Below are 115,343 nucleotides of genomic sequence, written 5' to 3'. Positions count from 1 at the left end.
CTCCCTGATACATCAGGGGATCGTGCCAGAAGCTTTCTGGCATGTCGGCGCCGCGCGCCTTGCGCACCAGCTCCACGTGGTTGACGTAGGCACTGCCGTCAATCCACTGGTAGGCGCGGGGCAGCGGGGAGAGGCACGCCTCCTCATCGAAGGGGAAGGCGTCGGGGCAGGCGCCATCGTTGAGTCGCTGATAAACCTTCGCCAATTGCGGCGCCACTTCTCCCCACTGGTCGAGGGCCGACTGCAGGGTCGGGGCGATGGTCGTCACATGGACGGTGCGCGCCAGATCGCGGCTCACCACCACCAGGGCGCCGTCGCGCTTGCCATTGTTCAGGGTTGCCAGTTTCATATCGAATTCCTTATTTGCCGAGCGCCTCTGGACGCTGCCAGCTGGTGACATAACCGGGGTATTCAACCCCTTCGCAGATCGGGCCGACGGCCAGGGCATCCCGGGTGTCGAGCATCACCGCCACCTCGTCGGTGAAGGTCTTGGCATGGGCCTGCCCCGCCGCAAAGGCCTTGGGATGGGGACCATGGGTGAAGCCGGCAGGGTGGAAGGTGACCATGCCCCGCTTGATGTTGTCCCGGCTGAAGAAGTCCCCGGCGTGGTAGAAGAGCACTTCGTCGAAGTCGTCGTTGCTGTGGTAGAAGGGCACCCGCAGGGCGCCTGGGTCGCTCTCGATGGGACGCGGCACGAAGGTGCAGACCACGAACCGGCTCGCAACGAAGGTGGTGTGGGCCGAGGGAGGCAGGTGGTAGCGGTGGCTCATCAGCGGGCGGATATCCCGCCAGTTGAGGCGCACCACGCACAAGTCCCCGTGCCACCCTTGTGCATCCAGCGGGTTGAAGGGCCAGGTGACGACCGAGACCTGATCGTGGCGCTTGATCTGCAGCGACCAGGGGTTTTCATCCTGCTGGGCCAGGAAGCGCTCGTTGATGGCGGGCACGTCCAGGGCCGCCGGATCGAAGATGGCGTGATTGCCCACCAGTCCCTTGTCCGGCAGCTGATAACTGTCTTCCGTCGCCTCGATCATCAGGATGAAGAGGGGTGCGGTGGGCTCGATGCGCCACATGGTGCCACGGGGGATCACCACGTAGTCCCCCTCCCGCAGGGTCAGATGGCCGTAGTCGCAGAAGAAGTCGCCTCCCCCCTCGTGAATGAACAGGAGCTCGTCGCCATCGGCGTTGCGCACCAGAAACGGCATCCTCTCGCTCAGGCGCCAGATGCGGTAGCGGCAGTGGGGGTTGCTGAGCAGATCCGGCATCACCCAGGGGGAGAGGGAGCTCACCTCCTCCTGCAGATCGTTTAAGTCAAACGCCCGTGGCCGAAGCGGCCCTTCCCAGTTGACCCAGTCGGTGGGAGCGTGCTTGTGGTGCATGTGGGTGGCCGGACCGAAGAAGCCCGAGCGCCCCAGCTCGCGCTCATAGATGGCCTGCTCCGGCAGATCGGCATGGGCCTGGCGGGAGTGGGTTCCCTCCCGATGGGGGAAGCTTATCCAGTTACGCATCGCTCGGTTCTCCGTTTTTCTGGCCCTGCGCGGCACTGTTCACCTCCCCTTGCGTGGATCCGTCCAGCACGCCACGGCGGATCTGATCCAGCTCGATGGATTCGAACAATGCCTGGAAGTTGCCCTCACCAAAGCCCTCGTTACCCTTGCGCTGGATGATCTCGAAGAACACGGGACCGATGACGGTATCGGTGAAGATCTGCAGCAGGATGCCGTCTTTCGTCGGCGAGCCGTCGATGAGGATGCACAGCGCCTTCAGCGCGGCCAGATCCTCCTGATGACCCGCGACCCGGCTGTCCACCTTCTCGTAGTAGGTGTCCGGCGTCGGCATGAAGCCGGTTCCCCGCCCTCTGAGCGTGCGGATGGTGTGATAGATGTCGGCAGAGGCGAGCGCGATGTGCTGGATCCCCTCCCCCTTGTACTGGCGCAGGTACTCCTCTATCTGGGACTTGTCGTCCGCCGACTCGTTGATGGGGATGCGAATTTTGCCGCAAGGGGCCGTCATGGCGCGCGAGTGCAGTCCGGTCAGCTTGCCCTCGATGTCGAAGTAGCGGATTTCCCGGAAGTTGCCGATCCGCTCGTAGAAATTCGACCAGAGGTTCATATTGCCGCGATGGACGTTGTGGGTCAGGTGGTCGATCTCATAGAGCCCCGCGTCCACCTCGGCCATGCGGGCCTGCCAGTCGGGGTAGAAGATAAAGTCCACGTCATAGATGGAGCCCCGATCGCCATAGCGATCGACAAAGGAGAGGGTGCTCTCGCCGATGCCGTAGATGGCGGGGATGTTGAGCTCCATGGGGCCGATTTTGCCCACAAACGGCTTGGCCCCCTGGCCAATGGCGTACTGCTGGGCACGGCCGGCATCGCTCACCCGAAACGCCATGCCGCACACGCTCGGACCATGGGCCCGGGCAAACTCCTCCGCCTGGGAGTGGGGCTCGGCATTGACCACGAAGTTGATGTCCCCCTGGCGATAGAGCCAGCACTGCTTGTGCCTGTGCTTGGCCACTTCGGCAAAGCCCAGTGAGACGAACAGCGCCTTGAGAGCCGCAATGCCCTTGAGATCCGGCGCCGTGTACTCGACGAACTCAAACCCGTCGGTGCCAAGGGGGTTGATGGTGTGAGTACGGGAAGAAGGGGTGGTCATAATGCGCTCCTTGCGATGAACTGATAACGAAACGGTTCACGCCGCAAGGGCTCGACAGGCAGCCCGCACGGCTTTGTTAACAACTTGTTTCATTAGAGTGGCGAGCGCAGGGAATGAGAAGGGGCGGCGTTCAGATAGTTTGGCGGGGATCCGCGCCAAAAAATGTAAATGAAATGTGACATAGCAGCCCCAACCTTGCACTGCGCTCGTTAGCGTCCCGCAAGGCTGTCAGCTTTGCCTTACAGCGACCAATAACGGGGTTCGATATGGGGCAGCACCGCCCTCGCCTTTAGCAATCGAGTCCTTTGCGGGTTGATGAGCCAGGCCTGCTCCCCCAACGCCAGCAGGGGCAGATCGTGCAGGCTGTCACTCAGGGTGAGTGCGGCCTCCAGGGTCAGGAGCTCGGGCAGCAGCTTGTGCCTGCCATGGCAATAGAAGCGCGGCACCAGGCCGCCGAAACGGTAACCCATCCGCGAGCCGATGATGCGGTGAGGGAGCCTTGGCAGTTGACGATGGAGCTGGGCACGGACCAGGGCGCGGGGACTGGCGGAGATGACCCAGCAGCGGTGCCCCTCCCCCGTCAGGAGGGCTCGCGCCTCCCGATACAGACCGGGCCGGGTCAGGCTGTACTGCCGTACCAGGGCGCGCCAGGCCAGGGGGGATAGCCCGAGGGTGATGGCCCACCAGATGAGTGCAATGCCGCGACTGCGATGACCTGGCAGCAGATAGATCACGGCACCGAACGCCATCAGTGGCCACAGCAGCAGCGGCCAGATACGGCGGCGCAAGATGAAACGCAGCAACCCCGCATGGCTGTCATCCGGCGCCAGGGTGTCATCGAAGTCGGCCAGGATCCAGCCACGGGCTGGGACTCTCGCGGTTGCAGCGCTCATTCGGTGATCTCTGCGATGGCGGCATGCAACTCGGGCAGGAGGAACAGCGCCCCCTCATCGGGCGGACAAACGAGATCGAAGCTCTCACCTGCCAGGGTGAAGGCGAGGCGCCAGGCGTGCAGATAACCGCGATCCGCCGCCGTGCCGCCGTAACGCTCATCTCCGAGGATGGGGGCTCCCACGCTCTTCAAGGCCACCCGGATCTGGTGGGTCTTGCCGGTCCGGGGCTTGATGCGATAAAGGCGCAGCCCCTCGCGCACCGAAACGGAGTCGAACCAGCTGATGGCCGGGTTATCCTGGGTGCGGCTCAGCATCCAGCTGCCGCCTCGCCCTTTCTCCATGTCACCCTTCACCCAGCCCTGCTTCTTCTTCGGCTTGCGATCGGAGAGTGCCAGATACTGCTTGCTCACTTCCCGCGCCGCGAAAGCCATGCTGAGGGCGCGATTCGCTTCGGCGGTGCGGGCCAGCAGCACCAGCCCAGAGGTCATCTTGTCCAGTCGATGGACCGGATAGAGGTCAAGACCGGTATCCATTCTGACCCGATTGACGAGACCCGGCTCGCCGGCATCATCGTGCATGCCAATGCCCGGACGCTTGTTGATCACCATGAAATCTTTGTGCTGCAATAGTATCCGGTACATGTATAACCCTTTAGAATGTTACTTGTTAACAACTTGAATGCAGGCCTGCAGGCCATCTTCATGGACCCTCAGCACAAGAATCGCACGAATGAAAAAATGCCTGTTTTGGCTGTTGTTGCTTGGCATCACTTGCTTCTCGCCCCTCCAGGCCAGTGAACGGACACGTGATCTGCCGGAGAAGGTGGTATTGCAGTTGCGCTGGCTGCATCAGCCCCAGTTTGTGGGCTATCACATGGCCAAGGCCAAGGGGTATTACGCCGACGCCGGTCTGGATGTCGAGATAAGGCCAGGTGGCAAGGGAATAAGTCCGGTTCAGGAGGTGCTGGCCGGACGCGCCGACTTTGGCGTCGGCAACACCGAGGTGCTGACCCACTACGCCCAGGGCAAGCCACTGCTGGCGCTGGCCAGCGTCTACCAGCACTCTCCCTCCATCTTCCTGGCACGCCGCGACAGCGGCATTCTCACCGTTGCGGACATGCGTGGCAAACGGATCATGATGTTTCCGGGTCATCAGGATGCCGAACTGCTGGCCACCCTCTACTATCAGGGGCTTCACGAGCGCCAGCTCATCCCGGTACCCACTTCGGTCAACATCGACGATCTGATCGCCGGCCGGATAGACATCTTCAACGCCTATCTGAGCAATGAGCCCTTCTATCTGGAAGAGCGCGGCATCTCGGTGTCCGTCATCAACCCTCGCAACTACGGCATCGATTTCTACAGCGACATTCTCTTCACCACCCAGGCACAGGAGCGGCTCAATCCGGAGCGGGTGGCACGTTTTCGTGCAGCCAGCCTCAAGGGATGGCGCTATGCCCTCACCCACCCCGAGGAAGCCATCGCCCTGCTGCGCACGGAGTATGGCGTCAACCGCAGCCAGGCCCACATGGAATACGAGTTGCAGATGAGCAAGGAGATGATCCAGCCGCTCTATGTGGAGATCGGGTATATGAATCCGGATCGCTTCGCTCACATCATGCGGCAGCTGGTGGAGATAGGCCTCCTTGCCAAACCGGCCTCCCTGACCCGTTTCCTCTATCAGGTCCCCTCAGAACAGTGGATCTTCTGGCGTCCATGGTTCCTGCTGAGCCTGGGTGTTGGTGGTCTCATCCTGCTGCTCTCCCTCTATCTTCTGATGAGCAACAAGCGGCTCAACCAGGAAGTGGCCCTGCGCAAGCAGCGAGAGCAGGAGATACTGCAACTGGCTCGCCTCGATCCCCTTACCGGGCTGCCCAATCGACTGAGCCTGATGGAGCAGTTGAAACACCAGGTGCAAAGCGACAATCCTGGCTGCCTGCTGTTTTGCGATCTCAATGACTTCAAGCGCATCAACGACAACTTCGGCCACAGCCAGGGGGATGCCATCCTCTGCCAACTGGCCCGACGGATCCACGACGCCATCGGCCACCAGTGCTATTTTGCCCGCTTGGCAGGGGACGAGTTCATCCTGCTGCTGCCGGGCTACGATATCCGTCAGGCAGAGGAGGTCACCGCCGTGATCCGCCAGGCCATGCAGACCCCCTTCGTGGTCAATGACCAGCCGATGCAGGTGGGCATCAGCATCGGCGTCAGCCACTACCAGCATGACTGGAGCCCGGAGCAGTGGCTCATCCAGGCCGACAGGGCCATGTATTGTGACAAGGGTGGCCGCGTCATCACGCTGGCGGAGCAGTCCGGCTGACTGGTTCATCTCCCGGCACACAGAGCCGATACCCCCATGAAACCAATAAACAGGAAGGCCACCCCAGGGGTGGCCTTCCTGCATTGCATGAGTCTGACCGCTCTTACCCGAAGGTCTGCTCCAGGGATTTGAGCTGGCGAGCCTTGGTGAGCAGGATGTCGCTCGAGGTGTCCATGTCCTGCATCTTGTTGCTGTTGGTGTGGGAGTGCTGGGAGATGGCGTTGACGTTGCGGCTGATGTCCTCCACCACCACCTGCTGCTCCTCTGCCGCCGTCGAGATCTGGGCCGAGAGCTCCACCACCCGTTCTATTTCCGCCAGCACCTGATGCAGGCTCTCTGATCCCTGGCGGGTCAGGGTCACGCAGGATTGGGTCTGTTGCAGGTTCTGCTGCATCATGCCCTTCCAGCCGTTCAGGGTACGCTGGATCTGGCCTATGCTGCTCTGGATCTGCTCGGTCGCCTTGTGGGTGCGCGTGGAGAGGGTTCGCACCTCGTCCGCCACCACCGCAAAGCCTCGCCCCTGCTCCCCTGCCCGCGCCGCCTCGATGGCGGCGTTGAGCGCCAGCAGATTGGTCTGATCCGCAATGCCCTGGATCTCGCTCATCAGCACACCGATGCGGTCCGACTCCTCCGCCAGTGCCACGGCGGCCGTGAAGGCATGCTCTGCCTGGGTGGCCAGCTCCGTCACCCTGTGCTGGGTATCTTCCAGCTGCTGATCGGTGTGTTGGCAGTGCGCCTTGGCCTGGGCTATCTGGTTGTCCGTCTCCAGGATATTGCGGGCAATCTCGTGGGCTGTCGCCGCCATCTCGGTGATGGCCGTCGCCACCTGCTGGGTCTGGACATCCTGTTCGGCGATGTCGGCGCTCGCCTCGCTGGAGGCTGTTTTCAGATGCACCGCGAGATCCTGCAGGGAGAGGGTCGCATCGTCCACTCGTCCAAGGACGGTGCGGATCCTGGCCTGCAACAGCTTGATGTGGAAGTCTGCAATGGCACTGGCATCCTCCCCCGAATAGATGAGCCGGGTCAGGCTGTCATATTCGTCCGCGAGCTGTCGCAGATAACGGGGGGTAGTGATGAGGGTGTCACGATAGATCAGGGCCAGCCACAAGAGAGGCAACAGGGTGAACAACGGCCCCCAGGGCCCCATCAGATAGGCCCCCCCTGCCAGCATCAGCAAGACACCGATGATGGCCAGCCCGTGGCGCATCGGGCGCAGGCTCAATCCGCCCTTTCGCTCCCCCCGCTCCACGCTCTTCAATCTGGCATAGGTGCGCCCGGCCACGGCTTTCATCTCCGGCGCGGCGCGACTGCGGACCGACTGGTAGCCATTGATCCGCCCCTGCTCGAAGATAGGGGTGACATAGGCATCCACCCAATAGTAACGCCCATCCTTGCAGCGGTTTTTCACCATGCCGCGCCAGGGTTTGCCCTGCTTGAGCTTGCCCCAGAGGTCAGCAAAGGCAGCCTTGGGCATGTCCGGGTGGCGAACCATGTTGTGGTGCTGGCCGATGAGCTCAGCCCGGCTGTACCCCGCTACCCGGCAGAAGTGATCATTGGCGTAGGTGATCACACCCTGCAGGTCCGTAGTGGAGACCAGCTGTTCATTGGCAGGAAAATCCACCTCTTCGTCGATGAGATGAACCTGGCTTTTCTTCATGGCGCACACCCCTTGTTTGATCACCCACTGAGCGTAGCCAAACGCCTACGGGCAAGCAACGCAGAGACCCAGTCGGGGAGGATGGCTGAGACACAATTTGCATCCTGTTTGACGCCGCGCAAGATTATGACCCCAAAAGACCAGGTTTGGCCAAAAAACACTCGGCATTTTCCCAGGTTCACCTCTCTCCCACACGATGCATCACACCAAAAAATGGTTCCAACGAGTCTGTGTTACTGGTGTTACCAGGGGCCCGTCAGGGGAGAGCACACTTGATACGACCTTGGACCTAAGCATAATTGACGTTAACGTAAACGTAGTGTGAGATGATGCCGTTCACCCTACACATCCAGCAGACACGCACCCCATGAAAGGAGTCACCATGTCCAACCTCTCCCCCTCGGCCGGCAAGCGTTTTCGCACGGCCCTGGCCAACGAAAAGCCCCTGCAGATAGTCGGCACCATCAATGCCTACATGGCGCTGATGGCCGAGCGCAGCGGCTTCCAGGCCCTCTATCTCTCCGGCGCCGGGGTGGCGAACGCCTCCTATGGCCTGCCGGATCTCGGCATGACTTCCATGAATGACGTGCTCATCGATGCCGAACGCATCACTGCCGCCACCCAGGTGCCACTCTTGGTGGACATCGACACCGGCTGGGGGGGCGCCTTCAACATCGCCCGCACCATCCGCGCCTTCGAGCGCGGCGGTGTGGCCGCCGTCCACATGGAAGATCAGGTGGCCCAGAAGCGTTGCGGCCACAGGCCCAACAAGGCCGTGGTCAGCGTCACCGAGATGGTGGACAGGATCAAGGCGGCGGTGGATGCCCGCCAGGACGAGAGTTTCGTCATCATGGCCCGCACCGACGCCCTGGCGGTGGAAGGGCTGGGCTCGGCCCTGGAGCGCGCCGCCGCCTATGTGGAGGCGGGCGCCGACATGATCTTCGCCGAAGCGGTCACCGAGCTCGAGCAGTACGACCGTTTCAGGCAGGCGGCCGGGGTGCCGATCCTCGCCAACATGACCGAGTTCGGCAAGACCGAGCTGTTTGACAAGGAGGCGCTCGCCTTGCATGGCGTCGACATGGTGCTCTACCCCCTGAGCGCCGCCCGCGCCGCCAACCAGGCCGCCCTCAACGTCTATCAGACGCTTCGCCGCGACGGCCACCAGCGCGCCGTGGTCGACACCATGCAGACCCGGGAGTCCCTCTACGATTTTCTCGGTTACCACCACTACGAGCAGACCCTGGACAGGCTGTTCACCCAGGATCTTTCGACCAAGGAATAAGACGGCGACCGGCCGCCTTATGCTGGCGGCTGGCGCATCAACGGACTGAATGAGGAAACATGTGATGAGCGCCCTGCCCGAAACCACCGGCTTCAAGCCGAAGAAATCCGTCGCCCTCTCCGGCACCGCCGCCGGCAATACCGCCCTGTGCACCGTGGGCCTCAGCGGCAACGATCTGCACTACCGTGGCTACGACATCCTGGACGTGGCCACCAACTGCGAGTTTGAAGAGATAGCCCACCTGCTGGTGCACGGCCACCTGCCCAATGTGGCGGAGCTCGCCGCCTACAAGGCCAAGCTCAAGGCCCTGCGCGGCCTGCCCACCGGGGTCAGGACCGCCCTGGAGCAGTTGCCTCCCTCCGCCCACCCCATGGACGTGATGCGCACCGCCGTCTCCGTGCTGGGGTGCCTGTCGCCGGAGAAGGACGATCACAACCACCCGGGCGCCCGGGACATCGCCGACAAGCTGATGGCCTGTCTCGGCTCCGTGTTGCTCTACTGGTACCACTTCAGTCACAACGGTAAACGCATCCATGTGGAGACCGACGACGACTCCATCGGCGGCCACTTCCTGCACCTGCTGCACGGGCACAAGCCACGCGACTCCTGGGTTCGCGCCATGCACACCTCTCTCATCCTCTACGCCGAGCACGAGTTCAACGCCTCCACCTTCACCGGCCGCGTCATCGCCGGCACCGGCTCGGACATGTACTCCTGCATCACGGGAGCCATCGGTGCCCTGCGCGGGCCCAAGCACGGGGGCGCCAACGAGGTGGCTTTCGAGATCCAGAAGCGCTACGAGAACCCGGACGAGGCGGAGGCCGACATTCGCGCCCGCATCGAGAAGAAGGAGGTGGTCATCGGCTTCGGCCACCCGGTCTACACCGTCTCCGATCCCCGCAACAAGGTGATCAAGGAGGTGGCGCGCGAGCTCAGCCAGGAGCAGCACAACACCAAGATGTTCGACATCGCCGAGCGGCTGGAGTCCACCATGTGGGAGGCCAAGAAGATGTTCCCGAACCTCGACTGGTTCAGCGCCGTCAGCTACCACATGATGGGGGTGCCCACCGCCATGTTCACCCCGCTGTTCGTCATCGCCCGCACCTCAGGCTGGTCGGCCCATGTCATCGAGCAGCGCATCGACGGCAAGATCATCCGCCCGAGCGCCAACTACGTCGGCCCGGAGGATCTCCAGTTCGTGCCGCTCAAGGAGCGCAAGTGATGATCAACACGCAATATCGCAAGCCCCTGCCCGGCACACAGCTTGACTACTTCGACGCCCGGGAGGCGGTGAACGCCATCGCCCCCGGCGCCTGGGACAGGCTCTCCTACACCGCCCGCGTCCACGCCGAGAACCTGGTTCGCAAATGCGATCCGACCATCCTCGGCGAGTGCCTCGGCCAGATAGTCCATGGCAAGCGCGATCGCGACTTTCCCTGGTTCCCGGCGCGGGTGGTGTGTCACGACATCCTGGGGCAGACCGCCCTGGTGGACCTCGCGGGCCTTCGCGACGCCATCGCCGAGCAGGGGGGCGATCCCGCCCAGGTGAACCCGGTCGTGCCGGTGCAGCTCATCGTCGACCATTCCCTGGCCGTTGAATGTGGCGGCTTTGACCCCCAGGCATTCGAGAAGAACCGCGCCATCGAGGATCGGCGCAACGAGGATCGCTTCCACTTCATCGACTGGACCAAGCAGGCGTTCAAGAACATCGAGGTGATCCCGCCAGGCAACGGCATCATGCACCAGATCAACCTGGAGAAGATGTCCCCTGTCATCCACGCGGACCGCGGTATTGCCTACCCGGATACCTGCGTCGGCACCGACAGCCACACCCCCCACGTTGACGCTCTGGGCGTCATCGCGGTGGGGGTGGGTGGGTTAGAGGCCGAGAACGTCATGCTGGGGCGCGCCTCCTGGATGCGGCTGCCTTCGATCGTCGGCGTGGAGCTCTCCGGCAAGCCGCAACCCGGCATCACCGCCACCGATCTGGTGCTCTCCCTCACCGAATTCCTGCGCCAGCAGAAGGTGGTCGGCGCCTACCTGGAGTTTCGTGGCAAGGGGGCCGCCGCCCTCACCCTCGGCGATCGGGCCACCATCTCCAACATGGCGCCGGAGTATGGCGCTACCGCGGCCATGTTCTTCATCGACCAGCAGACCCTCGACTACCTCAGACTCACCGGCCGTGACGACGAGCAGGTCAGGCTGGTGGAAACCTATGCCAGGGAGGCCGGTCTCTGGGCCGATGCCCTGGCGAGCGCCCAGTACGAGCGGGTGCTGCACTTTGACTTGTCGAGCGTGGTGCGCACCCTGGCGGGCCCCTCCAATCCCCACCGTCGCCTGCCGGTGACCGAACTTGCCACGCGGGGCATCGCGGTGGATCTGGACAAGGCTCGTGCCCAGGAGGCTGACGGCCTCTTGCCCGATGGCGCCGTCATCATCGCCGCCATCACCAGTTGCACCAACACCAGCAACCCGCGCAACGTGATCGCCGCAGGCCTGTTGGCCCGCAACGCCAACCGGCTCGGCCTCAGCCGCAAGCCCTGGGTCAAATCCTCCCTCGCCCCCGGCTCCAAGACAGTCGCCCTCTACTTGAAAGAGGCGGGACTGGACGAGGAACTTGAGCGGCTCGGCTTCGGCGTCGTGGCCTTTGCCTGCACCACCTGCAACGGCATGTCCGGTGCCCTGGATCCCGCCATCCAGCAGGAGATCATCGAGCGGGACCTCTACGCCACAGCGGTGCTCTCGGGCAACCGCAACTTCGACGGCCGCATCCATCCCTATGCCAAGCAGGCGTTTCTCGCCTCCCCGCCCCTGGTGGTGGCCTACGCCATCGCCGGCACCATCCGCTTCGACATTGAAAAAGATGTGCTGGGGGTGGTGGACGGCAAGGAAATTCGCCTCAAGGATATCTGGCCGTCTGATGAAGAGATCGACGCCGTGGTCAAGGCGTCGGTCAAGCCGTCCCAGTTCCGCCAGGTCTATATCCCCATGTTCACCCAGGAAGAGGATCAGAGTCCCAAGGTGACGCCCCTGTACGACTGGCGTCCGCAAAGCACCTATATCCGTCGCCCCCCTTACTGGGAGGGGGCACTGGCGGGCGAGCGCACCCTGCGCGGCATGAGGCCCCTGGCGCTGTTGCCGGACAACATCACCACCGACCACCTCTCCCCTTCCAACGCCATTCTGCCCGGCAGCGCGGCGGGGGAATATCTGGCGAAGATGGGCCTGCCGGAGGAGGACTTCAACTCCTACGCCACCCACCGCGGCGATCACCTGACCGCCCAGCGCGCCACCTTCGCCAACCCCCAGCTGGTCAACGAGATGGCGGTGGTGAACGGCGTGGTGCAGAAGGGGTCCCTCGCCCGCGTCGAGCCGGACGGCAAAGTGATGCGGATGTGGGAAGCCATCGAGACCTACATGGCACGCAAGCAGCCCCTCATCATCGTGGCCGGTGCCGACTACGGTCAGGGCTCGTCCCGTGACTGGGCGGCCAAGGGGGTGCGCCTTGCCGGGGTGGAGGTGATCGCGGCGGAAGGCTTCGAGCGCATTCACCGCACCAACCTCATCGGTATGGGGGTGCTGCCGCTCGAGTTCAAACCGGGCACCACCCGCCTCACGCTGGGCCTCGATGGCACCGAGACCTATGACGTGGTGGGAGCACGCCAGCCGCGCACCGATCTCACTCTGGTGATCCGCCGTCGCAGCGGCGAAGTGATCCAGGTGCCAATGACCTGCCGCCTCGACACCGCCGAGGAGGTCTCGGTCTATGAGGCGGGTGGCGTGCTGCAACGCTTCGCCCAGGACTTCCTGGCGTCAACCGCGCAAAAGGCCGCAAGCTAAATCGCAACCCCGCCCCTTTGAAAAAGGGGAAGGCATAAGGCACCCTCTCCCTTTGGGAGAGGGTTGGGGTGAGGGGACATCCCCCTCATCCGCCCTTCGGGCACCTTCTCCCAGAGGGAGCAGGATCAATGACTCTTCTAAGGACACTCTCTATGGCCCACATACCACAAGTCAGAATTCCGGCCACCTACCTTCGTGGCGGCACCAGCAAGGGGGTCTTCTTTCGCTTATCTGACCTGCCCGAGCGCTGCCAGCAGCCGGGCCCGGCACGGGATGCCTTCTTCCTGCGGGTCATCGGCAGCCCCGACCCCTACGGCGCCCACATGGACGGCATGGGGGGGGCCACCTCCTCCACAGCCAAGTGCGTGATCCTCTCCAAAAGCCAGCAACCCGATCACGATGTGGACTACCTCTACGGCCAGGTCGCCATCGACAAGGCATTCGTGGACTGGAGCGGCAACTGCGGCAACCTCTCCACCGGCGCCGGGGCCTTCGCCATCCACGCCGGCCTGGTGGACCCGTCCCGCATCCCGGAGCACGGCACCTGTGAGGTGCGGATCTGGCAGGCCAATATCGGCAAAACCATCCTCGCCCACGTGCCGGTGACAAACGGCCAGGTGCAGGAGACAGGCGATTTCGAGCTGGACGGGGTGACCTTCCCCGCCGCCGAGATCGTGCTGGAGTTTCTCGAGCCGTCCGACGAGGGTGAAGACGGCGGCGCCCTCTTCCCCACCGGCAATCTGGTGGACGATCTGGAGGTACCCGCGTCTGTTGTAAAGAGCGGCGTACTGAAAGCCACCCTGATCAGCGCAGGCATCCCCACGGTGTTCGTCAACGCCGAGGACATTGGTTATGAGGGCACCGAGCTGCGCGAGGCGATCAACACAGACCCGCAAGCGCTCGCCCGTTTCGAGGCGATCCGGGTTGCCGGTGCCCTGCGCATGGGGCTCATCAAGCGCCCCGAAGAGGCGGCCACTCGCCAGCACACCCCGAAAATTGCCTTCGTCGCACCCGCCAAGGATTACCGCACCGCCAGCGGCAAGGAGATTATTGCCGGCGAGATCGATCTGCTGGTGCGGGCCCTCTCCATGGGCAAGCTGCACCACGCCATGATGGGCACCTGCGCCGTGGCCATCGGCACGGCGGCGGCCATTCCCGGCACCCTCGTCAATCTGGCCGCCGGGGGCGGCGAGCGCGAAGCGGTGCGCGTTGGTCACCCCTCCGGCACCCTGAGAGTCGGAGCCCAGGCAGAGCAGGTAGCGGGACAGTGGACGGTCACCAAAGCGGTGATGTCCCGCTCCGCCCGCATCCTGATGGAAGGCTGGGTGCGGGTCCCTGGAGATGCCTTCTAGCCCGCTGCGGCATCACACCGACCAGGCCAGCCAGACGAAAAGAGCCCCAAGGCGACTGCCTCAGGGCTCTTTTTTGGATGTTTCAGGCTGTGAAAATCACATCATCATTGCGGTCTTGCCACACACTCCACCTTTCTTGGCACATTGTGCTTCGCGTCCCCGCCGATGAGCCGCTTGACCTGCCCTGGTGGGCAGCGACCGTCATCCACATAGGCGGTCTCCCCAAGGGGCAGCCTGCCTGGGGGTGGATCCTGACTCAGATAGGTGACGGGAATGGGCGCAGGCGCAAACCCACTGCACCCCGACATCAGGAGTGCGCCGCACCACAGAGCCAGCATGCCTCCCCTCTTTCCTGCAACCGCCATCGCTCACTCCCTGCCTCTGTCGGGGCACCGACCCGGCGCCCCTCGTTTCGGCAGTCTACCCAGGGATGGCGCCGGACCGACACCCGTCTCCGGCGCCGTTGTGACGATTCCAGACACAGGCAAAAATATCGGCGTTCACGGCTTCGACCCGTAGTAGTGGGCCAGCAGGGCATCGGCCTCGTCCACGGGGATCGCCATCTGCGGCCAGCGCGCGGCCTTCTCCTTGATGTCCCGCAGACTCCCCAGCTCCGGGCGCAGTGCGCTGCCGAGGTGGCGGTTCAGGGCATCAAAGCGGGCGATCACCGCCTGTCGGCTGAAGTGCCCGGGCGCCAGATCCAGCCTGTAGCCCTGAAACAGCCACTGGAGTCCCTGATAGACGGCGGGGTGATAGACGCTGTGATGATCCTCCTCCTCGAAGTAGCGGCTGGTGACGTGCAGGTTTGCGCCGGGTGCCCCCACTACCCGCCGCGCAAACTGCTGCAGGCGATCCCGGTGAAGCGCCGAGCGCCCGAATCCCGGGGTGAAGGGGTTGTTGGCCACCGCCATGAACAGCGAGGAGGCGTGCCTGAGCGGCCCGGTCAACTCCGACGCGATGCGCTCGTAATTGCGGGGGTAATCGAACCAGAGGCTGGCGTCGATGGCGATCACCCCCTGGAACTGGCCGCCGTCTTGCGCCTGTGCATCGAGCGCCAGCAGGCCGCCGAGGGAGTGACCCACCAGCAGGGCCGGCGCCTGGGTCCGAAACCTCTCCTCGATGAGGGGACGCAGCTCCTCGCCCAGATAGCGCAAGAACCGGGGCCCGCCCCCCGTCACGGCATAGCCGGGCCCCGCCGGTGCCCCATTGGGCAAGGTCATGGTGTGGCTCGGGGTGTAATCCCGCATCCGGTCGGTGTTGTGCACCGCGACGATGATGAGGGGGGGGATAGCCGGATTGAGCCCGGCCCGCAGGGCCCGGGTGATGCCGACAACCTCCAGCAGACTCTTCTCCCCGTCGAGCAGATAGAGCACGGGGAACCGAGCCCCTGGCTCGCGTTCATATTCCTGGGGCAGGGAGACGCTGTATTGCCGCGTCTCCCCCAGCAGGGCCGAATGGTGGGTGAAGCGCTGGGCGTAGTGGAGCATGTCTGCCTGGGCAGAAGAGAGTGTGATCATGGTGAGCAGCAGGGTGATGAGTCTTGTTATTGGATGAACCAGGATTGTGTCGCCAGCCTTGGGGATCCCCCGTAGGGTGGCGCACAGAGACGACAACAGGGCCCGCAGGCCCTGCTGTCGTCGGCCGTTACAGCTTGTAGGTGAAGCCTGCCATCAGGTTCGCCGGCTCGCCGTACATGTTGAAGGTGCTGGTGGAGCCGACCCGGTAGAAGTACTCCCGGTCGAGCAGGTTGTAGAGGTTCAGGGTCGCCTGCATCCTGTCGTTGATCTCGTAACGCACCGCCGCATCGAACAGGGCATAGCCCCCCTGATGGGTCTCGACCCCCTTCTGGTTGAAGCCGTAGTCGCTCACCGCCGTCATCCCGGCCCCGAGGTGCAGCCCCTGCACCCAGTCGGCCAAGTGGTAGTCGGTCCAGAGTGAGAGGGCGTGACGGGGGATGGTGTCGAATTTCGGGTTGTGATCCCCGGCCTTCTCCTCGATGTCGGTGAAGGTATAGCCGGCCATCACCATCCAGTTCTGGCTGAGATAGCCGCTCGCCTCCAGCTCCACCCCTTGCGTCTCCACCTTGCCGGTCGCCCAGTAGGTGTTGGTGATGGCAATGCCCTGATCGTCGTAGGCCTGGGCCGCGATATTGTCGTCCTTCATCAGGAAGAGGGTCGCCCGGGTGTTGAGCAGGCCGTCACGCAGCGAGGACTTGATGCCGGTTTCCCACTGGCTGCCCTCCCGGGGCTTGAGCAAGTTGCCGCTCTCGTCCTGGCTGGTCTGGGGCTTGAACACCTTGGAGTAGCTGGCATACCAGGCGTGTTCGTCGCTCAGGTCATAGACGGCCCCCGCGTAGGGGGTGAGCTTGCCGTTGAACGCACTGGACTCGCCGCTCTGGGCTCCAGAACTCAGGGTCGTGCTGACGGCATCCAGATCGTACCAAGAAACGCGGGCCCCGGTGATCACCGAGAGCGGCTCCATCAGCCGCCAGGTCACCTTGCCATACAGACCGAGCTCCGACTGCTCCTCATGGTCATTCTTGGTGTAGCTGTAGTCCGGCTTGGCGACCCGGATCGGGTCGAAATCGAACACATTGATCTTGCCGAGGTTGCGGTTGGTGTAGGTCTGGATGTCCGACTCGTAGCGCTTGTAGTCGGAGCCCAGCACAAACTCGCTCTTGTGCCCCAACAGATCGAACATCTGGCTGTAGTTGGCATCGAAGGCCATGTTCTTCTGCTGGTTCCCCTGGCCGTTGAACATCAGCCCGGTGTTGCCCGCCACGTCCACGGGGCCGTTGGTGAAGGTCTGCTCCAGCCGCATGTCGTGATCCATGTAGCGGGCCGAGACCTGACCCACCCCGCCGTTGGCAAAGGCGTGTTGCAGCGAGGCCCCCACATCCGTGGTGTCGGCGTCGAAGAAGTCTTCAGCCGACCCCAGGTAGGTGCTGCGGCCGATGTCGAGCAGGGAGCCGTCCTTGTACGCCGGCAGGCCGTTGGTGGGCAGGATGTCCTTGGTCTGGTGCAGGGCGTAGACGGAGAGGCGGGTGCGATCCGAGAGATCGAACTCCAGGGTGCCGTAGTAGGTACCGTTGTCATTGTTGTTGTAGTCCACCTGGTTCTTGATGTCGGCGTTGGCCACCACGACGCGACCGCGCAGGGAACCCTCGTCGTTGAGTGCGCCCCCCATGTCCGCCTCCAGGTAATGCCTGTCCCAGCTGCCATAGCGCGCCGTGACCGAGCCCTTGAAGGCGTCGGTCGGACGCTTGAGCACCATGTTGATCACGCCCCCCAGCTCGCTGGTGCTGTTGAAGAGGCCGGAGGGGCCCCGCATGATCTCCACCCGATCCACCGCCGCCAGCGACGGCAGGGTGCCGTACTTGCTCTGCATGGGCGATGGCAGGCCGTTGAGGTTCACTTCGTCGTACTCATAGCCACGGGAGAAGATGGAGGAGCGACCGCTGTCATTGACCAGGGTGCGCAGACCCGGCGTGAACTTGGCCAGATCGTCCACCGCCACGAAGTTGCGCTCCTCGATGTAGTCGTTGGTCAACACGGTGATCGACTGGGGGATGTCTTTGAGGGCCGCCGGCGTCTTGGTGCCGACGGTGGCCGAGTCGACCCCATAGCCTCCCGTCTCCTCCGACGGCGACATCCCGTAGAGTGGATTGCCATAGACGACCAGGGTTTCGTCCGGCTTGATGTCCGGTGTGTGTGCCCCTGCTGGGGCGGCAACGGTGACGGCCAGAGCGGCAGAGATGGCCAGAGCCAGCAGGCTTCGCGCTTTATCCTTCAAGACAACCATAGTAAGAGTGACCCCAAGATAGAGATGATAATCATTTTCATTTGATTTTCTGGGGGCTAATATATCACTCCATCTTCCGCCGCAGTTTTGCGGTGTGGTCATTTCACTCTTCGACATGGTCAAATTGCACATGACTGACACAGTGGCAAGGGACACCAGCGCACGCCAACGGGGGCGCTTCACCGGCAGGGTGGAGAACCTGGTGATCCAGGAGGGTCTTCGCTTTCACAACAAGGACATCGTTCACAAGGCAGACTTCGCCACCGAGCGGGAGTTGCCGCCGCAGTTGATCATCGCCATTCCCCTCGAGAGCCGGGCCCTGATGACCTATGGCGCCACTCACAGGCTCAAGGGGTGTCGCTTCCACGAGTCCGACCCCATAGTGGCAACCGCCATCCTCTATACCGAGCCCGACATCGTGCAGGGGGCGGCCAAAGCCCAGGTGCGCAGCCGCAGCATCGTCCTCTCCCTGGACCACACCTGGCTCGCCCACAACCTGGCACAGGCGCATCGCAAGGCTTTCACACAGACCTTCAGCCGCCATCTGAGCCGCGTCGACTGGACCCTGCCCGCTGCCCTTGGACAGATTGCGGAAGCGCTCAATCTCACCAGCAGCCAGAACGCCTCCGAGATGCTGATGCGCAAGGCCTTTGCCCTCAGTGTCTGGGAGAGCCTGATGACCAACCTCCAGCAGGCCGCCTCCCCCTGTTGCCAGCGCCAGAACGAGCAACCGACGCGCCTCAAGATGCTGCTCAGGGATGAAAAAGTGGACGAGATGACCCTGACCGAGATCGCGGCCACCCTCGGCATGAGCGTCTCCACCTTGCAGCGAGCCGCAAAAAAAGAGCTGGGCATGAGCCTGCAGCGCTACCTTCGCCAGCGAAAGCTGCAAGAAGCGCGGGCCAGGCTGGAGGCGCGCAGCCTCTCTCTGCAAGGCGCCGCCGCCCACGCCGGCTATGACCATGTGGCCAATTTCATCACGGCGTTTAGAAAGCAGTTCGGCTTCTCGCCGACGCGGATCGCCAGACAGGGTAAAGAGCAGGAACAGGCGCCCTCTGCAACGCCTTGAGCCTCCTTGTTCATGCGCAATACATCTTTGCTCTGGGATAGTAGGGACCACGCAGGTGGGGTGGCGCTTGAAATCAGCGCTCGTCATCCACACATTCAGTGCATACAATGCGTTAACGAAGCACAACTGGTCGCTTCACCCCGGAAATCAAGAGGACATCAAGATGGATACCCGTTCTATCTACACTGGCACCCAGGGTGCCGTGCGCGACACCAACAAGGTGCTGCGCAACACCTACATGCTGCTCTCCCTCACTCTTGGCTTCTCAGCCGTGGTAGCCGGGGTAGCAACCGTCATGAACATGCCGCCCCTGCACTGGGCCGTGTTCCTCATCGGTGTCTACGGCCTGATGTTCCTGACCGATAAGAACCGTGACAACGGCATGGGGCTGGTGTTCACCTTCGCCCTGACCGGCCTGCTGGGCTATAGCCTCGGCCCCATCATCAACATGTACATGAACAACGGCGGCGGCGAGATCGTGATGACGGCGCTGGGCGGTACTGCGCTCACCTTTTTCGGCCTGTCTGCCTATGCCCTGACCACCAAGCGGGATCTCTCCTTCCTCGGCGGCATGCTGTTCGTCGGGTTCTGGGTACTGCTGGTAGCCATGGTTGCCAATATCTTCCTGCAGATGAGCGCCCTGAGCCTGGCCCTGTCCGCCATGTTCATGCTCTTCTCCTCCGGCGCCATCCTGCTGACCACCCAGCAGATCGTGCGCGGCGGCGAGACCAACTACATCTCTGCCACCGTCACCCTGTATGTCTCCATCTACAACATCTTCCTGAGCCTGCTGAGCCTGCTTGGCGGCAACCGCAACTGATGGATGCTTGATATGCACAAGACCCCGCTTCGGCGGGGTTTTTATTGGCGCCCATTTCTGTCAGGATAAGTTGCAAATCAAGGATATGAAGCGAAGTGGCCCTGATCCAAATCAGGGCCGTTTCGTTGCCGACGGGTTATGCTGTCGCTTTCGTTTCGCTCAAGGGTTGCCTTCATCCCATGCCCATGGACTTCTCAGGTTTATTGCGCCGTCTGCTGACCGACAGCCACATCGATTTCACCTCGTTCAAGGGGGGTGCCTAGCATGCCGATGGATTTCTCCGGCCTGCTGCGCCGGCTGCTGACAGACAGCCACATCTATTTCGCCCTCAAGGTCCTGCTCGCCATCGCGGGGCTGCTCGCCTTCGCGCTGGCAACCGGTGACATCCAGCTCACCGTGCTGCTCTCCCTCGGGGTGGTGGCCGGCGCCATCGCCGAGACCGACGACAGCCTCTGGGGCCGGGTCAAGAACCTCGCCATGACCCTGCTCTGCTTCCTGTTCGCCTCATTGTGCGTGCAGTATCTCTTCCCCACCCCCTGGCTCTTTGCCATCGGGCTCGCGGGCTCCACCTTTATCTTCGTCATGGTGGGTGCCCTCGGCCAGCGCTACGCCACCATCAGCTTTGGTTCCCTGCTGATTGCCATCTACACCATGCTGGGGGCCGCCAAGGCGCCGGATCTCTTCTATCAGCCGCTGGCCCTGTGCGCCGGGGCCCTCTGGTACGGCCTGGTGTCCCTGGTCTGGCTCTGGCTGCTGCCCTACAAGACCCTGCACGAGCAACTGGCCCAGAGCTACTTCGCCCTCGCCCGCTACTTGCAGGAGAAATCCCGCTTCTTCCCGGCCGACGAACACGGCGCCCAGGCCATCCGCCACAATCTGGCCCAGCTCAACATCAACCTGGTCAATGCCCTGAACCAGGCCAAGACGGCGCTCAATGCCCGTCTTCATGCCCCCGGCCGCCACGGGGTTGCCCCCGAGCTCGCGGGCCTGCTGCGCCTCTACCTGCTTGCCCTGGAGATCCAGGAGCGGGCCACCTCCAGCCACTACCCCTACAGCAAGCTGGAAGCGGAGCTCAAGCAGGGCATCGTCCTCGACGGCTTCCAGGAGGTGCTGTCACAGCTTGCCGACGCCTGTCAGCAGCTTGGCTACGCCATCCTGGTGCACAAGCCCTACACCCACCACAAACGCATTCACTGGACCCTGGAGGCCCTCGGCGATCAGCTGGAGTTCACCCACCTCAAGCAGCACTACCCCAAGACCCTGCTGACACCGATGAAGTTCCTGCGTCGCAACCTGGCCAGCATCAACCAGTTGCTGCAAAGCGCCGAAGAGCTGCAAAACCCCGCCGCGCCGCCCACCAGCCTGCCTCCCCTGGCACGGCCGGTCGCCCTGCCCTTGCTGGCATTGCTCAGGCAGCACCTGACCCCGAACTCCATGGTGTTTCGCCATGCCCTGCGGCTCGCCCTCGGGCTGGTCGTGGGCTATGGCATTCTGCAGGCGTTTCACCTGGACAAGGGGTACTGGATCCTGCTCACCGTATTGTTCGTCTGCCAGCCGAGCTACAGCGCCACCCGCCGTCGTCTGGTGCAGCGGATGCTCGGCACCTTTGCCGGTATCCTCATCGGCGTGCCCGTGCTCTGGTTCTTCCCCGAGCTGCACCTGCAACTGGGGATCATGGGGCTTGCCGCCTTCCTGTTTTTCACCCAGGTACGCAGCAACTACAGCGCCGCCGTCTGCTTCATCACCCTCTACGTGCTGATGGCGTTCAACCTGCTGGATGGCATCGGCTTCGCCATCCTCGGACCCCGCTTGCTCGATACCCTGCTCGGCTGCCTGCTCTGCTACGCCCTGGTGGCCTGGCTCTGGCCCGACTGGCAATACAAGCGGTTGCCAACCCTTATCGCCAACTCCCTGTCCGCCAATGCGAAGTACCTCACGGCGGTACTCGCCAGCCTGCATCGCCAACGGGATGAATCCCTGGACTACCGGGTGGCCCGCAAGTGTGCCCACCTCGCCGACAGCGAGCTGGCCATGGCCTGGCAGAGCATGCTGGTGGAGCCGAGCAAGCGCCGCCGCTTCCTGGATCTCTGCTTCACTCTCACCTGGCGCAACCATGCCCTGCTCTCCTATATCTCGGCGCTCGGGGCCCATCGCGACAAACTCGAGCCCATCGAGGGGCTGGAGGAGATAAGCCGCCACATCAGCCAGACCCTGGAGCAGGCCGCCGGTCACCTGGCGGGGCAGATGCCGACGCCGCTCGCGGGAGCCTGTCCGGCCATCGCTCCGGAGAGCAGCGAGGAGCAGCTGATGCTGAGCCAGCAGCTCTCCCTCATCAGCCAGTTGGCAGACGAGCTGTTGGTGCTGGCCAACGACGGCCAGTTGCTGACAGGTCAGGGCCGGACCTAGCCGGACATAGCCGCCGGGCCGATCCCGCCCGAGGCAGGTGCCAAGCGCTGCCCCGGTTGCCGGACGGGACGCAAGGCGCTACCATGCCCGCCCCATTGAGATAGCCTTTTCGAGGAAGCGTCATGTCCGAGCCACACCATTTGCAGTTCAACGGCCAACTCATCGAGACCGATGCCCAGGGCTATCTGCGCCACAGCGAGCAATGGAGTGAGGCGCTGGCCCTGGCGCTGGCCGAGAAAGAGGGGATAGTGCTGGAGGATCCCCACTGGGAAGTGGTGCGTTTCGTGCGGGCCTTCTATCTGGAGTTCAACACCTCCCCCGCCATCCGCGCCCTGGTCAAGGCGATGGAAAAGCAGTACGGCCCGGAGAAGGGCAACAGCCGCTACCTCTACAAGTTGTTCCCGGAAGGCCCCGCCAAGCAGGCCACCAAGATCGCAGGCCTCCCCAAGCCGGTGAAGTGCATCTAGGCCTCCTCGGCAGCCCGATAGCCACACAGCCTCCCCCGTGTTGGACACAAAAAAAGACCGTGCCCATGTTGCCATGAGGCGCGGTCTTTTCATTTCATCGTCCTGTCAGGGGTTGTAGGCTACCACGGAGCCGCTCAAGCCCGTCATCTGGCTGATCCGGCTCTGCATGCCCTGCAACTTGGCCTTGGAGACATCCGGCCCGATGAAGACCCGGTTGATCTGCCCCTGCACCGGGGTTCTCGGCGACGTCTGGGCAGAGTAGCCCGCCGCCCTCAGCTTGCTCACCAGGGCATTGACGCTGTCTGCATTCTTGAAGGCGCCAAGCTGCAGGATCCAGCTCCCCTGAGCCGGGGCTGCTGCCGGTGCCGTAGTCGGCTGGGCCATCTTGCTCGCGATGAGATCATCCATGGTCTTGATCTGGCCCGCCTGTGGCTTGGCCTCCACCGGTTTTTGCACCTCTACCGGCTTGGTTGGCACCGGCTTGGGTTTGGGCTGCTCCACCGGTTTCTTGGCGATCACTTCCGGCTTGGGCTCGGGTTTGGGCTGGGGCTTGGGCTGCGCCACGGCCTGTACCGGCTGCTGCTGGGTGATGGGAGCCTGACTGGCTCCCGCTGGATTGGCTCCCCCCTGATTGGCCAGGGTCACGGTATCGCCAATCTCCTCTACCTGCCACTGGGTCGCGGCAGAGGCCTGCTGCTGACTCGCCAGATGCTCGGCCGGCAGGGTGCTCGCCGCCGAGACCTGAAGCGCAGGCTTGGCGGGCTCGAGCTCCGGACGCAGGGGGATCTTGGCCAAGGCCTCGTCCTTTTGCTCCAGCTTGTTGCCGTCCATCAGGTCCGGCAGAAAGATGACCACCAGGGCGACCAGGATGACGGTCCCCACCAATCTGTTTTGAAACTTCGAAGCCAAGTTAATTTCCACCCATGTTACTTAGGATCCATTGCAATCTTGCACACTTCGCAAAGAACGCCTCCCCTCACGCCGGCTGGCGAAGCCGGGTCCCTCGCCACCCACTTGGCCTGAAAGGGGATTATCCAGTGCAAAACCCGGCCCGTCGTCACGTTGACGGAGCCAGGGGAGCGAACGGCTCAGACCGAGCCCAGAGCCAGCACGTCGGCGACAGTGTAAAACGAGCCGAACACAATGACCATATCGTCAGGACTCGATGCGGCCAAGGCGGCGCCGTAGGCATCCCCCACGCAGGCAAAGGTGAGCGCCGCGCCCCGGCCGCTGCCAAGGGCCGTCGCCAACTGGTCGGCCGTGGCCGCGCGCGGGCCGTGGAGGCTTGCCAGGAACCACTCGTCAATCAGACCGTCAAGCTCGGCCAGCGACCCCGCCATGTCCTTGTCCTTGAGCATGCCAACCACGGCGCGGCGCTTGCCCTTGCCGGGGAGCTGGCGCAACTGGCTGGCGAGATAGGCGGCAGAGTGGGGATTGTGGGCCACGTCGACGATGACCAGCGGCGAGGTTTGCAACTGCTGCATCCGGCCAGCAAGGCGGGCATTGGCCAGGCCGTCGCGGATGGCGGACTCCGCCAATGGCAGACCGAGGGACTCCAGGGCCGCCAGCACGGTGACCGCATTCATCAGCGGCAGGGCCGGTTTGGGCAATCCCGACCAGTGGTGCAGGCCGTGATAATCCCAGTCACCTTCATGCTCGTCACCACGAAAATCGATGCCGACCTGACGCAGGCAGGCGCCGAGGCGCGCCGCTTCGCTTGCAATGGTCGACGGCGGATTGGGCTCCCCGCTGATGGCGGGTTTACCTTTGCGATAGACGCCAGCCTTCTCCACTGCCACCGCCTCCCGGGTATCCCCGAGCCAGTCGCAGTGATCCAGGGCAATGGAGGTGATCAGGGCGACGTCCGATTCCACCACATTGGTGGCGTCGAGCCGCCCCCCCAGCCCCACTTCCAGCAAGAGCACATCGGGCGCGGCGCGACGAAACAGCCACAGACCCGCCAGGGTGGCGAACTCGAAGAAGGTGAGGGCGATGTCGCCCCGGGCGGCTTCCACCTCGGCAAAGGCCGCGCAGTGATCGCCATCGGCCAGCTCCTGGCCATTGACGCGCACCCGTTCGGTAAAGCGCAGCAGATGGGGTGAGGAGTAAACACCGACCCGGTAGCCAGCGGCCATCAGGATGCTGGCCGCCATGGCGCAGGAGGAGCCCTTGCCGTTGGTGCCCGCCACCGTGATCACCTTGAACGGCAGTTCGGTGAGGCCCATGCGGCGGGCAACCGTGCCGACCCGCTCCAGCCCCATGTCGATGTTGGCCGGGTGGATCTGCTCCAAATAAGAAAGCCAGTCGACCAGCGACCGGCTTTGGGATTGTTGCATGTGTGAACTCATCTTCAGTCTTCGATGACCTGAGTGTTCATCAGCTTGGCCAGCAGACCGGCCAGACGGTTGCGCATTTCGCGCCTGTCGATGATGAGATCGATGGCACCCTTCTCCAGCAGGAACTCGGAGCGCTGGAAGCCTTCCGGCAGTTTCTCGCGCACGGTCTGCTCGATGACGCGGGGGCCGGCAAAGCCGATCAGCGCCTTGGGTTCGCCTACGTTGATGTCACCCAGCATGGCCAGACTCGCGGAGACGCCACCCATGGTGGGGTCGGTCAGCACGGAGATGAAGGGCAGACCCGCCTTGGTGAGGCGATCTAGGGCCGCACTGGTCTTCGCCATCTGCATCAGGGAGAACAGGGCTTCCTGCATCCGCGCACCACCGGAGGTGGAGAAGCAGACCAGGCCGCGGCCCTCCTTGATGCTCTCCTCGACGGCACGCACGAAGCGGGCACCGACCACAGAGGACATGGAGCCCCCGATGAAGGAGAACTCGAATGAACAGGCGACGACCGGTACCCCCTTAAGGGTCCCCTTCATCACCACCAGCGCATCCTTCTCGCCCGTCTCTTTCTGGGCGGCAGACAAACGATCCTTGTAGCGCTTGGAATCCTTGAATTTCAGGATGTCTTGCGGCTCCAGCTCGGCCGCGACTTCGCTGCGTCCCTCGGCGTCGAGGAAGCTCTCGAGACGGGCACGTGCGCTGATGCGCATATGATGGTCACACTTGGGGCACACTTCGAGATTGCGCTCCAGCTCTGCCCGGTAGAGCACCTGTTCGCAAGCAGTACACTTGGTCCACACCCCTTCCGGAATGTTGTGACGACGCGGTGTGGTGATCTTGCTCTTGGGAAGGATCTTCTCAAGCCAGCTCATGGAATTCCTTAATGCTTTTGTGCCTGACAAAACGCATCGAGCCTAGATTGTTCAATGACTTAATAGCTCGATGGCAATAAACGACGGATCATTAAACCACAAATTTTCGGGGCCAGTTACTAAAAACTGGTCGTACCCGGTGCCGAGTCCGGCAGCCACAACGGCCCCAGCGGCATCCGCGGCAACCCCAGCTCCGCCGGGTAATCCACGTCCACCAGATAGAGCCCCCCCGCCTTGGCAGTCGGGCCCGCCAGGTTGCGATCCCGGGCAGCCAGCACCTCGGCAATCCACTCCACCGGCTGGAGCCCCTGCCCCACCAGCAGCAGGGAGCCGGTGATGTTGCGCACCATGTGGTGCAGGAAGGCATTGGCCTTGATGTCGAGCACGATGTAGGGGCCGGAGCGGCTGACACAGAGGTGCGTCACATTGCGCCACGGGGTGTTGGACTGGCAGGCGACGGCCCGGAAGGTGCTGAAGTCGTGCTCCCCGAGCAGGCTCTGGCCCGCCTGGTGCATCAGATCGGCATCGATGGTTTCGTGGTAGTGACTGACGCCACTGCCGAGGATGGCCGGCCGGTAGTTGTGGTTGTAGATGACGTAGCGGTAGCGACGGGCGGTGGCGCTGAAGCGGGCATGAAACCCCTCGTCCACCTGCTTGACCCAGCGCACGGCGATGTCCGGCGGCAGGTTGGAGTTGAGGCCCAGGGTCCAGGCCCCTTCGGCGCGGTTCACATCGGTATCGAAGTGGATCACCTGGCCGGTGGCGTGGACACCGGCATCGGTGCGCCCTGCGCACTGGATGGAGACGGGGTGGTTGGCGATGCGGCTGAGGGCTTTTTCCAGCTCCTCCTGAACGCTGATCACTTCGCGCTGGCGCTGCCAGCCGAAGTACCGGCTGCCGTCATATTCAATACCAAGGGCAATTCGCATGGGTAACGGTGTCTTCTGATGAAAGGATGCAGTGAAAGAAACGGGGCGGATTATACGCGCTCGGGCTCAAAAGTCCCAGACCGGGCGAGGCCGCGGTGCGTGGCCCCCAAAGAGAGAGGGCAGCCCGTGGGCTGCCCTCTCTGGTGCATGGATGACAAGGGCCTGCCTAGCCCAGGCGTTTGAGCAGCTTCTGCGCCTCGCTTCGCTGGTGCTCGCTGCCCTGGGCCACCGCCTCTTCCAGCAGCTCGCGGGCGCTCTCCTTGTCGTCGATCTCGAGGTAAGCCCGGGCCAGATCCAGCTTGGCCCCCACCCCGCCGTCATCGGCATCCACATCAAAGCCGTTGGACTCCGGCAGCACCTCGGGGAAACCGTCCAGCCCCACATCCAGGGAGAAGCCCTGATAGGGTTCCTGCTCCGTGCTGCTGGCATCGGCATCGGCCAGCAGCTTGTCGATTTCAACGAAGTCGCTGTCTTGCACCTGTTCGCGGGGTTTCACCTCCCCCTGATGGGACTCCACCTCGGCGAAGGCATCCTCGAAGTCCGCCAGGGCCAGCTCGCTGGGATCCCACTCGGACGCCGTCGGCTTGGTGGGCTCCAGCCCGAGCTCGGCCAGCATGTCGTCCACATCGTCCTTGCCAAACCCCGTCTCGTCGATGTGCGGCGCCTTGGCGGCAAGCTCATCGTCGGTCGGCTCGCCAAACCCGGTCTCTAGATCGCTCAGATCGAAGTTAGCCAGTGTCTCGTCACGCTGGCTGCGGCTCTCCTCCTGGGCCTGGGCCAGATCCGCTTCCAGATCCGCGTCCAGCTCGGCAAACAGAGCGGCCTGCAGCTCCTCCTCGGTCATGATCTCGTCATGACCACGAGCAGAGGAGGTGGGCTCGTCGGAGAGATCGAGTTCCGGCACCACGGGCAGATCGAAGTCCCCCTCGTGGGCCAGATCCAGCTCGGGCACCAGATCCGGATCCCGGTTCGCCGTCGTCACCGCAGGCTCCACATCAAAAGCGGAGAGCGCCGTCTCGTCATCCCGGAAGATGACATCGGCGGCAGCACTGGCGCCATCTTGCTTCCTGCTCACTTCCGGCTCGTTGAGATCCGGCATGCCATGGAGGGGCTCGTCATCCGCGATGCCCACCGTCATCAACTGATCAAACTCGCTGTTCTCGTCTCCCATGACCATGGAGGTCGACTCGGAGAGGCTCTTCTCCTGCTCTTCCAGCTCGCGGCGGGCACGAGCACGCAGCCAGAGCGTGACCAGGGCAAGCACCAAGAGTACCGGCAGCAGGATGATCATGGCGAGATTGAGCGGCGAAGAGAGCAGCTCCATCAGCCAGCTCTGTTTGGGCACCGGCGCCACCACGGGAGGCGTCGGATTGGCCTTGAGTTCCGCCACCTCTTTTTGCAGGGCGGTTTGATCCTGCAACTGGGCCTTGAGGGTCTCCACCTCTTCGGTCAGGGCTTGCAGGCGCAGCTTGAGCCTGTGGTTCATCTCGGTGACCTGGCCGAGCTGGGCGTTGGCATCTTCCAGGGCCAGCGCCATCTCGGTAGAGGGTTTGCCCACCGCAGTGGCGGGCAGGGGCGCCGGCGCCGTGCTGGCGGCGCTGCTCGCAGCAGCGCTCACCACCACGGGGGTGGAGACAGCCGCCTTGGCGGTCTCCTTCACCTCGGGGGCTGGAGCCGTTGCCTTGGGAGCCGCCGGGATCGGCGCCGCCTTGGGCGGTGTATTCTTGGCCACCACAGCCGGCTTGGCCGGAGCAGGCTTGCTCACCACCGGCTGGGCGACGTGGGATTGCTTGTTGGCCAGGTATTTGGGGCTCAGCCCCTTCCAGCTCGCGTTGTCGCTGTTGAAGCGACGGCGTGCTTCGGCATCCGTGATGCGCCCCGCCTCTGCGGCGGTGGGCAGCAGGATGTGGGAACCCACCAGAATATGGTTGATGTTGCCGTCTGCGAAGCTTCGGGGGTTCTTGTCATAGATGGCCACCATGGTCTGGTAGACGCTTACCCGGTTGGACGGGCGATGCTTGCTCGCCAGACTCCAGAGGGTATCGGTGGGACGCACGGGACCATAACTGCCAGCCGATGCAGCAGGCACCTGACGCACGATGGGCTGGGCTCTGGGCAGGGTGACGGGCGCCACGGGCTGGGCCCGGGGCTCTGGTTGCACCGCGGGGGGCGGTGAGCCATCCGGTCCCTTGAGTTCGACAAAGAAGGGTTCTCGCGCCCCCTCTTCGGCCTGAACCGTGCCCAGAAGCCCCAATGCGAGTAGCGTTGCCAGCGTTATGCGGGAATGTCCCATATTCGTTCCTTCGTATGACGGCCCTATCACATTGAAAAATCTGGATAGTTACCCCAAAACAATCGGCTCAATATAAATCAGGCGCCGGTCTCAAGCCAGCGATCCGACATATTTCGCGCCCGGCGACGGCCAGAAAGCAGCCCCAGACGCGAACCAGAGTGTAGAAAAAAACCTAGTCCACTGATATCACACGGTATTCCAAAAACCGGAGAGTGGGTTCCCGGTCACATACCGGGGCCAGGGCGCCCACATCAAGGCGGGGTTCCCTCCCCGCCCGGGGCCGACATCCGGCCTCAGAGGTAATCGCGTACCAGCAGTTCGGCAATCTGCACGCTGTTGGTCGCCGCGCCCTTACGAACGTTATCGGCCACGATCCACATATTGATACCACTCGGATGAGAAATATCCTGGCGCACCCGCCCGACCATCACATCATCCTGGCCGGTGGCATCGCGCACCGGGGTCGGGTAGTCCCCTTCATCATCAAACAGGGTCACCCCCGGGGCATTGCGCAGCAGCTCCTTGACCTGCTCGGCGTCCAGCGGCTGGTGCAACTCCACATGGACCGCCTCGGCGTGACCGTAGAAGACCGGCACCCGCACGCAGGTGGGGTTCACGGCGATGCTGGCATCCCCCAGGATCTTCTGGGTCTCCCACACCATCTTCATCTCTTCCCGGGTGTAGCCGTTGTCGGTGAAAGCATCGATCTGCGGGATCAGGTTGAAGGCGATCTGCTGCGGATAGAGGGTCGGCTCCACCGGGCGGCCGTTGAGCAGGTGGGCGGTCTGGCCCGCCAGCTCGCTCACCCCTTCCTTGCCGGAGCCGGAAACGGACTGGTAGGTCGCCACGTTGATGCGACTGATGCCTACCTCATCGTGCAGGGGCTTGAGGGCCACCAGCATCTGGATGGTGGAGCAGTTGGGGTTGGCGATGATGTTGCGGTTGCGAAAATCGGCCAGGGCGTCCGGATTCACTTCCGGAATGACCAGGGGAATGTCCTCGTCGTAGCGGAAGCAGGAGGTGTTGTCGATGACGATGCAGCCGTGCTCGGCGGCGATGGGCGCCCATTTGGCCGAGACCTCGGCACCGGCGGAGAAGAGTGCGATCTCCACCTGGCTCCAGTCAAAGGCCTCCACATCAAGGATGTCGACGTTCTTGCCGCCAAAACGCACCGTGTCCCCAGCGCTGCGACTGGAGGCGAGCGGATAGAGGGTCGCTACCGGGAAGGCGCGCTCCTCCAGGATCTCGATCATGGCCTGACCCACGGCGCCGCTGGCACCCAATACCGCTACGTTGAATTGCTGACTCACTGATCTGTTCTCCTGTGATGCGGCCCGTCGGGGCCGGGCATGAGGGCCCCGGCTGGCACGCGTATCGGTTTGATGACAGGCCCGCCATGATGCCGGGCCGGGGGGAAGCGCCGCCTGGGCAAGCCCCTCCCCTTGTTGAAATCGGGTTTATTGCTTCGAGACGGCAAAGCCCAGTCGGGCCAGTCTGTCGTCGGCGAAGGGCCCTTTCAGTTGCAAGGCGCCCAATTCGCGCCGCTCGGGGTAGCGCTTGCGCTGCTCATCGAAGCTGCCGGGCAGCCCGATCCGGTTGCGAAAACGGGCGTCGTCACGGCGCACGTCATAAACAAGGTGGACAAGCTGCTTGATGAGCGCCTGATCCGCCGGCTGCCCCGGCGTCAGCTCGCGCACCTCTGGGGCAGGCAGCAGGGATTGCAGATCCTGGCGCGGGGTGCGCCCCAGTTGCCGGCACAGCGCCTCATAGAGCATCCAGGTGCCACGGGCCTTGCCTTCCAGGCTGTAACCGGCGATGTGCGGGGTGGCCAGCTCGGTATGGGGCACCAGTTCCTTGAGAGGCTCCGGCTCTCCTTCCCACACGTCCATCACCAGTCGCAGGGGATGGGGCCCCTGCTGGCGGACAAGCAGGGCACGGTTGTCCCACACCTCGCCGCGGGAGGCGTTGATGAGGATCTGCCCGGCCGGACGCTCGGCGATCTCCTCGGCTCCCAGTAGGTGGAAGGTGGCCTCATCCCCTTCACGAAGATAGGGGACATGGAAGCTGACGATGTCGGCATCCAGGGCAGTGCGGAAATCCACGAAGTCGCCAGCGGCGCCGCTACGGGCCAGGGGCGGGTCGCAGCGCAGCACCTTCATCCCGAGCGCCTCGGCCTTGCCGGCCACGCTCTCGCCGGTGTTGCCGGCGCCGATGACGGCGAGGCTCATCTCGCTCAAGGTCAGCTCATGGCGTTCCGCCAGAACCAGCAGGGCGGAGAGCACGTAGTCCCCCACCGACACCTTGTTGCAGCCGGGGGCGCTGAAGAAGGGGATGCCCCGCGCCGCCAGCAGCCCCTGATCGATGTGATCCGTGCCGATGGTGGCCGTACCGACAAACCCCAGCCTGGGGCAACTCGCCAGGAGCGCTTCGTTGACCCGGGTCACGGAGCGCACCAGCAGCACATCCGCCTCTTGCAGATCCGCGGCCTTTATTTCTCGTCCCGGCAGGGGAACCACTTCACCAAATTCCGCAAACAGCTCCACCGCATGGGGCATATTTTCATCAACGACAATCTTCATCGGCACGCATCTCGTCCACAAGGGCCACAGGCGCGCCATTCTAGCCCAAACGCGACGGATTTTCAGAGGCTTGTTGGCAGACCGCTCTGCGGCCATCTTTTCGCCTCCCGGCCTCAGGTGCGGGCACGATGCCCGGCAGCATCATATGTAACAGCCTGTTGCCCTCGCCCCCTTCGCCTTGACCAGAGCAACCTGACTGGCACAATGACGCCTCTTTTTAGCCGCTCGCGCCACCGAACCGGACCCCTTGATGCCGACTCACTCCTCTTCGTTGCCACGCCGCAAGGTGCTTCATTTCAATGCCCTCCTGCTCCTTCCCCTGCTATTGCTCGTCTGCCTGCCCTGGCAGCCGTTCATGACCCAGGCCCTGCAATCGGGCTGGCTATGGTGGCCCTACGCCCTCACCCGCATGGTGGACTTGCCGGGGCTGGTCTTCACCATCGCCGCCCTGCTGCTGCTCACAAGACACAAGCTGACGCTGGACAGTCGCGCCCTGCTGGCGCTGGCTGGCGCCCTCTTTGCCGTGCTGGCGAGCGACTGGGTCATCAAGAGCCTCATCAAGCTGCTGACCGAGGAGCCCAGGCCCTACCTCATCTGGCTGGAGAGCCAGGAGCTGATCCCCGCCATCCGCCAGTTCTATGGGGGAAGCCAGGCCCTTCGCAGCGAACAGGTCCACGCCGCGACCCAGTTGCTGGCGCTGCCCGCCTGGCTCGGCCAGCACTGGCAGGCAGAGGTCAACTATGCCTTTCCCTCCGGTCACAGCATCGCCGCCATGAGCCTCGCCCAGTTCTTCGGCCTGATCTGGCTGGCCCGGGCACCCGCCGGGGCCTGGCTGCTGCCGCTCTGGGCCATCGGGATTGGCCTCTCGCGCACCCTTATCGGCATGCACTGGCCCCTGGATGTGCTGGCAAGCGCCCTGCTTGGCAGCCTCACCGCCCTCCTGGCCGCCCGCTGGTGGTTGCGCCACTACTGACGTCCAATAAAAAACGGGCACCTGGGTGCCCGTTTTTTATCGCTTGTACGCCACTCACCCCTTCTGCTGCCAGCCCTCGGGATACTTGTAGCCGACGAAGCGCTTGGCGGCATAAGCCTTGAATTCGGGGGAGTTGTAGGCGGCCGCCACATCCTTGGCGAACGGCTTGCCCGCATCGGCGCTCTTTACCACCACCCAGTTGATGAAGTCATAGCTGCGCTCGAGGAAGAGGCCGGAGCTGAACGGGATCCCGCTTGAGGCGGCAAAGTTGCCGTTGATGACGGAGAAGTCCACATCCTCACGGGAGCGCGGCAGCTGCGCCGCCTCCAGCAGCACCAGCTTGAGGTTGTGGGGGTTCTTCACCACGTCGAACTCGCTCGCCTTGAGAGGATTGATCCCCTCCTTGAGGCTCAGCCAGCCCAGATCCTGCAACATCAGCAGTGCTCGGGCCTGGTTGGTGGGATCGTTCGGGATGGCGACCGTGCTTCCCTCTTTCACCGCCTTCAGATCCCCCAGCTTGCCGGCGTAGAGCCCCATGGGACCGGTCGGTACCTGGGTGATGGGCGCCAGAGAGAGACCCCGGTCTTTGGCGAAGCTCTCCAGATAGGGCTTGTGCTGGAAGCAGTTGACGTCAAGCGACCCGTCCGCCAGGGCGATGTTGGGGGTCACGTAGTCGGTGAACTCCACCAGCTTGACCTTGTAGCCCTTGGCTTCGAGCTGCGGCTTGATAGAGTCGGTCACCATGTCGGCAAAGTCGCCAACCGTGGTGCCGATGACGATCTCTTTCTTCGCCTCATCGATGGCAAAGGCGGACAGCGGCAGGCTGCTGGCGAGCAGCGCCAGGGCGGAAAGGGTGAAGAAGGAACGACGTTGCATAAAAACTCCCTGTCAACATGATCATCAAAACGGTGAACGGTCGGGGGCGAACATGCAGCCACCACACAACCATCTAGCCATCCAAACGGCTAATTTAGCACACCATAACAGAGCTCGTAGCCTTCGCCAAGCAACAAAACCGGGCAAGCTTGGCCAGCACGAAGCAAAGCGCATCCCGCAACTGGATGAAAAATCTTTGACGGAGCGCGCAGTTATGCGCCTTGCCCTCTCCCTGCCTGGCGTCAAACTGGCTTATTGTGGTCATTCGATACCCATTTCAACGGTTCCCATGAGGGCCTGATGGGCTGCTCTACACCCAGACAACACAAGGAGTCACCGTGTTCGATCATGTTGAAATCAAGGTGGTGCGTTTTGACTCCTGTCAGCACTTCTACGCCACCGTACTGGCTCCTCTTTTGATAGAACTCAAATGGTCTGATGAGGCGGCGGCCGGTTTTGGCCTGATGGGCCGCGATCACGTGGGCTTTCTGATTGAGCGGGGGCAGCAGGGCGCCTCCTGCCATCTCGCATTCAGGGCCGACGACACGACACAGGTGGATGCGTTCCATCACGCGGGGATCAAGGCAGGTTTTGCCTGCAATGGGCTGCCGGGACTGCGTTCCCACTATGCCCCCAATTACTACGCCGCCTTCCTGCGCGATCCCGATGGCAACAACATCGAGGCGATGACCTACCTTGAATGCCCAGACACGGCAAGCGAGTGAAGCAGCGCCACTCAGTCAGCCAACGAAAGCCTTCAGGCGAGGCAGTCCGCCACAGACAAGGAGACATTCATGCTTGAGCAAAACACCACCGGCCTGCTGGTCGTCGATATCCAGGGCAAACTGGCCCGTCTGGTCGAGGAGAGCGACACCCTGATTGCCAATACCGCCAGGCTGGTGCAAGGGGCCAGGGTGCTGGGGCTGCCGGTTGTCTGGCTGGAGCAGAACCCGGACAAGCTCGGTGCCACCGTGCCCGAATTGCAGTCGCTGCAGGCAGGCGATCTTGTGCTGCCCAAATACAGCTTCGGCGCCCTGGGTGAGCCGACGGTGGCGGCCGCGTTGGCCGAAAGCGGGGTAGAGCATTGGCTGGTATGTGGCATCGAGACCCATATCTGCGTCTACCAGAGCGTGCTGGGGCTTCTCGCCAGCGGTGCCGGGGTCTCGCTGGTGGTGGATGCGGTGTCGTCCCGCACCCTTGCCAACCGGGATCTCGCCATCGCTCAGCTGGCGGCCCGGGGCGCCGCCCTCACCTCGGTGGAGATGTGCCTCTATGAGCTGATGGGGGATTGCCGCCATCCGGCATTTCGCAAGATCCTCTCCCTGGTGAAATGACCGCCATGATGGACAATATGGCGCCCTTTCTGTTCGCCCTCATCGCCTTCGGGGCGGCACTCATGGTGACGGTGACGGGGATGGCGGCCACCCGTCACTATCTGGCCTGGCTCTGGCTGGGGATCATGCTCTTCTTCGGACTGTGGTGGACGCTGCTAGGGATGCCGCCGCTCCTCGCCGAACCAGCCCCTCTCTGACCATGCCGCCCGGACGGCTCAGCCCCCCAGACGCTCCTGCAGATAGTCGTATCCTCCCCCCTCTCTTGGCACGAAGCTCAGCCTGTGGGTCAGACCGGGGGGCGCATCATCGGCATGATGGGAAACGAACAACAGCTGGGTTCCCTCGCCAACGAGGCGCGCCACCATCTCCCGCACCAGGTGACGGTTGAGGGGATCCAGTCCCTGCAGGGGTTCGTCCAGGATGAGCAGCGGCGGATGCTTGACCAGAGCCCGGGCGATCAGCACCAGTCGCTGCTGACCGAAAGAGAGAGAGTGGAAAGGCTGCGCCCCCTGATCGGCCAGCCCCAGCAGGGCCAGCCACTGGTTGGCCAGCGCCAGCTGACGATCCCCCGGCCGGGTATAAAGCCCGATGGAGTCGTAGAAACCGGAGAGGATCACTGTCTGCACCGGGCAGCTGACACGATAGTCCAGATGCAGCGCCGGGCTCACGAGCCCGATATGGCGCTTGATCTCCCAGATGCTCTCGCCGCTGCCCCGCCGCCGTCCGAACAGATGGAGTTCATTGTTGTAACCTTGCGGGTGATCTCCGGTGATGAGGGAGAGCAGGGTCGACTTGCCAGCGCCGTTTGGTCCCACCAGTTGCCAGTGCTCCCCCTCGTCAATGGTCCAGTCGAGCCCGTCGATGATCACCTGATCCCCGTAAGCGATACGCATGGCTTTCATGACGACCCGAGGGCCGGGAGGCAAGGGCTCGGGTGTCGTCAGCGGTGGCGGCAAACGGGGGGATACGGTTTCGGCGCGAGCCAGCTGGGCCACCTCCTGGCTGCCGAGCACCGCCTCGCGCTCCCCCGCCAGCAGCAGACGACACTCGCCGAGCAGGCCGAGGTGAGTGGCAAAGGGGGGGATCTCATCAAAACGGTTGACGATCACCACCAGACGCAGCCCCTCTGACACCAGGTCGGCCAGCAACATCATCAAAGAAGCCCTGGCCCCCTGATCCAGGCCATCGAAGGGTTCGTCCAGCACCAGCAGCTCGGGTCGCCCCAGCAGGGCCCGGGCCAGCAGCAGCTTGCGCCCCTCCCCGCTCGAGAGGTAGCGATAGGGGCGCTCCCACAGGGATTCAATGCCAAAACGGGCCAGCAGCGCGCGTGCCTCATGCTCCTCGCCCCCCGCCTCCAGCATCAGGGTCGATACCCGATACCCCGCCTCCTCCTCTTCTCCCAGCATGTCGGTATTGCGCCGCTGCCAGTCCAGCTCCCCCAGCTGTTGCTGCGACTCGAACGAGAGTCGCTCGGCCCGGACTCGGCCCCATACCGCTCCGGCACGCACGACCAGCTCGCCGCACAGGGCCGACGCCAGCGCCGTCTTGCCGCTGCCGTTGCTGCCGACGAAGGCCCAGCAGGCCTGCGGGGTGAGACAGAGTTCGGGAATAACCAGGGTGTGGTGGCCACGCAGGGCCAGGGTGGCGGATTGCCACTGCAATGAGGTCATGGGATCGTCCTGTGATGGGTGCGGAGCGCCTTGCGCATTCCCCTTGTAACAAAAAAAGGGGGGCGCAGACAAAAACGGCGCCATTGCGGCGCCGTGTCATCAAAAAGCGGGGACGGGTTTAGCCGGCCTTGTGCTGCTCGGCCAGATAGAGCCAGGTGTCGACCACGGTATCGGGGTTGAGCGACACGGAATCGATCCCCTGCTCGACCAGCCAGGCGGCGAAGTCCGGGTGATCGGACGGCCCCTGGCCGCAGATCCCCACGTACTTGCCCGCCTTGCGGGCGGCGGCGATGGCCATGGCCAGCAGTGCCTTGACCGCCTCGTTTCGCTCGTCGAACAGGTGGGCGATGAGCCCGGAGTCCCGATCCAGCCCCAGGGTCAACTGGGTCATGTCATTGGAGCCGATGGAGAAGCCGTCGAAGTGCTCGAGGAACTTGTCCGCCAGCAGCGCATTGGAAGGCAGCTCGCACATCATGATGACTTTCAGGCCGCGCTCGCCACGGCGCAAGCCGTTCTCAGCCAGTATCTCCACCACCTGCTCCGCCTCACCCAGGGTACGCACGAAGGGGATCATCACCTCGACGTTGGTCAGCCCCATGACATCCCGCACCCGTTTCATCGCCTCGCACTCGAGGGCGAAGCAGGGGCGGAAACTGTCGGCAATGTAGCGCGACGCACCACGGAAACCGATCATGGGGTTCTCTTCATGGGGTTCGTAACCACGGCCCCCCAACAGGTTGGCGTACTCATTGGACTTGAAGTCCGACATCCGCACGATGACCCGCTCAGGCCAGAAGGCGGCCGCCAGGGTGGCGATCCCTTCCGTCAGCTTGGCTACGTAGAACTCCCTGGGGCTCTCGTAGCCCGCGATCATCCTGGTGATGGTGGCCTGGAGTTCCGGGGTCTGCTGATCGAACTCCAGCAGCGCCTTGGGGTGGACCCCGATCATGCGATTGATGATGAACTCGAGGCGGGCCAGGCCCACACCGGCATTCGGCAACTGGGCAAAATCGAAGGCGCGGTCCGGATTGCCGACGTTCATCATGATCTTGATGGGCAGGCGCGGCATGTTGCCCACCTCGGTCACCGCCACGTCAAAGTCGAGCTCGCCGTCATAGATGAAGCCGGTATCCCCTTCCGCACAGGAGACGGTGATGAGCTGACCATCCTGGATGTGGTCGGTGGCGTTGCCGCAACCCACCACTGCCGGAATGCCAAGCTCCCGGGCGATGATGGCGGCGTGACAGGTGCGTCCACCCCGGTTGGTGACGATGGCGGAAGCGCGCTTCATGATGGGCTCCCAGTCCGGGTCGGTCATGTCGGTGACCAGCACATCGCCGGGCTGCACTTCATCCATCTGGCTGATGGAGGAGATGACACGGGCCGGACCCGCGCCAATCTTGTGGCCGATGGCGCGCCCCTCGATCAGCACCTTGCCGGTTTGCTTGAGGGCAAAGCGCTCGAGGGTATTGGCTTCCTGGCGGCTACGCACGGTTTCCGGACGGGCCTGAACGATGTAGAGCTTGCCATCCTGACCATCCTTGGCCCACTCGATGTCCATCGGGCGACCGTAATGCTGCTCGATGATGAGGGCCTGCTTTGCCAGGGCCATCACTTCCTCGTCCGTGATGCAGAAGCGGTTGCGCTCGGCATCGGTGGTGTCGACCACCTTCACCTGACGGCCATGACCGGCATCCCCGGAGTAGGTCATCTTGATGAGCTTGGAGCCCAGCGTCTTGCGCACCACGGCAGGGCGCCCGGCCTTGAGGGTCGGCTTGTGCACATAGAACTCGTCCGGGTTGACGGCCCCCTGCACCACCATCTCGCCCAGGCCCTGGGCGCCGGTGATGAAGACCACGTCGTTGAAGCCGGATTCGGTGTCCAGGGTAAACATGACGCCTGAGGCAGCGAGATCCGAGCGCACCATGCGCTGTACCCCGGCGGAGAGAGCGACCCCCTTGTGGTCATAGCCCTGATGGACCCGGTAGGAGATGGCGCGATCGTTGAACAGAGAGGCAAACACATGCTTGATGGCCGTCATGACGGCATCGATACCGCGCACGTTGAGGAAGGTCTCCTGCTGACCGGCAAACGACGCATCCGGCATGTCTTCCGCAGTGGCAGAGGAGCGCACTGCAAAGGATGCCTCGAGCCCGGCGCTCAGCTTGTCGTAGGCCTCACGCACCGCCTGCTCCAGAGCGGGCTGGAAGGGCGCTTCCACCACCCAGTCGCGGATCTGCTGACCGGCCCGGTTGAGGGCGGCGATGTCATCCACATCCAGACTGTCGAGCAGATCATGGATCTTGCCGTTGAGGCCGCTTAACTCCAGAAACTCGTTAAACGCAAAGGCCGTGGTCGCAAACCCGCCCGGCACGGACACGCCGGCCCCCGAGAGGTTGCTGATCATCTCGCCAAGGGATGCATTCTTGCCGCCGACGCGTTCAACGTCCTGCATACCGAGCTGTTCGTACCAGAGTACGTACTGTTGCATTTGCATGTCTCCAGGTTGGGGGCCAGGGTGACAATTCACCTGCTGTGCCAAGTCGTGTGTTTTTGTTAGTGTCTGTTGCCAACGACCATGAAAACGTTTTCTATTTATTGTCAAAAAAATCCCCGAGCAAGAGTTGGGGATGGTCGTTTGACACAGGCATTCTACAATAGCGACACAAAAAGGTAACGACTCAGGTTTGCAAGCGAGTTCACAACTTGGGCATGGCAGATCTGTTGACAAAAACGATATGGTTTCGAGAGATACTTATTTCTCGCCGCCCCCTGGAGCGCACCACAGGAGTCCGCAGTGCACACCGTATTCTATGTATCCGACGGCACCGCCATCACCGCCGAAGTCTTCGGCCACGCCGTGTTGAGCCAGTTTCCCCTGGCCTTCGAGCAGGTCACCATCCCCTTTGTCGAGACCCAGGAGAAAGCGCGCCAGGTACGGGCACGCATTGACGAGCAGTTTCGCCAGACCGGGGTGCGCCCCATCCTGTTTCACACCATCGTCGACCCCATGGTGCGTGAAGAGGTGCTCAAGGCCCAGGCCAGCAGCCACGATTTTCTCAACACCTTCGTGAGCCCTCTCGAACAGGAGCTCGGTATCAAGGCCGAACCCAGGTTGCATCGCACCCATGGCATGGAAAACCGCAAGCTGTACGACGATCGCATCGAAGCGGTCAACTTTGCGCTGGCCAACGACGATGGCATCACCACCAGGGAGTATGACGAGGCAGACATCATCCTCATCGGGGTCTCCCGTTGCGGCAAGACACCGACCAGCCTCTATCTGGCACTGCAATTTGGCATTCGCGCCGCCAACTATCCCTTTATCGAGCAGGACATGGGATCGCTGGAGCTGCCCGCCGCCCTCAAGGCCAATCGCCACAAATTGTTCGGCCTCACCATCATGCCGCAGCGGCTGCACGAGATCCGCAACCAGCGCCGCGCCAACAGCCGCTACTCCTCGCTTGATCAATGCAAACAGGAGCTGGCCAGCGTCGAGAGGCTGTTCCGCCAGGAGGCGATCCGCTTCCTCGATACCAGCTCCCACTCGGTCGAGGAGATCAGCGCCAAGATCCTGGAAGCAACCGGCCTTCGCCGCCAGCTCTGCTAACCTGCAAGGCTGTGACAGCACAACGCACCATGAAATAGATGAGTGGCAAGATAACGAAACAGAGAAACAGGATGAAAAAATGATGCCAGCATCATCGCTGGCATCCCATCACTCGCGGGGCAAGCAGGCTCAGGGCTTGTTGAGTTCCTTGTTGTTCATCAACATGCCGTGAAAATTAATGAGTCCCCTGCCCTTGCGGACTCGCTCGCTCAGCCAGCAGGCTGGCACCAGCCCCATCCCGGCAGCAAGGATGAGCACCATGGCGATGTGGTTCACCAGGTAATCCGCTCCCAACCAGCCCCAGACAACAAGGCTGCTCATCGCCATCGTCAGCAACATGGGGGATAGCCAGATCCCGAACCAGAGCACGACCATCACTAGGCCACCGACAATACGCTCCATCATATGAGTCCCTTTTTATCAAAGGGCAACAAGGCCATGAAAACCAGACTGAGTCAATAGATGGAAATCCATCGGAACACAAAACCAGCAACCACTCTAAAAACCCCTTTCCAGATCATGAAAAACCTGCATGTCGCACAAAATAGCAGCCAATGATGAGGAAAACAGGTGCATGAATGGTCGATTATCACTATTCTGCTCGGGTTGGTAGCCGCTACAAAAAACAGCCAGCGGCAAACCGTAACGATATAAATACGGATTTCGTCACGTTTTCGGCACAAGATGCCGCGCCAGGCAGAGGAAGTGCTGTGGCTGACGGGACGCGAGCCGAGTGATTTCAGCGACGTAAGGAAGGAAGCATGGATCTTCAACAACACGGCGACGAGCTCAAGCGCGGTCTGAAAAACCGCCATATCCAGCTTATCGCACTGGGCGGTGCCATCGGTACAGGCCTGTTCCTCGGCATTGCCGACACCATCAAGATGGCGGGCCCTGCGGTGCTGCTGGGCTATGCCATCGGCGGCTTCATCGCCTTCCTCATCATGCGCCAGCTGGGCGAGATGGTGGTGGAAGAGCCGGTTGCCGGTTCATTCAGCCATTTTGCCTACAAGTACTGGGGTGACTTCGCCGGCTTCGCCTCCGGCTGGAACTACTGGGTGCTCTATGTGCTGGTGAGCATGGCCGAGCTGACGGCAGTCGGCATCTATGTCCAGTACTGGTGGCCCGAGATCCCGACCTGGATGTCGGCGGCCTTCTTCTTCGTGCTGATCAACGCCATCAACCTCTCCAACGTCAAGGCGTTCGGCGAGATGGAGTTCTGGTTCGCCATCATCAAGGTGGTCGCCATTCTCGGCATGATCGGATTCGGCGGCTGGATGCTGTTCTCCGGCAGCGGCGGCCCCGAGGCCACGGTCAGCAACCTCTGGGCCCAGGGTGGCTTCTTCCCCAACGGCGTCGGCGGGCTGGTGATGGCAATGGCCTTCATCATGTTCTCCTTCGGCGGTCTGGAGCTGGTCGGCATCACGGCAGCAGAAGCGGACAATCCCGAGAAGAGCATCCCCAAGGCCACCAATCAGGTGATCTACCGCATCCTCATCTTCTACATCGGTGCCCTCACCGTACTGCTCTCCCTCTATCCCTGGGGCAAGGTAGTGGAAGGCGGCAGCCCGTTCGTGATGATCTTCCATGCGCTCGACAGCAACCTGGTAGCCAACGTACTTAACCTGGTGGTGCTGACCGCCGCGCTGTCGGTGTACAACAGCTGCGTCTACTGCAACAGCCGCATGCTGTTTGGCCTGGCCAAGCAGGGCAACGGCCCCAAGGCCCTGCTCAAGACTAACAAGAGCGGCGTGCCCCTGACCGCCATCACCATCTCGGCCGCGGCCACCCTGCTGTGCGTGCTCATCAACTATTTGATCCCGGGCAAGGCCTTTGGTCTGCTGATGTCTCTGGTGGTCTCCGCCCTGGTCATCAACTGGGCCATGATCAGCCTGGCGCACCTCAAGTTCCGCAAGGTGAAGGCTGCAGAAGGCGTCACCACCAAGTTCAAGGCACTGTGGAGCCCGTTTGGCAACTACCTCTGCCTCGCCTTCATGGCCGCCATCCTGGTGATCATGTACATGAACGACGGCACCCGCATCTCGGTCGAGCTGATCCCGGCCTGGGTCCTGGTACTCGGTATCGGCTATCTGCTCAAACAGAAGAGCCAACGCAAGCTGGCTACCAACCTGGGCTAGGCATCAAGCCTCCTCCAACAAAAATGCCGGTCACTGACCGGCATTTTTTATTCCATTCCCGTTTCACCTGACCCAATTCGCGGCTCACTTGTCCTGCCAGCCCCTGCAATGACAAACCCGAGGGGTTGCCTCGGGTTTGAGTGATGGACAAAGGGGCTGTGTTATTCCAGCAGGAAGACGGCTTCTACATTGTCAGTGATGCTGATCTGCTGCTGTTGATAGCTGTTTTCCATCATGTCGGCGGCAGGGGCTGCCGCAGCCTTCATGGCACGGGTATAGACCGGCATGGGGGAACTGTTGCGGTATTCAACGCTATATACCTTGCCAAGCTTCATGCCGAAAGCCTTGGCCAGGGATTCCGCCTTGCTCGTGGCATCAGCAACAGCACCAAGCCGGGCCTGCTCCTTGATGACCTGTGGTGACTTCAGGCCGTACTCTATCTGGGTCACGGACTCCAGACCCGCCTTGAGGGCGGTGTCCATCAGCTGGCTCAACTTGTCGAGCTGGTAGAGTTTGACCGCCAGCTGACGCTGGGCACGGTAACCCACCATTTCGGGTTGCTTGTTCTGGGGGTACTGGTACTCGGGGGAGATCACCAGATTGCCAGCCTCCACGTCGCTGCGCTTGATGCCGAGGCTCTCCAGCTGGCCAAAGAAGGCTGCTACCTTGGTATCTACCTGCTGTTTGGCCTTGATGCCCTGCTTCTCCAGTGCCGTGACGGCGACATTGAGCGTCAGCATGTCTGGTTCAGCCTTCTGCTCCGCATAGCCACTGACGACCAGATGGGGGGCCTGAGGAACCTCGATGGCAAGCAACGGAGCACTGACAACCAGCGCGGACAGGGTAAGAAGGGGACGCCACATAAAAAAACCTCCATCATTTAGATGGAGGTCATTATGCATGTCGTCGATTGGGATTCATATATCGTGTGTCGGCGGGATCTGGTCCAGCACCTGATTGGTCATGTCGATATTGATGCTGATCTCCCCTCCTCCTGAATTGCCATGGCTTGTCATCACGGAAGCAGGCGCCGGGCTGCCAAACAGCGATTCATCCTCAAAGTGGAACGAATCCCACGACAGAACATGACCTTGTGATGGCAGATTCGGCTCGGACGTCGTCACGACGGCCAGCCCCCCCCAGTCAAGCTCCTCACCGTGGCTGAGCAGCCCCTGCAAGGAGGTATCGCTCAGGCTCTGCAACGAATACTCCTGCTGCCCCCACTCATGGCCGACCAGCACCATCATATGGGGCAGGGGCGCATCCTCTGCCGGCGTGAAGCTGATACGAGAAGCGGCAAAGTCCACATTCAGCAACCCCGCCACCTCACCATCTTCGCTCTCCAGCTCCAGACCGTTGAGCGTGTCACCCGTCATCGTGGCCTGATAGCCAAAGCGGCCGGTGCAGACGATATTGTCCTGCCCGTTCCAGCTATAGCGAATGCCGTCGATGTCGACCCAGTTGAATGACTGCATGGTGACCCTCTCCTGATACTGCAGCTATCTTATCTGCCCACTCCATCAAATAACAGGGGCCGGGCACACCCGGCCCCCATACCCTGCTTACGGATCGACCTTGAGGTTGCCCTGATCCAGCAGATCCTGAATGATCTGCAGATTGGATTTGCCAGCCGTCAGATCCACGTTGTCAAAGAGGATGGTATGAGTCGTGGTGCCACTTCCCGCTCCATCCAGATCAATGGTCAGTGTCGACTTGCCACTGCCCGGACCAGGAGCAAAGGTAAGATAGTGATCCAGTGTGCTCGCATCGGCATGCTCACCACTGAGCAGTTCACTCAGGTCCAGAACATCTCCATTGGCCCCCGTGGTGAAGTCTTTGATGGTATCCGTGCCTCCTGCATCACCTGCCATCCATTTGAAGGTATCCTTGCCAGCCCCACCAGTCAGGGTATCACTGCCGATACCCCCAATCAGCAGGTCATTGCCATCCCCCCCCAGCAGGATGTCGTTGCCAAGGCCACCCGTCAGAGTGTCGTTGCCGGACTCTCCGAGCAAGGTATCGTTACCACTGCCTCCATCCAGCTGGTCGTTTCCGGTTCCCCCGACCAAGGTATCCTTGCCGCCAGCTCCTAAGAGCAGATCATCACCGGCGCCACCCGACAAGATATTGTCCAGACTGTTCCCTGTTATGCTGTCCCCAAAATCGGAGCCGATGGCATGCCCTTGCGTGCTGTTGAAGGTCACATTCACAGCGCTGGCGGCGGCATCATAGTCTGCTGTGAACGGGGCTTCCGGCAACAGGCTTAGTCCGATATTGCTGTGGACTGCATCGCCGTCCCCGTCAATCAGTGTGACTGGCAGTTGCAGACTGACCGGGATCCCAGGAGTGGCAACGCTGGAACCAAAGTCCCCTATCTTGAAGTCACTGCCCGCAGCGTAGTGGAATTCTAGGCTGTTATACCCATCCGCCGTGTAGGCAGCCAACTTGGTATTGCTCACCACCCCCACCACGGTTGCGACATAGGCCACACCAGCACCGGGATCATCATCACTGAAGTTCACCGTAAAGTTTCGCCCTCCCACGGAGACAATCTGCGACATGCCTGCAGCTATGCTGACAACCTTAGTCGAGCCGTTGAAGCTGATGGCCACCGCTGTCAACGACTCCTTGTTTCCATCGCCTATATCGTTGTCATTGTCTACATCCTGACGGGCAACGATCTTCACGCTGGATCCACTACTGCCGATTGCGGTAAACAGAGCCGAGGCACCATTGACGTCGTAGTGTGCCTCAAAGGCATGTGTGGCTGGGTCGCCATAAGACCCACTACTCCCAGGAGAACCTGTAAGATCGACAACAAAGTCGATCCGCATAGCCTCACCGAGGCCGATAGATGCTCCACCACTGATCCCCCCGGTATTGGCTGTGGTATTAACGGTACCGCCGTCCACCCCACCCGTCATCGCCGTCAACAGCAGATCCTTGCTGTCATTAGCCACAGCGGTGAATCCAGCCCAAGGACCGTTGCCACCGACGAAGTTATAGCCACCACCATTAAAGTCTATCGTAGTCTGACCACCATCAACCTCTCCTATCATCTGGACTTGGTAAGTGGCAGAGGCAGGCTGCAAGGTCGCGATGAAGACAGTCCCTGCAGCCGTGGCAGCCGTGAGCACTGTTCCGTTTGAGGATAATGAATAAGTAATGGGCAAGCCACCGGACGTCAGTCCGCTGTTGCTGCCATTAAGTGCACTGTCAAAGCGGATGCTCCCACCATCCGCACCATAGTTGTTTGACAAGGTACCATCACCATCCAGCAAGAAGGTGCCGGTCACGCCCGATTGGTTCAACATGACCCCCATGGCGGGCGTCATCACGAAGGGCACATCATCTTCCACCTGGACGATGAAGTTGCTGATCAATGCGACATTGTCCACGCCTTCATGTGCGCTGATCACGCTGGACAGGTTGAGGGCCTTCAGCTCCAGATCGTTTCCATCTCCCTGGGGATGATCAATAGAGCCTTGCAGGGTGAAGGTGTAATCCCCATCACTCTCCACCTGCAGGGTGAAGATGGGTTTGCTACCAGCCATGGCAACCAGCGTATCGACCCCGGCACCATGAGTGATGCTATAGGTGATCGCCACGCCCCCCGAGGTCAGTGCAGGCAGCCCTGCCGTCGACCCCATGCCAAAGCTAACCCCCACGCTATCCGCCACCATTTGCGCCAGAGACCCACTAACCGTCGTCAGCAGAGGATTGTTGCCTGGCAAGCCTGTGGGCAGGCCGTCTTCAAACACGGAGGCGACGATGGGGGACGTATCCAGTACCAGGATTTTCAGCTGGGCGCTGGAGGTATCGCCGTCCGAATCCACGATGGTGTAGGTGAAGACCTCCTGGGTATGAGCCGCCACATCATTGGGGGGTGAGTAGGAGTAGGAACCGTCCGCATTCACGGTCAGTCGGCCCCCTGCCGGCGTCGGGATGGGACCCGTTGTGCCGCCTTGCACCAGGAAGGTCACGACATTGCCGTTGATGCTGTCGGCCACCCCGGCATAAACAGCCGGATTGGTGACGGTAAAGCTGATCTGCACTACGGTCATGGGGCCATCGGCACCCGCAACATCCACACCAGCACTGCCATCTACGTCGGTGATCACGTTGCCGGTTGCCGGTGGCGGCACTGTGGCTTGCAAGGTGGCATCCAGGTCATTGATATTATCGACCAGAGTCACGGTGTCACCGTTATCCTCCACCAGGGCCAGTTGCGAAATGGCCGATGCGTTGCCACTGACGTTGAGGCCAACGGCATAGACCTCCACGTTGTTGTTGTTCACAAAGCTTGTCCAGCCTGCCGGAACGTTGCCCTCATTGGGTGCACCATCCGACAGGAAGTAGACCTTGGTTTCGTAACCAGCCAATGCCGGATTGGCTAGATCGGCTGTCAATTGGTTCTGTGCTAATACAAGAGGCGCATTGTAGTTGGTACCACCGCCATCTGTTGGCAGGCCGGAGATGCTGGCCTTGGCCACGTCGGGATCGCTCGTCTGCGGGATCAGCAAAGCACCACTGGCAAAATCGATTACTGTGATGGTCAGGGGAACCCCCAGAGCCACATAAGAGTCAATCATGTGGTTCAACGCACTCTTGGCCAGTTCCAGACGATTCGGGGATCCATTAGTGGTCGTGCCTATCTTCCAGAGCATGCTGCCCGAAGTATCGATCACCAAGACGAGGTTGAATGGAGGCAACCCGGCTTCCGTCACCGTAACGCTGTTATCCTTCGCCGTCGGCACGTCGTCCACGATCTGCACGCTCAGGGTGTTCGAGGCCGAGTCCCCGTCGCTGTCCACCAGGCTCACCGCGAAGTCTTCGAACAGGCTGTTGTTGCCGTCCGCCGTCGGGTGCGCCTCGTTGTCGTTCAGGGTGTAGCTGTAGCTCACCAGCCCCGTCGCCGGGTTGTACCCGGTGATGGTCAGGGTGTTGCCCAGCGGCGTGGTCACCCCGCTCAGCGGGAAGCCCGCCACCACCCCGTTCACCACGATGTTGATGCCACCCACGCTCAGGGTCTTCACCCCGTCCGGCGCGCTGATGGTGAAGTCCCCTGTCACCGTGGTCGACTCCTTGCTGCTGTCCGACCCCGCCGACTCATTCGCGCCGCGGGTCGCCAGCAGGTCGTCCTCGTACACCTTCGCATCCCCGCCCTCGCCCTTGGGCGTCAGGTTGGTGATGGTCACCCCGTCATCGTCGTTCTTGATGGTCAGGGTCAGGGTCGCCGTGCTCACGTCTCCGTCCGCATCCGTCAGGGTGTAGGTGAACACTTCGCTGCCCACCCCGCCCCCGGTCAGCGCCTTGAAGTCACCGTCGTTCGGGTTGAGGGTGTAGGTGTAGGTGCCGTTGGCATTGAGCACCAGGCTGCCGTAAGTCCCGCTCAGGGTGCCCGCGGTCACCGCCGCGCCATCCGCCCCCTGCACGTCGTTGGTGATGACGTTGCCATTGAGGACCAGGTTGTTCTCGCTCGCTACCGTCAGGTTGACGTCGCTCACCGCCGTCGGCACGTCATCCACGATCTGCACGCTCAGGGTGTTCGAGGCCGAATCCCCGTCGCTGTCCACCAGGCTCACCGCGAAGTCTTCGAACAGGCTGTTGTTGCCGTTCGCCGTCGGGTGCGCCTCGTTGTCGTTCAGGGTGTAGCTGTAGCTCACCAGCCCCGTCGCCGGGTTGTACCCGGTGATGGTCAGGGTGTTGCCCAGCGGCGTGGTCACCCCGCTCAGCGGGAAGCCCGCCACCACCCCGTTCACCACGATGTTGATGCCACCCACGCTCAGGGTCTTCACCCCGTCCGGCGCGCTGATGGTGAAGTCCCCTGTCACCGTGGTCGACTCCTTGCTGCTGTCCGACCCCGCCGACTCATTCGCGCCGCGGGTCGCCAGCAGGTCGTCCTCGTACACCTTCGCATCCCCGCCCTCGCCCTTGGGCGTCAGGTTGGTGATGGTCACCCCGTCATCGTCGTTCTTGATGGTCAGGGTCAGGGTCGCCGTGCTCACGTCTCCGTCCGCATCCGTCAGGGTGTAGGTGAACACTTCGCTGCCCACCCCGCCCCCGGTCAGCGCCTTGAAGTCACCGTCGCTCGGGTTGAGGGTGTAGGTGTAGGTGCCGTTGGCATTGAGCACCAGGCTGCCGTAAGTCCCGCTCAGGGTGCCCGCGGTCACCGCCGCGCCATCCGCCCCCTGCACGTCGTTGGTGATGACGTTGCCATTGAGGACCAGGTTGTTCTCGCTCGCCACCGTCAGGTTGACGTCGCTCACCGCCGTCGGCACGTCGTCCACGATCTGCACGCTCAGGGTGTTCGAGGCCGAGTCCCCGTCGCTGTCCACCAGGCTCACCGCGAAGTCTTCGAACAGGCTGTTGTTGCCGTCCGCCGTCGGGTGCGCCTCGTTGTCGTTCAGGGTGTAGCTGTAGCTCACCAGCCCCGTCGCCGGGTTGTACCCGGTGATGGTCAGGGTGTTGCCCAGCGGCGTGGTCACCCCGCTCAGCGGGAAGCCCGCCACCACCCCGTTCACCACGATGTTGATGCCACCCACGCTCAGGGTCTTCACCCCGTCCGGCGCGCTGATGGTGAAGTCCCCTGTCACCGTGGTCGACTCCTTGCTGCTGTCCGACCCCGCCGACTCATTCGCGCCGCGGGTCGCCAGCAGGTCGTCCTCGTACACCTTCGCATCCCCGCCCTCGCCCTTGGGCGTCAGGTTGGTGATGGTCACCCCGTCATCGTCGTTCTTGATGGTCAGGGTCAGAGTCGCCGTGCTCACGTCTCCGTCCGCATCCGTCAGGGTGTAGGTGAACACTTCGCTGCCCACCCCGCCCCCGGTCAGCGCCTTGAAGTCACCGTCGTTCGGGTTGAGGGTGTAGGTGTAGGTGCCGTTGGCATTGAGCACCAGGCTGCCGTAAGTCCCGCTCAGGGTGCCCGCGGTCACCGCCGCGCCATCCGCCCCCTGCACGTCGTTGGTGATGACGTTGCCATTGAGGACCAGGTTGTTCTCGCTCGCCACCGTCAGGTTGACGTCGCTCACCGCCGTCGGCACGTCGTCCACGATCTGCACGCTCAGGGTGTTCGAGGCCGAGTCCCCGTCGCTGTCCACCAGGCTCACCGCGAAGTCTTCGAACAGGCTGTTGTTGCCGTTCGCCGTCGGGTGCGCCTCGTTGTCGTTCAGGGTGTAGCTGTAGCTCACCAGCCCCGTCGCCGGGTTGTACCCGGTGATGGTCAGGGTGTTGCCCAGCGGCGTGGTCACCCCGCTCAGCGGGAAGCCCGCCACCACCCCGTTCACCACGATGTTGATGCCACCCACGCTCAGGGTCTTCACCCCGTCCGGCGCGCTGATGGTGAAGTCCCCCGTCACCGTGGTCGACTCCTTGCTGCTGTCCGACCCCGCCGACTCATTCGCGCCGCGGGTCGCCAGCAGGTCGTCCTCGTACACCTTCGCATCCCCGCCCTCGCCCTTGGGCGTCAGGTTGGTGATGGTCACCCCGTCATCGTCGTTCTTGATGGTCAGGGTCAGGGTCGCCGTGCTCACGTCTCCGTCCGCATCCGTCAGGGTGTAGGTGAACACTTCGCTGCCCACCCCGCCCCCGGTCAGCGCCTTGAAGTCACCGTCGCTCGGGTTGAGGGTGTAGGTGTAGGTGCCGTTGGCATTGAGCACCAGGCTGCCGTAAGTCCCGCTCAGGGTGCCCGCGGTCACCGCCGCGCCATCCGCCCCCTGCACGTCGTTGGTGATGACGTTGCCATTGAGGACCAGGTTGTTCTCGCTCGCCACCGTCAGGTTGACGTCGCTCACCGCCGTCGGCACGTCGTCCACGATCTGCACGCTCAGGGTGTTCGAGGCCGAGTCCCCGTCGCTGTCCACCAGGCTCACCGCGAAGTCTTCGAACAGGCTGTTGTTGCCGTTCGCCGTCGGGTGCGCCTCGTTGTCGTTCAGGGTGTAGCTGTAGCTCACCAGCCCCGTCGCCGGGTTGTACCCGGTGATGGTCAGGGTGTTGCCCAGCGGCGTGGTCACCCCGCTCAGCGGGAAGCCCGCCACCACCCCGTTCACCACGATGTTGATGCCACCCACGCTCAGGGTCTTCACCCCGTCCGGCGCGCTGATGGTGAAGTCCCCTGTCACCGTGGTCGACTCCTTGCTGCTGTCCGACCCCGCCGACTCATTCGCGCCGCGGGTCGCCAGCAGGTCGTCCTCGTACACCTTCGCATCCCCGCCCTCGCCCTTGGGCGTCAGGTTGGTGATGGTCACCCCGTCATCGTCGTTCTTGATGGTCAGGGTCAGGGTCGCCGTGCTCACGTCTCCGTCCGCATCCGTCAGGGTGTAGGTGAACACTTCGCTGCCCACCCCGCCCCCGGTCAGCGCCTTGAAGTCACCGTCGCTCGGGTTGAGGGTGTAGGTGTAGGTGCCGTTGGCATTGAGCACCAGGCTGCCGTAAGTCCCGCTCAGGGTGCCCGCGGTCACCGCCGCGCCATCCGCCCCCTGCACGTCGTTGGTGATGACGTTGCCATTGAGGACCAGGTTGTTCTCGCTCGCCACCGTCAGGTTGACGTCGCTCACCGCCGTCGGCACGTCGTCCACGATCTGCACGCTCAGGGTGTTCGAGGCCGAGTCCCCGTCGCTGTCCACCAGGCTCACCGCGAAGTCTTCGAACAGGCTGTTGTTGCCGTTCGCCGTCGGGTGCGCCTCGTTGTCGTTCAGGGTGTAGCTGTAGCTCACCAGCCCCGTCGCCGGGTTGTACCCGGTGATGGTCAGGGTGTTGCCCAGCGGCGTGGTCACCCCGCTCAGCGGGAAGCCCGCCACCACCCCGTTCACCACGATGTTGATGCCACCCACGCTCAGGGTCTTCACCCCGTCCGGCGCGCTGATGGTGAAGTCCCCCGTCACCGTGGTCGACTCCTTGCTGCTGTCCGACCCCGCCGACTCATTCGCGCCGCGGGTCGCCAGCAGGTCGTCCTCGTACACCTTCGCATCCCCGCCCTCGCCCTTGGGCGTCAGGTTGGTGATGGTCACCCCGTCATCGTCGTTCTTGATGGTCAGGGTCAGGGTCGCCGTGCTCACGTCTCCGTCCGCATCCGTCAGGGTGTAGGTGAACACTTCGCTGCCCACCCCGCCCCCGGTCAGCGCCTTGAAGTCACCGTCGTTCGGGTTGAGGGTGTAGGTGTAGGTGCCGTTGGCATTGAGCACCAGGCTGCCGTAAGTCCCGCTCAGGGTGCCCGCGGTCACCGCCGCGCCATCCGCCCCCTGCACGTCGTTGGTGATGACGTTGCCATTGAGGACCAGGTTGTTCTCGCTCGCCACCGTCAGGTTGACGTCGCTCACCGCCGTCGGCACGTCATCCAGCACCACGACATCCAGCCCTGCACTGGTCGTGTCGCCATCGAGGTCCGTCAACACGACATTGAAGCTCTCCGTCAGAGCCCCATCATTTGCAGGTTTGTTATGTGTTTCGTTATCGTTCAGGGTGTAGCTGTAGGTCACGCTGCCAACCCCTGTCACCGGGTTGTAGCTGACGCCGGTCACCAGCAGTTGATTTCCCAAAGGACTGGGGATCCCCTGGGGGAAGGTGGTCAAGACCTGGCCATTGCTGATCAGCGTCACACCTCCCAGTGTCAGGCTTTGTACTCCATCTGCCGCATTGAATGTAAAGGTACTGCTCTTGGTCAAGGCGGCGCCATCGGGGGCTGAGCCATCCGGCAATGCGGCTTCTTCAAGGACAAGCTCACCACCCTCGACCTGCAATCCATTCAGCGAGACAGGCTCATCTACAGGGGTGATGGTGATGGTCAGAGTGGAGTCGTTGGTATCATCCCCATCCGTTACGGTGTAATTGACCGCAGGTACAGGGCCTGTGTAGTTCAGCGCAGGGGTAAAGGTATAGGAGCCGTCGGCATTGATGATCAGCGTACCAATCCCATCCAGCGTGCTCTCAACGCCGGCAGCAATTCCCTGATTGCTGCCCCAGCTATAGGAAATGACAGACGTATCAAGGGGACCATCCGGATTGTTGCTGTTGTCGAGCACATTGCCACTGATGGCCTGATCTTCCTGGGTAACAGCGGACTCATCCTGATCATCGAGCTGATTCTCGGGCAGAAGATCGTCTTCCTGCAGCACATTCTGATCGATCAACGTGTCATAGCCGGTATCGAATCCGGCCTCGGCTATGGTCGCATCTCCGATGCGATCTATGACAACAAAACCACCATTGCCACTGGCCCCAGCGACCCCGCCGATACCGCCACCACCACCGGCGGCAGGTGCCCCACCGGCAGCAGAGGCTTCGAAGTTCTTGGTCGGGTCAACCCCTTGCAGGATGGATTGTTGCAACGCCGCAATTTCTGGCGACACTTCAGGCGAGCCTTGCTGATGATTGGCAACCGATGAGGAAGATTGCCCCTCTGGAGGCATCTCTGTCCCTGCCGGGACACCATTGCCCTCTGCAGGTTTGTCATCGTAGGGCGCCAGCATCAATTTGGCATCATCAGCGATATTGAGTCTGGCGCCAGGCTGCAGTATCTCGCCAGGCTGGAGAGGGCGACTGCTGCCATCGGCAAGCAGGATCTGAACGTTGCCTTCTACGGAAGAGACGACCACGGTTTTGTCGATGATTTGGGTGCGCATATCCATTGCTCCAGGGTGACAGATCTTGATGCCTACACTCTAGATACGCCCCCGTCCTGCTTCCGTTGCAAAAATGTACAGGGTTGAGTCTCTTTGACTTCATCCGATGCAGCGAATCGAACGAATATTTTTTACATATAAAAATCAAATAGGTAACAGCGCGAGTTTTAGTGATATTACCTATATGTCGCGTAAAAATGATGTACATATTCTAAACAGATATAAAAAAAGGGCCCTTAATGGGCCCCTTTCTATCGAGTTGTACCGCTTATGCCAGTGGAAATGCAGGGTGAACGAACCCCTGATAACCATCGATATGCAAACTGGACAACAATTCAACCTGCCGTTTATCTTCCACACGGGTGGCGATGGTCGTGACACCCGCGTTGTGGGCAGCCCGACAGACAGCCGCCAGGAAGGAGGTATCGGCGCCTGGTTCCATGACCTGGCTGGTATACCCGTGGTCCACCTTGACATAAGCGGGGGTCAGCTCTTCCAGATAGCCGAGGGACTGGAAGTGCCGGCCATAGTGATCGACCCCCCACAAGAAGCCGTGCTCTCGCAACAGCTCAACCAGATGAGTCACATACTCTTTGTGTTTCATGATGGCCGCTTCCGGGATCTCGAACAGCAGTCGCTCCTTCAGCTCCAAGTTCAGCGACAGATAGCCTCTGAGCCATGTCAGGAACTCATCCGAACAGAGAGAACCCGCCGTGATATTGACTGCCAACACCAATTCCGGTTGCTGCTTGAACAAGGGGACACAGGCTTCCAGCACCGCCTTGTCAAACTCGGCCCCCATCTTGAACTGCTCGATCGCAGGCAAGAACTGCCCTGCGAAGTAATCCGTTCCATCTCGCGAGATGGCCGCGAACAACTCGGCATGCAGGCGGGTACCATCATCGAAGCGGCATGCAGGCTGTGCCTTGAAGCGCCAGAGATGTCTGGCAATGGCATCCTGCACCAGGTCTCGCCAGGCAAGGCGTCCCATCAGTCCCTGCTCATTGCCGCCTTCCATCACGACGGCACCGCGCCGCTCATTGCGCGCTTTGCCAAGGGCGTTATCCGCCTTCGTCAGCAGGGCCGAGAGATCGTCATTGCCATCACGGCCAGCGATGCCGACGACGGACAGCGCACCGCTTTCTCCCATGGGATTGACAACCAGATCGGCGATACGGCTGTTGATGAGCTCCGCCAGCTCCTTGAGCTGAGACAGATCATCGGTGGGGCAGAGCAAGGCATACTCCGTCGCCGAGATCCGGGCCAGCGCCGCGCCATCCCAGCCATCCAGCAATTCCCTGAGCACCTGTGCAATGGATTTGACCATGTTGTCCCTTGCAGCAAAGCCCTCTTCCCGATAGAGATCGTCCAGCATGTCGACGGCCACCAGCATGACCCCGCCCTGCCCGGCCTCCGCAATCCAGGCATTGACCTGCCCGACGAAGTAAGAGCGGTTGCCAAGCCCGGAGACGGCATCCACATAGACGCGGGCTCGCAGATTCTCGGCCTCGTCGGCCTGCTCTTTGAACTGCACGGCAAGCTTGCTGGAAAGGGTATTGATGGCCTGTACCACTTGCCGCAGCTCGCGGGTCTTGGGCTCGGGAATGGCGTGGCCGAAATGGTGCAGCTCGATTTCAACCGCCTGATCGCAAATCAGCTTGAGCGGTTTGAGCAGATAATTGAGCGCCCGCATCAGCAAGAGAGTGGTGACGAGAAAGCCGACCAGGAACCAGGTGGCCAGTTCGCTCATTCCTTTCCAAAGCTCGTAGTAGGCTTGTCCAGGGTGGCCGACGACCTTCAGCTTGCCCAGTTGCAGCCAACCCGACGTCAAAATCGATTCATTGGCCACTTCAGGGAACAGCTCCAGCCCAATGAACCACTGTGGGACCCCTTCGATATGGCTGCTGTTCTCCAGCTCGATGACATCCTTGGAGGCCAGCAGATCGAGACGGACCAGCTTGTAGTAACCCCCGTCGAACACCGCCTTGATCACGGATTCGGCACTGACCTTGTCGCCGTTCTCCAGATAGGGGGTCAGCGCCAGACCCAGTGCGGTGGACGTATTGATGACGGTGGTCTCCTGCTGCTGCGCCAGGTAGTTGCGGGTCGAATTGAATTGCACCCAATAGGTGGCGGCAAACAGCAATCCGAACAGCAGCAGCATGGTTGCCAATAGTTGTCTGTAGAGCGTCATAGGTTAATCATCCAAATTGACCGCAGGCCGAGCCAATCGCCCCGATGTCATGCGATTGCGTAAGTCTGTCCATAATCCCAAGCGGGATGATTGCCCGGCCAGTTCCCCTTGACCACGCGCCTTCATCAGCCACAAGTGACTACCGTTAAAACTGTAAATTGGCAACAAATCCGCCCGTTGGGTCGCCGGGCGAATTGATCCGACAAGATTGTCCAGAATCAGGGGTACTGCCGCAGGCGTCTCATAGTAGGCAACGACCATATGAAACTGGTTATAATCCAATGCCTTGACATATACCATTCGCATTTTTTCATCAGGGATGCCAAGTTCCAGCAAGGTAAAATACTTGGAAATGCTGAAGTCTTCACAATCTCCCCCCGCTGCGCCCAGAAATTCCAGCGGTGTCGCCCAATAATCCTTCTTGTGCCACAACTTGATGTCATCGATGAAACGCATCTGGTTGAAGAACTGGTTCACCTTCTCCAGCTTCTGCCGATCCGTCAGCCCCGCCGCCTTGTTCTGCATTGCCAAAGTGCGCCAGCTGGTGACCCGTTTGCCGGCCCTGGGGCCATAGGTCTCCTCCGCGCGCTTGACCAGTTTCATATCCTCCGGTGAGAGAGGCTGGCTGGCGCTGAGCAGCAGGGGGATCGCCAGCAGGGCCAGCCACAGCAGGCGAACCCGCCAGGGCGCACGTGCACCTGCGACAGCTCGATACCCATCACGTCGGCTCCAACCTGTCGATGCCACTTCTTTCTGTGTCATGACGCCGCCATCATCCCCTGACCGCCGGACGCATAAAAGAATGACTGCAGCACGCTGCAGCCATTCCCCTTGCCTGATATGACATCAGTGGCAGGGCCATCAGTTGTTGTTGGCCTGCCATTCAGCCGGTTGCTGCACATTCAGGGCATTGAGCAGACCACCGGTGGCATTGAGGATACGATAATCCGCCAACAGGGAGTCGTACTCGGCAGTGATGTAGCTGCGGCGAGCCTCGAACAGTTCGTTCTCCGTGTTCAGCACGTCCAGCAAGGTCCGTTGGCCCAGGCCGAATTGCTTCTTGTACGCCTGTACGGTGTCATAGCTGGCGTCCACGTGCTCTTTGAGGAAGACTTTTTGCTTGGCCAGCGACTCTTTGGCGTTCCAGGCGAGGCGGGTCCCCTCTTCCACCTGACGGAAGGCATTCATGTGAATGTCTTTGGCCTGGGAATAGAGCGCTGAGGTTGCCTTACTTTCTGCCAGATCGGACCCACCGCGGAACAGGTTGTAACGCATCCGGACCATGGCGGTGAGATCGTCGTTACGGCCTTTGACCGCATCGATGTCCTCGTTCCAGTTCTGATCCACTTCAAAGGCCACGTTCGGGTAGAACCCGGACTTGGAGCCTTCATGCTGGTACTTCGCCTCTTCGATGTCCTGCAGAGATGACAGCAGGGTCGGGTGAACCTCTGTTGCCGTCTTCAGCGCATCTTCCAGTGTTGCGGGCAGGAGTTGGGTGTTCGGTACTGGCTGAACGAGATCCTTGGGCACTTCATTGACGACACGGATGAACTCGCTCTCGGCATCCCGATAGTTGTTCTCCGCCGCCGCCTGATTGGAGTAAGCCCGAGCCACACGACCGTCGATCTGGGTCTGGTCAGCGGTCGACCCAAGACCGGAGTCGGTCCGTTTCTGGATGTCACTGCGGATCTGCTCGTGGGTTTCAAGGTTCTGCTTGGACAGCTCCAGGATCTCCTGCTGACGCAGCATGTTGAGATAGACCTCGGCCACGCGCAGGGCCGTGTTCTCCGCCTCGGAGATCATCGCCAGGCGCTGGGCCTGGGCGGCGGCATCGGTCCGTGCCACGTTGCTGCTGACATCAAAGCCGTCAAACAGCATCTGGCGAAGGCTGATCCCGGCCTCCTTGCGCGTCATGGAGTCATCGATCGTCTGTGAATTGGGACCTGCGGCACGGGTCGAGGGACTGTCAGTCTTCTCGTAACCGACGCCACCACGCAGATCAATGGTGGGGTAATAGCCGCCCTTGGCTCCATCATGCTGATACAGTCGTGCCTGATAGAGATCAAAAGCTTCCTTGATTTTCGGATGGGTAGCCAGTGACTGCGCCACTGACTGTTCCAGCGTCTGTGCCTGGCTCAGGCCCGGGAACAGTATGGTGCCACTAACCAGCATGGCAACAATCGTCTTCTTCATGGTATCTCCAGTCATGTTGTTTTTAGATTGTTGGCTTATCGTTCTCTCAGTGCCGACTGCTTAGCCCTCAAGATGGGTTTCAGCAAGTAGTCTAGGACACTTTTTTTACCAGTAATAATATCTGCACTGGCTAACATACCGGGGATGATGGGAAGTGCGTTAAGCTCATCGCCCAGATAACTCTTCTCGGTTCGTACTCGCACCAGATAGAAGGAATTGCCCTCCTCATCCTGGATTGAGTCGGCACTTATCTGTTCAACCTTGCCATGTAAACCTCCATAAATAGTGAAATCATAGGCAGTTATCTTGACCACGGCCTCCAGTCCTGGTCTGAGGAACGCGATGTCCTTGGGCGACACCTTGGCTTCAACCAGCAGGGTATCTTCCAGCGGCACTATCTCCATCAGGTCCATGCCCGGCTGAACGACCCCACCCAGCGTATTAATCTTGAGCTTTTTGATGGTCCCCTTGAGAGGCGCGATCACACTGGTACGATCGACTCTGTCCCTGAGGCCGACCTGACCCTCCGACAACTGGCTCAACTTGCCTTGACGTTCGTTCAGCTCGGTCTGGGAGTCCGCCCGGAATTTCAGGGCGATATCATTTCGCTTCGAGATGGTCTCCCGCAGTACCGAGTTAAGCTTAGGCACCAGCAGGCGGTTCGCCTCCAGCTCCCCTTGCATTTCGTTGACCTGCCGCTCCAGTTTAATTAGCTCCACTTGAGGAACTATACCCTCTTTTGCGAGAGGACGGCTGATGTTCAGCTCCTGACGAGCCAGATCAACGCTGCGGCCCACGGTCCGGATCTTGGCATTGAGCTCTATGGTCTCCTGCTCTTTCTGCTCGATCTGCTGTCCCAGGATGTAGAGCTGGTTCTTGAGGTTGTTTAACCGCGCCTCCTGCACCGATCTTTCACGGGCGGCATATTCGGCAAATACATTCTCATACCCTTCGGGGAACTCGATGGCCTGTTTGTCGATGGCAACCTGTTCACGCCAGCCCAGATTGGGCTCGTTCTTGACCACCACGCTGCGAATTTCGGCGCGCAGGCGGGCGATATCCCCCTTGAGGGTGACCAGCTCCTGCTCCCGTTCGCGAAAATCCGACTTGAAGCGGGTATCGTCGATGCGCAGCAGCGGCTGTCCCTTCTCGACGATGTCCCCCTCCTTGACGAATATCTCCTTGACGATCCCCCCTTCCAGGTTCTGGATCACCTGCAATTGGCGCGACGGTATCACCTTGCCCTGGCCGACTGTCACTTCATCCAGCTCTGCCCAGGCTGCCCAGACGATGGCGCTGACAAAAAACAGGAAGCAGGCCCACAGCAGGACTCTGGCACGGGTGGGTGTCGTCAGCAGCACGGCGGCGGCGCCGTCATCCACGTACTCAAGATGCTCGGGTGCAGGCAAGACCGTATCTGAGGGCGTTTTCTTGAACCAGTGGTTAGCCATTCGCCGTCTCCTGCACCCGCACCTTGCCTTCCTTCAATTGCTGCAACACCACCTCTTTGGGACCGTCCGCCACTATCTTCCCCTGCTCCACGACGATGACCCGGGAAGCGACATCCAGCATGGAGGTCTTGTGGGTGATGAGGATAAGGGTGGTTTCGGGGCCGAGCCGCGCCAGCTCCTGCTTCACGTGCATCTCTGACTGGTTGTCCATGTTGGAGGTCGGCTCGTCCATCACCAGAATGGGGGGATCATTGAGCAGGGCGCGAGCCAGCAGGATGGACTGACGCTGGCCACCGGAGAGCTGACGCCCCCCTTCGCCAATCTGTCTGTCGAGACCGTTGGGATCCCGGTTGGTAAAGTTGGTGACCCCGGCCCGCTTGGCGGCGCGCAAGACACGGGCATCGTCCACCAGGGGATTGCCCAGCATGATGTTGTCCCGAACTGAACCAAAGAAGAGGGTCACATCTTGCGGCACACAGCCGATGTTGCGGCGAATGATGGTCGGCGGCAGTTGGTCCAGCTCAAAGCCGTCCAGACGCACCAGGCCGTCAGTCGGGCGATAGAGGCCCATCAGCAATTTCTCCAGCGTGGTTTTACCCGCACCGATGCGTCCGATGATGGCCACCTTCTCACCCGGCTCGATGCGCAAGTTGATGTTGTGCAGGGTTCTGCTCTCCATGCCCGGATACTTGAAGGAGACATTTTCAAACTCGATGCGCCCCTGGATGACCGGATGGTGGATGTACTGCCTGCCCTCCTCCTGCTCACCCGGCGTCATCATGATCTTCTCCAGGATCTCGAGCGCCGACTTGGCCTGGTTGTAGCGGGTGGAGAGTACCGAGAGCTGCACCATGGGGGCGATGGCCCGGCTCGACAGCATCACGGCCGCTATCATGCCCCCCATGGTCACCAACCCTTCCGAGATCTGGTAGACACCGACGATCACCAGTCCCACTGTCACCACCTGCTGGATGTAGCTCGCCAGAGAAGACATGGAGTTGGTGATGCGCCGGGTTTGCACGCCCCAGGTCGAGATGTGGGACACCGCCTGCTCCCAGCGGTGCTGGAACATGCTCTCGGCCCCGAAAATCTTCACGGTCTCAAGGCCCGAGATGCTTTCGATCAGATTGGCGTTCTTCTGGGAGGCGAGTCGGGAGCCCTCCTCGATGGATTGCTTCAGCGGTGCCTGAATGTAGAAGCTGTAGGCCACCAGGATCAGGATGGCGATGATGGGCACCACCACCATCACACCGGCGAAAATCCAGATGATGAAGAGGAAGAAGATGGCAAACGGCAGATCGATCAGGGTGGAGACGGTGGCCGACGTGAAAAACTCGCGCACCGATTCAAACTCCTGCAAGTGCTTGGCAAAGGCACCTGTCGACGCAGGCCTGGACTCCATCTTCATGCCCATCACCTTGGCAAAGATTTTGGCCGACAAGAGCACGTCGGATTTCTTGCCTGCAATATCGATGAAGTAGCTGCGCAGCTGGCGCATCACGAAGTCGAAGGTGAACACCACCATGGCTCCAACCGCCAGCACCCAGAGGGAGTCGAATGCCAGGTTGGGCACAATCTTGTCATAGACGTTCATGGTGAACAGGGGGCTGGCGATGGCAAACAGGTTGATGAGGATCGAGGCCACCAGCACATCCCGATAGATACCGCGGGACTCGAACAAGGTGCTCCAGAACCAGTGACCATCACGGGTCTCCAGCACTTTGGGCGAGCGCTCATCAAACTTGAACTGCCGCTTGACGTAGAACAGACGACCATTGTACTCGTCACCAAGCTGGGCAAGACTGACCCATTGGGCCGCGTCTCCGGCCTGGGGAAAGATGACCCTCGCCTGGGTCCGTTCTTCATTCCATTCAAGCAAGATGCAGGCGCCGCCATTGCGCGTCTGCAAGACGCAGGGCAGCAGCAGGGAAGAGATCTGTTCAAGGGGCTGGATCACTTCGCGGGCAGAGAGACCGCCCCGCTCGGCGGCACGACTGAAGAGCGCCGTGCTGAGACGCCCGGAGACCAGTGGCAAGCCGGTGGTGAGAGCATCCTGACTGTTGGGCACCCCGTAAAAGCGGGTCAAAAAGACCAGGCACTCCAACAGTTCATCTATATGGCTGGTTTCTGCTTGCATAGCATCCCATCAAACATGATTCAGAAGGTTGTCTCGGGGCCGAATATCCAAAGCCCGGCGGCGAGCCGGAAAAACAGAACAGACCGCGCCACCCAGACCCACAACCCGATTAGCGCACAGAGCCGGGACACTGCATGTCTCGCCTCCCTCACAGATTTTCATGCCGGAAACGGAGGGGACATGCCGGGCACCTGATGTTGCCAAGAAATATGCCACCCGGTACGAAGAAAGCCCGCCCGGTATACAAACTGCAAAGAGTTATTGATAACTATATCTTTTTTCAAGCCGACCATCTTATCAAGGTGACTTGAACGAAACTATACTCCAAAGACTAAATTTCATCTAATAACCCACTGTTTTTTTGATGAAATTAGAGTTGGCACTCGCCTGTGGAAGGGAGAGAAAAAGGGCGTCCCAGGCAGTGTCCCTGAGGGCCTGAGCGTGCCAGCGCCGCGGCAATGGCGGTCATGGCGCTCCAGCGATTCTCGCACCAGGTGGGGGCCAGCAGGGTCGGGCGGCGCGCCGACGCCGAGACCCTGTGATAGACCACCTCGGGAGGCGTGTACTGGATCATGGCGACCGCCGCCGCCACATACTGCTCCATCGTCAACACATCCAGCCGTCCCGCCTGCCACGCCTTGCCAAGAGTGCTCCCCTCCACCACATGCAGTGGGTGAAGCTTGATCCCCTCGACGCCGGTCTCCACGACACGGTGGAGGGTTTCCAGGCTGTCCATCGGCACCTCGCCGGGCAGGCCCACGATGAGGTGGGCACACACCTTGATGCCTCGCAGATGGGCTCGGGCAACGGCATCGGCATAAGCGGCATAGCCGTGACCCCGATTGATGCGTTGCAACGTTTTGTCATTGGCACTTTGCAGCCCGAGCTCCAGCCACACCTCGTAACCTCTGGCCTGATAACCTGCCAGCAGATCCAGCACCGCATCGGGTACACAATCAGGGCGAGTTCCGACGCAGAGCCCCACCATGTCGCTCACCGACAAGGCTTCTTCATACATGCGCTGAAGGTACTCCACTTCGGCATAAGTACTGGTATAGGCCTGAAAGTAGGCCAGATAGCGCCTGGCCCGGGTTACCTCGTCCCGGCGTGCCAGCAGTTGCTGCACCACGGAGAGTTGCTGGGCCGACTCGTCGGCAAAGGAGGAGACATTGCAGAAAGTGCAGCCACCCCGGCCCAGGGTGCCGTCCCGGTTGGGGCAGGTAAAGGCCCCGTGAATGGAGAGTTTGTGGATCTTCTGGCCGTGGCGTTGCTTGAGATCCTGGCCAAATGTATTGATGAGTTCGTGTAACTGCATGACACCTCCGAAATGAGGTGTCATTCTAGCGACGCAGCCCGGCGGGCAGGCTGCGCTGGATCAATCCCGCTCTCTACCCAAAAATCATATAAATATTCACGTTAGATGTGATAAATACCCAACAGTCGGCATTCACGGTCACTTTTGACAACCTGTCACTCCTGCAACCTGGAGAAAAGTGTCATAACCTCTCGCCCATAACCGGCTGTAACTACTGAAAAAATCCTGTTTAGTCTGCTTATGGACAAATGCAAGACGCAGGATCCTGAAATGTGATTCCCGCCAAGCACACCAGAGATGACTTTGTAAAATTACTACAGTTTCCCGCCACCATGCAGTCAACCACCAAACCGTCCATAACCAGAATATAAAGCCGAAAAATAAATAAAAGGCAGTCATAAATACACAAAAATGCTGATTGAGTCTCAAAAACCCACATTTTGTTATGGCGATGTAACATTGCAAACAAGCGGGATGTCCAATTGACCTTGCCCGAAAATCCCATTAGTTTGGAGATTCGCCACCTCAGGCGGACGGAACCACAAGAGCCAATCGCAATTTATGCAGTCTGTTGATGACAGTGCGATGGAAGGCCGAGCAAGGGAGAAATGCAATGTCACTATATGATCCAAAGCTGGAGAGGGATAACTGTGGCTTCGGCCTGTTGGCCCACATGGAAGGGGAAGCCAGCCACAAGCTTGTCCGTCTCGCGATGTCAGCCTTGGCTCGCATGCAGCACCGCGGCGGTATCTCCGCCGATGGCAAGACCGGCGACGGCTGCGGCCTGTTGCTGCAAAAACCCGACAGCTTCTTTAGAGCGGTCGCCGAAGAGAAGGGATGGCACCTGGGCCGCAACTACGCGGTCGGTATGCTGTTTCTCAACCCCGATCCCATCCTGGCCCAGGCCACTCGCGACATCATCGACGAGGAGCTGGAAAGAGAGACCCTGAGTCTGGTCGGCTGGCGCAAGGTGCCCATTGATACCAATGTACTCGGCTCCATTGCCAAGGCGTCCCTGCCCAGCATTGAACAGGTCTTTGTCAACGCGCCCCCGGGCTGGGTCGACAAGGATCTCGAGCGCCGCCTCTATATCGTGCGCCGCCGCATCGAGAAGCGCATCAGCGACGACTACTTCTATGTGGTCAGCCTTTCCAACCTGGTCACCGTCTACAAGGGACTGTGCATGCCGGTGGATTTGCCGCGCTTCTATCTGGATCTGGCCGACATCCGCATGCAGGCCGCCATCTGCGTGTTCCACCAGCGTTTCTCCACCAACACCAGCCCGCGCTGGCCGCTGGCGCAGCCGTTCCGCTACCTCGCCCACAACGGCGAGATCAACACCATTGCCGGCAACCGCCAGTGGGCCAAGGCGCGCAGCTACAAGTTCGCCACCCCGCTGATCCCGGATCTGCAAGAGGCCGCCCCCTTCGTCAACACCACGGGGTCGGACTCCTCCAGCCTCGACAACATGCTGGATCTCTTCCTGGCCGGCGGTATGGATCTCTTCCGTGCCATGCGCCTGCTGATCCCGCCTGCGTGGCAGAAGCACCCGAACATGGATGACGACCTGCGCGCCTTCTACGACTTCAACTCCATGCACATGGAGCCCTGGGACGGCCCGGCCGGCATCGTCATGACCGACGGTCGCTACGCCACCTGCGCACTCGACAGAAACGGTCTGCGTCCGGCACGTTACGTCATCACCAAGGACAAGTTCATCACGCTGGCCTCCGAAGTGGGCACCTGGGACTACACCCCGGATGAAGTGCTGGAGAAGGGCCGTGTCGGCCCGGGGGAGCTGTTCGTGGTCGATACCAGCAACGGCAAGATCTGGACCAGCTTCGAGATCGATGACGATCTCAAGAGCCGTCACACCTACAAGCAGTGGATGGACAAGCACTGCAAGCGCCTGGTGCCCTTCGAGCAGATGGACGATGCCAGCACGGGGTCGCGCGAATTACCGGATGACCGGCTCAAGACTTACCAGAAGCTGTTCGGCTACTCCTTTGAAGAGCTGGATCAGGTGATCCGCGTGCTCGGCGAGAATGGCCAGGAGGCGGTGGGCTCCATGGGGGATGACACCCCGATGGCGGTGCTCTCCTCCAGCCAGCGTACCCTGTACGACTACTTCCGCCAGATGTTCGCCCAGGTGACCAACCCACCCATCGATCCCCTGCGGGAAAATCACGTCATGTCCCTGGCCACCTGTATCGGCCGCGAACAGAACGTGTTCAACGAGACCTTCGGTCACGCCCACCGGGTGCTGTTCCAGTCGCCGATCCTGCTCTACTCCGACTTCCATCAGTTGCTGGCCCTGGAAGGGGAGCACTACCGCCACGCGGTGCTGAGCCTCAACTACCTGCCCGAAGAGGGGCTGCAAGCCGCCCTCGAGCGCCTCTGCCACGAGGCAGCTGAAGCGGCCCGCAGCGGCGCCGTGCTGCTGGTACTGTCAGACCGGGACATCAGCCCGGATACCCTGCCCATCCCGGCCGCCATGGCGGTGGGGGCGGTGCAGCGTACCCTGGTGGACAACAACCTGCGCTGCGACGCCAATATTCTGGTGGAGACCGCGAGCGTGCGCGACCCGCACCACTTCGCCGTGCTGCTGGGCTTTGGCGCCACCGCCATCTACCCCTATCTCGCCTACGAGACCCTCGCCAAGCAGGTAGAAGAAGGCGTGCTCAAGATGAGCCTGCGCCAGGCCATGCTCAACTACCGCAACGGCATCAACAAGGGCCTCTACAAGGTGATGTCCAAGATGGGCATCAGCACGGTGGCAAGCTACCGCTGCTCCCAGCTGTTTGAGGCGGTGGGCCTCTCCAAGGCTGTTGTCGAACTCTGCTTCCGCGGCGTATCGAGCCGCATCCAGGGTGCCGACTTTGCCGACATCCAGCAGGATCAGATCAATCTGTCCCGTCTGGCCTGGCTCGGCCGCAAGCCGCTGACCCAGGGCGGCCTCTTGAAATTCGTCCACGGTGGCGAGTACCACACCTACAACCCGGACGTGGTGCAGACCCTGCAAGTGGCGGTGCGCTCCGGCAACTACGCCGATTACAAGGAGTATGCCCGTCTGGTGAACGAGCGGCCGGTCGCCACCTTGCGGGATCTGCTGTCGCTCAAACAGGGCACCACCCCGGTTGCGCTGGATCAGGTGGAGCCAGCCGCCAGGCTGTTCCCCCGCTTCGACTCCGCGGCCATGTCCATCGGCGCCCTCGGCCCTGAAGCCCACGAGGCCCTGGCCATCGCCATGAACCGCCTCGGCGGTCAGAGCAACTCCGGCGAAGGCGGTGAAGATCCCAAGCGTTTTGGTACCGAGAAGAACTCTCGCATCAAACAGGTGGCTTCCGGTCGCTTTGGCGTCACCCCGCACTACCTGATGAACGCGGACGTGGTGCAGATAAAAGTCGCCCAGGGCGCCAAGCCCGGCGAAGGGGGCCAGCTGCCCGGTGACAAGGTCACCGCGCAAATCGCCCAGCTGCGCTACTCCGTGCCCGGCGTGACCCTGATCTCCCCGCCGCCGCACCACGACATCTACTCCATCGAGGATCTGGCCCAGCTCATCTTCGACATCAAGCAGATCAACCCGAACTGCCTGGTGTCGGTGAAACTGGTGTCCGAACCTGGCGTCGGCACCATCGCCTGTGGCGTGGCCAAGGCCTATGCGGACTTCATCACCGTCTCCGGCTACGACGGCGGCACCGGCGCAAGCCCGCTCACCTCGGTCAAATACGCCGGCTCCCCCTGGGAGCTGGGCCTGGCCGAAACCCAGCAGGCGCTGGTGGCCAACGGCCTGCGCCACAAGGTGCGTCTGCAGGTGGATGGCGGTCTCAAGACCGGTCTCGACATCATCAAGGCGGCCATCCTCGGCGCCGAGAGCTTTGGCTTCGGTACCGGCCCCATGGTGGCACTCGGTTGCAAATACCTGCGTATCTGCCACCTGAACAACTGCGCCACCGGCGTCGCCACCCAGGATGAGAAGCTGCGCCGCGAACACTTCACCGGCCTGCCGGAAATGGTGATGAACTACTTCAAGTTCATCGCCGAGGAGACGCGCGAGCTGATGGCCGAGCTTGGCGTCACCCAGCTCACCGACCTCATCGGTCGTACCGACCTGCTGGAAGCGCTGCCCGGCATCACCGCCCGTCAGGCCAAGCTGGACTTGTCCGGCATCCTGGCGGCCCCGGTTGCACCGGCAGGCTCCAGTCTGTTCAGCCAGCAGCACAACCCCACCTTCGACAAGGGGCCCTTGAACCTCAAGATGGTGGAAGACCTGCTGGACGCGGTGGAAAACATGAGTGGCGGCGAGTTCCGCTACGACATCCGCAACACCGACCGCTCCGTGGGTGCGCGTCTGTCCGGCGAAATCGTCAAGCGCCACGGCAACCAGGGCATGGCGGCCGATCCGGTCAAGGTGCACTTCAACGGCACCGCCGGCCAGAGCTTCGGCGTCTGGAACGCCGGTGGCCTTGAGATGATCCTCACCGGGGATGCCAACGACTACGTGGGCAAGGGGATGACCGGCGGCAAGCTGGTGATCAAACCCCACGTCGGCGTGGCGTTCAAATCCCACGAGGCGGCCATCATCGGCAACACCTGCCTCTATGGCGCCACCGGCGGCAAGCTCTATGCCGCAGGGACCGCAGGCGAGCGGTTCGCGGTGCGCAACTCAGGGGCCTTGGCGGTGGTCGAGGGGATTGGCGACAACGGCTGTGAATACATGACAGGCGGCATCGTCACCGTGCTCGGCAAGACCGGTGTCAACTTCGCGGCGGGCATGACAGGCGGTTTTGCCTACGTGCTCGACGAGTGCGGCAACTTTGCCAAGCGCACCAACCCCGAGCTGGTCGAACTGCTGGAGGTGGCGGATCTGGCCATCCACCAGGAGCACCTGCGCGGTATCATCACGGCGCACCTCAACGAGACAGGCAGCTCGCGTGCCGAGGAGATCCTGGCCAACTTCGACTCCTATGTGCCCAAGTTCAGGCTGATCAAACCCAAGTCCAGCGACGTCAAATCGCTGCTTGGCCACACCAGCCGTTCCAGTGCAGAACTCAGAATCCAGGCGCAATAAGGAGGGAACCCTATGAGCCAGAACGTATTCCAGTTTATCGATGTCCAGCGGGTCGACCCGCCCAAGAAGCCGCTCAAGATCCGCAAGATCCAGTTCGTGGAGATCTACGAGCCCTTCAACCAGGCCCAGGTCGGCATGCAGGCAGATCGCTGCCTCGACTGCGGCAACCCCTATTGCGAGTGGAAGTGCCCGGTACACAACTACATCCCCAACTGGCTGAAGCTGGCCAACGAGGGACGCATCCTGGAGGCGGTGGAGCTCTCCCACCAGACCAACAGCCTGCCGGAGGTGTGTGGCCGCGTTTGCCCGCAAGACAGACTGTGTGAGGGTGCCTGCACCCTCAACGACAGATTCGGCGCCGTGACCATCGGCAACATCGAAAAGTACATCACCGACAAGGCCTTCGAGATGGGCTGGCGCCCGGATCTCTCCAAGGTGGTCAAGACCGACAAGCGGGTCGCCGTCATTGGCGCGGGCCCCGCGGGCCTTGCCTGTGCCGACGTGCTGGCACGCAATGGCGTCACCCCTGTGGTGTTCGACAAGTACCCGGAGATCGGCGGCCTGCTCACCTTCGGTATCCCCTCCTTCAAGCTGGAGAAAGAGGTGATGCAGCGCCGCCGCGAGATCTTCGAGGGGATGGGAGTGGAGTTTCGTCTCGAGACCGAAGTGGGCCGTGACGTCACCTTCGCCGATCTGCTCGGCGAGTTCGATGCGGTCTTCCTCGGGGTCGGCACCTACAAGTACATGAAGGGCGGCTTTGCCAACGAAGAGGCGCCGGGGGTCTACGACGCCCTGCCCTACCTCATCTCCAACGCCAATCGCTTGCTGGGCTTTGAGAAGGCGCAAGCCGATTACATCGACTTCGCCGGCAAGCAGGTAGTGGTGCTCGGCGGCGGCGACACCGCCATGGACTGCGTGCGCACCGCCATCCGCCAGGGGGCCGATCGGGTGATCTGTGCCTACCGCCGGGATGCCGAGAACATGCCGGGCTCCAAGCGGGAGGTGAAAAACGCCCAGGAGGAAGGGGTGGAATTCATGTTCAACCTCCAGCCCATCGGCGTGGAGCTGGACGCCCACGGCCGCACCTGCGGCATCAAGGTGGTGAGCACAGAGCTCGGCGCCCCCGATGCCAATGGCCGCCGCAATCCGGTAGTCATTGAAGGCTCCGAGCAGGTGCTGCCCGCCGATGCGGTGGTGATGGCGTTCGGCTTCCAGCCCAACCCCCAGCCCTGGATGGCAGAGCACGGCGTCGAGCTCGACGGCCGGGATCGCATCAAGGCGCCCGAGAAGGCCGAGTACGCCTTCCAGACCAGCAACCCCAAGGTGTTCGCCGGTGGTGACGCGGTGCGCGGCTCTGATCTGGTGGTGACCGCCATCTATGAGGGTCGCAAGGCGGCCGAAGGGATCATGGACTACCTGGCCGTGTGATCTGCCGTCGCAACCACGCTGTCATGCAAACAGCCCCGCTCGTGCGGCAATGCTGTTCACTTAAGAGAATTTGAGTTCCAGTCCACGTAGTATCAGGGCTAAAAAATGAGGGAGGCATGATGCCTCCCTCTTTCTATTGCAAGCCACGCTGGATAAAGGCTGAAGGAACATCGACTGGAAACAGCCTTGCTCCCCCAACTCAAGTCGCATTTATGAATAATTAGTCAAAAATGTGCTTATCTGAACAGCATTGCGCTCGTGCGGGGCTGTTTTTTATCTCGCTCTCAATCCGCCAGAACCGGCTAGATACTCCAGCTCTCCGGCAGCCGTTCGGTGAGGGTGGAGATGTATTCGAAGGTACGCGCCCGCTTGGGGGTGGTGAACATCTGGCGCGCACTGCCCGCCTCCACCACCTCCCCGGCCTCCAGGAAGATCACCTGCTGCGCAATCTGGGCCGCCAGGCGCAAGTCATGGGTGGCGATCAGCATGGTAGTCCCCTCACTGGCCAGCTGGCGCAGTACGGCCACCACCTCCTGGGCAAGCTCGGGATCCAGCGCCGAGGTGGGCTCGTCACAGAGCAGCACCTTGGGGGATGGCGCCAGCGCCCGGGCAATGGCGACCCGCTGCTGCTGACCGCCGGAGAGGGTGGCAGGCACCGCCTCGGCCTTGTGCCTGAGCCCCACCTTGTCGAGCAGTTGCAGGGCGCGCGCCACTGCCCTCTCCCTGGGCCACTTCAACACGGTCACCAACCCTTCCATCACGTTCTCCAGCACCGTCATGTGCGGGAACAGCTGGAAATTCTGGAACACCATGCCGGTCTGCTGGCGCAGGGCCAGCACGCTTTGCCGTGACAGATGCCGGGTAAAGTCGAGCTCGCTGTCCCCCAGCACCAGCTGGCCTGCATCGGGTCGCTCCAGCAGGTTCACGCAGCGCAGCAGGGTACTCTTGCCGCTGCCGGAGGGACCGATCAGGGCGGTGACGCTGCCCGCGGCCATCGCCAGCCCCACCCCTTTCAACACGCGCTGCCCCGCAAACTGTTTCTCGATGCCACTCAAGCGGATCATAGGGCGACCTCCCGGGTCTCTTTGTGAGCCAGTCGCTGCTCCAGCCTGTCTTGCAGGGTGGAGAGCACCGAGCTGAACATCAGGTAGATGAGGGCCGTCTCGATATAGAGAATGAGCGGCTCATAGGTGACGGAGGCGAGGCGCTGGGCCGCCTGAAACAGCTCGGGCACGGTCACCGCCGCCGCCAGCGACGTGTCTTTGACCAGGGAGATGAAGGTGTTGGAGAGCGGTGGCACCGCGATGCGCGCCGCCTGCGGCAGGATCACCCGCCACATGACCTGGGGCCAGTTCATGCCGATGGAGTAGGCTGCCTCCCACTGCCCCTTGGGGATGGCCGCCAGGGTGGCACGAATGATCTCCGAGCTGTAGGCACCGATGTTGAGGGTGAAACCGATGACGGCGGCGGTGAAGGCGTCCAGCACGATGCCGGCGCTCGGCAGACCGTAAAAGATCAGAAACAGCTGCACCAGCAGGGGCGTGCCCCGAATAAGCCAGACATAGCGGACCAGTATCACCAGCGGAGCCGGACCATATAATCTGGCCAGCGCCACCGACAAGCCGAGCACGATTCCCAACACGAAGGTAATCAGAGTGAGTGGCACGGTAAAAATAAGCCCCGCACTGAGCAGGGGCCAAAAAGAGTCGATCATTAACTGCAACCAGGCCGGCACGTTAATATCCTCAGTTGTTATTATGTTGCCACGATATTATTGCGAGACGTCGGTGCCGAAATATTTCTGCGATATTTTCTGATATGCGCCATCCTGCTTGGCATTGCGCAGCGCCTGATTGATGGCAGCCAGCAACTCGGGTTGCCCCTTGGCGAGCAGGGCGGCTGATTGATCCCCCTTGGCCTCGCTGGCCGCCACCTTCAATTTGGCGTCCGGCTTCTGTTTCTTGAAGTCGAGGAAGGAGAGGCTGTCGTTGATGGTGGCATCCACCCGCCCGGTCAGCACCAGTTCGAGTGACTGGTTGAATCCCTCGGTGGCCACCACCTCGGCGCCCGATGATTTCGCCAGCTGGGCGAAGTTGCTGGTCAGGGACTGGGAGGATTGCTTGCCCTTCAGATCGGCAAAACTCTTGATGCTTTGGTTGTCGCTGTGCACCACGATCACCGCCTTGGAGGTGATGTAGGGGTCTGAAAAATCATATTTTTTCAGCCGCTCAGGGGTGATGGCCACTTCGTTGAGCACCAGGTCGTAGCGCTTGGCGTCCACCCCGGCGATGAGCCCGTCCCACTTGCCCTCGACGAACTGCGGCTTCACGCCCAGACCGCTTGCTATCAGCTCGCCGATCTCCACGTCAAAGCCCACCAGCTTGCCGCTCTTGTCGTGGTAGGTGAAGGGAGGATAGGTCCCTTCGGTGCCGATCTTGATCACTCCGGCCCGCTGGATCTCGGCCAGGCTTGACTGTGCCTGTACCGATGTCATCAGTGCCAGCGGAAGTGCCGCCATTAAAAACAGGGAGTGCCGTTTTTTCATTATTCACCTCGTTATATTTATGAACATCCAGAGCGCTTGCCAACCACCACAAAATAAAACCAGCCAGTTATCATGTTTAATTTAAATTAATTATCGGCAGAGATAACCTTCATAGTTCTTGCTGGCGGTATGGATGAAACATAACGTGGCTCATGGCATGACCCAACCATGAAATACGGGGATATTTAGCGAAATAATGGATAACGAATAAATAATGGCCGGACTGGCCGAGGAATTGCCCCGCTGGCGGCGCTCCGTCAGCGGAAACCATATCAGGCGGGTTGCGGCTCCCGCGGGATGGCAGTGGCCCAGTTACGACACAACGTATCAATCGGGCCAAAATTCGGTCTGATGGCACATGGCATTGCCACGCACCACGTGGAAGGTAAAGGCGCGATGGCGCGCGCCTTGACGTCACCGTCGGTGATCACCCCTTCGGTCACCACCTCCCGCCCTGCTCCGGCAGGCGGACGATGTCGATATTCCAGGGCCCGGCCGCCGGGTAGCGCCGATGGACCTCGACGAAGTTGACCCGCCCCTCGCGTCGCCCCCCCGACGTTGGCCAGTCACAGAGAAAGTCATCGCTCAGCCACCTGGGGGTCTTGACGAAATCGTTGCTTTGCATGGCCTGCCAGTAGGCCTCCACAACTGCTTTTGGTTCCATGGTCTTGTTTTCCATGCCTTTCCCCTACAACCGCACCACCAGCCACTCCCCCTTGCCCACCGGCACCAGGGAAGTCAGGAAATCGGGGTCACGCCGCACCTGTGCCATCCACTCCCTCATCTCGTCTTCATGGGAGATGGCATTGTCCACCACCAGCAGGCCACGAGGGGCAAGCAGGCGCTGGATCTCGGGCCACCAGGCCTGGTAGTGGCGGCGATCGGAGTCCAGAAAAATGAGCTGATAGCCCGCCGTCGGCAGGCAGGGCAACAGGCTGCCGGCCTCCCCCGCCAACTGCTCAATCCAGGGAGTGAGCCCGGCCCGCTCAAAGTTGGTCGCCGCCATGGTCCGTTTGCCCTCGTCCAGCTCGATGGTGGTGACCCGGCCCCCCAGCCGTTTCACTGCCTCGGCCAGCCAGAGGGTGGAGTAACCGTTGGAGGTGCCGATCTCCAGCACAGCCTGCGCCCCCCTCGTCTGCACCAGCATCGCCAGCAGTTCGCCGGTGTCGCGGGTAATGTTGAGCATCTTGCTGCCACGGGAGTGTTGCGCGCCGTCATTCTGCTCGCCAAAGCGCTCCAGCTCCCGTTTCAGTTGTTCCAGTGCCATGTCTCCTCCTTGACGGTGTAAACGAGTCGGCCCGGTGCATGGCATGGCTGGACCGCCCCTCATGTTCATCATTTTGCTATCGACCCACTCGGTGGCCCATCCCCTGCGTCATCCGGATAAAGACGATACCCTGGATGACCATGTGATCACGCTGGTGCACTGCTGCTGGCGGGAAAGCCAATCTTCACGCGGTCTGGCGGTGGCCCCCCGCGCCGTCGGGCTGCTGGATACCAAGGGCAAGCCGCAGATCGCCTAGGGGGCCACCCGGGTAAAGTCGACGGCGGGGCAGCTGGGCGCCACGCCCTTGGTCAGCGTCAAGGGCTGGGCACGATAGCTGAGCCGGTAGCGGCCCGGTTGGGACAGGTCGTAGGCCTGCGCCAGGTCCGCATCGGCCTGGCTCTGCTCCCCCGCCCCCAGGTGCAGGAAGTCGCCGTCCCCGGGGGTACCTCGCTTGGCAAGCGGCCCTCGATAGTCCAGCGGCTGCCCATCGCGGGTCAGGTCGATGGCATCGGCAAACCACCCCTCGAAGGGGGTGAACCAGGTCAATACCTCGAGGGGCGTCTCCCCCCGGTTGGTCAGGGTCATCACCAGGGGCAGGGGTTCGTTCACCCCGCTCTCTGCGCTGACCGACAGCTCGCACTGCAAGGGCGCCAGTGCCAGGGTGGTAAGCAAGAGTGTCATCATGGTGCCTCCGTCAAAAAAAGGGGCCATCCGGCCCCTGTTTGCAACTCAATTTTCGCTCGGGGTATTCTCGGCGAAATATTCGTGGTTGTCGGCATTGTTCAGGGCCTTCTGGGGATCCGTGCTCGCCAGATTGCGCGCATTGGCCTGACCGTATCCCAGATCGTCGGTGCCCGCCACCACGTTGAAGTGGCTCAGCTCGTGGACAATGGTGCCGGCGCGGGAATCGGTCCCGGTGACCGGCGCAGTCCAGAAGCTCTTGCACAGATAGACCTTGTAGGGCTGGTCCGGATAGACATAGGCAAAGTAACTCTGCTTGCAACCGCAGTCGAAGGTGAGCGGCTTGTTGTCGATGGCATCCTTGATCTTGCTGAAGTTGGTCTCGGCCTGGTTCCAGCGGGTGGCGTCATAGGCGCCAAACCAGCTGCGGTAGCGCTGCCCATTCGGCTTGTCCACCGCGAGGTAGCTGCTGGAGTTGTTGGCGATGCCACTCGCGGCATCGAGCGCCGCCAGGATGTCGCTCTTCTGGGTGTTGGTGCAGCGGCCGCTGAAGCTGACCGAGGCGCTCACCGCCTGGGGCTCGGCCACCGCCGCCTTGGCCAGCACCCGATCGTCGCTCACCCCGTCCACCCAGAGGGTCACGGCATTGGACTCGCTCGCCTGGGCCTGTTTGGCCTTGGCCGCTTTCCCCTCCTGCGCCACGGTCGGCAGCAGGTAACGGATGCTGTACTGGCCCTGGGCGCTCATGTCGTAGAGACCGGAGACCTCCGCCTGCACTGTCAGGCTCTGGCCCGCCTTGAGCAGTTGGTAGTCCTTGTCACTCGGGGCGGCCCGCTTGATCAGGGCCCCTTCGTAATCCACCGGCTGGCCGTCACGCTCCACCTGGAACAGGGGAGCATCCTCGCTGCCCGGCAGTTGCCATTTGAGCAGACGAACCGGCTTCTCCCCGGTGTTGGTCAAGGTCAGGTTGACGCGCACATCGTCTGTGCTGCCCTCCACCAGGGTGAGCCGGGCATCGAGTCCGGCGGCGCAGAGCGGGGACGCCAGCACGCCGGCCAGCAACAGGGCAATTGGAGTCGCTTTCATCATGTTTCCTCATTCATTGAGTGTCGCCTTGTCAGGCGGCCTGCTTCCTTTAAGGCCCTCTTTGGGGCCCATCCACCCTAGAGCAGAAGCACCACCCCACCATCCCTCCATATGGGGGACGCCCCCCATCAGAGGGGGAGCCTCTTGGCTGCGACAAAGATTGCCCGCCCGGCCCTGGGCGTGCAGGCAACCCCGTGTGGCGTATTTGCCATAAAAAAACCCGGCGCAGGGCCGGGTGACGGGATGAGAAGGTGGGGTCAGGAGGCCAGCAGCGCCAGGGCCGGCTGCGCGTTGCCCGGCATCAGCCGATAGGCCTTGTGGTGCTTGACCAGGGTGGTTTTCTTGTTGCCCTGGCTCAGCAGCAGGCCCCGGGCAAATGCCGCCTCGGCCAGTACCTGCTCGTCCCCGCGCACATAGAGGGTGAGGGGCTTGACCAGCTCACCTCCCTCGATATGGCCCTGATACTCGCTGGCCGAGATGATCAGACTGGATTGCCCCTGGCTCAGCAGCCGCTGCCGGGTGTGCAGTTCGCTGTCGGTGAACACCAGCCAGCCCGCCCCCTCCAGCGCCAAAAGCAGATCGGCCAGGCGCGCCCCCAGCTGTACCGGCTCATACATGGCACGCTCATACTGGCGCTGCACCCGCTCAAGCAGCCCCTTGAGATCGGCCCCCGCCCCCAGCGTCCGCCCCAGTTGCACCCAGGCCTTGAGATCCTCCATCACCAGCCGGGAGAAGCGTTTCTCCTTGAGAGAATCCGCCATCCAGGTACAGAGAAAGTGGCTCTCCTGGGCGGGGGTGCGTTTGCCCGTCTTCTGGGCAGCGGTGCGCTCCAGCTCCGCCAGGCTCTGGCGGGCCATCTCGAGCAGGGCCTGATTGTAAGCAGGAAGGGTCATCTCGGATCCTCTGAAACGGGGCGGCCAGGGGCCGCGTCATCGACAGCACAAAGGCGCCAGTGGCGCCTTTGGAGAGTAAACGCCCCTCCCCGACCGGGAGGGTGCGACGTTGCCTTATTTCGGCTGACGGGGCTTCTTGGCCGCCGCCAGACGCTTGAGGCGCTGACCTTGCAGTTTCGCCTCGGCCATGGCCTGGGCGGCGGCATTGTCTTCACGCTGCGGGCGCTTGCCGAAGCGGCGGCGCTCCTGCAACTGCTTGATGAGGTCGTCACGGCTGCTCACCTCGTAACCCGGCACCATGATGCGGCGGATCTTCTGGCCGATGAGGGCCTCGATCTCCAGCAGGGTGCGCTCCTCCTCGCGACTGACGAAGGAGATGGCCATGCCGCTCTTGCCAGCGCGACCGGTTCGGCCGATACGGTGCACGTAATCTTCCGCGAGGAACGGCAGATCATAGTTGACCACGTATTCCAGGCTCGGAATGTCCAGGCCGCGGGCAGCCACCTCGGTGGCCACCAGCACCCGCAGCTTGCCTTCGGTGAATTCACGCAAGGCACGGCGACGGCTCCCCTGGGCCTTGTCACCGTGCACCACGGCAGACTTGATGCCGTCGAGGTTGAGCTCCTCCACCAGTTCATCGCAGCTCTCGCGGGTGCTGGCAAACACAAGCACCTGCTGCCAGTTCTGCTTGCCGATAAGCTCGGAGAGCAGCTCGCGCTTGCGCTTCTGTTCCACCGGATAGACGGTGTGGCTCACGGTGTCGGCAGTGGAGTTCTGCTTGTCGACGGCCACCACCTGGGGTTTGTCCAGCATGAGGTTGGCCAGCTTTTTTACCGCCTCGGAGAAGGTGGCGGAGAAGAGCAGGTTCTGGCGGGTCTTGTTGACCGCCTGCAGGATCTGCTGCACATCGGCGCTAAAGCCCATGTCGAGGATGCGATCCGCCTCGTCCAGCACCAGAGTCTCGACCCCGGAGAGGCTCAGGTTGCAGGCGGTGAGGTGCTCGAGCAGACGGCCAGGGGTGGCCACTATGATGTGTGCGCCCGCTTTGAGCTTCTTGGCCTGCACATCCTGTTTGCCGCCACCCACGATGGTGAGGGTAGTGATATCAAGATACTTGGCGAAATCGTTGATATTGCTCGCCACCTGGGCCGCCAGCTCGCGGGTCGGGGTCAGGATCAGCACGCGGGCATTGGAAGGCTGCACCGGTGCCGGGTTGTCTACCAGGCGTTGCAGGATGGGCAACGCAAAGGCGGCTGTCTTGCCGGTACCGGTCTGGGCACTGGCCAGCACATCGCGGCCACGGCGAATGGCCGGGATGGCCTGGCTCTGCACAGGGGTCATCTCCTGATAACCGCAATCTGAGATGGCGCGCAAAATCTCGGGGGCAAAATCGAACGATTCAAATCTCATGTTGGGTTCCTGTGTTCCAGCGGAGCTGTAGTTGGCGTGGATGGCCTGGGCCGGCGTGTGGCCTGGCATCGGCGAGGCGTGGAGCCAAGGACGGCTGGGTCTGACATCAGATCAGAAGATGAGCCGGAAAATGGCGGGCGCGAAGTGTAACAGATAGGCGACAGGAATGCCGCCTCAAATGGCCTGTATTTTTCCGGGGGCTGCGCTCTCCAGACGCGGCAGCAGGCGCAGCCCGGGCAGTGAGATCAGCGCACCCGCTTGCTCGGACGCTTGAGCAGCCGCATGCCGATGGCCGCCACCGCGATGACGAACAACCCGAAAGAGGTGACAAGCAGGCACTTGGTCAGCAGCTCCTGATGATGGGCAAAGACCGGGGTCGCCATCACCATCTTGCCGGCCATGCTCAGCACCAGGGACCAGAGGAAGGCGCTGGCAAAACTCGCCACGGCCACCCGCAGCAGGTGCAGGCGGGAGACTCCCATCAACATGGGGGTCAACACTCTCACGAAGGGGATGAAACGGGAGACGAACATGGCCCAGAAGCCGTAACGATCCAGCAGTCGGGAGGCCCTGGGCAGGCTCCCTTCCGGGATCATTCGCTCCACATGGCCCATGAAACGGGTGCCATGCAGTGCCTGCCCCTGCCAGTAGGCGAGCACGCTCCCTATCCCGGCCGCGAGCGGCAGATAGAGCAAGGTCACCTCGGGCCCCAGCACCCCCATGCCCACCAGACCGCCCGCCAGCAGCACCAGGCTGTCACCGGGCAGGGGCAGAAAGACGAAGCTCGATTCAAGGAAGAGGATCACCACCAGACAGGTGACGAGCAGACCGATTGCCTGCATTTGTATAAGCTGATCAAAATCCTGATGCCATATGGCAAGCAGCATGTCCTGCATCTGGTGTGACTCCCATCAACGTAATGCGCATTCGTCATGATGACCCGAAGGCCCCGTCTGGTAATCCATCCCTGCTACCACCCCAATGTTCGTATGGGAGGCCTCTTATACACCCGGGGAACTGAACAATAAATTAATGTCTGTGATTTCTGCCCAGCGGTTCACCCTTCTCGCGGCCCCCTGCCCCCGCCCAAAACAGGACGGGCCAGCCCTTGCCAGGCAGCCAAGCCAGATGAAAACCGTTACAGTGTGAACATGCCCCGATGGACGGGGTACTCATGGAGCCAGGTATGGCAAGACAGCTCTCTTCTCACACACTTTCCTTGCTGGCGGTGCTTGCTGGCGTCTCTGCCGGTCTTGTGACAAAGGCCCGAGCCAGCGACGAGAGCCTGGTTCAACAGCGCGCCAACGCCGTCGTCTCCCTGATGAGCTACGCCGTGGTGCCGGATATCACCGCCAGCAACCTGGATATCGGCAGCGGCACCAACGACACCTCCGCCCTCACCATCACCCAGCTCGGGGGTGGCGCCACCCTGAGCGAGGATGTTCCCCTCTATCTGGAGGGCACCCTGGGCTACAGCCGCTACGATCCCCAGTTCGTGTTCACTGATGGCAACGAGACCCGCACCATTCCCACCAAATGGAACAGCCTGAGCGCCACCGGCGGCATCGGCTGGGATGTCGGCGTCCATCGGGATCGCTTTGGTGGCAATCTGGTGCTGCGGCCCATCGCCAATGTCACCCTGGGCACGGTGGCCAGCGACCTTCGCATCGGGGCCGCCCTGCTCGAGCACAGGAGCGGCCAGAATCTGGACTTCCTCGACGGCGGCACCCTCAATGTCTACGGCCTCGGCGGCTCATTGATGCTGGACTATGAGCTCTTCTCCGCCGCCCAGGACATCGATGCCGAGCTGCGCTACTCCTACCAGCATCTGCAAAGCTTCACCGGCACCGCCGAGAGCGTCAGCGGTCAGGCCGATGCGGAAAACCTCGGGCTTTACCTGCGTCGTCGTGCTCCCCTCTGGGACTGGACCCTGCTGGACAGGCCCCTTCGCTACGTGCTGGAAGGGGCCAGAACCGAATACCTGGGGCAGCAACGGGGGCTGCTCGGTTTCAACAGCCTCAACTCCCTGGGACTTGGCCTCGAACTCGACAGCAGCAAGTACGACATCCTGGTGACCCGCACCCGGCTGGTGGCCCGCTATATGTTCAGCAACAGTACCAGCGGCTACTCCATCGGACTGGCGATGAGTTTCTAATCGGATCAAAGGGGTACGCCACTCGGCACAGCTCAGTCAACCCAAAACAAGATTCAATTTGAACCTTCCAGAATGCTATCCTGACCGTCCCAATGCTTCTGGAAACCTCTAATGTTCATCACAACACTCTTGGCCTCTGCACTCGGCTCGTTTACTGAAGGGCTCTCTTTTCAACACAAGGACTGGGAACTGGCCTGTGACAACACGCGCACATGCCGAGCGGCAGGTTACAGCGCGGAATTGGGTGGACTTTCGGTTCTGCTCACCCGAGAGGCTGGCGCCAAGGGCACACTGCATGCCGAGCTTGCCATCGCAGAGGTTGATCAGCGGGCTCCGGCGGCCCCCGCTGATGGTTTGATCACACTGCGCATCAATGGCGAGGTGCTCGGCATCGTAAAAGAGCGGACTCCGTTCACCCAGCCCCAAACTGCAGCGCTCGTCCGAGCAATCAAAGGGACTGGCAAGGTGGTATTTGAATGGAGCAAGCACCAAGAACCGTTATCCGGTGCCGGTGCCTATGCCATTTTTCTCAAAATGGATGAGTTCCAAGGCCGTCTCAATACCAGTACAGCCCTGACCAAACAGGGCTCGTTACCCACCACAACTATTCCCCCGGCCTTGGTGGCCCCCGTGATCCATGCAGGTGCCGTTGCCGCAGACAACCTATCTCGCCCACTCACCAAGCCTGAGCTACAGAGCATAAGGGCTTGGCTGAAACAACACGTCAATGAAGATGTCTGTCCCAGCGCATATGAGAATCAGGAAGATGGCCAGATCTATCCCCTGAACCAGGAACGAGCCTTGATCCGGCTACCCTGCTGGCTCGCCGCTTACAACGACGGTTCGGCATTTATTCTGATTGATACGGACCTTGATACCAGCAGTGCAACCCTCATCAGCACTTACGCAAACGGTTATGGAGAGGGCGAACTGAGTGCCTCGCACAAAGGAAGAGGAATAGGAGATTGTTTTTCTTTCGAAAGCTGGGTATGGGACGGCCAAACCTTCGTGCAGAGTGAGAAAAGCACCACTGGTAGCTGTCGCATGATCACTCTGGGGGGAACCTGGGAGCTACCGACCATGACCAGCCAGGTGGTCAAATCACAATAAACAAGGGCGGCCCATTGGCCGCCCTTGTTGTCTCTGGCTATCAGCGAATGGTCGCCATCTTTCTGACGCAGGCCTGCTCCCTGTCATCCACCCGCTTGGCAAACCAGGCGGTGGTGAGGTTGCGGGTGATCTTGGGGCTCTTTAGCTGGATACCGGGCAAGATGGCGCGGGGTTGCCGTGTCCCGGCCTGTTTGTCGGCCAGGGCGAAGACCCTGTGGTAGAGATCGCTTTTGGCAAAGTCGCTGCTGTCCCCGAGCTTCAGGCTCTGGTGAATGGCCTGCTTGCTCATGTTGACGCGGCTGGCGACGCTGTGGACCGCGAGTTCGGTCTTGCCGGGCAGATCCGAGTCGTAGCGGATGAGATCCCCGTCCAGGGCCAGGGGCTTGCCACTCACCCGGCTTACCGCCGCCTGGAAGGCCGCATTGCGGCTCGCGTACCAGCCCGCATTGAAGTCGGCGAAGCGATAGAGGGTATCCGGGTAGTCGGCGGGATAGCCGAAGATGTGTTTGGTGCCAAACCAGATGCCGCCGCGACGAGTGAACACCTCGTGGCGAATGGACTCCTTCACGGGATAGGGGTAGCCACGGGCGTTGGCTTCGGCAAAGGCGACGCTCACCTGCATGGGGCCGCCGGTGCGCACCGGGTTGAGGTTGCCAAAGAGCTGCTTGCCCATGGGGACGCTGCCTATCATGTCTTCGAAGATCTCGCTCATCTCCCGCTCGGTGCGAAGCTTGTCGATGCGCTCGGCATAGCTCTTGCCAGTGGGGGATTGGATGGAGAGGGCCGTGCGCACCATGAACTCGGGGATGAGCAGCTTGCCGGCCCGGGCATTGATCTCCTTCCAGGCAATCTTGTTGAGGTTGGGCACCACGGGGTCCGCCTGATAGGTCGCCTCCTGCTCCGCCACAGCCAGCACGGTGCAGACGTTGTGATCGCTCACCGTCAGCCCCTGGGTGGTGAGCGCCGTCACCACGTCATTGGCCCAGCCCGGCTTGTCCACCACGTTGCGCGGCAGGAAGCGCACGATGCGGCTCTTCATGTCGGCCGGTTTTTGCGGCTGCATCGCCTTGGGAATGGGGCGCCCCGCCGGCGTCGCCGGGCTGGTCGGGGCGGGAGGCTCGCTGGCACAACCCGACAGCAGGGCAAGGGAAAGCAGTGACAGCCAGCGCCAATGGGCATCAAACAAGGAGTGAGAGGGGATCATGAAGGCTTCCTGAAGAGCGGGACCTGCCCCTCATCGCGAATGAGAGGGCTCGAATACATGGAGGCGGACATTGTAGGGAACAAGTCTGACAAGATGAAGGCGGATGAACCTGCTGGCCCGCTGGCTGCGGCATTCCCTGGCGTCATCACGCCAGCTCCACCCGGTTGCGTCCCAGGTGCTTGGCCTGATAGAGGGCGAGATCGGTGCGCTGGAGCAGAGCATCCACCCCCTCCCGGCTCTGGCTGATACCCAGGGCAAGGCTCACGGTGAATCTTACCCCGTCACCTGAGACCAGCTCTTCGGTCGCGCACCTTATCTGCTCCGCCAGCGCACGGGCCTTGTCGCCCGTCATGCCGGGCAGCCAGATGGCAAACTCCTCTCCCCCAAGGCGTGCCACCACCCCATCCAATGGGCAGAGCTGGCGCAGCAGGGTGCTGAATTCACGAAGTACATTGTCGCCGATGGCGTGGCCATAGCGATCGTTGATCAGCTTGAAGTGATCGAGATCCAGCAGCAGGAGCGGCGTCCCCTCCTCTCCGTGCGCCTCCAGCACGGCGCGAAACGCCCGGCGATTGGAGAGCCCGGTCAGCTCGTCTGACATGGCGAGGGAGGAGAGCCGCATCTGGGTGCCATACATCTGCTGCACCATCAGCAGCACACCCCAGGCCGAGGCCAGCATGCCGATCGTGCGCAGGCTATCTTCCACCGTGGAGAGCCACCAGGGCTGGAAATAGGCCTCATCCATCAGATCGATGACGCCGGAGACGAGCCAGAGGGTCAGCCCGCCGGTGAGGGAGAGATAGGTTCTCAAGGTGATCTGGGCACACTGCACCACCCAGAACATGAACAGCAGGGTCAGCACGTTGAGCGCTTCGGCCAGAGCCCCGACGGTATAGAGGTTGTGCTCTGCCAGGGGATCAAAGCTGACCCCGGCCAGGATCCCCGTCAGCAGCAGCAGACAGGGCAGGCTCACCAGCGCGAGACGACGGCAGGGAGGAAGCGAGAAGAACCGGGCGGGGTGAACGGATAACCTGAGGGGAGTCTTCATCATGTTTTGGGCTCCAAGCGCGCATGTCTTCTATCCCGAATGGCAGCCATTGGCTGCCATCGCCAGCGAACCCCGACGGCATTCCTGGTGGCAAATCACTGATATTGTGGGCCGATTTTTCCATAAAAAACAATCCCCTCACCATATGGGTCAGGGGATTGCTGCAACGGGGACGGCGCGATCTGCCGTGACATCGGGGTGGGCGGCCCTTCCCTACTCCCCCTCACGGCAGGCGGGCAGTGCCGCCTCAGGCGCTCTGGCGCAGGGCCTGATGCTGGGCGGCGCCGTTGATCACCGCCTGCAGGGAGGCGTTGACCACGTCGCGACCGACGGCGACGCCACACATCCGGGTGCCCTCGACGCTCAGCAGCACATAGGCGGCGGCGCGGGATTCGGTGCCGGCGGTGAGCGCATGCTCGGAGTAATCCAGCACATCGATGTGCATGCCGGTCTGACGCTGCCAGCCGTTGACCAGGGCTGTGATGGCTCCCTCCCCTTCACCGCACAGTTGCAGGGTGCCGTGGGGGGTCTGCAACTCCAGGCGCAGGCTCTCCTGACTGTCATGACCGAGCTGGAAGCGCCCGATGCGATAGCCGTGGGCAGGCTCGAGATAGTGCTGCTCGAACAGGGTGCGGATCTGCTCCGGGCTGATTTCGCTGCTGCTCGCCTCAGCCTCGGCCTGCACCCGGCGGCTGAAGTCGATTTGCAGCCAGCGCGGCAGTTGCAGACCGAGGTCACGCTCCAGCAGATAGGTCACCCCTCCCTTGCCGGACTGGCTGTTGATGCGGATCACCGCCTCGTAGCTGCGACCGAGATCGGCAGGATCGATGGGCAGGTAAGCCACGTCCCAGTAGTGATCCGGTTTTTCTGCCGCGAGAGACTTGCGGATGGCGTCCTGGTGGCTGCCGGAAAACGCCGTGTAGACCAGCTCACCGGCATAGGGGTGGCGAGGGTGCAGGGCAATCTGGGTGCAGGCCCCCACGGTGGCGACGATGGCATCCATGTCGGACAGGTCCAGCTCGGGGTCAATCCCCTGGCTGTAGAGGTTCATGGCCATGGTGACGATGTCCATGTTGCCGGTGCGCTCCCCGTTGCCGAGCAGGGTGCCCTCGATGCGATCCGCCCCCGCCAGCACCGCCAGCTCGGCGGCGGCCACCCCGCAGCCTCTGTCGTTGTGGGTGTGGATGGAGATGCTCACCTCGGGTCGCGCCTTGAGGTGTCGGCAGAACCACTCCACCTGATCCGCAAACACGTTGGGGGTGCTCACCTCCACCGTGGCGGGGAGGTTCAGGATCATGGGACGGGCAGCGGCACGCCACTCGTCGATGACGGCGTCACACACCTCGACGGCGAACTCCACCTCGGTGCTGCTGAAGCTCTCCGGAGAATACTGGAAACTCCACTCGGTGTCCGGATTGCGGGCCGCATACTCCCGCACCCAGCGCGCCCCCTGCACGGCGATGGCCTTGACCCCGTCCTTGCCTGAGTTGAACACATAGTTGCGCTGGGTCGGGTTGACCGAGTTGTAGACGTGAACGATGGCCCGCTTCGCCCCCTTGAGGGCCTCGAAGGTGCGGGCGATCAGATCTTCGCGCGCCTGCACCAGCACCTGGATGGTGACGTCATCGGGGATGAGGTTGCGCTCGATGAGTTCGCGCACAAAATCGAAGTCGGGCTGGGAGGCCGCCGGGAAGCCCACCTCGATGTGCTTGAAACCGATGTGGGTCATCAGCGCCCACATTTGCAGCTTCTGGGCCACCGTCATGGGCTCGACCAGCGCCTGGTTGCCATCGCGCAGGTCCACGGCGCACCAGAGCGGTGCCCGCTCCAGTACCCGGTTGGGCCACTGGCGATCCGCCAGGTTGATCACGGGGGCACGGCGGTATTTGCGATGATCGAAGCTCATATTCAGATTCCCTTGACGGATGGGCGAGGCGCCGGACGACCGGGCCGACAGGCGGGTGGGGCAAGGAGGGGAAGCGGGTTGGTGCGGTAACACCGTCCCTGACGAGTCGCGCGGCGGTAACCCCGCGACCGGTTTTCCTGCGGCCCCCGTCGGTCACCGGGGCCGGCCACGGCAGCCGGATCGGGCTGCGGGCGCTGATCCTCTCGCACGCCACCTTTCGGTGTGTCGGCGCAGACGACCTTGTTTGTATGAGCACCCAGTATAGGGAGGTCGTGGGGGCGAGAGATTGCGAAGATTGCACCATTTCATGTCAATTAAGCAATATGGATGCAGTGAATACCCAATAACGGGGTGAATATCACCACCCCTGATGGATTATTCGCCATCTCACCCATCTTCCTTGCTGGCGCCCCCCCGGGAGTGGCAGGGCGCAGGCAATAAAAAACCCCGCCATCGCTGGCGGGGTTTGCGTGCATCGAGCGGGCAGTGTGCTGCCGGTGCTCTTAGCGGTTGTTCACCTTCTCATGCAGCTCCTGCACCGAGTTCACATTGGCGGTGGCATCGACACTGATGGCCATGCAGGTGGCGAAGGCCGCATGCAGCGTGGTGGTGTAAGCCACCTTGTGCTGCAGGGCGCCACGGCGCAGCTGCTTGGAATCCTCGATGGCCTGACGACCCTCGGCGGTGTTGACGATGTAGGTGTACTCGCCATTCTTGATGCGATCCAGAATGTGCGGACGACCCTCGTGCACCTTGTTGACCAGACGCGGGTTGATGCTCGCCTCGCCCAAGGTCACGGCGGTGCCGTGGGTGGCGTCGAGGTCATAGCCCAGCTCCAGCAGCTTGGCGGCCAGGTTGACCACCCGTTCCTTGTCGCCGTGGCGCACGGACAAGAGGGCGCGACCTTCGCTCGGAACCTGGTGACCGGCACCCAGCTGCGCCTTGGCATAGGCCTCGGCGAAGCTGCTGCCCACCCCCATGACTTCACCGGTGGAGCGCATTTCCGGACCCAGCAGCGGATCCACACCCGGGAACTTGGCGAACGGCAGTACCACTTCCTTCACCGAGTAGTAGGGCGGGATGATCTCGGTGGTAAAGCCCTGTTCTTTCAGGCTCTGACCGGCCATGACACGGGCGGCAATCTTCGCCAGCGGGGCACCGGTGGCCTTGGAGACAAACGGCACGGTACGGGCGGCACGGGGGTTCACCTCGATGAGGTAAATCTCGTTGTCTTTCACCGCGAACTGCACGTTCATCAGACCGACCACGCCGAGTTCCAGCGCCAGCTTGCGCACCTGCTCGCGCATCTCGTCCTGAATGGCCTTGGACAGGGTGTAGGGCGGCAGGGAGCAGGCGGAGTCACCGGAGTGGATACCGGCCTGTTCGATGTGCTCCATGATGCCGCCGATAACCACATCGGTACCGTCGCAGATGGCGTCCACGTCCACCTCGGTGGCGTCGTCCAGGAAGCGGTCCAGCAGCACCGGCGACTCGTTGGAGACGCTCACTGCCTCGGCGAAGTAGCGGCGCAGGTCCTGCTCGTCATAGACGATTTCCATGGCGCGGCCACCCAGCACGTAGGAGGGACGAACCACCAGCGGGTAGGTGATGCGCGTGGCCAGTTGCACGGCCTGCTCCAGGGCGGTGACGGTGCCGTTTTCCGGCTGCTTGAGGCCGAGGCGCTCGACGGCGGACTGGAAGCGCTCGCGATCTTCCGCGCGGTCGATGGCATCCGGGCTGGTACCAATCACCGGCACGCCGTTCGCTTCCAATGCCCGCGCCAGTTTCAGCGGAGTCTGGCCGCCGTACTGGACGATGACGCCCTTGGGCTGCTCGACCCGCACGATTTCCAGCACGTCTTCCAGGGTGACCGGCTCGAAGTAGAGACGGTCGGAGGTGTCGTAGTCGGTGGAGACGGTTTCCGGGTTGCAGTTGACCATGATGGTCTCGTAACCGTCTTCGCGCAGGGCCAGGGCCGCGTGCACGCAACAATAGTCGAACTCGATGCCCTGACCGATACGGTTCGGGCCGCCACCGATGACCATGATCTTGTCGCGGTTGGTGGGGTTGGCCTCGCACTCTTCGTCGTAGCTGGAGTACATGTAGGCGGTGTTGGTGGCGAACTCGGCCGCGCAGGTGTCGACCCGCTTGTAGACCGGGAAGATGTTGTGGCGGGCACGCAATTTACGCACTTCACCTTCGGCCACGCCTAGGATCTTGGCCAGACGGGCGTCGGCAAAGCCTTTGCGCTTGAGGGCGCGCAGGAAGTCGGCGTCGAGACCGGCCATGCCGCGCTCTTTCACCTGCTCTTCCAGTTTCACCAGCTCTTCAATCTGCACCAGGAACCAGGGGTCAATCTTGGTCAGCTTGAACACGCCATCCATGGAGAGGCCGGCGCGGAAGGCGTCGGCGATGTAGAAGATGCGCTCGGCACCGGCATCCTGCAGCTCGTGACGGATGCGGGTCAGGGAGTCGGGGGCGTTGAGGTCAACCATGGGGTCGAAGCCGGTCTTGCCGGTCTCGAGACCACGCAGGGCCTTGTGCAGGGACTCCTGGAAGTTGCGGCCGATGGCCATTACTTCGCCGACGGACTTCATCTGAGTGGTCAGACGGTCGTTGGCGCCGGCGAACTTCTCGAAGTTGAAGCGCGGCACCTTGGTCACCACGTAGTCGATGGCCGGCTCGAAGGAGGCCGGGGTGCGACCGCCGGTGATGTCGTTCATCAGCTCGTCCAGGGTGTAACCGATGGCGAGCTTGGCGGCGATCTTGGCGATGGGGAAGCCGGTCGCCTTGGAGGCCAGCGCAGAGGAGCGCGACACCCGCGGGTTCATCTCGATGATGACCATGCGGCCGTCTTTGGGGTTGATGCCGAACTGGACGTTGGAGCCGCCGGTCTCGACACCGATCTCGCGCAGCACCGCCATGGAGGCGTTGCGCATGATCTGGTACTCCTTGTCGGTCAGCGTCTGGGCTGGCGCGACCGTGATGGAGTCACCGGTGTGGATGCCCATGGGGTCGAAGTTTTCGATGGCGCAGACGATGATGCAGTTGTCGTTGCGATCCCGCACCACTTCCATCTCGTACTCTTTCCAGCCGATGAGCGACTCGTCGATGAGCAGCTCCTTGGTCGGGGAGAGATCCAGACCGCGTTCGCAGATCTCCACGAACTCTTCGGTGTTGTAGGCGATGCCGCCGCCCGAGCCACCCATGGTAAAGGAAGGACGGATGATGCAGGGGAAGCCTACCATCTGCTGCACGCCCCAGGCCTCTTCCATGTTGTGGGCGATGCCGGCACGGGGGCACTCGAGACCGATGCTGCGCATGGCCTTGTCAAAGCGGGAGCGATCCTCGGCCTTGTCGATGGCGTCGGCGGTGGCGCCGATCATCTCGACACCGAACTCCTTGAGCACGCCATGCTGCTCCAGCGCCAGGGCGCAGTTCAGCGCAGTCTGACCACCCATGGTGGGCAGGATGGCGTCCGGGCGCTCTTTCTTGATGATCTCGCGCACCACTTCCCAGGTGATGGGCTCGATGTAGGTGGCGTCGGCCATCTCCGGGTCGGTCATGATGGTGGCCGGGTTGGAGTTCACCAGGATGACGCGGTAGCCCTCTTCTTTCAGGGCCTTGCACGCCTGGGCGCCGGAGTAGTCGAATTCGCAGGCCTGACCGATGACGATGGGGCCGGCGCCGAGGATCAGGATGCTCTGTAGGTCGTTACGTTTTGGCATGGCTCTCTTTATCCTCTTAGGCGCGATACTGCTTAATCAATTCAATAAAGTGGTCGAACAGACCGGCACAATCGTGCGGGCCCGGGCTCGCTTCGGGGTGACCCTGGAAGCTGAAGGCCGGACGGTCGGTGCGATGGATGCCCTGGAGCGACCCATCGAACAGGGAGACGTGGGTGGCACGCAGGCACTCGGGCAGGGTCTGCTCGTCCACCGCAAAGCCGTGGTTCTGGGCGGTGATCATCACGGTGTTGTCGTCCAGACTCTTCACCGGGTGGTTGGCACCGTGGTGGCCGAACTTCATCTTGATGGTCTTGGCGCCGGAGGCCAGGCCCAGCAACTGGTGGCCCAAGCAGATACCGAACACCGGGGTGCTGGTATCAAGGAAAGCCTTGATAGCTTCGATGGCGTAGTCGCACGGCTCGGGGTCGCCGGGACCGTTGGAGAGGAAGATGCCATCCGGGTTCATCGCCAGTACCTCGGCGGCCGGGGTCTTGGCCGGCACCACGGTCAGGCGGCAGCCACGGTCCACCAGCATGCGCAGGATGTTGCGCTTCACGCCGAAGTCGTAGGCCACCACGTGGTATTTCAGCTCATCAGCCGCCGGGGTGACGTGACCCTTGCCGAGCTGCCAGCTGCCTTCAGTCCAGCTGTAGGATTCGCTCACGGTCACTTCCTTGGCCAGGTCCATCCCCTTCAAACCGGGGAAGGCGCGGGCCTGTTCGAGGGCATGGGCTTCATCGAGCTGCTTGCCGGCCAGGATGCAACCGGCCTGGGCGCCTTTTTCACGCAGGATGCGGGTCAGCTTGCGGGTGTCGATGTCGGCGATGCCAACGATGTTGTGAGACTTGAGGTAATCGGAGAGGGATTGCTGATTGCGGAAGTTGGAGGCCAGTATCGGAAGGTCCCGGATGATGAGGCCCTGAGCATGGACCTGACTGGACTCTTCATCTTCGCTGTTGGTGCCGGTGTTGCCTATATGGGGGTAAGTGAGGGTAACGATCTGACGGGAATAGGAGGGATCTGTGAGGATTTCCTGATAACCCGTCATCGACGTGTTGAAAACCACTTCACCAACGGAACATCCCTCGGCGCCTATCGACACGCCTTTGAACACAGTTCCATCTTCCAGCACTAGCAATGCAGTGTGATTCAAGACAACCTCCAGTTATTTAGCTTTAAATTCAGCAATTTACCTGGGTGTTGCGGGCTCGGTTCCGGTCTTTGACAGGACTCGAACCCGGCAGATTTCTGGCAAATTGGGCGCATTCTACTTAAAAACGATCTCATTTCAACGTCTTTTCTCGTTTGAAATGCATCTAAATTCAATAAACAAGCAACATTACCCATTATCTATGCACTCACTCGCTTTGCAACCCCCTCTTCAAAAAGAAAAGCCAAACACAGACAACAAAGCGGCACCCGATGCCATGCAACGTACAAAAAACCAAATTTACCACTTAATAAACAGCAAGATAGAAAATTAAAAAACAAACAACACAACAGCAAAAACACCATTTTAAGCCAGAAAAGTGAACACCAAGAATAGAAAACGTTTTTCTTGGATTGCATTTTTAGTCTATTTCACATCAAGGCGAAATGCCCCCCGCAGGGGAATATTGAGACCCAAACCCGTTACCCCTTGATGACATTTTTGTCGCAAGAGGGTGGCAGGCTTGTAAGAATGGCAGGATTTAGCGAGGTTCACTCAAAAAGTGATGATTAAGGCTTATTTCTACAAAAAAGTGACAAAAAACCCCGGCGGACCGGGGTTTGGCAACCAGTACGGGAGTCTGCACTCCCCCTGAAGACGGTTTATTTCAGACCGAGCACATCCTGCATGTCATAGAGACCGGCCCCTTGCTGGTCGAGCCACTTGCCCGCCCGCACTGCACCGTTGGCGAAGGTCAGACGGCTGGAAGCCTTGTGGCTGATCTCGACCCGCTCGCCGATGTCGGCGAACATGACGGTGTGCTCCCCCACCAGATCGCCGGCGCGGATGGTGGCAAAGCCGATGGTGTTGCGATCCCGTTCACCGGTGATCCCCTCACGGCCATAGACGGCGCACTCTTTGAGATCCCGGCCCAGGGTTTTCGCCACCACTTCCCCCATGGAGAGCGCAGTGCCGGACGGAGCATCCACCTTGTGTCTGTGGTGCCCCTCGATGATCTCGATGTCGGTGTACTCCCCCATCACCCTGGCTGCCTGCTCCAGCAGCTTGAACACCAGGTTGACACCGACCGAGTAGTTGGAGGCGAAGACGATGCCGATCTGCTTGCCCGCCTCATGCAGGACCGCCTTGCCCGCCTCGTCAAAGCCGGTGGTGCCGATCACCATCTGCTTGCCATGAGCCAGTGCAAAGGCGAGGTTCGTCAGGGTCACCTCGGGGCGGGTGAAGTCGATGATGAGATCGAACTCGTCCTTCACCTTCTCCAGACTGTCGCTGATGATGACGCCAAGGCGCCCCAGGCCGTTGAGTTCACCCGCATCCAGACCGATCACGGCAGAGCCCGGTCGTTCCAGCGCCGCTCCCACCACCACGCCCTCGGCGTTGGCGATAGCCTCCAGCAGCACCTTGCCCATACGACCATTACAGCCCATCACGGCCACACGGATCGGATTGTCCATCTCCACCCTCTCATCTCTTTATTATGGAAAGAGACCGTTTTACCAGCCCGCGTCCCCTTTGAAAAGCCCGATCTGGCCCGCCAAACCACTCCGACATTTAAACGATAAATTCAATAAAAACAGAATAAATGGCGGAAAAACCAGACAAATCAGAATCACGAAGTAAAAAGCCCTATCCATCTGGATGGCTATCTTGACCCGGGCGGGCCGACTCACTACTGTTGGCCCCCCATGGTGGCAGGATGCCCGCCCTGTGCCCGCCCTGGAGGCGCCACAGGCAACGACAGGAGGTCATTGTTCAAGTTTCGAGGAACACATGATCCAGACCCAACCCCGTGCCAGAGCCCTGCTGCCCCTTCTGGTCTTTCTTGCCCTCTTCATCGGTACCGGTACCTGGCTGACCCTGCAGGGGGTCGAGTTCGCCTTCTACCAGCTCCCCGCCCCCGTTGCCGCCCTGCCTGCCGTCATGCTGGCCCTGCTGATGGGACGCGAGGGGTTCAACAAGAACCTCGAGACCTTCTTCAAGGGGGTGGGCGAGAGCAACATCATGGCTATGTGCCTCATCTATTTGCTGGCGGGCGCCTTCGCCACCGTGGCCAAGGCCACCGGCGGGGTGGATGCCACGGTCGCCCTCGGCCTCTCCCTCATTCCGGGCTGGTGCCTGCTGCCGGGGCTCTTCCTCATCTCTGCCTTCATTGCCACCGCCATGGGTACCTCCATGGGCACCATCGGCGCCGTGGCACCGGTGGCGCTGGGCGTCGCCCAGGCCGCCGGCATCGATCCAATGCTGATGGCGGGGACCATCCTCTCCGGCGCCATGTTCGGAGACAACCTGTCCATCATCTCAGACACCACCATCGCCGCCACCCGCAGCCAGGGCTGCGAGATGAAGGACAAGTTTCGCGAGAACATCAAGATTGCCGCCCCCGCCGCCGTGCTGGTGATCCTGCTCTATCTGGTGCTGGGCTCCACCGGTGAAGCGCCGGCCCCCACCGCCGAGGCGGACTTGCTCAAGGTCGCCCCCTATCTGCTGATCCTGGTGCTTGCCCTCTCTGGCATGAACGTCTTCATGGTACTGGGGCTCGGCATCCTGGCGGCCGGTGGCGTGGGGCTGCTTGGCAGCTACTCCCTCGGCCAGTTCAGCAAGGACATTTACCAGGGCTTTACCAGCATGCAGGAGATCTTCCTGCTCTCCATGCTCATCGGCGGTCTGGGTGCCCTGATGGAACGCCAGGGGGGGCTCGCCTGGATAAGTGAGCGCATCGCCGCCCTGATTGCCCGCTTCACCCGCCACCACGATGGCGAGCAGAACGAAAAGGCGGCCGAGCTCGGCATCGCCGGCGTGGTGAGCCTCACCAACCTGTGCACCGCCAACAACACCGTGGCCATCATAGTCGCGAGCAAGGTGGCCAGGGATCTGGCGGACCATCACGGGGTCACCCCGCGCCGCGCCGCCTCCATGCTGGACATCTTCTCCTGCGTGGTACAGGGGCTCATCCCCTGGGGCGCCCAGGCGCTGCTGCTGGGTTCCATCTTCGCCCTCTCGCCGATCCTGGTCGTGAGCATGAGCTTCTACCCCATGGCGCTGGCCCTGGCCGCCATCGTGGCCGTTTTCCTCAAGCACCAGATGGGTGCAGTGGCTCCCGCCCCCCACCGTTCCTGACGCCCGACCTCAGGGGCCGCCCGGCTGGCGGCCCCGCCATCGGCTTTTCATCCCGTCGACCCCTTGCTAAGGTAGCGCCAGCCCACCTTTGCCCAGGAGTCCCCATGCCGGATACCCAACCCGAACGCCAGAACCTGCGCCAGCTCATTCGCCAGCGCAGAAAAAGCCTGAGCCAGGCCGAGCAGCAGGCGGCGGCCCAACAGCTGGTCGAGCGCTTCCAGGAACACCCCGGCATCCTCGCGGCCAGGCGCATCGCCCTCTATCTGGCCAACGACGGGGAGCTCGATCCCCTGCCCGCCATCCACTGGCTGTGGGCCCGGCAAAAGGAGGTCTACCTGCCGGTGCTGCACCCCTTCACCCCGGGTCACCTGCTCTTCTTGCGCTACACCGCCACCACCCCCATGACCCGCAACCGCTACGGCATCGCCGAGCCCGAGCTCGACGTGCAGCAGGTGCTGCCCCACAGCATGCTGGACATCATCTGCACCCCGCTGGTGGCCTTCGATGAGGCTGGCAACCGCCTCGGCATGGGGGGCGGCTACTACGATCGCACCCTCGCCTGCTGGCACGAGCACCAGCTCGGCCCAAGACCCCTGGGGCTCGCCCACGATTGCCAGCAGGTAGATGCCGTCCCCCGGGAGCAGTGGGACGTGCCGCTCCCCCAGATCATCACCCCCAGCCGCAGCTGGCACTTTGCCTGATGAGGCGAGGGCGCCCCCTTCGGTTCAATAAACAGGCAAACGATTTACATCTTGGGGATTTTTGCGCCGGAACGTGAGCACCATGGTCGCTCTGGGGGGGATGCTTGGATATAATGCGCCCGCTTTTTCCATAAGGATCCATCATGACTCAAGATGAAATGAAGAAGGCGGCCGGTTGGGCTGCGCTCAAATACGTGGTACCCGGCACCATCGTCGGGGTGGGCACCGGCTCTACCGTCAATCACTTCATCGACGCACTGGCGACCATGAAAGACCAGATCAAGGGCGCGGTGTCGAGCTCCATCGCCTCCACCGAACGCCTCAAGGGTCTCGGCATCCCGGTGTTTGACCTCAACGACATCGATGCCCTCTCCGTCTACGTGGATGGTGCCGACGAGATCAACGCCAGCCGCGACATGATCAAGGGGGGCGGCGCCGCCCTGACCCGCGAGAAGATCGTCGCCGCCGTGGCCGACCAGTTCATCTGCATCATCGACAACACCAAGACCGTCGACGTGCTGGGCACCTTCCCCCTGCCGGTGGAAGTGATCCCCATGGCCCGCGAATACGTGGCCCGCGAGATCCGCGCCCTTGGCGGCAACCCGGTGTGGCGTGAAGGGGTGGTGACCGACAACGGCAACATCATCCTGGACGTCAAGGGCATGGCCATCACCGATGCCAAGGCTCTGGAAACCCGCCTCAACAGCATCGTGGGCGTGGTCACCAACGGCCTGTTCGCCCACCGTGGCGCCGACGTTGTGCTGATCGGCACCCCCGAGGGTGTGATCACCAACTAAGGCCCGCTCCCCGGACCTCTCCCTCCGGGCAAGCCCCCGCCCCGGTCAGTCAATCTGACTGCCCCAAATGGACAACGGCGCCTCATGGCGCCGTTTCTGGTTATCCCTCAATGGCTTGTAGCAGCACATCTGCAACAATCGTTGATAACTTCAAAGAATTTGACTTTCGTCACAAATATTCCCTCTCCCAAACGTTTTTGCTACTTTACGGTTTTCTTCACACTGCAAGCCTGAACGCATTTTTCAAAACAATAGAGGGAACGTCATGACAGCCAAGTTTTCGCTGGACAAGGATAAGATCAAGGTACTGCTGCTGGAGGGAGTCCATCCCAACACGGTGGAGACCTTTCGGGCAGCCGGCTACACCAATGTGGAATATCTGAAGACGTCCCTGTCGGAAGAGGAGTTGATCGAGCGCATTCGTGACGTGCATTTCGTGGGCCTGCGTTCACGCACCCAGATCACCGAGAAGGTGCTGGATGCCGCCACCAAGCTGGTGGCCATCGGCTGCTTCTGCATCGGCACCAACCAGGTCTCCCTCGACGCCGCCCACGTGCGCGGCATTCCCGTCTTCAACGCCCCCTTCTCCAACACCCGCTCCGTGGCCGAACTGGTACTGGGGGAGATCCTGCTGCTGCTGCGCGGCATTCCCGAGAAGAACGCCAAGTGCCATCGCGGCGTCTGGGAGAAGCTGGCCAACCGTTCGGTGGAGGCGCGTGGCAAGAAGCTCGGCATCATCGGCTACGGCCACATCGGCACCCAGCTTGGCATCATCGCCGAGATGATCGGCATGAAGGTCTACTACTACGACATCGAGAACAAGCTCTCCCTTGGCAACGCCATCCAGGTGCCGAACCTGGTGGAGCTGCTCAACATGTCTGACGTCATCAGCCTGCACGTACCGGAAACCGCCTCCACCAAGGATCTCATCGGTGCAGAGCAACTGCGCATGATGAAACCGGGCGCCATCTTCATCAACGCCTCCCGCGGCACCGTGGTGGACATCGACGCCCTGGCCGACGTCATCAAGAGCGGCCACCTCTCCGGCGCCGCCATCGACGTCTTCCCGGTGGAGCCCAAGTCCAACGACGAGGAGTTCCTCACCCCGCTGCGCGGCCTGGACAACGTGATCCTGACCCCCCACATCGGCGGCTCCACCCAGGAAGCCCAGGAAAACATCGGTCTGGAAGTGGCCAACAAGCTGGTCAAATACTCCGACAACGGCTCCACCCTCTCCGCGGTCAACTTCCCGGAAGTCTCCCTGCCCGGTCACAAGGGCTCCAGCCGCCTGCTGCACATTCACCGCAACCAGCCCGGCGTGATGAACCAGATCAACCAGATCTTCGCCGACGAGGGGATCAACATCGCCGGTCAGTACCTGCAGACCAGCAGCGAGATCGGTTACGTGGTCATCGACGTCGAAACCGAGCACAGCGAGAAGGCCCTGGCCCGTCTCAAAGAGATCAATGGCACCATCCGTGCCCGGATCCTGCACTGATAAGCCCTTATCTGCGCAGCAAAAAGCCCGTCGTGATGACGGGCTTTTTTATGTCAGGAGAAAGGTTGCTCTCGTAACCTACCACCAGCCCAGCAGGTTGCGGCCCACCAGGGCGCCCCACACCAGGGCATTGAGGGCCAGAGCGATGAAGACGGCGGCGGAGCCCAGATCCTTGGCGCGGCCCGAGAGTTCGTGATGCTCGGAGCCGATGCGATCCACCACCGCCTCCACGGCGGAGTTGAGCACCTCGACGATCACCACCAGCCAGCTGATGCAGACGAGCAGCAGGATCTCGTTGAGGGAGTCACCTATCCAGAATGCCAGCGGCATCAGCAGCAGGATCAGCACCAGCTCCTGGCGGAAGGCGGCCTCGTTAATCCAGGCCGATTTGAGACCTTTCATGCTGTAACCGGTTGCGTTGATGATGCGGGTGATCCCGGTCGCGCCTGGCTTTGCCACGATAACTACCTCATTTGAAATGGCTTTTGGGTTCACATCCTATCAGAGCCGCCCAAGGTTTCCATCGGGTGACTTTTGCTTTATTTTATTCCCTTGCATTTTGGCATCCCGCCCACCTTATCCACTCGAGAATTGAGTCGTATGTCCATTCACACCGATGAATTGCGCACCCGTCGCCTGGAGGCCCTGATCACCCCCAGCGAGCTGGCGCACGCCTTCCCGTTAACCGACACCATCGCCCAGAACCTGCTGGATGCCCGCCGCCAAGTGGAAGCCATTCTGTCCGGTGAGGATCAGCGCCTGCTGGTCATCGTCGGCCCCTGCTCCATCCACGATCCCGCCGCCGCCCACGAATACGCTCTGCGTCTGAACACCTTGCGGGAAGAGTACAAAGAGAGCCTGTGCATCGTAATGCGCACCTACTTCGAAAAGCCGCGTACCATCGTCGGCTGGAAGGGGCTCATCAATGATCCGCGCCTGGACGGCAGTTTCGACGTCAATGAAGGGCTGAAACTGGCCCGCAAGCTGCTGGTGGACATCAACGAGACAGGCATGCCCACCGCCACCGAGTTCCTCGACATGGTGACCGGCCAGTACATCAGCGATCTCATCACCTGGGGCGCCATCGGGGCGCGCACCACCGAGTCCCAGGTTCACCGGGAGATGGCCTCCGCCCTCTCCTGCCCGGTGGGGTTCAAGAACGGCACCGACGGCAACACCCGCATCGCCATCGATGCGGTGCGTGCCGCCCGTCACAGCCACATCTTCTACTCCCCGGACAAGGACGGCAAGATGACCATCTACCGCACCGCCGGCAACCCCTACGGCCACGTGATCCTGCGCGGCGGCCACAGGCCCAACTACGACACCGCCAGCATCGACGAGGCGTGCGAGGCTCTGGCCCAGGTGGGCCTGCCGGAGCGCCTGGTGGTGGACTTCAGCCACGGCAACAGCATGAAGGATCACCGCCGCCAACTGCTGGTGGCCCAGGATATCTGCGATCAGCTGCGCCGCGGCCGCACCGGCATCGCTGGCATCATGGCCGAGAGCTTCCTGGTGGAAGGGCGTCAGGACGTGGAGAACGGCTGCGCCGCCACCTTCGGCCAGAGCATCACCGATGCCTGTCTGTCGTGGAGTGACACCGAAACCCTGCTGGCCATGCTGGCAGAAGCCGCTCAGGTGCGGCTGGACAAGCAGAAAGCCTGAACAACCGCTCAACGCTCTCTCTACCAATTCAAAGAGCCAGGCATCACGGATGCCTGGCTCTTTTCATGTCCACAGTGATTCACTCGCCCCCTTGGCTTCACTCAGCCTCTGCCGGTTTTCAATGCTGTATCCGTAGTCGACGGAACGGCTCCCTTCTCCCACTTGTTTTAAAAGAATGGGAGAAGGGCTGGGGATGAGGGGGAAGCCCGCCTCACAGGCTCGGCATAAACCAAGTGCGGCCGGCCGCCTCGATACGATCGGTGCGGATCTGGAACACCCGCTCCAGCAGCGCCTCGTCGATGATCCCGACGTCCCCTTCCCCCACCACGCGGCCCTGTTGCAGGCAGAGCACGCGATCCGCCCAATCGATGGCCAGATTGATGTCGTGGATGGCCACCACCACCAGCAATCCCTGCGCGGCCAGTTGCTTGAGCAGCCGCAGCAGCGCCATCTGGTGATGCAGATCCAGCCCCGCCAGGGGTTCGTCCAGCAGCAGCACCCGCCCGATCGGATTGAGGCTTGGCCACAGTTGCAGCAGGGTGCGGGCGATCAGCACCCGCTGCTGCTCCCCCCCGGACAATCGGCTGAAGTCCCGTGCCAGCAGAGGCGCCAGTTCCAGGGCGTCGCACACATCCGCCACCGCCTGCGCCTGGGCATCGGGGCCCCCCTCCTCCAGCCCCAGGCTCAGCACCTGGAACACCGGGATGTGGAACAGCTGGGGCTGGCGCTGGGGCAGCATGGCGCGCCGCGTTGCAAGCTCGGGCCAGCTCAGGGTCGTGATGGCCTCTCCCCCCAGCAAGACGGCGCCATCGGCGGGCAGCAGGCCCGCCAGTGCCCCGAGCAGGGAGGACTTGCCGCTGCCGTTGGGGCCGAGCAGGGCCACCAGCTGACCGCCGGACCAGGTGAGATCCAGGGGAGCGAGGCGATGGGGGATGGCCAGGGCGCGGGCCTCCAGCCGCCAGGGGGCGGGATCAGCGGGACACATCGGCATCTTGCCTCAGCAGCAGATAGATAAAGAGCGGGGCGCCCACCGAGGCGGTGATGACCCCGATGGGCAACTCACCGGCGTGCAGCGCCGAGCGGGCCACCAGATCGGCCCCGAGCAGCAGGGCGCCACCCCCAAGCGCCGAGGCGGGCAGCAGGAAGCGCTGATCGCTGCCACCGCACAGGCGCAGCAGGTGAGGCACTACCAGGCCGACGAAACCGATGACGCCGCACAGGGAGACCGCCACCCCGGTGAGCAGGCAGACCGCCAGCACCAGGCGTACCCGCATGCTGTCCACGTTCAACCCCATAAGGCGGGCCTGGGTCTCCCCCAGCAGCAGTTGTTGCAGTGCCCGCCCCTGCCAGCAGAGCCAGCCGAGGGTGAGGGGCAGCACCAGCCACCACCAGGCAAGCTGCTGGCTGCCGTAGGCGAGGCTGCCCATCATCCAGAACATGAATTCCCGCAAGGCGCCGTCGTCGGCGAAATACATCAGCCAGGTCATGGCCGCATTGGTAAGGATGCCGATGGCGACCCCGAACAGCAGCAGCCGCCCATGGCCGAGCCGTGCCCGGCGTGCGAGACGGATGAGCAGCATGGTCACCACCAGGGCGCCGCCAAAGGCCGCCAGCGACAACCCCCAACCTGGCAGATAGAGCCCGAGCCCCTTGGCCACCGCCATCGCCACCATGGCGGCGAGGCCAGCGCCGCTCGAGACGCCAAGCAGGCCGGGTTCCGCCACCGGGTTGTGCAGCATCACCTGGAGCACGGCACCACCGCAGGCAAGGGAGGCCCCCGCCAGCAGGGCCAGCAGGGCGCGCGGCAGGCGCAGCTCCAGCAGGATGCGCAGCTCCAGATCCCCCAGCGGCTGCCAGGGCAGCAGTACGAACTCCCCGAGGGCGAGGGAGAGCAGGAACAGGGCCAGGGTCAGCAGCGACAGCAGGAGCAGCCAGCGGCGCTGCCAGCGCTGCTGGCGACGGATGAGAGCGAGATACACGGGATCCCCAAGAAGCGAGGCCCACCGGGGGGCAGGCAGGAAAGCTGCATGATAACAGCGCGTTACCACCCAAGGTCAAGGCTGGTAGGGCTTGGCCAGCGCCGCTATCTCGCCGCTCTCCACCATGGCTAGCAACGCCTGCGCCAGCTTGGGGCCCAGCTCATGGTGGGGTGAGTGCTTGCTCATCCCGAGGTAGAGCACCACCGGGTTGGGGGGCTGGAAGGGGGCCTTGACGAGGCCGGCGTCGTTGCGCTGGCTCAGGGCGTAATCCACCTGGCAGTCGGTCCCTATCATCAGAGGCAGGTGGCCCCGCTCCACCATGCGCTGCAACTGGTCTTCGGTGGGGACCCCGTGCTTGTCGAGCTGGGTATCGCCATCGAAGGGGGGGAAGTAGGCGGAGTTGAGCACATAGCCTATCTCGCGGCCTCGCAGATCCTCGTAGCGCCTAAGGCCGGCCACGGCGGCGGGCTTGCCATAGAAGGCAGGCCGGCACTGGTAATAGGGCGGCTGCAGGTAGTCGATGAAGGCGGCCCGCTCCTCGGTGTGAGCCAGCCCTATCATCAGATCCGCCTGACCGGTCTGCATCTGTTTGAGTGCCCGTCCCCAGGGCACCCGTTTGAGGGTCAGCACAATGCCGCTGCGTGCCTGCAACTGGCGCAGAATGTCGATATCCAGCCCCTGGAAGTCGTCGTTCTCTGCCAGCATGCGAAACGGCGGCCAGACATCGGTGGCTACCGTCAGGGTCGGCGCACCTTGCGCCCAGCAGGCAAACAACAGACAAAGCGCACCCCAGCTTGTCTTGCCCATCCAGCTTTCGCCTTCTTTTGTTACATCCTTGTGAGCTAAAAATACCCTCAAGCACCACTTATGAAAACCCATGGAGTCGAGATAAAATGCATTGATTTAAAAGGAGAACCTAATGAACCCCATCATGACCAGTATCGGCCTGCTCATCTGCAGCAACGTCTTCATGACGTTTGCCTGGTACGCCCATCTCAAGAGCATGAATCACAAACCCTGGATCATCGCCGCCCTGGTGAGCTGGGGGATAGCCCTGTTCGAATACCTGTTGCAGGTGCCCGCCAACCGCATCGGCCACACCGTGCTCTCCGTCGGCCAGCTCAAGATCCTGCAGGAGGTGATCACCCTCACCGTGTTCGTTCCCTTCTCCATCTTCTATCTGAAAGAAGATCTGAAGTGGGACTACCTCTGGGCAGGTCTGTGCATCCTGGGCGCGGTCTTTTTTGTGTTCCGCGAAAAACTGACCGGCGCCTGAGGCTGTACACTCAAGCCATTCATCATCCCCCAGCCCTTTGAGCGACGAGGCCCCTCATGGAATTGAGAGACATGCTGCAGATCCTGGCCAAACAGGACGGTTCCGATCTCTATCTCTCCACCGGCGCCCCCCCCTGCGCCAAGTTCAACGGCGCCTTGCGCCCCCTCACCCAGGAGCCCCTGGGGCCGGGCGAGGTGGCCCGCATCGCCTACGACATCATGGATCTCGAGCAGAAACAGCAGTTCGAGAAAGAGCTGGAGATGAACCTCGCCATCTCCCTGCCCCAGATAGGCCGTTTTCGGGTCAACATCTTCAAGCAGCGCAATGAAGTCTCCCTGGTGGCGCGCAACATCAAGACCGAGATCCCCCGCTTCGAGGATCTCAAACTCCCTCCGGTGCTCCTCGACACCATCATGGAGAAGCGGGGTCTGGTGCTCTTCGTCGGCGGCACGGGGTCCGGCAAGTCCACGTCGCTCGCGGCCCTCATCGATCATCGCAACCGCAACAGCGGCGGCCACATCATCACCATCGAGGATCCGGTGGAGTTCGTCCATCGCCACCAGAAGAGCATCATCAACCAGCGGGAGGTGGGGGTGGATACCCGCAGCTTCCACGCGGCCCTGAAGAACACCCTGCGCCAGGCGCCGGACGTCATCCTCATCGGTGAAATCCGCGATCGGGAGACCATGGAGCATGCCCTCGCCTTCTCGGAGACCGGGCATCTGGCCATCTCCACTCTGCACGCCAACAACGCCAACCAGGCGCTGGATCGCATCATCAACTTCTTCCCGGAAGAGCGCAGACCCCAGCTGCTCAACGACCTTGGCAACAACCTCAAGGCCTTTGTCTCCCAGCGGCTGGTGAAGACCACGGACGGCGGGCGCCGGGCGGCGGTGGAGGTGATGCTCGGAACCCACACGGTGCGCGATCTCATCAAGCGCGGCGAGTTTGGCGGCCTCAAGGAGATCATGGAAAAATCCAGGGCCCTTGGCATGGTGACCTTCGACAGCACCCTGTTCGATCTGGTGGTCGAGGGGGTGATCGACGAGGAGGAGGCAGTGAAGAACGCGGACTCCCAGAACAACCTGCGCCTCAAGATCAAACTCTGGCGGGAGAAGGGCCAGATTGGCAACAGCGCGGCGGCGAGCGGCTGGAGCCTGGAGCCCACCAAGGACGAGGGCGACCTCTTCTGAGACGGGCACGGCGGCCACGAAAAAGGGAACCCTCGGGTTCCCTTTTGCATATGGGCAGGCGTCAGCCCTTCTGGACCAGCCCTATCTGGCCGGGCTCGCACCACTCGAACGTCACCTCTTCGTGCTTGCCGCAGCAGGAGCCGCCACACAGGCGGCTCTCCCGCTTGGCGACGTGCCCCTTGCGCATCCAGACCCCGAGCATGGCCTCTACCGCATCCTCGGAGGTGTGAAAGTGGCGGGCCAGCGCCCGCCGGCTCACCTTCTTGTGAAGGGCCAGATAGTCCCCCAGTTCACGCAGGATCACAGAATCCCCCCCTCTCAGCGCACTCGCCCCTGACCATGACCCCCTTCACAGGGTCACCACCTTGCGGGCGACGATGTCGCCGTGACGACGCCCCAGCCACCAGAGCAGCCCCAGGGAGAACAGATAGCTCAGGCTCCAGACCAGGCTCTGCGCCGGGTGGGCGGCGAAGGTCGCCAGTTGATAGAAGAGGGTGGCGCACAGGAAGGCGACGTAGTTGCACCAGGCGGCGGTGAACAGGGCCCACTGGCGACCGGTCTCTCGCACCAGGGCCCCCATGGCGGCGGCGCAGGGCATGTAGAGCAGCACGAACAGCAGGTAGGCAAAGGCTCCGGCCACGCCGTCGAAGTGGGTCTGCATGTTGCCGTAGGTGGAGGTGTCCACCTCCTGGGCCTCGGCTGCCGCCTGCTTGTCCTCCAGATCCCCCACCTTGAGCCCCATGGGATCGGCGGGGTCGATGTCCGCCAGGTTGGCGGGAATGGTGGCCAGCGCCGCTTTCAGGCTGCCCAGCAGGGAGTATTCACTCTCCTCCTCATCACCGGCGCCGCCGGCGTAGAGGCTGTTGAGGGTAGCGACCACCGCCTCCTTGGCAAAGATGCCGGTGAGGATGCCCACCGTGGCCTGCCAGTTGTCGTCCCGCACGCCTATGGGATGCAGCACCGGGGTCACGGACTGGCTCAGCTTGCTCAGCACCGAGTTCTCCTGATCCTGGTTGCCGAAGCTGCCGTCGGTGCCGAGGGAGTTGAGCACGCTCAGCACCGCCACCATCAGGACGATGGTCTTGCCCGCGCCGAAGATGAAGCCCTTGAGTTTCTGCCAGGTGCGCAGCCCCACGTCCACCGGACGGGGCCACTCGTAATCGGGCATCTCCATCACCATGGAGTCGCTCTTGCCCGGCAGCAGGGTGCTGCGCAGGAAGAGGCCGGTGAGCACCGCCACCAGGATGCCGAACAGATAGAGACCGAACACCAGGTTCTGCCCCGACTCGGGGAAGAAGGCCACCGCGAACAGGGCGTAGACCGGCAGACGGGCACCGCAGGACATGAAGGGCGCCATGGCCGAGGTCATCAGCCGCTCGCGCTCCGACCCCAGGGTCCGGGTTGCCATCACCGCGGGCACGGTGCAGCCAAAGCCCATCAGCATGGGGACGAAGGCCTTGCCGGGCAGGCCGAGGCGACGCATCAGGGCGTCCACCACGAAGGCGGCGCGGGCCAGATAGCCGGAGCTCTCCAGCACCGCGAGGAAAAGAAAGAGGCAGCCCACCACGGGGATGAAGGTCGCCACCGTCTGCAAACCGGCACCCACGCCGTCCGCGAGCACGGCCCCCAGCCAGTCGGGGGCACTCATCAGCCCCAGCAGATGGTGCACCCCATCCACGAAGAGGGCCCCCCCGAGGATGTCGAAGAAGTCGATGAAGGCGCTGCCCACCTTGATGGCGAACATGAACATCAGGTACATCACCAGCAGGAAGAAGGGGATGCCCACCCAGCGGTTGAGCAGCACCCTGTCCAGCCGTTCGCTCTGGGCGACGGTGAGCTTGTCCTGATGACGGCACGCCTGCTGGCACCAGTGGTGGATATGGCCGTAGCGCAAATCAGCGAGTTGCAGGTCGATGTCCTGGGCGTGGTGGGCGCGGCTCACCACGTTGTCGGCCGCCGCCTGCTGCCCCGCCGCCAGGGTCTCCAGCATGGCGATGTCTTCCTCCAGCAGGCGCAGGGCGCGGCCACGGCGATGCAGATGATGGGGGGCGAGCAGGGTCTCCAGCTCGGCGATGTCCCCCTCGAGGGGCTGACCGTAGTCGAGCACCAAGGCGGGCTGGGACTGGCCGATAAACTGGTGGATCCCCTCTTTAAAGGCCGCCACCTGCTGGCGATTGTGGGCCGAGAGCGACACCACGGGGCACCCCAGCGCCTTGGCGAGCAAGGCCTCGTCGATGGTGATGCGCCGCTTTTGCAGCAGATCCATCTTGTTGAGCACCACCACCATGGGCAGCCCCAGCTCCCGCAGTTGCAGGGTGAGGTAGAGGGAGCGCTCCAGGTTGGCGGCATCGATGACGTTGAGCAGCAGATCCGGCTGCTGGCGCTGGACGAAGCGGCTGGCGATCTGCTCGTCCAGGCTCGCCTCCTGGTTGGCCAGGGCATAGATGCCGGGCAGGTCCACCAGGGTGTATTCCTGCCCGCGGGCAGCAAAAGCCCCCATCTTCTTGTCGACGGTGACCCCGCTCCAGTTCCCCACCTGCTGGCGGGAGCCGGTCAGGGCGTTGAACAGGGAGGTCTTGCCGCTATTGGGATTGCCCACTGTGACCAGGTTGTAGCTCATACCGGCTCCACCTCGATTTGCTGGGCCAGACTCCGCTGCATGGAGAGGCAGATGCCCTGGCACTGGATCTGGAGCGGGTCCCCCAGGGGGGCGGCCCGTAGATAGAGGATCTCGGTCTGGGGCAGCAGCCCCATCACCATCAGCTTGCGCCGCAAGGCGCGGCCAAGGTGGTTCATGTGCGTGATGCGAGCGCTCTGTCCCGGCGACAGCTCTGTGAGTACCATGACGGGCTCCTGAAGTTAAACAAGAATAATTCGCTTTTAATGGGGGGATTATAAGCTGTGCCCTCAACATTTATTTGCGTAAAATCAAACTCCGCTTAGCTAACCGACAAAGTAATGCCATGAGTCACGACAACAACAGCCGCCTGGTCTACAGCACGGACGGCGGCATGATCAAGGAATCCGCCCCCGCCCAGCACGCCTCCCCCTTCCCCGCCGACGGGGTCGTGCGCATCCGCCGCGAGACCAAGGGACGCAAGGGGGCCGGGGTCATCAGCATCCACGGCGTTCCCGCCGACCAGCAGAAGGCCCTCGCCACCCTGCTCAAGAAGAAGTGCGGTACCGGCGGCGGTCTCAAGGAGGGGGTCATCGAGATCCAGGGGGACAAACGGGACCTCATCAAGGCCGAACTGGAGAAGGCCGGCTTTCAGGTCAAGCTGGTGGGGGGATAATTCCCCATCCCGCGCCTTGCCTCACCGGGGGTTTTTCCCTAGAATGCCCGCTCCCATCGAGGGGGAGTAGTCTCGCCACGGACCCGTTCCGTGCGCGATCCTGATCAACATACTTGGTGCCAACTCACCATGGTCAGGGTGATCCGGGCAATGCCGGATTTGACAAGACCTTTGACGGGCCAGTGCCAAAACCGGGGACGGATGGCGCAGGCTTGTCTTTGGTTTATAACAATTCCGTCCCCCGGTCATTTTTATGGAAGCCTTGTTAACCTCCACCATCAGCGTTGCCATCGCCGAGATCGGCGACAAGACACAGCTGCTGGCCCTGCTGCTCATCTGTCGTTTTCGCAAACCCTGGCCCATCATCGCCGGCATGCTGGCTGCCACCCTGCTCAACCACGCGGGTGCCGCCTGGATAGGGGAATTCATCAGTCGCTGGATGGATCCCAAGGTGATGACCTGGTTGGTCGCTGGCGCCTTCATCGCCATGGCCGCCTGGATCCTGGTGCCGGACAAGATGGACGATGAAGAGAGTTCCCTGGACAAGTACGGCCCCTTCATGGCCACCTTCGTGCTCTTCTTCATCGCCGAGATCGGTGACAAGACCCAGATAGCCACCGTGCTGCTGGCAGCCAAGTACGACTCCCTGATCCAGGTGATCACCGGTACCACCCTCGGCATGATGCTGGCCAACGTGCCCGTGGTGCTGCTCGGCAAGCTCGGGGCCGACAAGCTCCCCCTCAAGGGGATCCGCATTGCCTGCGCCATCCTCTTTGCGGGGCTTGGCATCTCCACCCTGATCTTCGCCTGACTTCCATAGAAGCCGGCGGGAGATCAGCGTGAGCACTGATCGCCACCGCCGCCCCGGACGTCCTTCAGGCCCCCTCCTCACGGCGGGGGCCTTTTTAGTGTAAAGACATGGCCCCGTGCCGCGACCTGTGTCGCAACGCCGACGGCGCACCTGCCCCGAGACGCGGCGCCGTGCCATAATGCCTTATCTTTCAGGCATCACGGCTTCAGGAGCCCCCATGCACCTCACCTCAAGACAGACCCTGCTCGACTGGGTCAGGCGCGGCCGCCTGCCACGGGCCTCGCTGCCTGCCGCCCTGGCCCTGTGCGATCTGCCCCCCGGCCCTGCCCGCTGGCAGTGGCTGTTCGACAGGCTGCTGCTCTGGCTCGGCTGCCTCTGCCTTGGCGCCGGCCTCGTCTTCTTCGTCGCCTTCAACTGGCAGGCCCTGGGGCGCCTCTCACGTCTCGCCCTGCTGGAGCTGCCGTTGCTCGCCATGCTCCTGGTGCTCTGGCGCAAACACATGAGTGACACCCCGCGCCAGGCCCTGCTGCTCGCCCTGGCCCTCAACCTCGGCGCCCTGCTCGCCCTGGTGGGCCAGACCTACCAGACCGGCGCCGACCCCTGGCAGCTCTTCGCCACCTGGGCCCTGATGCTGCTGCCGCTGGCGGCCCTTGGCAGAAGCCCGCTGCTCTGGACCCTGGCCTGGCTGCTCGGTCAGCTCGCCCTGGTGCTCTACTGGCGGCTCGGCCTTCTCGATCTCTTCTTCTCCTTCAACGAGGAGGCCCTCGGCTGGTGCCTGACCCTGCTCAACGCCGCCCTCTGGGGTCTGCTCATCCTGGTGCCCGCCCGCTACGCCCTGATGCCCTCCTGGCTCGCGGGGCTGGCCGCGGGGCTCGGCATCACCCTGCTCACCCTGCTGGCCCTGTTCGATGCCGCCTCTCCCTGGGTCTGGCCTGCCTGGCTCGCCTGGCTCGGCGCCGCCTACCTGCGCTGGCACCACAGGTTCATCGCCGGGCTCGCCATGGGGTGCCTGAGCCTTATCGCCGTGATCCTCGCGGCCCTTGGCAAGTGGATGGAGCCGGACATGAACGGCTTTTTGCTGCTGGCCCTCATCGCCATCGGCCTGTCGGTGATGGCCAGCCGCTGGCTGCAACAACAACGGAGGCAGCATGTCTGATCTCACCCCCTGGGAGCGCCTGCGTGCAGCTCAACTTGTGGAAGGGGATGCCCCCCGGGATGAACAGCCCCACTGGTCGGGCCGTTTTCTGCTCGGCATGGTGGGCTGGATAGCCGCCCTCTTCCTGCTCTTCTTCCTCTTCATGGCCTTCGAGCAGCTGACCCGCGACCCCAACAACGCCCTCACCATGGGGATGGTGCTGATGGCCGCCGCCCTCGGTCTCAACCGCATGGCGACCCGCAGCGATCTCTGGGATCAGTTCGTGCTGGCGCTGGCGCTGGCGGCAGATGCCTGGCTGCTCTACGGCCTGCTGGACAGGCTGGATCTGAACGTCGCGTGGCTCTGGTTCGGTCTGACCGCCTTCTCCCTCGGGGTGGCCGCCCTGTTCGAGCACTGGCTGGTACGCCTGTTCCACAGCTTCGCCGCCGCCATCCTGCTCACCCTCGCCCTCGCCTGCCTCGGCCTGCACCTGCTGGCCCTGCCGCTGGTGATGGGCGCCGTCGCCCTGTGCTGGCTGCAGGCGGAGCGCGATCCCGCCCGCCATCTGCTCTATGAATCCCTCACCCTGGGGCTGGCACTCTCCCTGCTGGTGCTGGGACGGCTGCACCACCCCCTGTGGGAGGGAGGCACCAGCGTGCTCAATGAGCTCGGCAGCTCCCGCCTGCCCCTCTGGCTCAATCCCCTGCTCTGCGCCGCCCTGCTGCTCGCGGTCATGGTTCGCCTCAGGCTGCCGCTGCGCTACGGGCTGCCGCTGGTGGTGATCAGCGCCATCATTCCCGGCATGGGGGCTGGCGCCCTGGTGCTGGTGCTCGGCTTCTACGCCGGCAGCCTGGCCCTGATGACCCTGGCAGGCCTCCTGCTGCTCGGCTTTGGCTCCCTCTATTACTACGATCTGGGGCTGACCCTGATGACCAAGTCCTGGCTGCTGCTCGCCTCGGGGGCCCTGCTGCTCGGTACCCGTCAGTGGCTCAAGCACCTTCACCACAGGAGCCCCTCATGAGACGCCTCGCCTTTTTGCTGACCGGTCTTGCCCTGCTCGCCGGCATCAACGCCACCGTCTGGCGCTTCGAGCACGCCATGAGCCAGGGGGAGGTGGTGCTGATCGAGCTGGCACCGGTCGACCCCCGCTCCCTGATGCAGGGGGACTACATGCGCCTGAACTACGCCCTCGCCCGCCAGCTGGCGGGCCGCCAGGCCGCCGTCGGCCCCCACACCCTGGTCGTTCGCCTGGATGAACATCAGGTTGTGCACTGGGTGGAAGGGGGCAAGCCCGAAGCCCCTGGCCCGGGGGAGCGTCTGCTCAAGGTGCGCCAGCGCGACGGCCAGTGGTTTATCGGGCCTGACGCCTTCTTCTTCGAAGAGGGCACGGGAGATCAGTATGAGTCGGCCCGCTACGGCGAGTTTCGCCTGCAAGAGGATGGCAACACCCTGCTGGTAGGGCTGAGGGACGAAGCGTTCACCCCCCTGGGTCACCCCCGTCCGGCCTGGTAAAAAGGGGGCGCCGACCCGGTTGTGAGTGGCAAGATGATGACGGCCCCCAGCGGATAACGTCTTCGCCGGGTGGCGAAACGCCGTGACTTGGCAACACTTGAAACTGGGCACTCGGCAGCAGGACGGTCAGGATGAACACAGACATTGCAGTCCCCCTTCGCAGACTGGTCGCCTGCGCCGCCCTCGCGGCCATGGTCTGGGGCACTCCCGCGACCCAGGCCAGCCCGGCGCTCGCCAGCCTGCACTACCTCACAGAAGAGTACAAACCCTACAACTTCACCGGGGAGGATGGCGCCCCGACCGGCTTTGCCATCGACCTGCTGCACCTGGTGTGGCAAAAGACCGGCACCCCTGTCCAGCCCGTCAGCATCCTCCCCTGGGCCAGGGGTTACTACCTGCTGACCCAGAAACCCAATGTGGTGCTCTTCTCCACCGCCCGCACCGAGGCGCGCAATCCCCTGTTCAAGTGGGCCTGCCCCATCGGCTATGCCGAGATAGTGCTGATGGGGCTCGCCAGTCGCCCCCTGACCCTGACCAGGCTGGAAGAAGCCCAGCGCTACACCATAGGCGCCGTGCGATCCGACGTGGGGGAGCAACTGCTGCTCAACGCAGGCTTCGACGAGCAGAAGATCATGACCGCCAACCGCCTCTCCCAGGCCCTGCGCATGCTCACCTCGGGCCGGGTCGATCTGGTCTCCAGCAACTAGTCCGCGAATTCAACTTCGAAGTGCGACACTCGCCTATGCCGCCTGACGGTACTCTTCGAATACCTTGACAGGCTGCCTGAATCCGAGACATTTCCGAGGTCGTAGGTTGAGCCACTGCTCCGCTCTCCTGACATCCTCGTCCGTGACCTCTCTCAGGTCTGTTCCCTTTGGGATAAACTGCCTCAACAGCCCATTGCTGTTCTCGTTCAGACCGCGCTCCCACGAAGAGTAAGGGTGCGCAAAGTAAGTCTCGGCACCCAGCGCTTCCTCTATCGCCTTGTGTTCGGCAAACTCGCCGCCGTTGTCAAAGGTGATGGTATGCACCTGCTCGATGTAGGGCGTTAACATCTCGATTATCGCATCCCGCACCACCCCAGCCTGTTTGCTCGCGACCCGCTTGACCAGATAGAGCCGGCTCTTGCGCTCCACCAGGGTGACCAGTGCACCTGTGCCTTGCTTGCCCAGCACCGTGTCCGCCTCCCAATCACCGAGCCGCTCCCGGCTATCGACGATAGCCGGCCGTTCATCAATAGAGCGGGCTTCCTTGATGGGAGAACGCAGGCTGCTCGCCCCCTTGCGGTAGCGCTTGTGGCCCTGGCGCAGATGGCGGTACAACTGGCCACCCCGGGCTTTGTCGGCGGCCACATGGCGGTATATCCACTCGTGACTCACCATGAGGCCTATCTGCTTGCCCACCGCGCTTATCTGCTCCGGGCTCCACCACCAGGCGAGTGTCAGCTCGACAAACTGGATGACATCGGCAGATAGCCGAGATTTGGCCGCACTGGCCCGTCGGTGGGTGGCGTGCTGATGCGCATTGTCTGGCTGGTAGACCTGCGGCCCGGCGTTACGACGCAGCTCCCGGTAGAGGGTGGAGCGATGAACGCCAATGGCGCGTGCGGTGGCAAGGATGGACATCCCCTGTGCGCGAAGCACCGATAACTGGTATCGTTGCCCCTCGGTCAACTGCTGATAGCTCATGGTGATACTGCTTTTACTTTGGCGAGCAGAAGGGTACCACCAATCAGCAGTTGGCCACCTCTCGCCATTCATCCATGAGTGTCGCACTTATTATCTGAATTCCCGGTCCACCCTGCTGGATCTCATCAAGACCCAGCAGCTGGACCCCGCCCAGTTCGAGGTGCGCTGGATGTTGAGTTCCGAGCAGTACTGCTTCGCCTTCAGCCACCCGGTGGACGATGCCCTGGTCAGGGAGTTCCAGCTCGGCCTGACCCAGGTGCTGGCCAGCAGCGACTTCCAGCAGCTCCAGCACAAATACTTCCCCTCCCCCTGACCCCTTCCCCCTGACCCCTTCCCCCGCCGGGGCCGCCAAGGCCCCGGCCCGCCTTTGAGCCAGCGCACGAAACCCGTTTAATGTTCGCCACTTGCAACGACAAGGGGTGACGCAGACCGTCCTGGGTCCGTAATATAGGGTGCAGGAGCCTGTTGGCCCCTTTTTCACGGCAAGGGGCAGGGCGCACGGTGGCAGCGACAGTCAGGGGCGGCAGCGTGCCCGCCGACCGCCTTCATCGGGCAGCGCCGCGCTCACGCCCTTCCCCACCATCTCTCCGATCTCTTGGGAATACACATGCACAACACAGCGAAATGGTTGATGAGTCTCTCGGTCTGCGCCCTTCTGATGGCCTGCGGCGGTGACAAGACCACCGGCAAGGCCTGTCTCGGGTCAAACAACGACACCCTGGTGGAGGGGATGCAGGACAAATGCAAGGCGGGGGACATTGTCGCCACCAAGCACCCGGCCTATTTCTGCGATTTCAACTACGCGGTCACCTTCAACAGCTACAACTCCGCGATTTGCGTCTACTCCGGCGGCCTGAAACCGGAGAGAACCACGGAAAAATCATGACTGGCGACCCATTTACCCAGTCTGACACGAAGAAGGCGGCAGTATATGTGGTCGATGCCCGAGCGGCGGTGCCGCGCAGGCCATCCGGGGGCGGCTTCGCCCCTATTTCACCCGCATCAGACGGTGATGCTGCCCGGCGCACTCGAGCTGGAGCACCTGGGATCGGGCCATGGCTTCCACCCTGGCCAGCATCTCGGCGCTGTAGCCCTTGCGGCGCATCCATTGCAAGGGCTCCTCGAAGCCCCCTTCGTTGACCACGAAGGTATCTGTGTAGGACTCCTTGACGATGCTGACCACCCAGATGCGCTGCTGAAACTCGCAGAGTCCGGCCACCAGGGTGGCCGCCCGCCCGGCAAGGGCGCGTACACGGCGGGCAAGAAGATGAACCATGGTATGGGCTCCGAACTGATAAAAGGGAAAACAGACTGGCACCCGGGTGGACGCGCCACCCTGTGCCCTCTCAACCCGCCCCGCTGCTATCGCGGGGCAGACACCTGACTGGAAGGAGGCGGGTTCCCGCCCTCCCCTGCGGCCCGGCGCTGGCGCTTGACCGCATACATGCTCGCATCGGCCCGGTTCAGCGCCTCCTCGACGCTGACCTCGGCCGGCATCACGGCCACCGCCCCCACGCTGGCACCGGGATAATGGATCACCTTGTCCCCCACCGGCAGTGACAGCACGCTGTGCTCGAACAGGCGCTGGCGAAACGCCGCCACCGCCCCGTCCAGCGTGTCGGCGTCCGGGAAAGGCCCCATGCCCACGGCCACGAACTCGTCCCCCCCAAAGCGGGCCAGCAGATCGCCGCCACGCAGGGTCTCGCTCAGTTGCCGCGCCATGGCGGTGAGCAGCCTGTCCCCCGCCTCGTGGCCATACTCGTCGTTGATGGCCTTGAAGCCATCGAGATCCACAAAGGCGATGAGCACCGGATGCCCCGCCCGCTCCGACAACGAGAAGAGGCGGGTGAGCTCCAGCATCAGGGCGCGGCGGTTGGGGAGCCCGGTGAGGGGATCGGAGAGGGCCAGGCGCGAGAGCTCGTCGTTGGCCTGCTGCAATTGCCGCAGCAGTTGCTCCCGCTCCACCTGTTCGGCAATCAGGTGCGCGAAGAAGGCGATGAGCTGCTGCGCCCCCGCCACCGCGGGTTTTTGTTCGGTACTGGCGCCGCACAGGGTGCCATAGAGGGAGCCGGTCGAGGTGCGCACCGGGCTGCTCAGATAGGAGCGAATGCCGAGCTCGCTGGCCGCCTGGGAGTCCCCCCACAGAGCGGCGACGTCATCGGTGTAACCAATCTCTTCGTCGATGGCACGGCGACACAGGGTATCGCTCCACTCCACCGTCATCCCCTCGGGGATCTGCAGCCCGGCCACATTGCGGGCATAACGGACATGCTGGGTGCTTTGCCCGAGGTCAATCTCGGTGAGATAGGTCGACTCCAGCCCGGTCACCGACGCCAGCATCTCCAGCAAGGGGCGGGTCAGGCTCTCCAGATCCCGCGCGTTTATCATCTGCTCCGAGAGCGCCAGCAAAATTTTATCCATGCCTACCTCCACTACTGCGTGCATCTGATGGGCGACTACCTTAGCCAACTCGGGGCGGGCCCGACAAGCGGCAGACCGCGATTGACCGGGGGAAAGATCGATTTGTTCACATTTTGGCATAACCGGACCCCAAGCGGCGTCGCCATGCGAAACACAGGGGCACAACCCTGCCCTCGCCCCTGGGTGCCGCGTCGATTCCTGCCGCGTATTCACCCACGGTCACCATCCCCTCTCCCCTTGGGGGAGAGGGTTAGGGTGAGGGGTGGGTAACGTCATTGCTTGGTGCAATATCGCTCCACGCCTGAATAGCACGGCTTCGCCGCGCAGGACACGAGGACTCCGTCCTCGATGGGGTTTCGCCGCCGCTGCGCGGCTTGGCGAGTGACTTTTCTTTGCGTGGCCAAAGAAAAGTCACCAAAAGAAAGGCCACCCCCACTTGTTCGCCCTCCTGCGTCGGGTTCCCTCGGTTCAGGCAAAAGGTCTGGCGGAACGACGCAGACGGTACATCCCTGTACCGCCTGCGTCTGCGCCGTCGTCCATGACGGCGCTCCTGACCTTGTGCCCTCACCTCGGCGAACAACAGGGGGCAACACCCAACCCGCCGCCCCGAGGCCGGTTAAGGAAGGTGCGAACAAGTCCCTGATATGAGATCATGTTTGTCATCTGGAGCCATGAAAAAGGGTTCATCATGAGTCATCAGCTCACCTTCGCCGACAGTGAATTCAGCAGTAAGCGCCGTCAGACCAGAAAAGAGATTTTCTTGTCCCGCATGGAGCAGATTCTGCCATGGCAAAACATGGTGGAAGTCATCGAGCCGTTTTATCCCAAGGCTGGTAATGGCCGGCGACCTTATCCGCTGGAAACCATGCTACGCATTCACTGCATGCAGCATTGGTACAACCTGAGCGATGGCGCGATGGAAGATGCTCTGTACGAAATCGCCTCCATCCGTCTGTTTGCCCGGTTATCCCTGGATAGCGCCTTGCCGGACCGCACCACCATCATGAATTTCCGCCACCTGCTGGAGCAGCATCAACTGGCCCGCCAATTGTTCAAGACCATCAATCGCTGGCTGGCCGAAGCAGGCGTCATGATGACTCAAGGCACCTTGGTCGATGCCACCATCATTGAGGCACCCAGCTCGACCAAGAACAAAGAGCAGCAACGCGATCCGCAGATGCATCAGACCAAGAAAGGCAATCAGTGGCACTTTGGCATGAAGGCCCACATTGGTGTCGATGCCAAGAGTGGCCTGACCCACAGCCTAGTCACCACCGCGGCCAACGAGCATGACCTCAATCAGCTGGGTAATCTGCTGCATGGAGAGGAGCAATTTGTCTCAGCCGATGCCGGCTACCAAGGGGCGCCACAGCGCGAGGAGCTGGCCGAGGTGGATGTGGACTGGCTGATCGCCGAGCGCCCCGGCAAGGTAAGAACCTTGAAACAGCATCCACGCAAGAACAAAACGGCCATCAACATCGAATACATGAAAGCCAGCATCCGGGCCAAGGTGGAGCACCCGTTTCGCATCATCAAGCGACAGTTCGGCTTCGTGAAAGCCAGATACAAGGGGTTGCTGAAAAACGATAACCAACTGGCGATGTTATTCACGCTGGCCAACCTGTTTCGGGCGGACCAAATGATACGTCAGTGGGAGAGATCTCACTAAAAACTGGGAATAACGCCTTAAATGGCGAAGAAACGGTCTAAATAGGCTGATTCAAGGCATTTACGGGAGAAAAGATCGGCTCAAACTGAAAAAATGAAATGACTGAGTCAGCCGAGAAGAATTTCCCCGCTTATTCGCACCCTCCCGAGCACTGCTCGACCCCGATTTGGCGCGAGAACAAGGATGTTCGAAGCGGGCTTTGGCCGAAGCCATGGATGGCGTAGGCCAAAGTGCCGTCTGCGGCGCTCCGTCCGACCCGTTGGACGAGACGAGGGAACCCGCGAAGCGGGCGGTTTACCGGGGGAGAAGACTTTTGGTCTTTCAAAAGTCACTCGCCAAGCCGCGTAGCGGTGGCGAAATCCCTTCGAGGGCAAGGCCCTCGTGTCCTGCATGGCGAAGCCATGCCATTAAGGCGTTGGACGGCATTCAGCCGGAGAATGACGTTAGCTCCCCTCACCCTGACCCTCTCCCCCAAGGGGAGAGGGGATCAGACCGCAGGATGCCGAGGCTTCGGCAAACCACTAAAAATCGCAGCCTCGGCTGCGATTTTTTTTATTCCTGATTTCTATTTCCCCAACCCCTTGCACTGCTCTCCTCCTGCGGCGGGATAGGCGGTGAGCGTCTCATAGAGGGCGGTACGCAGGCTGCCGGATTGGCAGAAATCACAGCTGCCGCCAGCGTCGATATCGGTGATGCGGGCGCCTTGCGGCCCGTCCAGTACCAGATAGGTGCTGACAAAACGGTAGGTGCCTCTGGAGGCGTAGAGCGGGGAGCCCGGCTCGCCAAAGGTGAAGCGCACCTTGACCTCGCTGCGATCCCGGCTGCCGGCGATGGCGCGAGACGAGAGTATCTCAGAGCCCAGCAGGTGATCCCAGGCATTGGGCAGGAAGGGGTTGCCCTCGACGAAGGGGGGCTTCTCGTCCGGGGCTTCGCGAGTGGCTATCTCCCGCGCCTTGGAGGCAGCATTGAGCAGGCAGAGCAGCTCGGGGGAGACGATGTTGGGCAACGCACCGCCCAGGTCTGCCTGATAGAGGCCGCTCGGTTTGACGCTGCGCTCCCAGACCAGAAACTCGGCCACCTTGGCGCGGGCTTGGACCTGCATATCGGGGGCAGTGGCGGCCACAGACAGCCCGGACGCCAGCAGAGGCAGGGCCAGAAACGGCATCCAGTTCAACTTCATGACGTCATCTCCTTGTTATTCTTGAAAAAGAGCCGCCATCGGGCCGGTTTATGCCGTATATTGGCCCTCTCCCTACCACAAAGGAACTGCCTCTTGAGACTCTATCCCGCCCTGTTGCTCTTGCTGGCAACCACTGCCGTTCAGGCCGAACAGGATTGTACTGCGCCGGTGACACAAACCGACATGAACATCTGTGCGTTTCAGGGTTACCAGCGAGCCGATGCCAAGCTCAATGCCGCCTATAAAAAGCGGGTTGCCACCCTGGAGAAGGCACAGCTGGAGAGGCTGAGAACTGCGCAACGGGCCTGGATCGCCTTTCGCGATGCCCAGTGCCGTTACGAGGCCGGCGTCTATGAAGGGGGATCAATGGCGCCCATGGTCCATAGCAGTTGTCTCACCCAGTTGACCGAGGCGCGCACCAAAGACCTGAACACACTGCCGGACCAGCCATGATCAGAGGCGCCAACCAGGTCAGGTAGGAACTGGGGGCAAGTAACAGACGGCTTGCAGGCACTCCGGTGAGTCATGATGCGAGCCCCCCTCACCCTGACCCTCTCCCCCAAGGGGCGAGGGGATCAGACCGAAGGATGCCGAGGCTTAAGAGGTGTCGAGGGAA

At 62.1% G+C, this 115,343-nt stretch carries 91 protein-coding genes and 2 pseudogenes (1 of these 93 only partly in view); 37 read left to right on the top strand and 56 right to left on the bottom strand.

Annotated features, from left to right (window positions below; all coding sequences use genetic code 11):
* The 5 genes from I6L36_RS21360 to I6L36_RS21340 form a co-directional block, all read right to left on the bottom strand.
* Positions 1-349 carry the 5' portion of a fumarylacetoacetate hydrolase family protein gene (locus I6L36_RS21360; protein ID WP_109113303.1) on the bottom strand. It extends 650 nt beyond the left edge of the window, so the window shows 349 of its 999 coding nt (coding positions 1-349); its start codon is at positions 347-349; its stop codon lies off the left edge, out of view.
* Between the two features lie 10 nt (positions 350-359).
* Positions 360-1,508 (bottom strand): homogentisate 1,2-dioxygenase, encoded by a 1,149-nt coding sequence (locus I6L36_RS21355; RefSeq protein ID WP_210556062.1) that lies wholly within the window; start codon positions 1,506-1,508, stop codon positions 360-362.
* Positions 1,501-2,655: a 4-hydroxyphenylpyruvate dioxygenase gene (hppD, locus tag I6L36_RS21350; protein ID WP_109112664.1), complete on the bottom strand. Its 1,155-nt coding sequence runs from the start codon at positions 2,653-2,655 to the stop codon at positions 1,501-1,503. Before hppD ends, I6L36_RS21355 begins: the two co-directional genes overlap by 8 nt.
* A gap of 239 nt (positions 2,656-2,894) precedes the next feature.
* Positions 2,895-3,548 carry an HAD family hydrolase gene (locus I6L36_RS21345; RefSeq protein ID WP_109112663.1) on the bottom strand — a complete coding sequence of 218 codons (654 nt, stop codon included), beginning with the start codon at positions 3,546-3,548 and terminating at the stop codon, positions 2,895-2,897.
* Positions 3,545-4,189, bottom strand: coding sequence for a TIGR01621 family pseudouridine synthase (locus I6L36_RS21340; protein WP_103242962.1), 645 nt, complete (start codon positions 4,187-4,189; stop codon positions 3,545-3,547). The genes I6L36_RS21345 and I6L36_RS21340 overlap by 4 nt, the downstream gene beginning before the upstream one ends.
* 88 nt (positions 4,190-4,277) lie before the next feature.
* Between I6L36_RS21340 and I6L36_RS21335 the strand changes: the two genes are divergently transcribed.
* Positions 4,278-5,870 (top strand): GGDEF domain-containing protein, encoded by a 1,593-nt coding sequence (locus I6L36_RS21335; RefSeq protein WP_109112662.1) that lies wholly within the window; start codon positions 4,278-4,280, stop codon positions 5,868-5,870.
* A 103-nt stretch (positions 5,871-5,973) separates the two neighbouring features.
* On the opposite strand, the gene I6L36_RS21330 is transcribed toward I6L36_RS21335, so the two are convergent.
* Positions 5,974-7,527: a PAS domain-containing methyl-accepting chemotaxis protein gene (locus I6L36_RS21330; RefSeq protein WP_216986913.1), complete on the bottom strand. Its 1,554-nt coding sequence runs from the start codon at positions 7,525-7,527 to the stop codon at positions 5,974-5,976.
* Positions 7,528-7,909: 382 nt separating this feature from the next.
* Between I6L36_RS21330 and prpB the strand changes: the two genes are divergently transcribed.
* The 4 genes from prpB to prpF all read left to right on the top strand — a co-directional run bounded on the left by prpB (position 7,910) and on the right by prpF (position 14,001).
* Positions 7,910-8,809: a methylisocitrate lyase gene (gene prpB / locus I6L36_RS21325; protein WP_052814557.1), complete on the top strand. Its 900-nt coding sequence runs from the start codon at positions 7,910-7,912 to the stop codon at positions 8,807-8,809.
* A 64-nt stretch (positions 8,810-8,873) separates the two neighbouring features.
* Positions 8,874-10,031 (top strand): 2-methylcitrate synthase, encoded by a 1,158-nt coding sequence (gene prpC / locus I6L36_RS21320; RefSeq protein ID WP_216986912.1) that lies wholly within the window; start codon positions 8,874-8,876, stop codon positions 10,029-10,031.
* The gene (acnD, locus tag I6L36_RS21315) at positions 10,031-12,649 is read left to right on the top strand and encodes a Fe/S-dependent 2-methylisocitrate dehydratase AcnD (RefSeq protein ID WP_216822657.1); all 2,619 of its coding nucleotides are present in this window, start codon (positions 10,031-10,033) and stop codon (positions 12,647-12,649) included. The genes prpC and acnD overlap by 1 nt, the downstream gene beginning before the upstream one ends.
* A 152-nt stretch (positions 12,650-12,801) precedes the next feature.
* Positions 12,802-14,001, top strand: a complete 1,200-nt coding sequence (gene prpF / locus I6L36_RS21310; RefSeq protein ID WP_109112660.1) for a 2-methylaconitate cis-trans isomerase PrpF — start codon at positions 12,802-12,804, stop codon at positions 13,999-14,001.
* 104 nt (positions 14,002-14,105) lie between these two features.
* Here prpF and I6L36_RS22330 read toward each other — a convergent pair whose 3' ends face one another.
* The 3 genes from I6L36_RS22330 to I6L36_RS21300 all read right to left on the bottom strand — a co-directional run bounded on the left by I6L36_RS22330 (position 14,106) and on the right by I6L36_RS21300 (position 17,802).
* A complete protein-coding gene (locus I6L36_RS22330) occupies positions 14,106-14,309 on the bottom strand; it encodes a DUF6719 family protein (protein ID WP_353933824.1) in 204 nt (67 codons plus the stop codon).
* 192 nt (positions 14,310-14,501) lie between these two features.
* Entirely contained in the window at positions 14,502-15,518 is a 1,017-nt protein-coding gene (locus I6L36_RS21305; RefSeq protein ID WP_254203454.1) for an alpha/beta hydrolase, read from the bottom strand.
* Positions 15,519-15,645: 127 nt separating this feature from the next.
* Positions 15,646-17,802: a TonB-dependent siderophore receptor gene (locus I6L36_RS21300; protein ID WP_244053482.1), complete on the bottom strand. Its 2,157-nt coding sequence runs from the start codon at positions 17,800-17,802 to the stop codon at positions 15,646-15,648.
* 130 nt (positions 17,803-17,932) lie between these two features.
* On the opposite strand from I6L36_RS21300, the gene I6L36_RS21295 reads away from it, so the two are divergent.
* From I6L36_RS21295 to I6L36_RS21280, 4 genes are all read left to right on the top strand, one after another.
* On the top strand, positions 17,933-18,871 hold the full coding sequence (locus I6L36_RS21295; protein WP_223932020.1) for an AraC family transcriptional regulator: 939 nt from the start codon (positions 17,933-17,935) through the stop codon (positions 18,869-18,871).
* Positions 18,872-19,034: 163 nt separating this feature from the next.
* Positions 19,035-19,691 (top strand): Bax inhibitor-1/YccA family protein, encoded by a 657-nt coding sequence (locus tag I6L36_RS21290; RefSeq protein ID WP_216986911.1) that lies wholly within the window; start codon positions 19,035-19,037, stop codon positions 19,689-19,691.
* A gap of 264 nt (positions 19,692-19,955) precedes the next feature.
* Positions 19,956-22,097: a YccS family putative transporter gene (yccS, locus tag I6L36_RS21285; protein WP_109113023.1), complete on the top strand. Its 2,142-nt coding sequence runs from the start codon at positions 19,956-19,958 to the stop codon at positions 22,095-22,097.
* A gap of 122 nt (positions 22,098-22,219) precedes the next feature.
* Entirely contained in the window at positions 22,220-22,564 is a 345-nt protein-coding gene (locus I6L36_RS21280; protein WP_102948544.1) for a TusE/DsrC/DsvC family sulfur relay protein, read from the top strand.
* Between the two features lie 105 nt (positions 22,565-22,669).
* Here I6L36_RS21280 and dedD read toward each other — a convergent pair whose 3' ends face one another.
* The 7 genes from dedD to I6L36_RS21245 all read right to left on the bottom strand — a co-directional run bounded on the left by dedD (position 22,670) and on the right by I6L36_RS21245 (position 31,579).
* Complete coding sequence (gene dedD / locus I6L36_RS21275; protein WP_216986910.1) at positions 22,670-23,473, bottom strand: cell division protein DedD; 804 nt, start codon at positions 23,471-23,473, stop codon at positions 22,670-22,672.
* A gap of 179 nt (positions 23,474-23,652) precedes the next feature.
* The gene (folC, locus tag I6L36_RS21270) at positions 23,653-24,912 is read right to left on the bottom strand and encodes a bifunctional tetrahydrofolate synthase/dihydrofolate synthase (protein WP_162540632.1); all 1,260 of its coding nucleotides are present in this window, start codon (positions 24,910-24,912) and stop codon (positions 23,653-23,655) included.
* A gap of 2 nt (positions 24,913-24,914) precedes the next feature.
* The gene (accD, locus tag I6L36_RS21265) at positions 24,915-25,778 is read right to left on the bottom strand and encodes an acetyl-CoA carboxylase, carboxyltransferase subunit beta (protein ID WP_010675139.1); all 864 of its coding nucleotides are present in this window, start codon (positions 25,776-25,778) and stop codon (positions 24,915-24,917) included.
* A gap of 119 nt (positions 25,779-25,897) precedes the next feature.
* Positions 25,898-26,707 (bottom strand): tRNA pseudouridine(38-40) synthase TruA, encoded by an 810-nt coding sequence (gene truA / locus I6L36_RS21260; RefSeq protein WP_109112909.1) that lies wholly within the window; start codon positions 26,705-26,707, stop codon positions 25,898-25,900.
* Between the two features lie 166 nt (positions 26,708-26,873).
* Positions 26,874-29,000, bottom strand: coding sequence for a FimV/HubP family polar landmark protein (locus I6L36_RS21255; RefSeq protein ID WP_109112908.1), 2,127 nt, complete (start codon positions 28,998-29,000; stop codon positions 26,874-26,876).
* A gap of 293 nt (positions 29,001-29,293) precedes the next feature.
* The gene (locus I6L36_RS21250) at positions 29,294-30,310 is read right to left on the bottom strand and encodes an aspartate-semialdehyde dehydrogenase (RefSeq protein ID WP_041214974.1); all 1,017 of its coding nucleotides are present in this window, start codon (positions 30,308-30,310) and stop codon (positions 29,294-29,296) included.
* A 147-nt stretch (positions 30,311-30,457) separates the two neighbouring features.
* Positions 30,458-31,579, bottom strand: coding sequence for a 4-phosphoerythronate dehydrogenase (locus tag I6L36_RS21245; RefSeq protein WP_109112907.1), 1,122 nt, complete (start codon positions 31,577-31,579; stop codon positions 30,458-30,460).
* 250 nt (positions 31,580-31,829) lie between these two features.
* Between I6L36_RS21245 and I6L36_RS21240 the strand changes: the two genes are divergently transcribed.
* On the top strand, positions 31,830-32,552 hold the full coding sequence (locus I6L36_RS21240) for a phosphatase PAP2 family protein (protein ID WP_069651435.1): 723 nt from the start codon (positions 31,830-31,832) through the stop codon (positions 32,550-32,552).
* A gap of 54 nt (positions 32,553-32,606) precedes the next feature.
* Here the strand turns inward: I6L36_RS21240 and I6L36_RS21235 are convergent, their stop codons facing one another.
* The gene (locus I6L36_RS21235; RefSeq protein WP_041214971.1) at positions 32,607-33,428 is read right to left on the bottom strand and encodes a MetQ/NlpA family ABC transporter substrate-binding protein; all 822 of its coding nucleotides are present in this window, start codon (positions 33,426-33,428) and stop codon (positions 32,607-32,609) included.
* Positions 33,429-33,766: 338 nt separating this feature from the next.
* Between I6L36_RS21235 and I6L36_RS21230 the strand changes: the two genes are divergently transcribed.
* From I6L36_RS21230 to I6L36_RS21220, 3 genes are all read left to right on the top strand, one after another.
* Positions 33,767-34,153, top strand: a complete 387-nt coding sequence (locus tag I6L36_RS21230; RefSeq protein WP_109113224.1) for a VOC family protein — start codon at positions 33,767-33,769, stop codon at positions 34,151-34,153.
* A gap of 69 nt (positions 34,154-34,222) precedes the next feature.
* Positions 34,223-34,762 (top strand): hydrolase, encoded by a 540-nt coding sequence (locus I6L36_RS21225; RefSeq protein WP_109113225.1) that lies wholly within the window; start codon positions 34,223-34,225, stop codon positions 34,760-34,762.
* A 5-nt stretch (positions 34,763-34,767) separates the two neighbouring features.
* On the top strand, positions 34,768-34,959 hold the full coding sequence (locus tag I6L36_RS21220) for a hypothetical protein (protein WP_223915819.1): 192 nt from the start codon (positions 34,768-34,770) through the stop codon (positions 34,957-34,959).
* A gap of 18 nt (positions 34,960-34,977) precedes the next feature.
* On the opposite strand, the gene modF is transcribed toward I6L36_RS21220, so the two are convergent.
* Both modF and ppsA read right to left on the bottom strand, forming a co-directional pair.
* Positions 34,978-36,432: a molybdate ABC transporter ATP-binding protein ModF gene (gene modF / locus I6L36_RS21215; protein WP_210539156.1), complete on the bottom strand. Its 1,455-nt coding sequence runs from the start codon at positions 36,430-36,432 to the stop codon at positions 34,978-34,980.
* Positions 36,433-36,550: 118 nt separating this feature from the next.
* The gene (ppsA, locus tag I6L36_RS21210) at positions 36,551-38,923 is read right to left on the bottom strand and encodes a phosphoenolpyruvate synthase (RefSeq protein WP_216986909.1); all 2,373 of its coding nucleotides are present in this window, start codon (positions 38,921-38,923) and stop codon (positions 36,551-36,553) included.
* Between the two features lie 306 nt (positions 38,924-39,229).
* On the opposite strand from ppsA, the gene I6L36_RS21205 reads away from it, so the two are divergent.
* A complete protein-coding gene (locus tag I6L36_RS21205; RefSeq protein ID WP_010675153.1) occupies positions 39,230-40,042 on the top strand; it encodes a pyruvate, water dikinase regulatory protein in 813 nt (270 codons plus the stop codon).
* Between the two features lie 129 nt (positions 40,043-40,171).
* Here I6L36_RS21205 and I6L36_RS21200 read toward each other — a convergent pair whose 3' ends face one another.
* Positions 40,172-40,447 carry a hypothetical protein gene (locus tag I6L36_RS21200; protein WP_109112814.1) on the bottom strand — a complete coding sequence of 92 codons (276 nt, stop codon included), beginning with the start codon at positions 40,445-40,447 and terminating at the stop codon, positions 40,172-40,174.
* Positions 40,448-40,803: 356 nt separating this feature from the next.
* Here I6L36_RS21200 and I6L36_RS21195 point away from each other — a divergent pair, with 356 nt between their 5' ends.
* The gene (locus tag I6L36_RS21195) at positions 40,804-42,180 is read left to right on the top strand and encodes an amino acid permease (protein ID WP_104454345.1); all 1,377 of its coding nucleotides are present in this window, start codon (positions 40,804-40,806) and stop codon (positions 42,178-42,180) included.
* Positions 42,181-42,341: 161 nt separating this feature from the next.
* Here I6L36_RS21195 and I6L36_RS21190 read toward each other — a convergent pair whose 3' ends face one another.
* The 9 genes from I6L36_RS21190 to I6L36_RS21135 all read right to left on the bottom strand — a co-directional run bounded on the left by I6L36_RS21190 (position 42,342) and on the right by I6L36_RS21135 (position 62,089).
* Positions 42,342-43,043: an SIMPL domain-containing protein gene (locus tag I6L36_RS21190; protein WP_010675156.1), complete on the bottom strand. Its 702-nt coding sequence runs from the start codon at positions 43,041-43,043 to the stop codon at positions 42,342-42,344.
* Positions 43,044-43,097: 54 nt separating this feature from the next.
* Positions 43,098-43,655 (bottom strand): hypothetical protein, encoded by a 558-nt coding sequence (locus I6L36_RS21185; protein ID WP_109112813.1) that lies wholly within the window; start codon positions 43,653-43,655, stop codon positions 43,098-43,100.
* A gap of 87 nt (positions 43,656-43,742) precedes the next feature.
* On the bottom strand, positions 43,743-52,799 hold the full coding sequence (locus I6L36_RS22110; protein ID WP_254203453.1) for a retention module-containing protein: 9,057 nt from the start codon (positions 52,797-52,799) through the stop codon (positions 43,743-43,745).
* Between the two features lie 268 nt (positions 52,800-53,067).
* Positions 53,068-54,993 carry an EAL domain-containing protein gene (locus tag I6L36_RS21160; protein WP_103858280.1) on the bottom strand — a complete coding sequence of 642 codons (1,926 nt, stop codon included), beginning with the start codon at positions 54,991-54,993 and terminating at the stop codon, positions 53,068-53,070.
* 3 nt (positions 54,994-54,996) lie between these two features.
* Positions 54,997-55,755: a transglutaminase-like cysteine peptidase gene (locus tag I6L36_RS21155; RefSeq protein ID WP_223917454.1), complete on the bottom strand. Its 759-nt coding sequence runs from the start codon at positions 55,753-55,755 to the stop codon at positions 54,997-54,999.
* Between the two features lie 99 nt (positions 55,756-55,854).
* Positions 55,855-57,186 (bottom strand): TolC family outer membrane protein, encoded by a 1,332-nt coding sequence (locus I6L36_RS21150; protein ID WP_010675164.1) that lies wholly within the window; start codon positions 57,184-57,186, stop codon positions 55,855-55,857.
* 35 nt (positions 57,187-57,221) lie between these two features.
* Entirely contained in the window at positions 57,222-58,637 is a 1,416-nt protein-coding gene (locus tag I6L36_RS21145) for an HlyD family type I secretion periplasmic adaptor subunit (RefSeq protein ID WP_010675165.1), read from the bottom strand.
* On the bottom strand, positions 58,630-60,774 hold the full coding sequence (locus tag I6L36_RS21140; protein WP_216986908.1) for a type I secretion system permease/ATPase: 2,145 nt from the start codon (positions 60,772-60,774) through the stop codon (positions 58,630-58,632). Before I6L36_RS21140 ends, I6L36_RS21145 begins: the two co-directional genes overlap by 8 nt.
* 370 nt (positions 60,775-61,144) lie before the next feature.
* A complete protein-coding gene (locus I6L36_RS21135; protein WP_216986907.1) occupies positions 61,145-62,089 on the bottom strand; it encodes a TIGR01212 family radical SAM protein in 945 nt (314 codons plus the stop codon).
* A 613-nt stretch (positions 62,090-62,702) separates the two neighbouring features.
* Here I6L36_RS21135 and gltB point away from each other — a divergent pair.
* Positions 62,703-67,160 carry a glutamate synthase large subunit gene (gene gltB, locus I6L36_RS21130; RefSeq protein ID WP_216986906.1) on the top strand — a complete coding sequence of 1,486 codons (4,458 nt, stop codon included), beginning with the start codon at positions 62,703-62,705 and terminating at the stop codon, positions 67,158-67,160.
* A 12-nt stretch (positions 67,161-67,172) separates the two neighbouring features.
* Positions 67,173-68,588 (top strand): FAD-dependent oxidoreductase, encoded by a 1,416-nt coding sequence (locus tag I6L36_RS21125; protein WP_041214964.1) that lies wholly within the window; start codon positions 67,173-67,175, stop codon positions 68,586-68,588.
* A gap of 302 nt (positions 68,589-68,890) precedes the next feature.
* Here the strand turns inward: I6L36_RS21125 and I6L36_RS21120 are convergent, their stop codons facing one another.
* The 5 genes from I6L36_RS21120 to I6L36_RS21100 form a co-directional block, all read right to left on the bottom strand.
* On the bottom strand, positions 68,891-69,652 hold the full coding sequence (locus tag I6L36_RS21120) for an amino acid ABC transporter ATP-binding protein (protein ID WP_216986905.1): 762 nt from the start codon (positions 69,650-69,652) through the stop codon (positions 68,891-68,893).
* On the bottom strand, positions 69,649-70,302 hold the full coding sequence (locus I6L36_RS21115) for an amino acid ABC transporter permease (protein WP_216986904.1): 654 nt from the start codon (positions 70,300-70,302) through the stop codon (positions 69,649-69,651). Before I6L36_RS21115 ends, I6L36_RS21120 begins: the two co-directional genes overlap by 4 nt.
* Before the next feature lie 57 nt (positions 70,303-70,359).
* Positions 70,360-71,133 (bottom strand): amino acid ABC transporter substrate-binding protein, encoded by a 774-nt coding sequence (locus tag I6L36_RS21110; RefSeq protein ID WP_202040445.1) that lies wholly within the window; start codon positions 71,131-71,133, stop codon positions 70,360-70,362.
* 439 nt (positions 71,134-71,572) lie between these two features.
* Positions 71,573-71,797 carry a hypothetical protein gene (locus I6L36_RS22105; protein ID WP_227262862.1) on the bottom strand — a complete coding sequence of 75 codons (225 nt, stop codon included), beginning with the start codon at positions 71,795-71,797 and terminating at the stop codon, positions 71,573-71,575.
* Positions 71,798-71,821: 24 nt separating this feature from the next.
* Positions 71,822-72,400 carry an O-methyltransferase gene (locus tag I6L36_RS21100; protein WP_202016455.1) on the bottom strand — a complete coding sequence of 193 codons (579 nt, stop codon included), beginning with the start codon at positions 72,398-72,400 and terminating at the stop codon, positions 71,822-71,824.
* A 61-nt stretch (positions 72,401-72,461) separates the two neighbouring features.
* Between I6L36_RS21100 and I6L36_RS21095 the strand changes: the two genes are divergently transcribed.
* Positions 72,462-72,656, top strand: coding sequence for a hypothetical protein (locus I6L36_RS21095; RefSeq protein ID WP_216987157.1), 195 nt, complete (start codon positions 72,462-72,464; stop codon positions 72,654-72,656).
* Here I6L36_RS21095 and I6L36_RS21090 read toward each other — a convergent pair.
* The 5 genes from I6L36_RS21090 to I6L36_RS21070 form a co-directional block, all read right to left on the bottom strand.
* Positions 72,653-73,084, bottom strand: a complete 432-nt coding sequence (locus tag I6L36_RS21090) for a hypothetical protein (RefSeq protein WP_029314737.1) — start codon at positions 73,082-73,084, stop codon at positions 72,653-72,655. The two genes, I6L36_RS21095 and I6L36_RS21090, sit on opposite strands and share 4 nt — an antisense overlap.
* Positions 73,085-73,129: 45 nt before the next feature.
* Positions 73,130-74,170, bottom strand: coding sequence for a M35 family metallo-endopeptidase (locus I6L36_RS21085; protein ID WP_029314738.1), 1,041 nt, complete (start codon positions 74,168-74,170; stop codon positions 73,130-73,132).
* Between the two features lie 254 nt (positions 74,171-74,424).
* The gene (locus I6L36_RS21080; protein WP_210538642.1) at positions 74,425-75,060 is read right to left on the bottom strand and encodes a DUF2913 family protein; all 636 of its coding nucleotides are present in this window, start codon (positions 75,058-75,060) and stop codon (positions 74,425-74,427) included.
* A 114-nt stretch (positions 75,061-75,174) separates the two neighbouring features.
* Complete coding sequence (locus I6L36_RS21075) at positions 75,175-76,470, bottom strand: DEAD/DEAH box helicase (RefSeq protein ID WP_010675179.1); 1,296 nt, start codon at positions 76,468-76,470, stop codon at positions 75,175-75,177.
* 245 nt (positions 76,471-76,715) lie between these two features.
* On the bottom strand, positions 76,716-77,366 hold the full coding sequence (locus I6L36_RS21070) for a DedA family protein (protein ID WP_039040377.1): 651 nt from the start codon (positions 77,364-77,366) through the stop codon (positions 76,716-76,718).
* Positions 77,367-77,656: 290 nt separating this feature from the next.
* Here I6L36_RS21070 and I6L36_RS21065 point away from each other — a divergent pair, with 290 nt between their 5' ends.
* Both I6L36_RS21065 and I6L36_RS21060 read left to right on the top strand, forming a co-directional pair.
* Positions 77,657-78,625: an autotransporter domain-containing protein gene (locus I6L36_RS21065; protein ID WP_216986903.1), complete on the top strand. Its 969-nt coding sequence runs from the start codon at positions 77,657-77,659 to the stop codon at positions 78,623-78,625.
* Positions 78,626-78,736: 111 nt separating this feature from the next.
* Positions 78,737-79,735, top strand: coding sequence for a DUF1176 domain-containing protein (locus I6L36_RS21060; RefSeq protein ID WP_042014678.1), 999 nt, complete (start codon positions 78,737-78,739; stop codon positions 79,733-79,735).
* 40 nt (positions 79,736-79,775) lie between these two features.
* Here I6L36_RS21060 and I6L36_RS21055 read toward each other — a convergent pair whose 3' ends face one another.
* The 6 genes from I6L36_RS21055 to dapB all read right to left on the bottom strand — a co-directional run bounded on the left by I6L36_RS21055 (position 79,776) and on the right by dapB (position 90,246).
* Positions 79,776-80,939, bottom strand: a complete 1,164-nt coding sequence (locus I6L36_RS21055; protein ID WP_216986902.1) for a DUF1615 domain-containing protein — start codon at positions 80,937-80,939, stop codon at positions 79,776-79,778.
* A 145-nt stretch (positions 80,940-81,084) separates the two neighbouring features.
* On the bottom strand, positions 81,085-81,990 hold the full coding sequence (locus tag I6L36_RS21050) for a GGDEF domain-containing protein (protein WP_216986901.1): 906 nt from the start codon (positions 81,988-81,990) through the stop codon (positions 81,085-81,087).
* 244 nt (positions 81,991-82,234) lie between these two features.
* Positions 82,235-83,893, bottom strand: a complete 1,659-nt coding sequence (gene leuA, locus I6L36_RS21045) for a 2-isopropylmalate synthase (protein ID WP_042014680.1) — start codon at positions 83,891-83,893, stop codon at positions 82,235-82,237.
* A 503-nt stretch (positions 83,894-84,396) separates the two neighbouring features.
* Entirely contained in the window at positions 84,397-87,621 is a 3,225-nt protein-coding gene (carB, locus tag I6L36_RS21040) for a carbamoyl-phosphate synthase large subunit (protein WP_041213100.1), read from the bottom strand.
* 16 nt (positions 87,622-87,637) lie between these two features.
* Positions 87,638-88,774 carry a glutamine-hydrolyzing carbamoyl-phosphate synthase small subunit gene (gene carA / locus I6L36_RS21035; RefSeq protein WP_010675189.1) on the bottom strand — a complete coding sequence of 379 codons (1,137 nt, stop codon included), beginning with the start codon at positions 88,772-88,774 and terminating at the stop codon, positions 87,638-87,640.
* 659 nt (positions 88,775-89,433) lie between these two features.
* Positions 89,434-90,246 (bottom strand): 4-hydroxy-tetrahydrodipicolinate reductase, encoded by an 813-nt coding sequence (dapB, locus tag I6L36_RS21030; protein WP_114523260.1) that lies wholly within the window; start codon positions 90,244-90,246, stop codon positions 89,434-89,436.
* Between the two features lie 316 nt (positions 90,247-90,562).
* On the opposite strand from dapB, the gene I6L36_RS21025 reads away from it, so the two are divergent.
* From I6L36_RS21025 to serA, 4 genes are all read left to right on the top strand, one after another.
* The gene (locus I6L36_RS21025) at positions 90,563-91,909 is read left to right on the top strand and encodes a Na+/H+ antiporter NhaC family protein (RefSeq protein ID WP_039040381.1); all 1,347 of its coding nucleotides are present in this window, start codon (positions 90,563-90,565) and stop codon (positions 91,907-91,909) included.
* A gap of 104 nt (positions 91,910-92,013) precedes the next feature.
* A complete protein-coding gene (locus I6L36_RS21020) occupies positions 92,014-92,610 on the top strand; it encodes a 5-formyltetrahydrofolate cyclo-ligase (protein ID WP_039040382.1) in 597 nt (198 codons plus the stop codon).
* Positions 92,611-92,753: 143 nt separating this feature from the next.
* Entirely contained in the window at positions 92,754-93,407 is a 654-nt protein-coding gene (gene rpiA, locus I6L36_RS21015) for a ribose-5-phosphate isomerase RpiA (protein ID WP_039040383.1), read from the top strand.
* Between the two features lie 265 nt (positions 93,408-93,672).
* Entirely contained in the window at positions 93,673-94,905 is a 1,233-nt protein-coding gene (serA, locus tag I6L36_RS21010; protein WP_039040384.1) for a phosphoglycerate dehydrogenase, read from the top strand.
* Positions 94,906-94,983: 78 nt separating this feature from the next.
* Here serA and I6L36_RS21005 read toward each other — a convergent pair whose 3' ends face one another.
* Complete coding sequence (locus I6L36_RS21005; protein ID WP_041213103.1) at positions 94,984-95,364, bottom strand: diacylglycerol kinase; 381 nt, start codon at positions 95,362-95,364, stop codon at positions 94,984-94,986.
* Positions 95,365-95,505: 141 nt separating this feature from the next.
* On the opposite strand from I6L36_RS21005, the gene I6L36_RS21000 reads away from it, so the two are divergent.
* Positions 95,506-96,570: a 3-deoxy-7-phosphoheptulonate synthase gene (locus I6L36_RS21000; RefSeq protein ID WP_010675196.1), complete on the top strand. Its 1,065-nt coding sequence runs from the start codon at positions 95,506-95,508 to the stop codon at positions 96,568-96,570.
* A 211-nt stretch (positions 96,571-96,781) separates the two neighbouring features.
* On the opposite strand, the gene I6L36_RS20995 is transcribed toward I6L36_RS21000, so the two are convergent.
* The 3 genes from I6L36_RS20995 to I6L36_RS20985 all read right to left on the bottom strand — a co-directional run bounded on the left by I6L36_RS20995 (position 96,782) and on the right by I6L36_RS20985 (position 99,356).
* Positions 96,782-97,555, bottom strand: a complete 774-nt coding sequence (locus tag I6L36_RS20995) for an ATP-binding cassette domain-containing protein (protein WP_216987154.1) — start codon at positions 97,553-97,555, stop codon at positions 96,782-96,784.
* A complete protein-coding gene (gene btuC / locus I6L36_RS20990; RefSeq protein WP_039041213.1) occupies positions 97,542-98,549 on the bottom strand; it encodes a vitamin B12 ABC transporter permease BtuC in 1,008 nt (335 codons plus the stop codon). The genes I6L36_RS20995 and btuC overlap by 14 nt, the downstream gene beginning before the upstream one ends.
* Before the next feature lie 75 nt (positions 98,550-98,624).
* Entirely contained in the window at positions 98,625-99,356 is a 732-nt protein-coding gene (locus tag I6L36_RS20985) for an ABC transporter substrate-binding protein (RefSeq protein WP_216986900.1), read from the bottom strand.
* A 112-nt stretch (positions 99,357-99,468) separates the two neighbouring features.
* On the opposite strand from I6L36_RS20985, the gene I6L36_RS20980 reads away from it, so the two are divergent.
* Positions 99,469-99,825, top strand: a complete 357-nt coding sequence (locus I6L36_RS20980; protein ID WP_010675200.1) for a DMT family protein — start codon at positions 99,469-99,471, stop codon at positions 99,823-99,825.
* A 56-nt stretch (positions 99,826-99,881) separates the two neighbouring features.
* Complete coding sequence (tapW, locus tag I6L36_RS20975) at positions 99,882-101,018, top strand: type IVa pilus ATPase TapW (RefSeq protein ID WP_029314740.1); 1,137 nt, start codon at positions 99,882-99,884, stop codon at positions 101,016-101,018.
* Between the two features lie 61 nt (positions 101,019-101,079).
* Here tapW and I6L36_RS20970 read toward each other — a convergent pair whose 3' ends face one another.
* The 3 genes from I6L36_RS20970 to I6L36_RS20960 are packed head-to-tail and all read right to left on the bottom strand — an operon-like array spanning position 101,080 to position 103,862.
* On the bottom strand, positions 101,080-101,322 hold the full coding sequence (locus I6L36_RS20970) for a FeoC-like transcriptional regulator (RefSeq protein WP_045524273.1): 243 nt from the start codon (positions 101,320-101,322) through the stop codon (positions 101,080-101,082).
* A 45-nt stretch (positions 101,323-101,367) separates the two neighbouring features.
* Positions 101,368-103,638, bottom strand: a complete 2,271-nt coding sequence (feoB, locus tag I6L36_RS20965) for a Fe(2+) transporter permease subunit FeoB (protein WP_216986899.1) — start codon at positions 103,636-103,638, stop codon at positions 101,368-101,370.
* Positions 103,635-103,862 carry a FeoA family protein gene (locus tag I6L36_RS20960; protein WP_010675204.1) on the bottom strand — a complete coding sequence of 76 codons (228 nt, stop codon included), beginning with the start codon at positions 103,860-103,862 and terminating at the stop codon, positions 103,635-103,637. The genes feoB and I6L36_RS20960 overlap by 4 nt, the downstream gene beginning before the upstream one ends.
* Positions 103,863-103,981: 119 nt before the next feature.
* On the opposite strand from I6L36_RS20960, the gene I6L36_RS20955 reads away from it, so the two are divergent.
* The 6 genes and pseudogenes from I6L36_RS20955 to I6L36_RS20930 all read left to right on the top strand — a co-directional run.
* Positions 103,982-104,311, top strand: coding sequence for a translation initiation factor (locus I6L36_RS20955; RefSeq protein ID WP_042864056.1), 330 nt, complete (start codon positions 103,982-103,984; stop codon positions 104,309-104,311).
* A gap of 253 nt (positions 104,312-104,564) precedes the next feature.
* The gene (locus tag I6L36_RS20950) at positions 104,565-105,122 is read left to right on the top strand and encodes a TMEM165/GDT1 family protein (RefSeq protein WP_010675206.1); all 558 of its coding nucleotides are present in this window, start codon (positions 104,565-104,567) and stop codon (positions 105,120-105,122) included.
* A 217-nt stretch (positions 105,123-105,339) separates the two neighbouring features.
* Positions 105,340-106,278 carry a DUF2157 domain-containing protein gene (locus I6L36_RS20945; RefSeq protein WP_216986898.1) on the top strand — a complete coding sequence of 313 codons (939 nt, stop codon included), beginning with the start codon at positions 105,340-105,342 and terminating at the stop codon, positions 106,276-106,278.
* Positions 106,271-107,278 carry a DUF4401 domain-containing protein gene (locus I6L36_RS20940; protein ID WP_216986897.1) on the top strand — a complete coding sequence of 336 codons (1,008 nt, stop codon included), beginning with the start codon at positions 106,271-106,273 and terminating at the stop codon, positions 107,276-107,278. The genes I6L36_RS20945 and I6L36_RS20940 overlap by 8 nt, the downstream gene beginning before the upstream one ends.
* Entirely contained in the window at positions 107,275-107,769 is a 495-nt protein-coding gene (locus I6L36_RS20935; protein ID WP_216986896.1) for a GDYXXLXY domain-containing protein, read from the top strand. Before I6L36_RS20940 ends, I6L36_RS20935 begins: the two co-directional genes overlap by 4 nt.
* A 191-nt stretch (positions 107,770-107,960) precedes the next feature.
* Positions 107,961-108,473, top strand: a pseudogene (locus I6L36_RS20930) (substrate-binding periplasmic protein); the annotation flags it as partial.
* A 36-nt stretch (positions 108,474-108,509) separates the two neighbouring features.
* Here I6L36_RS20930 and I6L36_RS20925 read toward each other — a convergent pair.
* Positions 108,510-109,457 carry an IS30-like element ISAs2 family transposase gene (locus I6L36_RS20925; RefSeq protein ID WP_171268937.1) on the bottom strand — a complete coding sequence of 316 codons (948 nt, stop codon included), beginning with the start codon at positions 109,455-109,457 and terminating at the stop codon, positions 108,510-108,512.
* A 100-nt stretch (positions 109,458-109,557) separates the two neighbouring features.
* Between I6L36_RS20925 and I6L36_RS20920 the strand changes: the two are divergent.
* Positions 109,558-109,770: pseudogene (locus tag I6L36_RS20920) on the top strand (hypothetical protein); the annotation flags it as partial.
* Between the two features lie 294 nt (positions 109,771-110,064).
* Positions 110,065-110,343 carry a hypothetical protein gene (locus I6L36_RS20915; RefSeq protein ID WP_029314742.1) on the top strand — a complete coding sequence of 93 codons (279 nt, stop codon included), beginning with the start codon at positions 110,065-110,067 and terminating at the stop codon, positions 110,341-110,343.
* A gap of 102 nt (positions 110,344-110,445) precedes the next feature.
* Here the strand turns inward: I6L36_RS20915 and I6L36_RS20910 are convergent, their stop codons facing one another.
* On the bottom strand, positions 110,446-110,733 hold the full coding sequence (locus tag I6L36_RS20910; protein WP_039041204.1) for a hypothetical protein: 288 nt from the start codon (positions 110,731-110,733) through the stop codon (positions 110,446-110,448).
* Positions 110,734-110,819: 86 nt separating this feature from the next.
* Positions 110,820-111,878: a sensor domain-containing diguanylate cyclase gene (locus I6L36_RS20905; protein ID WP_053288364.1), complete on the bottom strand. Its 1,059-nt coding sequence runs from the start codon at positions 111,876-111,878 to the stop codon at positions 110,820-110,822.
* Positions 111,879-112,566: 688 nt separating this feature from the next.
* On the opposite strand from I6L36_RS20905, the gene I6L36_RS20900 reads away from it, so the two are divergent.
* Entirely contained in the window at positions 112,567-113,547 is a 981-nt protein-coding gene (locus I6L36_RS20900) for an IS5-like element IS5 family transposase (protein ID WP_026141181.1), read from the top strand.
* Between the two features lie 565 nt (positions 113,548-114,112).
* Here I6L36_RS20900 and I6L36_RS20895 read toward each other — a convergent pair.
* A complete protein-coding gene (locus tag I6L36_RS20895; protein ID WP_210538572.1) occupies positions 114,113-114,727 on the bottom strand; it encodes a hypothetical protein in 615 nt (204 codons plus the stop codon).
* A gap of 93 nt (positions 114,728-114,820) precedes the next feature.
* On the opposite strand from I6L36_RS20895, the gene I6L36_RS20890 reads away from it, so the two are divergent.
* Entirely contained in the window at positions 114,821-115,180 is a 360-nt protein-coding gene (locus I6L36_RS20890) for a lysozyme inhibitor LprI family protein (protein WP_216986895.1), read from the top strand.
* Positions 115,181-115,343 lie beyond the last annotated feature (163 nt).

Source organism: Aeromonas sp. FDAARGOS 1406 (genome assembly GCF_019048565.1).
Classification (GTDB): Bacteria; Pseudomonadota; Gammaproteobacteria; order Enterobacterales; family Aeromonadaceae; genus Aeromonas; species Aeromonas caviae.
This window is presented reverse-complemented; position numbering and strand designations above follow the sequence as displayed.

Bases quoted from the DNA above. Each gene is read 5' to 3' on its own strand.
- I6L36_RS21355 (WP_210556062.1), bottom strand. From the start codon at position 1,508: ATGCGTAACTGGATAAGCTTCCCCCATCGGGAGGGAACCCACTCCCGC.
- hppD (WP_109112664.1), bottom strand. From the start codon at position 2,655: ATGACCACCCCTTCTTCCCGTACTCACACCATCAACCCCCTTGGCACC.
- I6L36_RS21345 (WP_109112663.1), bottom strand. From the start codon at position 3,548: ATGAGCGCTGCAACCGCGAGAGTCCCAGCCCGTGGCTGGATCCTGGCC.
- I6L36_RS21340 (WP_103242962.1), bottom strand. From the start codon at position 4,189: ATGTACCGGATACTATTGCAGCACAAAGATTTCATGGTGATCAACAAG.
- I6L36_RS21335 (WP_109112662.1), top strand. From the start codon at position 4,278: ATGAAAAAATGCCTGTTTTGGCTGTTGTTGCTTGGCATCACTTGCTTC.
- I6L36_RS21330 (WP_216986913.1), bottom strand. From the start codon at position 7,527: ATGAAGAAAAGCCAGGTTCATCTCATCGACGAAGAGGTGGATTTTCCT.
- prpB (WP_052814557.1), top strand. From the start codon at position 7,910: ATGTCCAACCTCTCCCCCTCGGCCGGCAAGCGTTTTCGCACGGCCCTG.
- prpC (WP_216986912.1), top strand. From the start codon at position 8,874: ATGAGCGCCCTGCCCGAAACCACCGGCTTCAAGCCGAAGAAATCCGTC.
- acnD (WP_216822657.1), top strand. From the start codon at position 10,031: ATGATCAACACGCAATATCGCAAGCCCCTGCCCGGCACACAGCTTGAC.
- prpF (WP_109112660.1), top strand. From the start codon at position 12,802: ATGGCCCACATACCACAAGTCAGAATTCCGGCCACCTACCTTCGTGGC.
- I6L36_RS22330 (WP_353933824.1), bottom strand. From the start codon at position 14,309: ATGTCGGGGTGCAGTGGGTTTGCGCCTGCGCCCATTCCCGTCACCTAT.
- I6L36_RS21305 (WP_254203454.1), bottom strand. From the start codon at position 15,518: ATGATCACACTCTCTTCTGCCCAGGCAGACATGCTCCACTACGCCCAG.
- I6L36_RS21300 (WP_244053482.1), bottom strand. From the start codon at position 17,802: ATGGTTGTCTTGAAGGATAAAGCGCGAAGCCTGCTGGCTCTGGCCATC.
- I6L36_RS21295 (WP_223932020.1), top strand. From the start codon at position 17,933: ATGACTGACACAGTGGCAAGGGACACCAGCGCACGCCAACGGGGGCGC.
- I6L36_RS21290 (WP_216986911.1), top strand. From the start codon at position 19,035: ATGGATACCCGTTCTATCTACACTGGCACCCAGGGTGCCGTGCGCGAC.
- yccS (WP_109113023.1), top strand. From the start codon at position 19,956: ATGCCGATGGATTTCTCCGGCCTGCTGCGCCGGCTGCTGACAGACAGC.
- I6L36_RS21280 (WP_102948544.1), top strand. From the start codon at position 22,220: ATGTCCGAGCCACACCATTTGCAGTTCAACGGCCAACTCATCGAGACC.
- folC (WP_162540632.1), bottom strand. From the start codon at position 24,912: ATGAGTTCACACATGCAACAATCCCAAAGCCGGTCGCTGGTCGACTGG.
- accD (WP_010675139.1), bottom strand. From the start codon at position 25,778: ATGAGCTGGCTTGAGAAGATCCTTCCCAAGAGCAAGATCACCACACCG.
- truA (WP_109112909.1), bottom strand. From the start codon at position 26,707: ATGCGAATTGCCCTTGGTATTGAATATGACGGCAGCCGGTACTTCGGC.
- I6L36_RS21255 (WP_109112908.1), bottom strand. From the start codon at position 29,000: ATGGGACATTCCCGCATAACGCTGGCAACGCTACTCGCATTGGGGCTT.
- I6L36_RS21245 (WP_109112907.1), bottom strand. From the start codon at position 31,579: ATGAAGATTGTCGTTGATGAAAATATGCCCCATGCGGTGGAGCTGTTT.
- I6L36_RS21240 (WP_069651435.1), top strand. From the start codon at position 31,830: ATGCCGACTCACTCCTCTTCGTTGCCACGCCGCAAGGTGCTTCATTTC.
- I6L36_RS21235 (WP_041214971.1), bottom strand. From the start codon at position 33,428: ATGCAACGTCGTTCCTTCTTCACCCTTTCCGCCCTGGCGCTGCTCGCC.
- I6L36_RS21225 (WP_109113225.1), top strand. From the start codon at position 34,223: ATGCTTGAGCAAAACACCACCGGCCTGCTGGTCGTCGATATCCAGGGC.
- I6L36_RS21220 (WP_223915819.1), top strand. From the start codon at position 34,768: ATGATGGACAATATGGCGCCCTTTCTGTTCGCCCTCATCGCCTTCGGG.
- modF (WP_210539156.1), bottom strand. From the start codon at position 36,432: ATGACCTCATTGCAGTGGCAATCCGCCACCCTGGCCCTGCGTGGCCAC.
- ppsA (WP_216986909.1), bottom strand. From the start codon at position 38,923: ATGCAACAGTACGTACTCTGGTACGAACAGCTCGGTATGCAGGACGTT.
- I6L36_RS21200 (WP_109112814.1), bottom strand. From the start codon at position 40,447: ATGATGGAGCGTATTGTCGGTGGCCTAGTGATGGTCGTGCTCTGGTTC.
- I6L36_RS21195 (WP_104454345.1), top strand. From the start codon at position 40,804: ATGGATCTTCAACAACACGGCGACGAGCTCAAGCGCGGTCTGAAAAAC.
- I6L36_RS21190 (WP_010675156.1), bottom strand. From the start codon at position 43,043: ATGTGGCGTCCCCTTCTTACCCTGTCCGCGCTGGTTGTCAGTGCTCCG.
- I6L36_RS21185 (WP_109112813.1), bottom strand. From the start codon at position 43,655: ATGCAGTCATTCAACTGGGTCGACATCGACGGCATTCGCTATAGCTGG.
- I6L36_RS22110 (WP_254203453.1), bottom strand. From the start codon at position 52,799: ATGCGCACCCAAATCATCGACAAAACCGTGGTCGTCTCTTCCGTAGAA.
- I6L36_RS21160 (WP_103858280.1), bottom strand. From the start codon at position 54,993: ATGACGCTCTACAGACAACTATTGGCAACCATGCTGCTGCTGTTCGGA.
- I6L36_RS21155 (WP_223917454.1), bottom strand. From the start codon at position 55,755: ATGACACAGAAAGAAGTGGCATCGACAGGTTGGAGCCGACGTGATGGG.
- I6L36_RS21150 (WP_010675164.1), bottom strand. From the start codon at position 57,186: ATGAAGAAGACGATTGTTGCCATGCTGGTTAGTGGCACCATACTGTTC.
- I6L36_RS21145 (WP_010675165.1), bottom strand. From the start codon at position 58,637: ATGGCTAACCACTGGTTCAAGAAAACGCCCTCAGATACGGTCTTGCCT.
- I6L36_RS21140 (WP_216986908.1), bottom strand. From the start codon at position 60,774: ATGCAAGCAGAAACCAGCCATATAGATGAACTGTTGGAGTGCCTGGTC.
- I6L36_RS21135 (WP_216986907.1), bottom strand. From the start codon at position 62,089: ATGCAGTTACACGAACTCATCAATACATTTGGCCAGGATCTCAAGCAA.
- gltB (WP_216986906.1), top strand. From the start codon at position 62,703: ATGTCACTATATGATCCAAAGCTGGAGAGGGATAACTGTGGCTTCGGC.
- I6L36_RS21125 (WP_041214964.1), top strand. From the start codon at position 67,173: ATGAGCCAGAACGTATTCCAGTTTATCGATGTCCAGCGGGTCGACCCG.
- I6L36_RS21120 (WP_216986905.1), bottom strand. From the start codon at position 69,652: ATGATCCGCTTGAGTGGCATCGAGAAACAGTTTGCGGGGCAGCGCGTG.
- I6L36_RS21115 (WP_216986904.1), bottom strand. From the start codon at position 70,302: ATGATCGACTCTTTTTGGCCCCTGCTCAGTGCGGGGCTTATTTTTACC.
- I6L36_RS21110 (WP_202040445.1), bottom strand. From the start codon at position 71,133: ATGAAAAAACGGCACTCCCTGTTTTTAATGGCGGCACTTCCGCTGGCA.
- I6L36_RS22105 (WP_227262862.1), bottom strand. From the start codon at position 71,797: ATGGAACCAAAAGCAGTTGTGGAGGCCTACTGGCAGGCCATGCAAAGC.
- I6L36_RS21100 (WP_202016455.1), bottom strand. From the start codon at position 72,400: ATGGCACTGGAACAACTGAAACGGGAGCTGGAGCGCTTTGGCGAGCAG.
- I6L36_RS21095 (WP_216987157.1), top strand. From the start codon at position 72,462: ATGTTCATCATTTTGCTATCGACCCACTCGGTGGCCCATCCCCTGCGT.
- I6L36_RS21090 (WP_029314737.1), bottom strand. From the start codon at position 73,084: ATGATGACACTCTTGCTTACCACCCTGGCACTGGCGCCCTTGCAGTGC.
- I6L36_RS21085 (WP_029314738.1), bottom strand. From the start codon at position 74,170: ATGATGAAAGCGACTCCAATTGCCCTGTTGCTGGCCGGCGTGCTGGCG.
- I6L36_RS21080 (WP_210538642.1), bottom strand. From the start codon at position 75,060: ATGACCCTTCCTGCTTACAATCAGGCCCTGCTCGAGATGGCCCGCCAG.
- I6L36_RS21075 (WP_010675179.1), bottom strand. From the start codon at position 76,470: ATGAGATTTGAATCGTTCGATTTTGCCCCCGAGATTTTGCGCGCCATC.
- I6L36_RS21070 (WP_039040377.1), bottom strand. From the start codon at position 77,366: ATGCAGGACATGCTGCTTGCCATATGGCATCAGGATTTTGATCAGCTT.
- I6L36_RS21065 (WP_216986903.1), top strand. From the start codon at position 77,657: ATGGCAAGACAGCTCTCTTCTCACACACTTTCCTTGCTGGCGGTGCTT.
- I6L36_RS21060 (WP_042014678.1), top strand. From the start codon at position 78,737: ATGTTCATCACAACACTCTTGGCCTCTGCACTCGGCTCGTTTACTGAA.
- I6L36_RS21055 (WP_216986902.1), bottom strand. From the start codon at position 80,939: ATGATCCCCTCTCACTCCTTGTTTGATGCCCATTGGCGCTGGCTGTCA.
- I6L36_RS21050 (WP_216986901.1), bottom strand. From the start codon at position 81,990: ATGATGAAGACTCCCCTCAGGTTATCCGTTCACCCCGCCCGGTTCTTC.
- leuA (WP_042014680.1), bottom strand. From the start codon at position 83,893: ATGAGCTTCGATCATCGCAAATACCGCCGTGCCCCCGTGATCAACCTG.
- carB (WP_041213100.1), bottom strand. From the start codon at position 87,621: ATGCCAAAACGTAACGACCTACAGAGCATCCTGATCCTCGGCGCCGGC.
- dapB (WP_114523260.1), bottom strand. From the start codon at position 90,246: ATGGACAATCCGATCCGTGTGGCCGTGATGGGCTGTAATGGTCGTATG.
- I6L36_RS21025 (WP_039040381.1), top strand. From the start codon at position 90,563: ATGATCCAGACCCAACCCCGTGCCAGAGCCCTGCTGCCCCTTCTGGTC.
- I6L36_RS21020 (WP_039040382.1), top strand. From the start codon at position 92,014: ATGCCGGATACCCAACCCGAACGCCAGAACCTGCGCCAGCTCATTCGC.
- rpiA (WP_039040383.1), top strand. From the start codon at position 92,754: ATGACTCAAGATGAAATGAAGAAGGCGGCCGGTTGGGCTGCGCTCAAA.
- serA (WP_039040384.1), top strand. From the start codon at position 93,673: ATGACAGCCAAGTTTTCGCTGGACAAGGATAAGATCAAGGTACTGCTG.
- I6L36_RS21000 (WP_010675196.1), top strand. From the start codon at position 95,506: ATGTCCATTCACACCGATGAATTGCGCACCCGTCGCCTGGAGGCCCTG.
- I6L36_RS20995 (WP_216987154.1), bottom strand. From the start codon at position 97,555: ATGTGTCCCGCTGATCCCGCCCCCTGGCGGCTGGAGGCCCGCGCCCTG.
- I6L36_RS20985 (WP_216986900.1), bottom strand. From the start codon at position 99,356: ATGGGCAAGACAAGCTGGGGTGCGCTTTGTCTGTTGTTTGCCTGCTGG.
- I6L36_RS20980 (WP_010675200.1), top strand. From the start codon at position 99,469: ATGAACCCCATCATGACCAGTATCGGCCTGCTCATCTGCAGCAACGTC.
- tapW (WP_029314740.1), top strand. From the start codon at position 99,882: ATGGAATTGAGAGACATGCTGCAGATCCTGGCCAAACAGGACGGTTCC.
- feoB (WP_216986899.1), bottom strand. From the start codon at position 103,638: ATGAGCTACAACCTGGTCACAGTGGGCAATCCCAATAGCGGCAAGACC.
- I6L36_RS20960 (WP_010675204.1), bottom strand. From the start codon at position 103,862: ATGGTACTCACAGAGCTGTCGCCGGGACAGAGCGCTCGCATCACGCAC.
- I6L36_RS20955 (WP_042864056.1), top strand. From the start codon at position 103,982: ATGAGTCACGACAACAACAGCCGCCTGGTCTACAGCACGGACGGCGGC.
- I6L36_RS20950 (WP_010675206.1), top strand. From the start codon at position 104,565: ATGGAAGCCTTGTTAACCTCCACCATCAGCGTTGCCATCGCCGAGATC.
- I6L36_RS20945 (WP_216986898.1), top strand. From the start codon at position 105,340: ATGCACCTCACCTCAAGACAGACCCTGCTCGACTGGGTCAGGCGCGGC.
- I6L36_RS20940 (WP_216986897.1), top strand. From the start codon at position 106,271: ATGTCTGATCTCACCCCCTGGGAGCGCCTGCGTGCAGCTCAACTTGTG.
- I6L36_RS20935 (WP_216986896.1), top strand. From the start codon at position 107,275: ATGAGACGCCTCGCCTTTTTGCTGACCGGTCTTGCCCTGCTCGCCGGC.
- I6L36_RS20925 (WP_171268937.1), bottom strand. From the start codon at position 109,457: ATGAGCTATCAGCAGTTGACCGAGGGGCAACGATACCAGTTATCGGTG.
- I6L36_RS20915 (WP_029314742.1), top strand. From the start codon at position 110,065: ATGCACAACACAGCGAAATGGTTGATGAGTCTCTCGGTCTGCGCCCTT.
- I6L36_RS20910 (WP_039041204.1), bottom strand. From the start codon at position 110,733: ATGGTTCATCTTCTTGCCCGCCGTGTACGCGCCCTTGCCGGGCGGGCG.
- I6L36_RS20905 (WP_053288364.1), bottom strand. From the start codon at position 111,878: ATGGATAAAATTTTGCTGGCGCTCTCGGAGCAGATGATAAACGCGCGG.
- I6L36_RS20900 (WP_026141181.1), top strand. From the start codon at position 112,567: ATGAGTCATCAGCTCACCTTCGCCGACAGTGAATTCAGCAGTAAGCGC.
- I6L36_RS20895 (WP_210538572.1), bottom strand. From the start codon at position 114,727: ATGAAGTTGAACTGGATGCCGTTTCTGGCCCTGCCTCTGCTGGCGTCC.